The following is a 115343-nucleotide window of genomic DNA, read 5'->3' as shown; positions in this document are numbered from 1 at the left end:
TGGCCTGATCGAGCGCCCGGTGGGTCCGCGAGAGCCGCATCTGGGCTTCTTCGACGCGGGTCCTGGCCGCCTGGCGCTGGGCCTCCTGGGCGGCTGTCTGGGCGGCGAGCGATTCCACCTCGGCGTCGGCGGCGGCGCGGGCGGCCTCGGCGGCCTGGGCGGCGGCCTCCAGTTCCGGGATGCGTTCCGGCGCGGTCTTGATGGCCTGCTCCAGGGCCGCGACGTCGTCGGCGAGGCGGGCGAGGGCCGCCGCCGCGTCCTCGACGATGTGCTCCTCGCGGGCGCGGTCGGCGTCGATGCGCTCGATGTCACCGGTCAGCCGCGCCAGTTCGGCGGCGTGCGCCTCGTGCTCGCGATCCAGCCGATCCTTGTCGATGGCGAGCTTGTGCAGGATGGCCGCGGCGATGGTCTCCGCCTCGCGCAGCGGCTTGATCGCCTCATCCGCCTGGGCGGCGCGGGTGGTCGCCTGGGCGGCGACGCCGGCGGTCTCCTCCACCGCGCGGATGGCCGCGGCGGCCTCTGCGCCCAGGCGTTCGGCGGCGGCGGCGGCCTCGGCCCAGCGGGCGTAGAGCACGGCGCCTTGCAGCGCGCGGATCTCGGCGGAGAGCTTCTTATAGCGCTCCGCCTGGCGCGCCTCGCGCTTCAGCCGGCCGAGCGTCGACTCCAGTTCGCGCGCCACGTCCTCCAGCCGCGCCAGATTGGCCTCGGCGGCGCGCAGCCGCAGTTCGGCCTCGTGGCGGCGCGAATGCAGGCCGCTGACGCCGGCCGCTTCCTCCAGGATCATCCGGCGGTTTTGCGGCTTGGCGGCGATCAGCTCGCTGATCTGCCCCTGGCGCACCAGGGCCGGCGAGTTGGAACCGGTCGAGGCGTCGGCGAACAACAGCTGTACGTCGCGCGCGCGCACTTCGCGGCCATTGATCCGGTAGGTCGAGCCCTCGCCCCGGTCGATGCGGCGGACCACCTCCAGCACCGGCTGATCGTTGAAGGCCGCCGGCGCGCGGCGGTCGGAATTGTCGATGGTGAGCGCCACCTCGGCGTGATTGCGCGAGGGGCGATTGCCGGAGCCCGCGAAGATCACGTCGTCCATGCCGCCGGCCCGCATGGCCTTGGCGGAGTTGGCGCCCATCACCCAGCGCAGCGCTTCCAGGAGGTTCGACTTGCCGCAGCCGTTCGGCCCCACGACGCCCGTGACGCCGGGCTCGATCCGGAACTCGGTCGGTTCGACGAAGGACTTGAAGCCCGAAAGGCGCAGCCGCTGGAAGTGCACGGGAGTCTAGCGGCCTCCCATTTTGGCGGCAGGCTTCTTCGCCCCAGACTTGTCGGCGACGGGCTTCGCCGCGGAAGCCATCAGGGCGTCGAGCTGTTCGACGGTTTGCGGCGTTTCGACCTCCTTGCCGTTGACGAACAGGGTCGGCGTGGAGTTGACCCCGTCCTGCTCTGAGGCGCGCTGGGCGCGCCGGGCGACGGCGTCAGCGCCGTTCTGATCCTGCAGGCAGGCCTCGAAGCGGGCCTCGTCGACACCGTTGGCCGCAGCGATCTCCTGGAAAATCGGCTTGATATTGCCGGAGGTCCAGCGCGACTGGCTGCGGAACACCTGGTCGACCACGGTGAAGTACTTCTCGGGCCCCGCGCAGCGGGCGATCAGGAATCCCGCCACCGCCACCGTCGCCGGCTCGGTGATCATTTCCTTGAGCGTGTAGTGGACCTTGCCGGTGTCGATGTACTTCGACTTCAGCGCCGGGAAGATGGTCTCGTTGAAGCGGCCGCAGTGCGGGCAGGCCATCGAGGCGTATTCCAGCACTTCGATCTTCGCCTTGGGATTGCCCATGCTCATGTCATCAGCCATCGGCCTGGGGCCGGGCTTCGGCGCGGGCGCGGGCGCGGGCGCGGCCAGGGCCGGGGCGGCGGCGGCGGCGGCGGCTGCTACGGCAAGGATCATGAGGCGGCGGTCGAACATCGGCTGATCTTAATCCTTCGCCTGACCGATAGCCGCATCGAGTTCCGTCAGCGTCATCTCACCCTCGGTCCGCTTGCCGTTGATGATGAAGGTGGGCGTCGATTCCACCTTGTCCACATGCTCGTGCCGGTCGACGCGGGCGGCCAGCGCCTTTTCGGCGGCGGTGTCGCGCATGCAGGCGTCGAACTGCGCCGCGCTGAGGCCGCCGGGGTCTTTGGCGATCGCAGCCAGCACGCCCTTCACGTCCTTGCTCTCGACCATCGCCTCCTGGCCCTTGAAGACGGCGTCGAGCACCGGGAAATAGCGGTCCTTGCCGGCGCAGCGGGCGAGCAGGAAGCCGGCGGCGGCGATGGCCTCGGGGTCGGTCAGGTATTCCTTCAGGGTGTAGCGGACCTTGCCGGTGTCCACGTACTTGGCCTTGAACGCGGGGAAGACCTCCATGTCCCAGCGCGCGCAGTGCGGGCAGCTGGCCGAGGCGTATTCGACCACAGCCACCTTGGCCTGCGGATTGCCCAGGCTCATGTCGTCCGCCTGCGCCACCGAGGCCGGATCGGCGGGCTTTTTGGCGCAGCCGCCCACCGTCAGGGCGGCCATCAGGGCCACGGCGACAAAGGGGCGGGACGCGAACATACGGACAGGAGTCTCCCAGGCAGCCTGAATTAAAGCCCGATTCCCTGCGGGGTCAGACTCGCCACAAGCCGATGCGGCGGACGAAGCTGTTAGTCAACGCGCCCGCGTTGTCGCAGGACGCCCCGGCCGAGCGCCAGCAGTGCGGCCTTGAGCTTGCCCTCCGGCGCGGCCGCCAGGTCCTTCGCCAGGTCGGCTTCGGCGGCGGCGTCGAGCGGCGGCAGCCGGCGGCGGGATTTGGCGGTGGGCTCGTACTTGCGCTGCAGCGGCCCCTGCACGATGCGCAGCTTCTGCACCGCGTCCGCGCCCAGGAACAGGTTCACCCGCGCCAGAATCTCGTGCGCCTGATGCTGGATGATCGCCGCGGCCGGCCCGGCCACCCGGATCTCCAGCGACGAGGGCCCGCCGTTGCGGCCGCGGGTCAGCTTCACCGGCTCGGTGCGCTTGGCGATCTCGACGCCGACCACCTCGCGCCAGCGGGCCTCCAGCGCCCCGGAGCCCTGGCCGAACTTGGCGTCCAGCGCCTTCAGCGTCTTGTTGAGCGCGCGGCCCATCGGCGGCGGCGGGCGGCGTTGCGGCCGCGTGCGCTTGGCCGTCAGAATCTGGGCGGCCTCTTGCAGGGTCGGAAGGTCGCGGCGGGGAGCCATGCGCCCACCTTACCGTCATCGCCTGACGACAGTAAGGAGGGGCGGCGATAAGGAGGGGATGTGAACCCAGACCGCCTGCGCGCCCAACTCCTCGCCTGGTACGATGAAAACGCCCGCGACCTGCCCTGGCGGGTGGGGCCGAAAGCGCGTGCGGCGGGGATGCGCGCCGATCCCTATCGGGTGTGGCTTTCGGAGGTGATGCTGCAGCAGACCACCGTGCCGCACGCGATCCCCTACTTCCTGAAGTTCACCGCCCGATGGCCGACCGTCAACGACTTGGCCGCCGAGGACGACGGCGAGGTGATGGCCGCCTGGGCGGGCCTTGGCTACTACGCCCGCGCCCGCAACCTGCTCGCCTGCGCCCGCGCCGTGGCCAGCGATCACGGCGGCGTCTTTCCGGACACCGAGCAGGGGCTGCGCGTTCTGCCGGGGCTCGGGCCCTATACCGCCGCTGCGGTGGCCGCGATCGCCTTCGACGAGCCGACCAATGTGGTCGACGGCAATGTCGAGCGGGTGATGGCGCGGCTGTTCGCGGTGGAAGAGCCCCTTCCCGACGCGAAACCGGAGCTGAAACGGCTGGCCGGCGAACTGGTCGGCGACGACCGGCCAGGCGACTGGGCTCAGGCGCTGATGGACCTGGGCGCCACGGTCTGCCGGCCCAAGGCGCCGCTCTGCGACCGCTGTCCGGTGGCGACCCACTGCGCGGCCGTGGCCCTTGGCGCGCCGGAGACCTGGCCGCGCCGAACCGCCAAGGCCGAGCGGCCGCACCGCCATGGCGTGGCCTATGTGCTGACCCGCGGCGACGAGGTGGGCCTTGTGCGCCGACCTCCGAGGGGTCTCCTGGGCGGCATGCTGGCGCTCCCGACCAGCGACTGGCGCGCGGCGCGCTGGAGCGACGCCGAAGCCATCGCCGCGGCGCCCGCCAGGGCCGCCTGGCGCGGCGTCGGCGAGGTGGAGCATGGCTTCACCCACTTCACGCTCACGCTGCGGCTGCTGCGCGCCGAGGGCGTCGAGGCCGACGTGATATGGAGCCCCCGGCGCGACCTCGACGGCCTGCCGAGCGTCTTCCTCAAGGCCGCGCGGGCAGGGCTATCGAACCTGCTCTAGTGCGCAACGGCCTTGGCCAGGCCTTCCAGCATCATGGCCCAGGTCTTCTCGTAATCCCGCCGATGTTCGAGGTCTGACGAGGTGACCCGGCCGTTGAGGTTCTCCTGGATCACCGTCACCTCCGTCCCGCCGTCGCGCGGCGACAGCTCGAAGGTCACCAGGTGGATGGCGTCGGGCGCCGAGCCGCTGGCGTGGGTGTAGCTGAGCCGGCGGCGCGGCAGGAACGAGCGGACCTCGCCGCGGTCCTCGTAGGGCTCGCCCTTGATCTTGCCGTGCAGGGTGATCGGGTGGCCGACCTGCCAGTCGGTCTCGACATCGGCGCCCATCATGTAGGCCTTCATGCCCTTGCGGGATGTCAGAGTGTCCCAGACCTCGTCCGGTCCTGCCGGGATCACCCTGGACGCCTGTGCGGTCGCGGTCATGTCGATCTTTCCTCCTCGCCTATCGCGTGAACGCCGAAAGGGGCGAAAGGCTTCACCCGACAGTCAGCGAATCCAGGGTTTCAGCACCTCATAGACCGGCGCGGTCGTCGGGCCCTCGCGGGTGACCGCGATCAGCTGGCGGCGGCGGGTGAGCTGGCGCACCGCGTTCTGCACCGAGGATTTCGAAAGGCCGGTCTCCAGCGCGATGCCGGACAGGCTGGCCGCGAAGCGCCGCCTGCCGCCGTCGGTGCGCGCCCAGAGCCACAGATAGACCAGGAAGGCCGACGGCGAATGGTCATGGTTCACGAGGTCACGCATCAGGACGTCGACGACGTAGGGGTCGAGGGTAATGGATCGAGTCATGATCGTTGCTATAGTATTTATCGGACGGATTGTCGCGCGGCGGCGCCTCGCGGCAAAGAAGCGGCGGCAGCAAGCTAAGAGGCCCTGAATGATCACCCACCTGAAATTCGCCGGCATCTCCTGCCGCGACCAGGAAGCGCAATTGAAGTTCTGGACCGAGAAGATGGGCTTTCGGGTGACCACCGATCAGCCCATGGGCGCGCAGCGCTGGATCGAGCTGGCGATCGCCGGCAGTCCGACGGGGCTGGTGCTATTCACGCCGGAGGGTCACGAGGACCGGGTCGGCAGCTTCTTCAACGGCTCCTTCGCCTGCGACGACGTCGAGCAGACCTACCGCCAGCTGAGCGAGCGCGGGGTGGAGTTCCGCGGGCCGCCGGAGAAGCAGCCTTGGGGAACCTTCGCCATGTTCAAGGACGTCGAGGGCAACGAGTTCGTGCTGAGCTCGCGCTAGCGGAAGAGCCGGAAGGCCAGCCAGATCAGGGCGAAGAAGCTCGGATAGGCCGTGAGCCCCAAGCCGAACGCCCGCGCCCAGGGCGCGAAAAGATAGCCGCCCCAGAACGCCGCCCGGCCGACCCCGAACAGGACCGCCAAGGTCGGGATTAGGCTGAGGTTCTGCGGCGCGAGCGTGAGCGAAGGCCCGGTCCAGGCGATCGCCGCCAAGGCGGTCTGCTCAAGCGTGTTGGTGTTGTAGCGCAGAGTGATGTCCATGAAACCGGGGCCCTTGGCGGCCCCGCCGTCGATGTCGTCGGCTCTCAGAAAGCGCTGATTGGCCACGGCGGCGATGCCAGCCAGCAGGCAGAGGCCCGGGACCAGCAGCCAGCGCCAGGCCAGCGCCAGCCGGTCCGCCGTAGCGACCGCCGCCGGGTCGTGGCCCCCGAGCGCGTGGCGGGCGGCGAACAGGCAGATAGCCGCCGCGGACAGCACGCCCAACAGGATCAGGATCTGCTTGCGGATCATCGGCCCCTCCGAACGGCGGCAGCCTAGACCCGCAACCTCTAGGCGGCGAGCTGTTGGCGCACCTTGGCCCGCAGCACGTCGATGGGCGCCAAGCCCTTGTCGGACTTGAAGTGCCAATAGGTCCATCCGTTGCAGGCCGGCTGCGACTGCACCATGGCGCCGACCTTGTGAATCGAGCCGGAGAGGTCGCCGACCACCAGGCTGCCATCGGCGCGCACCCGCGCGGCATGGCGGCCCTTGTCGTCGTAGAGCACGTCGCCGGCCCGCAGCAGCCCCGCCTCGACGATCTGGCCGAAGGGGATGCGCGGCTCGGACTTCTTGGAGCCGGTGACTGTCATCTCCTCGGCGGTGGCGGGGATCACCTTGGCGATCCGGTCCTTGGCGAGCTTGGCGTAGCCTTCCTCGCGCTCGATGCCGATGTATCGGCGGCCGAGCCGCTTGGCCGCGGCGCCGGTCGTGCCGGTGCCGAAGAACGGGTCGAGGATCACATCGCCCGGCCGGGTCGAGGCCAGGATCACCCGGTGCAGCAGTGCCTCGGGCTTCTGGGTCGGGTGCGCCTTGACCCCCGCCTCGTCCTTGAGCCGCTCCTCGCCGGTGCACAGAGGCAGGCTCCAGTCGGAGCGCATCTGCAGCTCGTCATTGGCCATCTTCATGGCGTCGTAGTTAAAGGTGTAGCGCTTGCCCCCCCGCGACTTGGTCGCCCAGATCATCGTCTCGTGGGCGTTGGTGAACCGCGTGCCCTTGAAGTTCGGCATCGGATTCGACTTGCGCCAGACGATGTCGTTGAGGATCCAGAAGCCCAGGTCCTGCAGGGTCGCGCCGACCCGGAAGATGTTGTGGTAGCTGCCGATCACCCACAGCGCCCCGTCATCCTTCAGGATGCGGCGGCACTCGGAGAGCCAGGCTTTCGTGAAGGTGTCATAGGCCGCGAAGCTCTCGAAATGGTCCCAGTCGTCGTCGACGGCGTCGACCTTGGAATTGTCCGGGCGCAGCAGGTCGCCGCCCAGCTGCAGGTTGTAGGGCGGATCGGCGAAGACGAGGTCGCAGGAACGATCCGGCAGCTTCCTCAGTTCTTCCAGGCAGTCGCCCAGGATGATGGTGTCGGCCGCAACGCCCATACGCGCCTCATGGATTCAGGAGGCTGAATCCTTGCGCCGGTATGATTAAGGAGCCCCTTCTAAACAGGGTGAACGGCGCCTTAATTCAGGACCCGATTTGAACACAAACGGGCCTTTATTCGCAAAATAATCAATGGGTTGGAACCTTATGCCCGACTGAGCGGCTTAGCGGTTTCGATGGAAACGCCCGTTCAGATTGCGACTGGTTCGGAGACCGGATCAGGGGGTGGAGCGCCCCGGCGCGGGCCATGGAAGCGCGCTCTGCCCTCGGTGCTGGCGGCGGCTGTCGTGGCGCCTGGCGCGTTGCTGGCCGCGCCCCTCCAGCAGGCCTTCTCCAACTTCATGGTCGGAATCGAGACCAGCAAGGTTATGCCCGACACGGAGTCAGCCGGCGGCGAGGGGCGAAGGGTCCGGTACGGCGCGAGCCACCGCCATCAGGCGGACAGTGCTGGCGGCGGAGGCGCCCATCCGCGGATGATCGCGACGGCGCGGCTGTCGGCAGGCGAGGGATTGCTCAAGCTGACTGACCTCCAGACCGACGTCTTGAACACGTCGCTGGCCGGCGCCACGACGCTGGTCGGCGACGATGATGGCGATGGTCTGATGTCGAAGTCCCAGGCGCGGCCGATTATGGAGGAGACATCCAGCGCCTCCGCGACTGTTGGCCGTTCGTCGGGCGGCGGATTTGGCGGCGGGTTTGGCGGCGGATCGAGCGGCGGCGGATCGGGCGGCGGCGCCCCGGGAGCTGAGTCATCCGGTTCAGCCGGCCTCGGGGGCTCCGCCGCTGGCCCAGATACCCCCACCGACGATCCATCACTGCTCGGCGATGCGCCGGCCGCACCTTCCGCTGCGCCGGAACCGGCGGCGTGGGTGAGCCTGATCCTGGGCTTTGGCCTAGTGGGATCGGTGCTGCGCGCGCGGCGCAGAGACATCCCGCTGGCGCAACGCTGAGTCGCATTGCCACAGGGCCGGATTGACGCAGAGCCCGATTGACGCAGGGACGAGGCGCCGCAGCGCCTGACTCAGCCACACGCTCTAGGTGAATAACTCCCCTGACGGGTGAGTTTGCGCGTCGGGGTCCCCGGTCCCAGTCGCATGTCAGTCTCCAGGTCCGAGCCCGCCACCTCCTCCGTCCCCGGTGCCCGCAAGCGCCGGCGCTTCTGGATGCGCGTTGCGGTGTTCGTGACCGGCGGCCTCTTCTCCCTGCCGACCGTCCTGCAGATGGAGTTGCGCCCCCGCGCCGAGACCCTGCAGGTGGTGGGGCCCATGGCGAGCGTCCCCGCCCATGGCGGGCAGGCTTCGGGGCGGCGCGGCCGGGCCGGCGGACTCGCGGCAGCGGCCCCGCGGCCGTTCTACGGCGCCCTGCGCGAAGCGCCGCCCACTGAGCTGGAGACGCTTTCGAGCCTGCGGGGCGGGGCCAACGCGGCGCCGCGAGCGGCGGCGGCGTTCGAGACCGAAAATCCGCAGGCGGACAATGTCGGCGCGGCGACCGCCGTGACGGCGACGCCGGTATCGTTGCCGCAGCCTTCCTCGCCAACCCTTCCGTTTGAGGGGCCCACCCTGATCGGCGGCCCCGCGCCGGTCACGCCGACGCCGCCCAATCCAACGCCGCCCGTGGTCATTCCCCCCGTCGTGACGCCGCCGGTGGTGACCCTGCCGGTCACCCCGCCGGTCACCCCGCCGGTCACGCCGCCGGTGACGCCACCCGTGACGCCGCCGGTCGTAACGCCGCCGGACAATCCTTCGGGACCGCCGCCGGTGGTGGTCGCGCCGCCGGATCCGCCTGTCGTCGATCCCTTCCAGCCGCCGGTCGACGGCGGGAATCCCGGCTCAGGCGGGCCCGACCCCGGCGGCCCGGGACCCGGCGCCCCGGGACCCGGCGGCCCCGGAGGTCCAGCCGGTGCGGTCCCGGAGCCCTCGGTCTGGACGGAGCTGATCCTGGGCGCCGGCCTGGCCGGCGCCGTCCTGCGCCGGCGCGCTCAGCCGCCGACCACCTTGCGGGCCCGCTCCAGGGCCCTGGCCGTCACCTCGCGGCTGGCCTGCTGCTTGGGCATACGGTTCCAGGCGTCCAGCGCGGCCACCTTGTAGGCCTCGGCCAGCGTCGGATAGTTGAAGGTGTTCTCGACGAAGTAGTCGAGCGTGCCTTCCAGATTGAGCACCGCCTGGCCGATGTGGATCAGTTCGGTCGCGCCTTCGCCGACGATGTGGACGCCCAGCAGACGCCGCGTCTCGAGCGCGAACAGCATCTTCAGGAAGCCGTGCTGGATGCCCATGATGTGGCCGCGGCTGGTCTCGCGGAAGCGCGCCACGCCGCATTCGTAGGGAATGCCGCGTTCGCGGGCCTGCTCCTCGTTCATGCCGATCGTGGAGATTTCCGGCACCGAATAGATGCCATAGGGGAAGAACTCCGGCGCGGCCTGGGCGGGTTCATTGAAGGCGTGGCAGGCGGCGATCCGGCCCTGCTCCATCGAGGTCGAGGCCAGACTCGGGAAGCCCACGATGTCGCCCGCCGCGTAGATGTGCGGCTGGGCGGTCTGGAAGCTGTTCTTCTCAACTGTCAGGCGGCCGCGCTCATCGGTCTGCAGGCCGCAGGCGTCCAGGCCCAGCCCCTCGGTCGCGCCTTCGCGGCCGGCGGAGAACAGCACCATGTCGGCGTGCAGCTCACGGTCGTCGGTGAGCTTCAGATGGCAGTGCTGCGGCCCGACCACGTCGGCCGAGACCACCTTGGCGCCGAAGCGGACGATGACGCCGCGCTCGCGCAGGTCGTGCAGGAACTCGTCGGCCAGCTCGCGGTCGAGGAATGGCATGAGCACGCTGTTCGGCTCGATGATCGTGACCTTCACGTCCAGGGCCGAGAAGATCGAGGCGTACTCCACCCCGATGACGCTCGCGCCGACCACCACCAGCTGGCGCGGGATGCGGGTCAGTTCGATGATCTCGTCGGAGTCGACGATGTTCTCGCCGTCGAAGCCGATGTGGGCCGGTCGATAGGGCCGCGTGCCGCAGGCGATCAGGAACTTGTCGGCGGTGTAGTCGGCGACGCCGCCGCTGCTGAGCACCGAGAGGCTGTTGGGGCCGGTGAAGGTCGCCACGCCTTCGACCGTGTCGACGCCGTTGCGGGCGAACTGGTGCTCCAGCACATCGACCTCGTGGCCGAGCGTGATGTCGAGGCGCCGCCGCAGATCGTCGGCGCCGATGTTCTTCTTGGCCCGGTAGGCGGCGCCATAGAAGCCGCGCTCGCGCCAACCCGAGAGGTTGAGGACGGTTTCACGCAAAGTCTTGGAGGGAATCGTGCCGGTGTGCACCGAGACGCCGCCGACCCGGCGGCCGCGCTCGACGACCAGCACCCGCTTGTTCAGCTTGGCGGCCTGGATCGCGCCCCGGCGGCCCGCGGGCCCGCTGCCGATGACGATCAGATCGTAGTGGTTCTGCACCAAAGTCCCCTCCCCGACGTTCTGCCGGCGAGGTAACCTTAAGCGTCAGGGGTTAATTCCGGATTTTGGAAGACTTTACGAGAGGTTAGCGCCCAGCCATCGCACATCGGCGGCGTGCGCGCCGGCTTGCGCCAGGATCGTCTCCCGGCCGCCTGGCCAAAGGGTCAGCGTCACGTCCATCACGGTCGTGCCACCCGGCGGCTCCATGCGCAGCCAGGCGAAGGGCGCATCGGGTGTCGCGCCGGCGCCGATCTCGGCGATCAGGGCCGCCAATGCCGCCTGGCTCTCGGGCGGCATGTATTGCCAGAAGACGGAATGATAGAGGACTGTCACAGCGCCCGGCGCCGGCGCGACCCTGGCGCGCGCCCAATCGACCGCGTCGGCCGCCTCCACCCGCACGCCGTTCGCCAGCGCCACCTCGATCGCCGCGTCCAGGCGGGCCAATCGCTCGGTCTGGTCAGCCCAGATATAGGCGCGGAGCCGGCGCCGCTGGTCGGGATCAGCCAGATCGGTCGGCCTGCGATCGCAGGCCGACCGTTCCACAACCGTCACCGCCGCATCCGCCGGCGGCGCACCGCCCTCCCAGGCCGTGTCCATGCGAACCTTGGCCTTAGGATCGCCCCAGGCGGCTTCCCCCATCTGGTAGCGGTAGCGGTCCCAGGAGAGGTTCAGGCCCGCGCTCGCGGCGATCTCGAAACAGCGCAGCGGCAGGCCGGTGGCGCTGGCGATCTCCAGGAAACCGCCGATGAGGGCGATGGAGCGGCGCACCTCGTTGGTCTGCGGCTCGTGCGCCATGAACTGCGCCAGACGCTCGCGCCTTTGGGCCATGGCGACCGAAACGGCCACCCAGATCGCCTCGGCGTCCAGGGCCGCATAGGCCGCCGACACGGCAGGGTCGTCGCCGCTCAGCGCCAGTTCGTGCCAAGCCCCGATCAACCGCAGAGGGGACGCCGCATGCAACTGGCCGCGCAGGGCAACATCCTGCCAAGGCGCCATCAGCGCCTTCACTGGCCCGCCTGCCAGCCAGTCGGCCGCGGCGCGATCCAAGAGCTCGCCGTTCAGCGTTGAGCCCATGTTGCGGCAGATGCCGGCCTGCAGCATCAGCGCCTTCACGACATCGGGGACCTCGGCCTCGCTCATGCCGCCAAGGCGCCGCCGCGCGCGCCGCGGGTCAAGCTTGATTCAGCTGGTCAATCCTCGAACGGCAGGACCACCTGGCGCAGCGGCTCGCCCGCCAGCGCCAGCTTCACCGGCGCCCAGCCCATGCGGTGGATCTCGCAGGGGCCCAGCGTCTGCAGCGCCTCCACGTGGATTTCCGCGTGATAGCCCTTGTGGCTGGCGAAGCCGTAGCCGGGGTAGCGGGCGTCCATCTCGATCATCAGCCGGTCGCGGGCGACCTTGGCCAGGATCGAGGCCGCGGCGATCGACTTCGATTTGCCGTCGCCCCCGACCACGGTCTTCACCTCGCACGGCAGGTCGAAGCGGTAGTTGCCGTCCACCAGGGCGAAGGCCGGCGCCACGGCCAACCCCTCGATGGCGCGCCGCATGGCCAGGCCCGCGGCGTGCAGGATGTTCAGGGTCGCGATTTCCTCGACCGAAGCGAAGCCGACGCACCAGGCCACCGCCTTGGCTTTGATCTCGATCTCCAGCGCCTCGCGGGTCTTGGCCGACAGCTTCTTGGAGTCGTCGAGGCCCTTAGGCACCTTCTTCAGGTCGAGGATCACCGCGGCTGCGCTGACCGGACCAGCCCAGGGGCCACGGCCCGCCTCGTCGACGCCGCACACCGGCCCGCCGATGAAGGCCCTTTCCAGCATCAGGGTCGGGCCACGCGCCATCCTATTCGCCCACCGACACGGACACGATGTGCTCGGTCTTCTTGTTCACCGCGATCCGCACTAGCGGCGGGCCGTCTTTCCGGTCCGCCGGCCGGTAGAAGGTGACTTCCCAGAGCATGCCATAGTCGCTGACCTCGGAACGCCAGGCCGCGTAGGGCTCCAGGTGACGCCGCCCAAGCTCCGCCTGCGCCAGCACGGTCGCCCGGCCCTGATTGATCTCGCCGATGTGCACCGGGCCGACCGACTGGCAGGCGGCAAGGCTGGCGGCGAGCGCGCAAACGAGCGCCAGGCGGACGATCACCGCGCCTCTCCCATCGCCCGGATCGGCGCGTAGCGGTGGCAACAGGTCAGGTGGTCATTGACCATGCCGACCGCCTGCATCCAGGCGTAGACGATCACCGGGCCGACGAACTTGAAGCCCTTGGCCTTCAGCGCCTTGGCGACCTCGACGGCGAGCGGCGTCTGGGCGGGCACGTCGCCGATCGAAACGCAGCCGGTCTGGATCGGCTTGCCGCCGGTGAAGCCCCAACAGAACGCGGAGAAGTCCTCACCCGCGTCGCGCATCGAGAGGTAGATTTTCGCGCTGGAAATCGCCGCGTCGATCTTGGCGTTGGAGCGGACGATGCCGGCGTCGGCCATCAGCCGCGCGCGGTCCGCCTCGCCATAGGCCGCGACCTTTTCCGGATCGAAGTTGTCGAAGGCCGCCCGGAACGCCTCGCGTTTGCGCAGGATGGTGATCCAGGCCAGCCCCGCCTGGAACCCGTCCAGCACCAGCTTTTCCCAGAGCGCCCGGCTGTCGTACTCCGGCACGCCCCATTCGGTGTCGTGATAGGCCTCATACAGCGGGTCGCCGGCCATGCCGCGCCAGCCGCATCGGATCAGGGTGTCAGCCATCGGCGCACTCTTCTCCGAGCCGCGCGCGGGACACAAGGGGGAGTTCTTTCGATGAGCTTCGAAGGCTTCGAGTTGTCGCAGATCGCCCTAGGCGGGTTCCACGCCCAGGGCCGCTGACAGCCACGCCGGCCGCTCCAACGTCACGGGGCGACCGTCGACTCTCAGGCTGGCGCCGTCAGCGCGGTCCAACCGCATCAGGGCGATGGCCCGCCCTACGCCGGCCGAGGTCACGACGCCGGCCCGCAGCTCGCCAGCCAACACCTCGGCGCCCACCGCCGGCGCCGGACCCTCGAAGGCGATCGGCAGCATGCGGCTCTTGATCTGGCCGCGCCGCTTCATCCGCGACGTCGTTTCCTGGCCGACGAAGCAGCCCTTCTTGAAATCGATGCCGTTCAGCAGGTCGAAGTTGGCCTCGATGGGATAGGTCTTGTCGGAGCCCCAATCGGCGGGACCGGGCACGCCGAGCTCCAGCTTCCGCGCATCGCGTGCGGCTTCGTCAGCGACCGTCGCGCCGGCCGGGGCCGCGGCGCCGTAGCCGCGCCAGCCGAGGTCCGGGAGCCTGGGGTCGGCGACCCAGCCCTCCCCAACCGCGGCCTTTGGGCCGTAGAGAATCGAGACCGGTGTCTCGTCCAATTCCAGGACGACCTTGGCCCGCAGCCGATACATGGTCAGCCGCTGCAGGATCGCGGCGCGATGTTCGGCCAGAACGTCCAGCCAGCAACCGTCCTCACGGCCGACCACGAAGAGGTCGTAGAGCAGCCGGCCCTGTGGGGTCAGCAGCGCCCCGAACCGCGCTTCGCCGGGCTTGAGCGTCTCCACGTCCTGGGTGATCAGCCCCTGCAGGAAATCCCGCCAGTCGGCGCCCGACACGGCGATCAGCGCGCGGCTGGGGAGTGGCGCAAAGGTCTGGGTTTGGCTCATCCCGACAATTTGGGGTGTCCGGCGTTGGAGCGCCAGCAATCTGCGTCCTATAGAGGGGCGATGTCGCGCGGCGCCTTCCCTATCCTGTTCATCACCTCGAACCGCATCGGCGACGCGGTGCTGTCGTCGGGGCTGATCAAGCGCCTGTCGGACGAGATCCCCAACGCCCGCTTCACGATTGTCGCCGGACCGGTCGCCGCCCCGCTTTTCGAAGAAGTGCCGACCCTCGACAGGATCATCGAGTTCGCCAAGGCCAAGGGCGGCGGTCACTGGTTCGACCTGTGGACCCAGGTGCGCAACAAGCGCTGGGGCCTGGTGGTCGATTTGCGGGGTTCGGGCCTGTCGCGGTTCGTGTCCACGCGCCGCCGGGCCATCTGGCGCAAGAGCTCCGGCCCGTCGGTGCACAAGGTCATCGAGGCCGCCCGCATCCTGAAGATCGAGGACGATCCCGCGCCGCCCTACATCTTCACCTCCGAAGAGACCGAGGCCCGCGCCGAGGAGCTGACCGCCGGTTTCGGTCCGATCCTGGCGCTGGCGCCCGCCGCCAACTGGCTGGGCAAGACCTGGCCGCTGGAGCGATTCTCCCGCGTCGCCATGCGCCTCTTGGATCCCGAGGGGCCGATGAAGGGCGGGCGGCTGATGGTGCTGGGCGGGCCGGAGGACGCCAAGCTGGCGCGCGAGCTGAAGGACGTGGTCATGCGCAATCAGTTCATCAACCTGACCCAGGACACCGACCTCTTGACCGCCTACGCCTGCCTGAAGCGCGCACGCCTGTTCATCGGCAACGACTCCGGGACCATGCATCTGGCCGCCGCGGCGGGCATCCCGACGCTGGGCCTGTTCGGCCCCTCGGACGAACAGCTCTACGGCCCCTGGGGCGCGCAGACGCGGGTGGCGCGCGGCCCGCGCACCTACGAGCAGATCCGCGCGGTTGACCCAAGCTTTGGCCAGGCGCTCTGTCACATGATGGACCTGAGCGTTGAGACCGTCGGCGAGGCCGCCGAGGAGCTGCTCGCAGCCACCGACGGGGGCCGCAAACCGCAAATGCCAGAGACCGCAAAAGGTTGAGACTGCAAATGGCTGAGGCCCCGGATGCCTGAAGTTTTCGACCTGATCGTGCGCGGCGGCGAGGTGGTGAACCACGCAGGCCGCGGGATGGCCGACATCGGCGTGCGCGGCGGCAAGATCGCCGTCGTCGGCGACCTCTCCCAGGCCTCGGCCGGCGAGGTGTTCGACGCCACGGGCCTGACGATCATGCCCGGGGTCATCGACACCCAGGTGCACTTCCGCGAGCCCGGCCTTGAGTGGAAGGAAGACCTGGAGACCGGCTCGCGCGCAGCCGTCCTCGGAGGCGTCGTCGCGGTCTTCGAGATGCCCAACACCGAGCCCACGACCACCGATCCGGACGCGCTCGCCGATAAGCTGTCGCGCGCCAAGGGGCGCATGCACTGCGACCACGCCTTCTATGTCGGCGGCACCCACAACAACGCCCCGTGGCTTGGCGAGTTGGAGCGCCTCCCCGGCTGCTGCGGCGTCAAGGTGTTCATGGGCGCCTCGACGGGAAGCCTGCTGGTGCAGGACGACGAGGGCATCGAGGCGGTGCTGCGCCACGTGAACCGCCGCGCGGCCTTCCACTCCGAGGACGAATACCGCCTGGCCGAGCGCCGGCCGATGGCGCGGACCGGAGACTGGACCAGCCACTACGAGGTGCGCGACGCCCAGTCGGCGATCCAGTCCACCGAGCGGCTGGTGCGGATCGCGACCGCGCTTGGCAAACGCATCCACGTCCTGCACGTCACCACCGCGCAAGAGGTCGCTTACCTCGCGCAGCACAAGGACGTCGCCAGCGTCGAGTTCACCCCGCAGCACCTGACGCTGGAAGGTCCCGAAGCCTATGAGCGGCTGAAGGGCTACGCCCAGATGAACCCGCCGATCCGCACCGCCGAGCATCGCGCCGCGCTCTGGGCCGGCCTCGCCAACGGCGTCGCCGATGTCCTCGGCTCCGACCACGCGCCGCATACCTCCGAGGAAAAGGCCCGGCCCTATCCGGCCTCGCCGTCGGGCATGCCGGGCGTGCAGACCCTGCTGCCGGTGATGCTGACCCACGTGGCCGAGGGGCGCCTGACGCTGGAGCAGCTGGTCGACCTCACCAGCCATGGCGCCAACCGCCTGTTCGGCCTCGCCGACAAGGGCCGCATCGCCGAGGGCTATGACGCCGACCTGACCATCGTCGACCTGAAGGCCAGACGCACCATCCGCCACGACATGATGGCCAGCCGCGCCGGCTGGACCCCCTTCGACGGCATGGAGGCCAAGGGCTGGCCGATGGCGACGATCATCCGCGGGACCACCGTCATGCGCGATGGCGAGGTGACCGCCCCGCACCTGGGCCAGCCGGTGCGGTTCAACGAGACCCTGGTTCCTTAAGGGCCGGGTCCTTGCGCCGGGCTCATGCCAGACCGAGTTCGGCCTTGGCTCTCCGGGTAAGCTTGGCCGCGATCAGCGAGTGCGCCGTGCGGATCCAGTCCTGCAGGTCCTCCGTCGGCGCGGCGTCCAGGGCCACGTTCACCCAGTGGCCCTTGGCGCAATAGGGCGCCTGGCGGGCGGGCCCGTCCTCGGTGAGCACGACGAACCCGATCGGCGTGACCTTGAACGACAAGCCGCCGGCCAGGCCGCAGATCGCAAACACCTTGCCGCCCACCTTGTAGACGTCGGAGCCGCCCCACTGGACGACCTTGGTCACCGCCGGCAGGCCCATGGCGAAGGCCTCGACCTCCTCCCTAGTCATGAGGCGAGGTCACGCGGTCAGGCCTAGCGCCGCGCGCTGCTTTTTCGGCAGCTTCTCGGCCACCAGCCGGCGCGCGTTGGCCAGCAGGTCCGCCACCTCGGCGTCGTCGAGCGCCGCCAGGTCTTCGAACATCACCCACTTGAACCGCGCCGCGTAGGGCGCGGGCTTGGCGCGGCCGGTTTCGGTCAGCACCTCGAAGGCGATGTCGGAGACCTTCAGCGAGAAGTGTCCGCCGTCCAGGTCGGTGGCCGCGAACATCTTGCCGCCGACGCAATAGACCTTGTCGGCGCCCCACTTGATCGAGAGCTCGCTCCCCGGCAGCGCCAGCGCCGCCGTCTCCAGCGCGGCCGGCGTCACCCCTTAAGCCTCGACGCCGACGCCGATCGGGCAGGTCACGCCGGTGCCGCCGATGCCGCAGTAGCCGGCCGGGTTCTTGGCCAGATACTGCTGATGATAGTCCTCGGCGAAATAGAACTCGCCGGCAGGCGCGATCTCGGTGGTGATCTTGCCGAAGCCCTTGGCCGACAGGGCCTGCTGGTAGGCTTCCTTCGACGCCTCCGCGGCGGCTTCCTGCGCGTCGTTGGCCGGATAGATGCCCGAGCGGTACTGGGTGCCGATGTCGTTCCCCTGCCGCATGCCCTGCGTCGGGTCGTGGCTTTCCCAGAACACCTTCAAGAGCGCCTTGTAGGTCGTGACCTTGGGATCGTAGACCACCAGCACCGCCTCGGTGTGGCCGGTGCGACCGGTGCAGACCTCCTCATAGGTCGGGTTGGGCGTGATGCCGTTCACATAGCCGACCGCCGTCACATAGACGCCGGGCAGGCTCCAGAACTTCTTCTCCTCGCCCCAGAAGCAGCCCATGGCGAAGACCGCGGTCTCCAGGCCATCGGGATAGGGACCCTTCAGCGGATGACCGTTGATGAAATGGGTCTGGGCGGTGGGGATCGGGTGCGCGCGGCCCGGCAGGGCGGTTTCCTGGGTGGGCAGCTCAAGCGACTTGCGTCCGAACATGGGGCCTCCTTGCGGTCGGCTCCCAAGATAGGGCTCCGCCCGCGAAATTGCATCTGACGGCGTATATGACGTCGGGTAAGTTTCGTGGCAGTCTTCGCCCCAAGGACGTCGTTTGGGAGACCCTGCCATGCAACGCGCGTTTAAGGCCACCGCGATCGGCGGCGCCATGTTGGTCCTGGCCGGCGGAACGGCGGCGCTCGCCAGCGGCGGCGGCGGCGGCGGATCGACCAGCGGCGGCGGCGCGCCCAATATGCCCAGCGCGTCGGGGCCCGCCTACGACCCGGCCGTGGAATACGCCAAGGCGATCGCCGCCTTGAAGGCCAACAACTACAAGGACGCCGCCCGGGCCGCCGGCCGCGTCACCGACGCGGTGCCGACCAACCCCGACGGCTGGCGCCTGCTGGGCATGGCCACCGCCGGGAACAACGACTGGAAGGCCTCGCGCCGCGCCTATGAAAAGGCGATCAAGCTGAAGCCCGAGGACCCCAGCGCGCATGCGGGCCTGGGGGTGGCGCTGGCGAACCTGAAGGACCCCAAGGTCCAGACCGAAGAGGACTGGCTGAAGGCCAAGGTGGCGGCCTGCGGCGACAGCTGCCCTGAAGCCGCCCAGCTGAAGAGCTATTCGTCCGCCGTCGAAAGCGCCATGAACCCGGCCGCCGCCGGCGCGCCCAAGCCCAGCGCCATGCTCGACCGCTCCTTCCTCTTCGGCGGCGCCAAGGCGGGCGATGCGGCCTATGTCCAGGCGGTCAGCCTGATCAACGACCGGCGCTACGACGATGCGCTGGCGTCCCTCGCCAAGGCGCAGGCGACCTTCGGGCCGCACCCCGACATTCTGACCTATGAGGGCTACGCCTGGCGCAAGAAGGGCGACTACGCCCGCGCCGAGAGCTTCTATAAACAGGCGCTGACCATCGCGCCGGACCACATCGGCGCGACCGAATACTACGGCGAGCTGAAGGTGGCGAAGGGCGACATCAAGGGGGCGCGGCTGATGCTGGCCCGCCTGGACAAGCTCTGCGCCTATGGCTGCGCCGACGCTGAGGAGCTGCGCCGTTGGATCGACGCCGGCGGCGACCCGCAAAAGAACTAACGGGGTTTCTCACCGCCGGTCTGCTTGTCCTCATCGCGGCGGGGGCGGCGGTCGCGCGCGCGTCGCTGGGCGATGCGCCGATCCGCGGCATGGAGTGGGTGGCGAAGACCGCCGACCCGGCCCGTGCGCTCGGCTCAATCCCCACCGAGTGCCTGAAGATCCCCGCTGACCCGGCGCTCGCCGCCAAGATCGAGGTCGGCCGCGCGGCCTTCCGCACCCAGGTGCTGCTGGGCGGCCAGGCGGCGCGGGCCGGCGTCAATTGCGAGACCTGCCACCGGGGCGGCCGCACCAATCCCGACTTCCTGTTCCCGGGGATTTCCGGTGCGCCGGGCACGGCGGACGTGACCAGCTCGCTGTTCTCCACCCACCGCGGCAACGGCGTCGACGACCCCAGGCCGATCCCCGACCTCTCGGGCCCCAAGGGCAAGCTGAAGGTCGACCAGGACCCCGGCCAGAAAAAGCTGGAGCCGTTCATCCACGGGCTGATCACCGAGGAGTTCGACGGGCCGGAGCCGACGCCGGCCGTGCTGGCGGGCCTGGCCGCCTACGTCCGCGCGCTCAGCCCCGCCGCCTGCCCGGCGCAGGCCCGCGAGCCGCTGAACGTGGCCCTGCTGATGTCCGACGCGCGCCGCGCCCTGAAGGCCGCCCAGGCCGAGAGGGCGGCCGGCGACAACCCGACCGCGATCCTCATGGTCGCCAGCGCCCGCAGCCGGCTGGGCCTGATCGACGAGCGCTACGCCGCGCCGTCGCTGGCCAAACCGCGCGCCGATCTGCGCGCCGCCTCGAGCCGCCTGGCCGAGATCCAGGCCGCGCTGCACGACCATCGCCCTGACGCCGCGTCCGGGCTGGCCGCCTGGCTCGCGGCCTCGCCCCGCCTGGAGGCCGAGCTAACCGCCAAGCAGTCGGCGTCGCTCTTCGATGCCGCCCGGCTGGCCCAGGCGGCGAAGCGCCGCTTGCCCGGCTAGCGCGCAATCTATATGACGCCCGTTCCGCCAAGGAGGCCTCGCCACATGCAGGCTTTCTGGGGGCGTGAGGTGCGGTGGCCGAGTGGTTGAAGGCGCACGCTTGGAAAGCGTGTTTAGGGGAAACTCTAACGTGGGTTCGAATCCCACTCGCACCGCCACTCTCGTGGCCAAACGAAATCTTCCAAGGCGACGCACCGCGCCCGTTCCGCAGGTTCCAGCCTGCCGCGGCATCGGCTAAGGCTTGCAGGCATGAAGCTCCGGATTCCCCTGGCCGCCGCCGCGGCGCTCTGTCTGGCGCTGGTCCGCCCGGTCCTGGCCCAGGCGCCGGAGGACCAGCTTCCCGCCGGCCCCGGCAAGGACGTCGTGCTGCGGGTCTGCACCGCCTGCCATGGCGCGGACCAGTTCGCCTATGCGCGCCTGACCCCGGACGAATGGGAAAACGAGGTGGAGAAGATGCAAGCGGCCGGCGCCGAGATGACCTCGGAAGAGGCCGCCGCGATCTCCGCCTATCTCGGCAAGAACCTGGCGAAACCGAAGCCCGCCGCGCCGGGCGAGGCAAGGCCGCCGCCGGGCCCCTAAGGCCCCTCATCGCCGCGCGCGCAGCGGGCGCACCGTGACAGCGAAGTAGACGCCGCGGTCCTGCAGATCCTTATTGCCCGACAGGTCCACCTTCTTGAGCGCGTGACCGTAGGTGAGCTGGGCCGAAAGCGCGTCCGACGGGGTCCAGGCGATGGCGGCGCCGATACCGTAGATGCCGTCGCCGGGCTGCGGCGGGCGATAGTTGCGCAATTGCGCACCGTCGACGAAGCCGGTGACCGAAAAGGCGCCCCAGTCGAAGCGCCCGGTCCCGGCGCGCCCGGCGCCCAGATGGATTGGCCGGGCGAGCTCCAGTGAGCCGATCACCCCGGAATCTGCCAGCAGCAGGTTCTCGCGATAGCCGCGGACCGTCGTCCCGCCGCCGGCTGAAAGCCGCTCGCCGGCGTAGAGGACGCTGTCGGCGGTCTGGGCGGTGAGGCGCGCGCGGAGTTCCAGGCCCTCGCCGCTCAGCCGCCGGGCGTAGTTCACCTGGGCCAGCAGCACATCGAAGTTGCGCTTCGGCGTCGGCGAGTCCGGGATGTCCGAACGGGTGCCGTCCAGGCCCCGCGTCGCGGTGAGCGAGACGGCGAACACCTGCACAGCGCCGCGCATCACGAAATCGCCGACCACGCGGACCGCGGTGTACTCGCTGCGGCCGTTGACGGCGCCCGGGCTGAACGAGAAGGGCTGGTCCTGCAGGTCGGTCTCCGACACCCGATGGGTCACGAGCACGCCACCCGAGAGTCCGCGCGCCGAGATCCAATGGCCCGGCTCCGCCGACGGCAGCAGCGGCGTGTCGAGGAACTTCTCGGTCAGGCCGGCCTCGATCAGCCGGTCGCGGGCCTTGATGTCCAGCGGCTGCAGCGAGGCGGCGACCACGGCGGCGTCATTGACGGCGCCTCGAACCGAGAACGTCGTATCCGGCGTGAACACCGGCGTGGCGTAGCCCAGCGCGATGTCCTTCAGGCCCTGGGTGACGCCGATCTCGCCGCTCAAGACGTCGCCGGGCCTGAGCGCATTGCGGGCATAGCCGCCCAGACCCAGATGCTCGCCGCCCACGGAAGGGGCGCGGTTGTTGGCGGCCGTCGCATCGAGATCGAAGCGGTCCTGCGGATAGACGCTCACCGCCAGGCTGGCCTCGCCGGGCCTGCCGCCGGGCCGCAAGTCGGCGTTCAGCGTGCGGATCGCCGGGTCCTGCGCCAGCAGCCGGAACTGGCGCTCCAGATCGACCGCGTTCAGCGGGCGGCCGAAGGCGGCCGTCAACCGGTCGCGGACGTAGGCCTCGTCCAGCCCCTGTGCGCCGCCGGACGCCCAGGCGACGCTGAACGGCGGCCCGCCGTCAGGGCTGGGCGCCAGCCCGCCGTAGACCAGGCGCAGCGTCAGCACCTCAGGCGACGACGCGGGCTGCGCCACCAGGCCCGAGTTGATGAACCCGGCGCTCAGGAACGCGCGGTTGATCAGCTGGGTGAGCGCGAGCGCGCGGCCGACGTTGGCCCTGTCGCCGGTCATGCCGTTGAGCGCGAACTGGCGCCTGACCCAGCTCGCGTCCAGGGCCTGGCCGGCGGCATATTCGAGCCGTAGGTCCGCGCCAGGCTCCTGCGGCGGCCGCCAGCCGCGCGGCGGCAGAGCGGCGCCCTTCGCGATGTCGGTGGAGATGCGCAGCTCGGCGAGGCCGCCACTGGAGGTCGACGGGCCGGCCGCGGGAGCCTGTGGCGCCACCGGCGGGACGAGGCCGGGCGCAGGGGTGGAATAGGCGGGCAGGCTGGGCGGGGCGGCTTGCGGGCCCGTCCGCTCTCGCGGGGCGTCCGGCGGGCTCTGCGCTAGGGCGGCGGTCGGCCCGCCCAGCGCCAGCAGGACGATGGCCGCCGCCAGGGCGCCGCACCGCGCCCGGCTCAACGGCAGTCTCCGCCGCCCGGTCCGCGCGGCGGCGCGGACGCTGACGGAACTGTCGGAGCGCCATCGCGCACGTAGGGTCCGACCGGGCGGGTGATGAGCTGGCTCACCTGACCCGTCGAGCGCGCGGCGGGGCACTGGCCGCGCATCACCTTGGACGCGTCCAGCACCGACAGGTCGCGGCTGACGGCGCCGCTTGAGAGGTCGTAGAGCCCGGCGACGATCTTGAACTCGCCGTCGACCGCGACGGTGTTGGGTCGGTCGACGGAGTCGACGAAATAGGTGCTCTGGAGCAGCACATTGGCGCCGCGCTGCTGGCCCAGCGCCAGGATGCTGCCGCCGTTCAGCACCACGGCCAGCGGCGTCCCGATGACGATCCGCCCGCCGGTTCCGGCGCCGGAGGAGGTATCGATCGACCCGGGCGCGGTGGCCCCCGTGAGCTTGAGGATCGTGCCGGCCGGCATGCTGATCTCGATGTCGCCCGCGGCGCCGGCAAACGAGTCGGTCGAGATCCGCGCGCCGTTTTCGACGGTCAGGCTGTGGGCGAAGACGCGGATGGTCCCGGCGTCGCCGCCGACGGGTCGCCGCGAGCCCAGGCCCGCCGAGTTTTCGCTGTCGAGGCCGGTCTCGTCGCCGTCGGCCACGAACGTCCCGGTGGTCAGGTTGATCTGGCCGGCGGGCGTGCGATTGCTCGACGCGGTGGCGATCAGCGCGCCGCTGCGCAGGGTGACGCTGTCGGTGTTGAGGGTCAGGACGCCGGACCGTCCGCTGGCCCCGGGCAGGGAGGACGAGCTGATCACCGCGCCGCCGTCCGCCGACAGGTTGCGCGCCTGGATGGTCACCGCGCCCGCGTCGCCCGTGCCCAGGCTGTCGCTGGAGATGAAGGTGTTCCCGCGGTTCAGACCCTGCAGCGTCAGGTCGCCGGTGACGATCGCCACCGAGCCGGCGGCGCCGGAGCTGGAGGTGTCCGACGCGATCGAGGCGTCGCGCAGGGTAAGGCTGCTGGAGTTCACCGTCACCGAACCGGCCGCGCCGGTCCCGGCGTCGGCGACCGAGGTCACCATGGCCCCGCCCTGGAGGAGGATCGCGCCGCCGCTCAGCGCAACCCGGCCGCCGGCGCCGCTCCCAAAGGTGTCCGACGAGACCGTCGCGCCGGAGCCGAGGGTCACATCGCCGCCGGCCAGGGTGACGTCGCCCGCGGCGCCGCCGGCGAAGGCGTTGGACGAGATGGCCGCGCCGTTCTGCACCGAGATCGCCCCGCCGCTCAGCGTCACCTGACCGCCCGCGCCGCCGCCGCTGGTGTCGGACTGCACCATGGCCCCATCGACCGTGACGCTGCGCCCGCTCAACACGATCACCCCGCCGCTGGCGCCCCCGAAGGCGTTGGAGGCGATTTGCCCGCCGACCACCGAAAGATCGCCGGTGGCGGAGAACTGCACCCGGCCCAGCCGGCTGGCGAAGGCGCCGTGCGACTGGGCGATCACCTGATCGTTGCTGAACGCCAGCGTCTGACCCTGGACGATCACCGAGCCGACCCCGCCGTCGCCGAACGCGTCGGTGTCGATGAAGCTGCCGGTCATGGTCACCCTGGGCGCGGTCACGGAAATCACGCCCGCCGCGCCGGTGCTGGAGGTCGCCGCCGAGAAGAAGCCGTTGGTGACGGTCACGTCCGAGGTGGCGGTGATCGTCAGGTTCCCGGAATCGTTGCCGAGCCCCGGCGCCGAGCCCAGCAGGCCGGTGGAGATGGCGATGTGGTCGCCGCGGACCGTCACGTCGCCCGGCCGGCCCGCGCCGTTGGCGGTGGTCGAAGCGATGGCTCCGCTGAGCGTCAGCGATGGCGCACTGACCGAAATCTGCCCGCCGCCGCCGGACGCGAGGCTGTTGGCGACCACGAAGCTGGCGTCGAGCAGCATCGACTTGGTCGCGCTCAGCGTCAGGTCGCCGCCCACGCCGGCGCCGGTGGTGTTCGATCCCAGGGTCACGCCGTGCAGGGCGACGGTGTCTCCCAAGATCGTCACCGGACCGCCGGGGCCGGTGTTGGCGCCGAACGCGGTCGTGGTGAGCTGCCCACCCTCGCCGTCGATATCGCCCGCCTGGACGCTGATGGCGCCGCCCGCGCCGCCGCCCTGGGTGACGGAGGTGAGCGACGGCGCGTTGACGAGCTTCAGCTGGCCGGCCCGGATGAGGAGGTCGCCGCCCTTGGCGGCGCCGGCCGTACTCGAAATCAGCATGGCGGCGTCAAGCGTGACCGCGCCGCCGGTGATGCGCAGCGGCCCGGCCGCCGCGCCGGTGGGCGAGACGATGAGCTGGCTGGCGCTCAGGGTCACGGCTCCGGCGCTGCTCGGCGTCGTCGTCGGGTCGAGCAGGGAGACCTGGGCCGCGCCCAGCCCGACCGCGGTCAGGTCGAGGCCGCGTTGCAGGAGGTGCGCATTGGCGACCTGGATGTCGGAGGCGGCGAACGACAGGGCCGCGGGCGGCGGGGCGAAGTCCTGGGCCACGCCATTGATGGAAATCGCCCCCTGCCCGCCGACAAAGCCGAAGCTCTGCGGCGCGGCGATCGACAGCGTCGAGCCGCCGGGCGTGGCGATGGCGAATTTCGTGGCGTCGGCGAACCTCAGCTCGCCGGCCGTGGAGAAATAGGCCGCGGCCGGCACGTTCACATGCGCGCTCGCCGAAAAGACGACGCCGGCGGGGTTGATGAAGTAGAAGTTGGCGTTCGGGAGCTGGCTGGAATCCAGGGTGCCTGCGATCTGCGACACCTGTCCGCCGGTCACGCGGTTGATGACATTGCTGACGCCCGCGCCGCCGCCGGCCGAGCGCACCCACTGGGCCGTGTCGCCGGCGGCCAGGCTGAACTGGGTGAAGCTGTGGAACAGGTTCGAGCCGGCGAGCGTGCCGCCGTCGATGGTCACGAGGTTGCCGGCCCGCGCCGCCGTCGTGCCCAGCGACAAGGCGCCGGCGTCCGGCGTGATCGCCGTCGTCTGCGCGCCCGCGGCCAGCGGCCAGGCGGCCAGCGCGAGCGCGAGCGCGAGTCCGGCCAGCCTCATCGCCCCATCTCTCATCGCCAGGCCCCCAGCAGGGTGAAGGCCGCCCAGATGTTGGGATTGGCCTCCGGCCCGCCCTTGGCGATCATCGCCAGTTGCGCGTCCCGCAGCGCCGCCGATTTCGACCGGCCCTCCCGATAGCGGCGGTAGAAATTGTCCATCAGCTCGCCGGTGCCGACGTCGTTGACCGGCCACAGGGAGGCCACCGCGCTCCGCGCGCCCGCCTGCACCGCGGCGCCGGCCAGGCCCATGCTGGCCTCGTCGTCGCCGACCGCCGTCTCGCAGGCGCTGAGGACCAGAAGGTCCAGCTCGTCGCCGCGCGTGCGGTTCTGGGCCAGGATCTGGCGCAGCTCCGAAAGCAGGATCACCTCGCCGTTGGCGACGATGAAGGCGTGGTCGGAGCGGCCGTTGAACGAGGCGTGGGTCGCCAGGTGCAGGATGTCGACGCGCTCCTGGGTCAGCACGTTGACCAGGTCCTGGCGCCTGAAATTGTCGATGGTCCAGGACCGCGCGATGCGCTTGCCGTCGACCACCGCGGCGGTCTTGGCTTCCGCCGCCGTGCCCTCCAGCTTCTCGAAGTCGCCGGCCGGCAGCTTGACCTCCATTTCCAGCGAGGCGGCGACCAGTTGCAGGCCGCGCGAGCGGCTGTCGCCACCGGGCTGCGAATAGGCCAGCGACGGCGCGACCGAGACCCGCGTCCGCTCGACCAGGAAATGGTTGTCCGCGTCCAACAGGGCCGAGAACGGCAGGCCGCGCAGGGCGCCGTCCGGCACGATCACCAGGATCGAGCCCGCGGTCAGGTCCGGCTCCACAGGCTTGATCAACAGGTCGTAGAGCCGGCGCGACGGCGCGCGCCAGGCATTGTCGTTGTCGTAGCTCAGCGACAGGACGACCTGTTCGACCAGGTCCGAGACCGCCTCGCGGTCGACCCCGCGGTTGGGGGCCAGCCGCTTGAACGACGCCTGGCCGTTGGCGCCGCCGATCACATAGAGCAGCTCCAGGCGGTCCGGCAGCAGCACCGGGTAGAGCAGCACCTCCCCGGCCGCCAGGGTCTCGGGCCGCAACGGATCGCGCTCCGGCACGCACTCGCTGCCATAGACGCTCTGCAGTTCGGCCTGGCGGTAGGCCTCGACGATCTTCTGCGCGTCGCGCACGCGGACCTGTTCCAGGGCGCCGCTGGCCTGCGACAGGTCCAGGTCGACGGCGCTCTGGAAGACCTTGCGCATATAGAGCGAGTAGGCGGTCTCCTCGGTCAGCGGATCGAAGCGCGGCAGCAGCGGCCGGATCGCGTCCAGCGCGTCGTAGGCGGCCAGGATATGGCTTTCCCGATGCTCGGGATCCATCTCGGCCAGCAGCAGCCGCCACTCCGGCAGCCGGGCCGGGAGCACGCGCTGGCTTTCTTCGATCAGCGCCTGGTCCATCAGGCGACGCGCGCGGGGCGCGTCCCCGGCGGCGAGCGCCAGCCGGGCGCTCAGCGCATGGGCGAAGGAGAGCGCGGCGGGGTTGTCCGGCTGCGCGGTCGCCATCGCCTGGACGACGCCGTCGAGGTCGGCAGCTTGGCCGGGGCCCGCGTCCAGGGCCGCGAACGCCAGCCGGCCCTGGATCTCGGCGCGCAGGGCCGGGTCGGCGATCCCGCGCGCGGCGGCCAGGCCCGCGATCGCCGCCTGCGCCGCCTGGGCTCTGAACTGGGCGGCCGCGGCGGTGTTGGACTCGGCGACCGCCAACCGCAGACGCGACAGGCGAAGGCTGGCGAGCGCGGCGGTCTGGCTGTCGCCGGCCTGCGCCGCCTGATCCGCGGCGCAGGCGAGCGACGCCAATGAGAGGGTCAGGTTGGCGTTGAACAGCGCCTGCGGACTGGCCAGCAGGTCGCAGGCTCCGCCGCCGCCCGCCTGCGCCGCGCCGCGGATCGCCGCGGTCGCGCCGCCGCGGGTGGGCCGCCCGGCGCCGCGGGCGCCGACCACGGACGGCCCCGACAGCGACACCAGCCCCAGCCGATAGGCGGCCACCGAGGCGACCGTCTGCTTACCCGCCGCGCGCGCCATCTGGAACGCGCTCAGCAGGTAGAACTCGGCCTGCCGCTGGCTGCCTTCCGGACTGATCCGCATCAACTCGCCGGCCGCCGCGCAATAGTCGGCGATCTCAGCCGGCGACGGCCTTGCGGTGTCGGAGGCCGGGAGGTCGAGCGCGAGCAGCAGATCGCCGAACCGCCCAGACGGCCCTCGCCGGCGAAGCTCCGTCTCGACCCCGGCCGCCGCTCGGTCCAGTTCGCCGGCCTTGGGCCAGGCCTGCGGCCCGGCGGACGAATAGGGATTGCAGAGGGTGTCCGACAGCGCCGCCCGCGCCGCGCCCGCCCACCCGAAGGCGGTCAGCAGGACGACCAGGGCCAAGACCCCCGGTCCCCGACGAGCGCCCCCCAAGTCCCGCATGTCCTCCCCCGGATCCCGCGTGGCGCCAGTTGGGCGGTCTGCATCGGGGGCTTGTCAATCCTTGCGGCCCGCGGGCGCCGTCCTCACTGCGGCGCCGGCAAGGCGCGTGCGCTGTCGCCGACGATCAGGAACGCGGCCCAATAGTAGGGGTGTGAGTAGTCGTCCCGGGCCATGAAGCTCCGCTCGGCCTCGATCAGCGCGTCGCCCTGGGTTGCGGCCTTCGACTTGAACAGGGCCGACATCAGGATCTCGGTCGCCGCGGAATTCACCTCCCAGTTCGAGACCAGCAGATTGCGCGCGCCGGCGTAGGTGAAGGTCGACACCAGGCCGCCGAGCGCCGCGCCGCCGCCGGTGTCCTCCAGCCCAGCCCCAGTGTTGCAGGCCGACAGCACCACTAGGTCGGCGTCCAGCTGCAGGTCGGGGATCGCGCCGGTGTCCAGCAGGGACTCGCTGGTCGGCCCGCCAAGCGACGTCACCAGCGCCGGCTGCAGGCAGCCATTGGCCTGTGGCAGCAGGCCGTGCGTGGCGAAATAGAGCACCCGGTACTGGTCGAGCGCGCCCTCGAAGCCGCCGCCGTGCCGCACCCGGTCGTCGGTGAACTCGGCGCCCAGGATCACGCTGCCCGGCGCGCCCACCGCCGCGGCCACGGACTTCACCTCCGAATCGGCTTCCGGCAGTTGGGGCAGCTTCATCAGCGCCTTGCGGAACCCCGCGCAGAAGTCGGCGCCGCCGGCGATGCTGATCGACCAGGCCGGGGCGACCACGTTCTTGAACGCCGTGGGGCCGTTGGGGATGACCGGGTCGGCGAAGCCCAGGAAGGGCTTGGCGCCCTTGCTCGGGCGGGTGCGGCGCGTGTTCCAGAAGGCCGCGGTGGAAATCGAGACCGAGGTGTCCAGGCGCGCCGCCAGCCAGCTCACGCCCTTGTAGGAGACCTCGGTCTTGGCGGCCCGCGCCGCCTCGGTGTTGCGGGCCACCAGCTGCACGCTGGCGGGATCGGTCACCAGGGCGCCGATCGGGATGCCGATCATCGTCGGGTCCGGCTGATAGATCAGCCGGTGGACCTTAGCGAGCTGCGGCTCGATGGGACCCAGCATCTTCTGGTAGATCTGATAGGCGAGATCGACGTCCCATTCGCCGAGCGCGCCGGAGTCGAGATCGCTCAACGGGTCGCGCATCTTCTTGGCCATCTGCCGGGCCTGGTTGTGGTTGATCTCGATCGCGTAGGGCCGCACCTCGGTCTTGGTGATGAAAACGCCGTAGCCGCGGCCGGCCAGCAACATGACCTTCAGATAGGCCTCGCCGTCCTTGAGCTCGCTCTGCAGGTCCTTGCTGGTCACCGTCGTGCTGAGCGCGGTGGCGTAGCGCGGGTTGGCGTCGAACAGGCGCTGCTCGAGTTCGTTGGCCTGTTTGCGCAGGTCGTCCAATTCGGCGTCCGCCTTGGTCCGGACGTCGCCCGCATAGGCGCCGGCGCGCTGCAGCTGGCGGATCTCTTCGTCCTTCTGGGCGATCAGGCGCAGGGTCGCGTCGCGGGCGCGGGAGATGCCCGCGCTGGCGGTGCCCTCGGAGCTCAGGCGCTCGGCGAACTGCAGGGACGCCGCGGCGGTGGACTCGCCCACCAGGGCCTCGGAACTGGCGAAGAAGCGCTGCGCGTCGGCGGCGTTGGTCACCGGATCGCCGCCGATCCGCTTCAGCAGGATGTCGAAATAGGCGCCCGCTGCGTCGGCCGAGGCCCCCAGCGCGCCGCGCTTGATCTGGAAGATGCCGAAGGCCCGCTCGAAGTCGCCCAGGGCGGCGTCTTCCTGTCCGCTCGCCGCCTTGGCCCGCGCCAGCTCGAGGATGTAGCGCCCGAGCGGCAGCGAGTCCGGATCCAGCGGCTCATAGATGGCGAGCGCGGCTTCGATGCGGCGCACCGCGAGCTGCGGCTGACCGTCCTCGCGGTCGAGCGCGGCCATGTCGACCTGGACGCGCACCACCAGCCAGGGCGCGGCCGAGCCCAGCACGTCCTCGCCGCGTGGCCGGTTCAGGATATCGAGCGCGGTCTGCAGGCTCTGGCGCGCCTGCGGCCGCTGGTCGAGGGCCTCCTGGCAGGTGCCGATGATCTGCCAGGCCTGGGCGTCGCGCACCGCCTCCCGATCCTCGGCGGACAGCTGCAGGCTGGGGATCTTGCCCTGGGCGTTGAGCGCGATGGCCGCGGCGCGGCCAAGGGTGAGGTCCGTTCCGACCCGGGTGACGAGGCCGGAGGCCGCCGGGCTCGCGGTGCTGCGCCGCACGGCGATGGCCCGTTGCGCCAGCGCAATGGCGTCCTCGAACCGGCGCTGATTGCGGGCGTGGGCCGCCAGGATGTTGAACGACAGGGCGCTCAAGGGCGGGCTGTTGGCCTCGGTCACCAGCGGCGTGGCCGCCTTGAAATAGGCCTCGGCCTCGGTGTAGCGGCCGCCGTTCGAGGCGTTGATCGCCACGTTCAGATAGGCCTCGGCGCGGTCGGTGAGCCCGAGCCCGGCGAGCGAGGTCTCGGCCAGGTGGCTGAACCGGGATTCGGCGTCGCCGAACTGCCATTCCTGCGCCTCGCGGTAGGCCGATTCCTTCTGCTTGGCGGGCGAGTTGGCGCTGGCTTCCGCCGCGGCGTTGAGGTTCTCGATCTGGCCGCCGAGCATGGAGCCGAGGTTGGCGGTCTGGCGGCTGGTCGCGGCCGGCGGCGGGGCTCGGCCGAGCGCCACCTTCACGCCAGTCGCCAGCACGTCGCCGATGGCCGCGTAGCCTTCGGCGGCGATCACGTCGTGGCCGGCCTGCGCCTCATAGGCCACGTAGTTCACCCCGAGCGGCTTGCTCTTGCAGGTCGCCAGCGTGGTCTTGGCCAGCAGCGGGTCGGGGACCGCGCCGCCGGGCTCACAGGTCGCGCGCTCCGCCAGCGCCCTGCGCCAGGCCTGGGCCGCCGTCGCCCCGTCGCCATGGAAGGCGTAGATCCGCCCCAGCGTCTGGGTCCAGCCGCGGCAGGTCACCTGCCAGGCGCGCAGTCCGGCCTTGGCGGCGAGCGGGTCCTCGAAGTCGCGCACGGCCTGACAGACCGCGCCGCTGCGCGCGCTCTGGCCGAGCGGGAAATCCTCACGCGGCGCGGCGCTGGCCGCCTGCGCCGATGCGGCGAGCGTCAGGGCCGTAAGAAGGGGGGCCGCGATGACCGCCATCACCCCGCCACTCTGACCGGAACGCCGCGCCATGGCCTACTTCGGGTCCTTCCAGCTTTCTTCGTTGGTGGCGCTGGCGACCGTCGGGTCGGCCGTGCCGGCGGCGGCGGTGCGGTCCTGGACCGTCAGATTGGTCAGCTGGTCGGGCGCGATACTGACGGTCGAGTGGACGCTCGAGGAGGTGCAGCTGCCGGGCTGCATGATGGCGCAGGAGTTGATGCGATAGTAGGCGCTCGGCGTCACGCCGTTGGCGAACGCGATCACATTGGCCAGCGACGCGTTGGTGCCGGTCAGAATGGTCGCCGCCGTGGTCAGCGCCCCGTTGAGCTCGATGTAGTCGGGCAGGGTGACGGCGCCCACTGATTTGCCGGACGTGCGCCCCAGCACCAGCTGCGGCACGGTCGCCGAGCCGCCGAACAGATAGAGGCCCATCGGGTTGTTGCCGAGCAGGCCCTCGGTGTCCTGCTGCGCCACCTTGCCGTTGGCCCGCAGCGTCAGCGTGCCCGCGGTGATCAGCATGCGCTGCCCGCCCAAGGTCTGCGGCGCGGTCAGCACCCTGACCGCCGAAGAGACACCGGCCGCAGACGTCGCCGAGAGCTTGTCGATGAAGTCCTGATAGCCGATCAGAATGTCGTTCGTGGCGTTCAGCTCGACCGAGCCGAAGGCGCGGATGTCGCTGAAGGTGCGGCCCGTGACGGTGGTCGAGACCCCGATCGAGCCGCCGCTGTTGGCGATCACCCGGATCGAGCCCGGGGTCCAGTCGCCCACGTCCGCGTTCGGGGCGCCGATCCGCACCATGGTGCTGTTCACCCCGCCGCTGGAAGGCGCGAAGGCGCCGGAGATGACCACCTGCGACGCCGCGCCGGCGTAGAGCTCCAGCGAGGTCTTGATCTTGGCGACGTCGATGTTGAGCGTGCCGATCGACAGCCCCGCGCCGCGCATCGTTCCCGAGCTGTCGCCCAGGAAGATCTGCAGGGTGGGCGCGTCGATCAGGCCGATCGCGCTGCTGCTGAGCGCCACGCCGCCGGAAGCCGCCGAGACGCCTTCGCCCAGCGCCAGGCCGCCGGCGGCGGTGACCTCGAGGCGCGCCGTGTTGGCCCGCCAGGCGCCGCCGAGCGCGAAATCGCCGCCGCGGGCGAAGATGCTGTCGCCGGCGGTGACGCTGCCGGCGGAAATCTTGCCGGCCGCCTGCAGATGCACGCCGGACGCCGACCCCGCGGCGTTGACGTCGCCGTTCAGCGAAATGGCCCCGCCGCTTTTGATGTCGATGTCGCCGTTGGCCAGCGTGAAGCCTTCGATCGAGGCCGTGGCCGCCAAGGGGTCGACCAACCGCATGATCGGGCCGCTCTCAGCCGATGAGATCAGCCGGTCCGCCGCGCCCGTGGCAGACGGGCCCGAGCCTGAGGACAGGGTTCCGGTCACCGAGACGTCGCCGCCGGCGCGGATGGCGATGTCGTCGCCGGCCTTGATCGTGGCCAGCCGCACCGCGCCGGTGCGGCCCCGCACGGCGACGTCGCGGTTGGCGAGCAGGGCGCCGCTGGCCTGGACCGCGGCGCCGTCAGCCAGCACGTCGCCGCCGGCCGTGACCGCCGCCAGACTGACCGCGCCGGAGCCCAGCGTCTGGAACCGGGCGTCGCCGGCCGCGGTCGCCGCGCCGCCGACGGTGATCGCGCCGTGGGCGCGGACGTCGATATTGCCGCCGGAAAGGTCGAAGTCGCCGTTCAGCGCGGTCTTGTCGGTGGCGAACAGCCGGTCGCCGGCGCCGGCGCTGTCCGCCGCCCCGCCGGCGCTGATCGCGCCGCTGACCGTGACGTCCTTGGCCGCGCGCAGCACCACGTCGTCGCCGGCCGCGACGCTGGCCAGGGTGACGGAGTCGGTCTGGGCGCGGACGGCGACGTCACGGCCCGCGCGCACGTCGGCGCCGGTGACCGCGCCGCCATCCAGCAGGATGTCTCGGCCCGCGGCGACCGAGCCGGTGACCACGGCGCCGGCCGCCTGCAGCCTCACGTCGGTCGGCGCGCTGATCGCACCCAGCGCCGAGATGCCGCCCGCGGCCGACTTTAGGTCGACGTTGCCGCCGGCCAGGTCGAAATCGCCGCCCAGGCTGGTGGGATTGAGGCTGAAGAGGCCGTCGCCGGCGCCGGCCGCGTCGGCCCCCTGCCCGGCGTTGAGCTGGCCGGAGACGGCGATGGCGTTGGCGGCGCGCAGCACGATGTCGTCGCCGGCCTTGGCCGAGGCGATCGAGATACCGCCGCCCGTGGAGCGCAGCGCCACGTCGCGCCCGGCGGAAAGGTCGCCCGCGGTCAGGTCGCCGGCCGCGTCGATCGATATGTCCCCGGCCACCGTGGCGGTCCCGAGCGTCGTGGCGCCGGTGGATTGCAGCCGCAGGTGAGCGCCCGCCTCGGTGTCGACCGCACCGCTCAGCGTGATGTTGGCGCCGCGGAGGTCAAGGACGCCCACGCCGGCGTCGGCGGCCTCGCCGAACAGGGTGGCCGCGCCGGATCCGGCCGCGATCAGCCGGTCGCCGACGCCGCCCGTCGCCGGGGTCTGGCCGGCCTTCAGGTCGCCGCTGGCGGTCACGTCACCGCCGGCGCGCACCACGAAATCATTGCCCGCCGTGACCGAGGCGACGGCGACATTGCCGGTCCGCCCGAACAGCGCCACGTCGCGCGTGGCGGTGAGGCCGCCGGTCGCCGCCACCGATCCGCCGTCCGCGAAGAAGTCGCGCCCGGCGGTGACGGCGCCGGAGATCGTCACCACGCCGCCCGTCGTCTGCAGCCGGATGTCGCCGGGGCCCTGAGCGCCGGAGATGGTGATGGGGCCGGAGCCGGATTTGACGTCGATCGTGGCGCCGGTCACGTCGAAGCTACCGCCCAGCGCGGTCGGATCGGCGAGGAACAGCATGTCGCCGACACCGACGTGGTCGGAGCCGCCCACCTTCAGCATGCCCGCGGTGACCCCCTGCGCGGCGCGCAGCACGATGTCGTCGCCGGCGCTCAGACTGCCGGTGGTGAGCGAGCCTGACTTCGAGCGCAGCGCGATGTCGCCGGCCGCCGTCAGGTCGCCGACCGTCAGGTCAGCGGTGCTGTCGATCAGGATGTCGGTGCCGGCGCTGGCGCCGCCCATCAGCGAGCCGGCGCCGGCCAGGATGCGCACGCCGCCGACCGCGCTGGCCCGCAGGATGCCGATCACATTGCCGATGATGTCGATGTCCGAGTCGCCGAGGCCGAAGGTCAGGCCGCCGACCGAAAGCGCGCCGCTTTCGCTCGGATCGATGAGCTTGTCGCCCAGGCCGACGGTGGACGCTTGCCCGGTGGTGGTCACGGCGCCGCTGCCGCGGATGTCGCCGGTCGAGCGCAGCACCACATCGTCGCCGGCGGAGACGTCCGCCAGGCTGATCGCCGAGCCGTCCCGGGCGCGCACGGCCACATCGCCGCTGGTCGCTGTCAGCGTCCCGGTCGCCTGCGCGCCGTTCGGGCCCAGCCCGGGGCCGCCGTCGAGCAGGATGTCACGCCCGGCGGTGACCGCGCCCACCGTCACCGACCCGCCGGTGGTCGCCTGGGTCTGGAAGCGGGCGTCGGTGGCGGCGTTGGTCGCGCCGGTCACCTGGATCGAGCCGGCGGTGGAGCGCACATCGACCATCTGGCCGACCAGGTCCAGGGCGCCGGCCAGGGACGATTTCGCCACGCCGAACATCAGGTCGCCGGCCTGATCGGCGGCGTTGGAGTCGGTTCCGCCGCCGGCGCTGAGCGGCCCGGTCACGAAGATCGAGCCGTTCGCCCGGATGACCACGTCATCACCGGCCGAGGCGCCGCCGATCGACACCTGGGCGCCGACGCCGGTCGAGCGCGCGCCCACGTCGCGGCCTGCGGTCAAGAGCCCGGTCGCCACCGTCGAGCCGCCGTCGACCAGCACGTCGCGGCCCGCCGTCAGACCGCCCAGGTTGAGCGCGCCCAGCGACTGGACCCTCACGTCGGATGCGACGCCCGTCGCCGTGATCGTCCCGATCGTCATCACCGACCCGGCCACGATGTCCACGTCATGACCGGTCAGGTCGTAGGATTGGCCTTGCAGGGTCACCACGCCGTCGGTGGTCAGCAGGACGTCGCCCAGGCCGGTGCTATCGGCGCCGCTGCCGGCGGTCACCGTCCCGTTGACCAGCACGCTGCCCGTCGTGCGCAGCACCACGTCGTCGCCCGCCGAGATTCCGGCGAGGTTGATGCCCTTGCCGTCGCGGGCGCGAACCGCCACATCGCCATTGGTCGCGGTCAGCGTCCCGGTCGCCACCGCGCCGTTGGGGCCGGCGCCGCCGCCGTCCAGCAACACGTCGCGGCCCGCCGTCACCGCCGCGACGGTCACCGAGCCGCCGGTCGTCGCCTGGGTCTGGAAGCGCGCGTCGGTCGCGGCGGTCACCGCGCCGGTGACCGAGATCGAGCCGGCGCTGGAGCGCACGTCGACCGTCCCGCCCACCAGGTCGAGATCGGCGCCCAGGTTCGATTTGGCGGCGCCGAACATCAGGTCGCCGGCCTGATCGGTCGCGCTGGAGTCTGCGCCGAGGCCGGCGCTGAGCGGCCCGGTCACGAAGATCGAGCCCTTCGCCCGGATGACCACGTCGTCGCCCGCCGAGGCGCCGCCCACGGTCACCGAGGCGCCGTCGCCGGTCGACCGCACGCCGACGTCGCGGCCCGCGCTGAGCACGCCGGTCAGCACCGTCGAGGCGCCGTCCACCAGCACGTCACGGCCCGCTGTCAGGGCGCCCAGATTGAGCGCGCCCACCGACTGGAAGCGCGCATCGCCGGCCGCCGTGACGCCGCCGATCGTGGTCACCGAGCCGCCGACGATATCCACATTGTGTCCGGTCAGGTCGTAGGCGTGGCCCTCCAGCGTCACCGCGCCTTCCGTGGTCGAGAGCGCGTCGCCCAGGCCCACGCTGTCCGTGCCGCCGCCGGCGTTCACCGCGCCGTTGACCGTGATCGCGCCCGCCGCGCGCAGCACCACGTCGTCGCCGGCCGACACGTCGGCCAGGCTGATCGCCGAGCCGTCGCGCGCCCGGACCGCCACGTCGCCGCTGGTCGCCGTCAGCGTCCCGCTGGCGAGCACCCCGTTGGGACCCACGCCGCCGCCATCCAGCAGCACGCTGCGCCCGGCGGTCACGTCGGCCACCGTCACCGACCCGCCGGTCACGGCCCCGGTCTGGAAGCGCGCGTCGGTGGCGGCGTTGACCGAACCGGTCACCGTGATCGAGCCGGCCGTCGACCGCACGTCGATGGTCCTGCCGGTCAGGTTCAGGTTCCCGCCCAGGTTCGACGGGTCGGCGCTGAAGATCAGGTCACCGGCCTGGTCCGTCGCGGCGGAGTCCGCCCCGCTGCCGGCGCTCAAGGTCCCGGTGGCGAAGATCGAACCCTTGGCGCGGATCACCAGGTCGTCGCCGGCCGACGCATTGCCGATCGTCACCGAGGCGCCGGCGCCGGTCGAGCGCACCCCGATGTCGCGCCCCGCGCTCAGGATGCCGGTCAGCACCGTCGAGCCGGAGTCGACCAGCAGGTCGCGGCCCGCGGTGATGTTGAAGACGTCGATCGCGCCGGTGGCCTGCAGCCGCACGTCGCCGACGGCGGAAAGCAGCCCGGGCGTCGTCACCGTGCCGGCGACGATGTCGATGTTGTTCCCGCTCAGATCGTAGGCGTGACCCGCCACCGTCACAGCGCCGCTGGCGGACTTCAGAGCGTCGCCCAGGCCGACGCTGTCGGCGCCGCCGCCGGCGTTCACCGCGCCGCTGATCGTCAGGTCGCCCGACGCTCGGATCGCTACGTCGTCGCCGGCCGAGACGTTGGCCAGGCTGGCCGTCGAGCCGTCACGGGCGCGGACGGCCACGTCGCCGCTGGTCGCCGTCAGCGTCCCGGTGGCGAGCACGCCGCCGGCGCCGCCGCCGTCCAGCAACAGGTCGCGGCCCGCTGTCACCGTGCCCACCGTGACCGCGCCGCCAGTTATTGCCTGGGTCTGGAAGCGCGCATCGCTGGCGGCGTTCACCGCGCCCGTCACCGTGATCGAGCCGGCGCTCGAGCGCAGGTCGATATTCTGGCCGGTGAGGTTGAGGTTTCCGGCCAGGTTCGTCGCCGCGGCGCTGAAGATCAGATCGCCGGCCTGGTCGCCGGCCGCGGAGTCGGCGCCGCCGCCCGAGGTCAGGGTCCCGGTCGCGAAGATCGACCCCTTCGCCCGGACCACCAGGTCGTCGCCGGCCGAGGCGTCGCCGATCGTTACCGAGGCCCCGGCGCCGGTCGAGCGCACGCCGATGTCGCGTCCGGCGCTTAAGCTCCCGGTCAGCACCGTCGAGCCGGAGTCCACCAGCACGTCGCGGCCGGCCGTGAGGCTGGTCAGGCTGACGGCGCCGGTCGTCTGGATCCGCAAATCACCCACGGAGCTGAGGGTCGCCGGCGTTGTCAGCGAGCCGGCGACGATGTCGACGTTGTGGCCGCTCAGGTCATAGGCGTGGCCGGCCACGGTGAGAGCGCCGCTCGCGGTCACGAGCGCGTCGCCCAGGCCCGCGCTGTCCGCGCCACCGCCCACGTTGACCGCGCCGCTTAGCGTCAGGGCGCCGGTCCCGCGGATCACCAGGTCGTCGCCGGCCGAGACGCTCGCCAGGCTGATGTCCGTCCCGTCGCGGGCGCGGATCGCCACCTGTCCATTCGTCGAGGTCAGGGCTCCGGCCGCCAGCACGCCGTTGGGGCCGCCGCCGCCGCCGTCCAGCAGCAGGTCGCGGCCCGCGGTCACCGCGCCCACCGTCACCGACCCGCCGCCGGTCGCGGTCTGGAAGCGCGCGTCGGTGGCGGCATTGACCGCACCCGTCACCGTGATCGAGCCCGCGGTGGAGCGCAGGTCGACGGTCTGGCCGGTGAGGTTCAGGTTGCCGCCCAGGTTCGACATATCGGCGCTGAAGATCAGATCGCCGGCTTGGTCTGCCGCCGCCGAATCCGCCCCGCCGCCCGAGCTCAACGTCCCTGTGGCGAAGATCGAGCCCTTCGCCCGGACCACCAGATCGTCGCCGGCCGAGGCGGCGCCGATCGTCACCGAGGCGCCCGCGCCGGTCGAGCGCACGCCGATGTCGCGCCCGGCGCTTAAGCTCCCGGTCAGCACCGTCGAGCCGGCATCCACCAGCACATCGCGCCCGGCCGAGAGGCTGGTCAGGCTGACCGCCCCAGTCGTCTGCAGCCGAATGTCGCCCACAGCCGTCAGGGTCCCGGGCGTGGTCACCGAGCCGACGGTCACGTCGATGTTGTGCCCGGTCAGATCATAGGCGTGGCCCGCCAGGGTGAGCGCGCCATCCGAGGTGACCAGCGCATCGCCCAGGCCGACGGCGTCGGTCCCGCCGCCGACGTTCACCGGGCCGCTGATCGTCAGGCCGGCGGTCCCGCGGATCACCAGGTCGTCGCCGGCCGAGACGCTGCCCAGGCTGATGTCCGCGCCGTCGCGGGCGCGGATCGCCACCTGGCCGTTGGTGGAGGTGAGCGCGCCCGAGGCCAGGACGCCGGTTCCGGCGCCGCCGCCGTCGAGGAAGACGTCGCCCACGGCCGTCACCGACCCGACGTTCACCGCGCCGCCGCCCGGCAGGGTCTGAAAGGTCGCCTTGCCGCCCGCGGTCACCGCGCCCAGCACGCCGATGTCGAGGCTCGACAGGATGCGGATGTCCGAGCCGACGCCATGGGCCGACAGCGCGCCGCCGACGGTGACGCCCTGGCCGACGATATGGATCACGCCGCCCGGCAGGACCAAGGGCTCGCTGGCGTTGTCGAGATCGAAGTAGTGCAGGTAGATCGCCAGCTGGTCGGCGGCCTGGGTCGCGCCGTCGATGTTCGTGTCGGTGGTCGGAACCAGCCGCAGGATCGGCGTGCCCGCGGTCACCGAGCCCAGGATATGGGTCCGCCCATAGATGCTGAACGACAGCGCGTCGTCCCCGGCCTGCTCGGAGGCGATGGTGGTGCCGGCGCCGGTGTGGTCGCCGGGCGCCGCGCCGGGCGTCGGCGCGCCCCGGCCCAGCACCGCGATATCGCGGCCGGCGATCAGGGCCCCGGTGGTGATCGCCTTGGCGGAGTCGATCTGCATGTCGCGGGTGGCGATGGCCGATCCCAGACTGATATTGGGATCCAGGCCGTTGACCGGCGTGGCCGAGATCCGCGTCTCGATCCGCAGGTCCGAGGTGGAGGCGTCGACCGGGCCGGCGAGGTTCGGAGCGTCAGTGCTGGGCTGGCGGCCGGCGATGGCGGCGCCGCCGACGTGGACGGCTTGCGAGACGATGTTGACGTCGAAGCCGACGGCGCTGAACACCGTGGCCGGGTTGCCGTCGAAGTCGCTGAACGGCTTGGCGGCGTTCAGGGCGTCCCCGGCGCCGACCGAGTCGGTGGGCGTCATGCCGGGCGAGTCGCGGCCGGACTCGACATTGCCGGCCACCGAGATCGCGCCGCTCAACGCGCGCAGCACCACGTCGTCGCCGGCGAGCGCCGAGGCCATGGTGATGTTGCCGGCGGCGGAGTCGACGGCGACGTCGCCGCCGGCGAACACGTCGCCGGTCTGGATCGAGCTCGCCGCCGCGTTCTCGGCCTTCAGGCTGATGTCGCTGTGCGCGGTCACCGACTTGCCGGGCCCGGTGGCCAGCTGCAGCGCCGCGGTCCCCGGCGCCGGATCGGGGTTGGTGGCCTCGGCGACCAGGGTCGAGGCGACCTGAGCGGCGCCCAGCGTCTCGTTCACGTCCGGCGCGCGCCCGGCGGCCACATTGCCGGTGATCGCGATGGTCTGGGCCTTGAGGTCGATGTCGTGGCCGGTCAGCGTCGAGCCCACCAGGGTGTCGGCGGCGCCTGACGGGTCCGGGTCGGCCGGATCATGGGTTTGACCCGACTGCAGGTCGCCCGAGCCGGTGATCGCGCCCGCGAGCGCGCGGACCGCGATGTCGTCGCCGGCGCTGGCGGTCCCCAGCGCGACGTTGCCGGTCGTGGCGCTGACCGCCAGGTCTCGCGTGGCGCTGACCGTCGATCCGCCGGCCAGGACGTCGCCGGCCGTGACCGAAACGTCGCGCGCTGAGTTGATCGTGCCGGTCAGGGTCGCGGTGGTCGACGCGCCGATGGTGACGTCGCCGGCCGCGGCGCCCGTCCCCTGCGTCGCCGCCGAGCCCACCGAGACCGCGCCGCCGGTGGATTGCAGCAGCACATGGGCGTCGTCCGCCGCGCCGACGCCGGTCGCGGTCAGGCTGGCGCCGGTCGTCGTGACCGAGCCGGTCGTGGCGGTCACCTCGATATCGTTGCCGGCGGTGACCGCGCCGGTGACGGTCGCCGAACCGGTCGTGGCGGTCACCAAGACGCTGTTGGCCGCATTGCCCGACCCCAGGCTCGCCGTTGGCGCCAGGACCTTGATGTCATGCGACGAGGCCCCGGAGCTCAGGCTCGCCGTGGTCGCCCCGCTGACGGTGATATCGCCGGCCGCCGCGCCCGTCCCCTGGGTCTCCGCCGAACCGACCGCGACTGAGCCGCCGGTGGATTGCGCCAGCACATGGGCGTCGCCGACGGCGCCGGTCCCGTTCGACTTCAGGTCCGCGCCGCCCGCCGCCACCGAGCCGGTCGTGGCGGTCACCTCGATGTCGTCGCCGGCCACCGCCTGGCTGGTCACCGTGGCCGTGCCGGTGGTCGCGGTGACGAACACATCCCGCGCCGCGATGCCGAATCCGAGGCCAGCGCTCGGACCCAGCACCTTGAGGTCGCGCGACGAGCTCCCGGAGCCCAGAGTCGCGCCGGTCGCCCCGTCGACGGTGATGTCGCCGGCCGCCGCGCCTGACCCTTGCGTCGCCGCCGAGGTCAGGGACACCGACCCGCCGGTGGACCGCGCCAGAACGTGGGCGTCATCGGTGGCGCCGACACCGGTCGCCGTCAGGCTCGCGCCTAGCCCGGCGACCGAGCCGGTGGTCGCGGTCACCTCGATGTCGTTGCCCGCCGAGACCGCACCGGTCACGGTCGCGGCGCCGGTGGTGGCGGTCACGAACACGCTGTCGGCGGCGCTGCCCGAGCCAAGGCTCGCCGCGGGCCCCAGGACCTTCAGGTCGTGCGACGAATTCCCCGATCCCAGACTGGCCGAGGTCGCGCCGCTGACGGTGATGTCGCCGGCGGCCGCGCCCGTCCCCTGGGTCGCCGCCGAGCCCACCGTCGCCGACCCGCCGGTCGACCGGGCGAGCACGTGGGCGTCTCCCACCGCGCCCGGGCCGCCGGCGGTCAGGCTGCCGGTCGTCGCGGTCACCGCGCCCGTCGTCGCGGTCACTTCGATGTCGTCGCCGGCCAGCACCGCGCCGGTCACCGTCGCCCCGCCCGTCGTGGCGGTCACGAAGACGTCGCGCGCGGCGCTGCCCGACCCAAGGCCGGCTGTCGGTCCGAGGACCTTCAGATCCTGCGACGAGTGGCCGGAGCCGAGGGTCGCCCCGGTCGCGCCGTTGATGGTGATGTCGCCGGCCGTGACCCCCGCGCCCTGGGTCGTCGCCGAGCCCACCGACACCGACCCCGCCGTGGATTGCGCCAACACGTGGGCGTCGTCCGTCGCGCCGGATCCCGTCGCCGTCAGCGTCGCGGTCGTGGCGGAGACCGAGCCGGTGGTGCTGGTGATCTCGATGTCGTTGCCGGCCGTCACCGTCCCGCTGACCGTCGCCAGGCCCGTCGTCGCGGTGACGAACACGCTGTCGCCCGCGCTGGCCCCGCCCAGGGTCGCGCCGGGGCCGATCACCTTGATGTCGCGCCCGGCCGTCCCGCTGCCCAGGCTCGCGCTGGAGCCGCCGTTGAGCACGATGTCGCCCGCCAGGCCGCTCGCCGCCGCCGATGTGACCGAGACGGTGGTCAGGCCCGTGGCTGAGACGCTTGAGCCGTTAAGCTGGCCGAGCGAGATGGCGCCGGCCGGGGCCGTCACGGTGGCCGTCCCGCCGGCGGTGACCTCGCCGACGTTCACCGACCCCGTGGTCGCCGAAACGGTCGCCGAGCCCGCCGCCAGCGCAGTCGTCGCGTTGAGGTCGCCCGAGGAGGCGGTCAGGACCAGGTCGCCGGTCGGACCGATCGAGGCGCTCGTCGCCAGGGTGATCGTATCGATCTGGATCAGGGAGTCGGAGGCGGCGCGCAGCACGCCGAGCGGGCTGGCGGCGTCGACAAAGGTGGCGTCGTCGATGGCCGGGCCCTTGGCCAGGACGAAATTGCCCGCGCTCATCACCGCGCCCGGCGAGATGACCACGCCGCCCGGCGAATAGAACCAGATATTGCCGCCGGCCACCGCGCCGACCAGCCCGGTGACGTGCCCATTCGCGTCGATCTGGATCTGGGTCGGCGACTTATTCAGGACAATGTCGGACGTCTGGCCGAAGTGATAGGTGACCGCGTCGGCGGCGCTGACGTGGAAACTGTCCCAATTGATAACGGTCCGGGGCGCGTTCAGCGCGACGTCCAGTGTGTTGGCGTTGGGCGCGGTGATGGTCGGAAGCGCCCCGCCGGTGGAGAACTTTATCGCCGCCGCCGCGGGGATCGCCGGTAGGGTCTGCGCCTGGGCCGCCACGGCGAAAACCAGGCTCGCGCCGCACAGCGCCGAGCCACCCAGCAGCCATCGGCGCCTGGGCCTTGGCGCTGGGATGTTCGCTGCTGTGATGGGTCTGGCCATCGCTCCTGCTCAGCGTGCGACTACGAGTTGAACCAGCAATCTCTGTGCCGGTCTGTCGAGTGACGTCGGAAAGGGGCGATCGAACGGGTGCGCATAGGCGATCTGCGCCTGGACGCCGAAGGGCAGCCGCACGTCCAGGCCGACGCCTTCCGAGCGCAGGATGCGGTCCTGCGAACCGAGGTCCAGGTTGCTGACCTTGCCGATGTCGTAGAAGGCGAAGGGCGACAGCGTCACGCCCTTGAAGACCTGCAGCGGGCGGATCTGCAGCTTGCCCTCGGCGCTCGCCTCGCGGTCGCCGGAGAGGATCGCCGGCTCGTAGCCCCGGCCGATGGTCAGATCGCCCACCGCCATCTCCTCATAGGCCAGCAACGGACGGTCGCTGTACTGCGCCTGGGCCCGCAGCCCGAGATCGAACCAGCGCCAGGTCAGGTGGCTCTCGCCGTCGAACCGGACCAGCCAGGCGTCGGGCCGGCCCTGCAGCCGCGAGAGGCCCGGGTCGCCCGCCCGGCTGGCGCCCAGGGCTGTGAAACCCTTGCGCGCCTCCAGCTCGCCGTTGGCGGCGAGCCCGATCCGATGGCCAAGCTCGCGCGTGAAATCGCCGCTGAGCCGGGTCCAGACGACCCGCAGCTTGTCGTCGGCCAGCACGTCCCCGCCCGGGAACGCCGTGGTCTGGTCGATGAAGTCCACCCCGGCCGCGGCATACAGGCTCTCGCGCCGCAGCCGGACGATCGGATAGCGCAGCTCGCCGGTGCCGACGAACGACTGGCCGTGCAGCTCCAGCGGCGCCAGCTGGCCGCCGGGCCGCGACTGGCCATAGGCCAGGGAGACGCGGCCCATCAGCCCGCTCGAGCCGAACCGCGCCTCTTCGACCAGCTGGGCGATCCACTGGTCCCTGCTGGGAATGGTGTCGTAGGCGATCAGCGTCGTGCGCTCGCCAAACGAGGTGAAACTGTTCAGGTCGACCCGGGCCAGGGCGCCCCAGGGGCCGAGCGAATCCGAGCCCGAGTTCTGCACCGCGGCGAGCTCGTTGATCGGGTCGCGCGAAAGCTGCACCTCCAGGTCGATGGCGCCCTGCCCCTCGGCCGAGGGGCGCAAGGCCGCCGTCACCCGCACGCGCGGCACGTCGCTGGCCAGCAGCAGATAGCGTTGCGCGGTGTCGAGATCGAAGGGCGTCATCCCGCGCAGCTTGTCGAGATAGGCCTCGACCCGGTCTTGGCCCGGACCGATGTCGCCGCGCACCCGCACCGCGACGATGCGCGCCTCGGTGACCTCGATCCTGAGGCGCCCGCCGGAAATCGTCTGGGCAGGGATTTCGACCCGCGCCAGGCGGCCGCGGCGGAACAGGATCAGGGACAGGTCGTCGCGGATGTCGCAGATCTTCGCGACCGGGATCTCCGTGCCGAGCAGCCGGCTGTAGGCGGCCTTCACCACCTGGGCGCTGATCGAGCTGCCGACCACGTCGACCGCCTCGAGCTTGAAGGTCAGGGTCGAGGTCGACAGCGGACAGGGCGGCGCCGTCGGCGGGGCGAACAGGTCTGAGTTGTTGCTCGCGGGACGCGCGCCGCGGCGGGCATCGGGATTGAGCTCCTGGCTGCTCGGCGTGACGCTGGTCGAGGCCGCCGTGGTCGGCGGCGCCGCAGGTCGCGCCTGCGCCAGCGCATGGCTGGCCAGCGCCCAGATCACGGCCGCGAGCAGAATCTCGCGCAGGTTTGCGACCCCAACGCTCACTGTATTTGTCGCCTTGCGCCCGTTGTCTTGCACCCCCGCAAGACCCGATCCGAAATCGAAAGCACAATCGGACGCATTTTGCGACTTTGATTCTAGACATTCGCGCGCTTCACGGGAGCGTTGACCGGTAGACTCAACGGAAAGGCGAATTCTGTTGCCGTTTTGCCGACGCCTTGCAGATCAGATCGATTATCTGGCGACAACAGACTATCTAACACCTGATCAGTGGCGGCGATATCGGACTAAAGTCTTACGACCAAAGTCGTAGAGATACGCCGCGACGGACGCCTGGACTGCCCGGGCCGGGCACAACCGAAAATGGAGACATCTCGCCGCAGGCTTCGGGCCGGTCGGCGCGCTCCTGTGATTGATACCGGTGAGTTACAAAATCCTGCCGCGACCTGGCGAAATCAGCTAGGCTAAGGTCAAAAGAGCGTAGGGGAGCCGCCAGCCATGCCACACCGCCGACTTCTTCTCGCTGCGGGCTGCGCCGCGGCCGCGCTCGCCTTCGTGGGCGCCCAGACGATCCCGGGCCTCTGGAGCGGCGGACGGGCCAAGGCCGCGCCGGCCAACGCAGCCGCCGCCGAGACCGCCACCCCGCCCGGCGTGGCCTACCACAGCGCCACCGCGGCCGACCTGCGCCACGCCTATTTCGGCGACCTGCACCTGCATACGACCATGTCGTTCGACGCCTGGAGCTTCGGCAGCCGGGTCACCCCCGACCAGGCCTACAAGTTCGCCCGCGGCGAGACGGTCATGGTCCCCGCCGTCCAGGCCAAGGTTCAGGAATCGATGAGCGGCGAGGCCGACGTGCCGGCCAGGCGCGCCTGGCCGCTCGACTTCATGGCGGTCACCGACCACTCCGAATTCATGGGCGTCGCCAACCAGTTCGACGACCCGAACAGCGCCGCATCCAAATCGCCGACCGGCCTGCAGATCGCCAAGGATCCGCACCAGATGTTCGTCATCGTGGCCAAGGCCATAGAGGGCGCGCACGGCCATGGCGCCGGCAATACCGACCTCAACGCCGAAAAGGCCATGGCCGACACCTGGGCCCGGCAGGTCAAGGCGGCCAACGACAACTACAGGCCCGGCAAGTTCACCACCTTCATCGCCTATGAGTGGACCTCCGCCCCGGACGGCCGGAACCTGCACCGCAACGTCTTCTTCAATTCCGACCACGCGCCGCAGCCGTTCACCTCGGCCCAGTCCAATCGCCCCGAGGACCTCTGGAGCTTCCTGGAAGCGGTGCGCGCCAAGGGCATCGACGTCATCGCCATCCCGCACAACGGCGACGCCTCCGACGGGCTGATGTACGACTGGAATGACAGCGACAAACGCCCGATCAGCGAGGCCTACGCCCAGCGCCGCGCGCTCAACGAGCCCCTGACCGAGATCGCCCAGAACAAGGGCCAGTCCGACACCGTCCCGGCGCTGTCGCCCAACGACGAGTTCGCCAACTTCGAGATCTACGACCACCTGATTTCGCGCCCGTCGATCAAGAGCAAGCCGGACGGCAGCTACATCCGCCAGGCGCTGGGCCGCGGCCTGGTGCTGCAGGGCCGCGAAGGGGTGAACCCGTACAAGTACGGCCTGGTCGGCGCGACCGACATCCACAATGGCCTCTCGACCACCGACGAGCACGGCGTCGGCGGCTCGCTGGCGGTCGATCCCAACACCATGCTGCCGCGGGGCGACGCCGCCAGGCGGCTGCTGGAGATCATCAGGTCTCCGGCCCGGCTCGATTCCGACGCCGACGACAAGGGCGAGGCGCACGCCTTGGCCACCCCCCTGGAGGTCGGCACCGGCGGCCTGACCGGCGTCTGGGCCGAGGAGAACACCCGCAACTCGATCTATGCGGCGCTCAAGCGCAAGGAGACCTTCGCGACCACCGGCACCCGCATCCGCGTGCGGATGTTCGGCGGCTGGTCCTATCCCAAGGCGATGACCGCCCAGGCCAACTGGGTGAAGACCGCCTACGCCAAGGGCGTGGCCATGGGCGCCGACCTGCCGGCCCGGCCCGCCGCGATCAAGGCGCCGACCCTGGTCCTGCAGGCCGTGAAGGATCCGGACGGGGCCAACCTCGACCGCATCCAGGTGATCAAGATCTGGAAGGACGGCGACGGCTACAAGGAGCGCATCTTCAACGTTGCGCTCTCCGGCGGCCGCCACGAGAACCCCGCCACCAACAAGGCCCCGCCGGTCGGCGACACCGTCGACCTCAAGACCGGGAAGTACGCCAACACCATCGGCGCGCCGCTGCTGAGCGCGCAATGGACCGACCCGACCTTCGACGCCGCCAAACCGGCCGTCTACTACGCCCGCGTGCTGGAGATTCCGACGCCCCGGTGGAGCACCTATCTGGCGATCGCCAACAACCTGCCGATCCCCAAGAGCCGCCCGGCCACCATCCAGGAACGCGCCTGGTCGTCGCCGATCTGGTTCACCCCGCCGAAATCCTAGCGGCCATCGGAAGGCTGACCGGCGCCAAGGTTCGCACCGCACGCGAACTTTAAGCCCTGTGCGCGTTACCCATGGCCTCGTCGGCATACCGGCGATAGATTGGTTCATACGCCCACTGCGCAGCTGCAAGCAGCACGGGACATGTGCGAGGCGACCATGACGACCACGGAACGATTCCGCGCGCGCCGATCCGGCCGCGCAGCCCTGCCTTTCGCGGCCCTGCCCTTCTCGGTTCTGGGCGCGGCGACGCTCAGCCTCGGCTTTGCGAGCCCCGCGCAGGCCTATCAACTGGGCGGCTTCCTCAAGGGGGTTGGCGATCAGGTGACGGCCCACATGCCGGCGCAAAAGCCGGCGCAACCGGCCGCGACAGCGCCTCCAGCCGGGGCCGGGCCCATGGGGCTGCAGGGCCAGGCCGGAACGCCGCTGCATAAGCTCGGCACCGACGCCGTGGCGGTGGTCGATTCCGTCTCGGGCACGACGGCCGTGCGGCAGATGGACTACGTCTTCGCCAAGCAGAGCTTCACCCTCGGGCCCAAGGGCGCGGTCACGCTGAGCTACCTGTCGGGCTGCAACTCCGAGGTGATCACCGGCGGCACGGTCACGGTCGAGCCGACCGGCAGCCGGGTGGTCGGCGGCAAGCTGCAGACCAGGGCGACGCCGGGCTGCCGCATCGCCAAGCCGATCATCCTGGCCAGCGCGTCCGAAGCCGGCGCGACGGTCAACCGGATCACGCCATTCACCGGCGCGAACTGGGATGAGCGCGAACTGAAGTCCGGACCCCCGGTGTTCAAATGGGACAAGGCGCTGGGCGCCGTCACCATCCGGGTGAAGGACATGGAAAAGGACGGCCAGGTGATCTGGCAGGCCACGGCGACCCAGGACTGGGTGGCCTACCCCGCCGGCCAGGCGCCGCTGCCGCGTGGCGAACCCTTCAAGGTCGAGGCGGTGGCCGGCGACAAGGTGGTGGCCAGCGCGCTGTTCTCGATCAACCCCGCGCTGGACGAGGCGGACACCATGGCCAACCGCGTTGTCCCGCTTTCCGCCCCTTAGGGAGCTGACGGGCCAGGCCGGGCCGTGGCTGAAGCGCCACCGGCGCAGGTTGCTCGTGGCGGTGCTGTTGGGCCTGGTCGCCGGCGCGGTTTCGAGCGTGCCGCAGGCCCGGGTCTTTGACCTGCGAGGCGTCGATTTCCTGCTGCCGCTGCGGCAATGGGCCTACGGGCCACTGTTCCCGCCGTCGAAATCGGACGCGGTGGTCGTCGCGATCGACGAGCAGACCTACAAGACCGATCCCTTCACCAACACACCCAAGGTCGCCTGGACGCCCTACTACGCCGAGGTGATCGGAGCCGTGGACGCCGCCGGTCCCAAGGCCATCGGCCTCGACATGATTCTGCCGACGACGCTGGACCGGCCGGAGCTGCTGCTGGGTTATGATCGGCCATTCCTGCTGGCCCTGCGGGCCGCCGCCGACCAGAACCACTTGGTGATGGGCGAGACGCGGCTCTCCGGCGAGGTGCTGGGTCCCTACCCGGGTCAGGTGCTGGCGGCGCGCGGCCAGGACAATATCCGCTCGGTCACGCTCACGCTCGACAAGGACGACGTGGTCCGCAGGTACGTGCGGGCCTTCCCCAACGAGGGCGGCGGCGAAACGCCGTCCTTCGGGGTTGAACTCGCCACCCGCGCGGGAGCCAAGCCGCCAAAGACCGACTTCATCATCAACTACAACACCGGACCCGGCGACGTGCCGGTCTATAGCCTGGGCGACCTTTTCGCCTGTTCCCAGGCCAGGCGAGCCGACTATTTCAAGCGCGCCTTCGCCGGCAAGGTGGTGCTGTTCGCCGAGACCCTGGACGTCGAGGACCGCTTCCGCGGCGCGAAGCGCCTGGAGTGGGACGAGGGCGCGAGCGCGCGGGCCGCGCCCAAGCCCTGCGTGATCGCCGCCGATCCGGGCCGCTTCGCCGCCGGCCTGCAACGCCGCTCCATGCCCGGCGTGATGATCCATGCCGCGGCGATCAACACGCTCACCAAGAACATCGCCCTGCACGAGACCCCGGGCCCATGGGTGTTCGTGGTGGTGGCCGCGGCGACAGCCTTCCTCTCCATGCTCTTCCTGTTCCTGCCGCCGGTGACCGGCCTGCTGTTTGGGCTGGCGACCGTGGCGCTGGAGCTGGTCGGCGCCGTCGTGGCGCTGGAGGAGAGGGTGGTGGCGCCGGGGCCCAGCCTGCTGACCACGGCGATCCTGGCCTACAGCCTGATCTACGCCTACCGCTTCGTGGTCGAGGACAAGGAGAAGCGCTGGGTGCAGCACGCCTTCCGCCACTACCTGGCGCCGGCGCTCGTCGACCAGATGATGGAGAACCCGGACGCGCTGAAGCTCGGCGGCGACAAGCGTTGGATCACGGTGATGTTCACCGACATCGCCGGCTTCACCACCATCAGCGAGAGCCTGAAGGACACCCCGGAGAAGCTGATCGAGCTGATGAACCGCTACCTGACCCTGATGTCAGGCGTGGTGGCCCGCCACGAGGGCTATGTGGACAAATTCATCGGCGACGCGGTGATGGCGGTCTGGGGCGCGCCGGTGCAGGTCGAGGACGCCGAGAAGAAGGCGGTGGAGACCGCGCTGGACTGCCAGGAAGCCCTGGTGGCCTTCAACCGCGACGTGGTCGGCGACTATCTGCCGTCGGGCAAGCTTGGCACCCGCATCGGGATCTCCAGCGGCTTCGCGGTGGCCGGCAACATGGGCTCGGCGCAACGGCTCAACTACACCGTCACCGGCGACATGGTGAACCTGTCGGCGCGGCTGGAAGGCGCCAACAAGGAATACGGCACCTACATCATGATCAGCGAGCTCACCGCCGAGCGGCTGGGCGACGGCTATGTGCTGCGCCGCCTCGACCGGCTGGTGGTCAAGGGCAAGACCGAGCCGATCACCGTCTTCGAGGTGGTGGGCCGGCGAGGCGCCGTGGCCGAGGATGTCCTGGCCAGGCTGGCGAAGTTCGACGAGGGCCTGGCCCTGCACGACGCGCGCGATTTCACCGCCGCGCGGGCCATCTTCCTGGCCTTGGCGCCAACCGATCCGCCATCGGCGGTGTACGCGCAGCGCTGCGAGACCTATTCTGAGACGCCGCCGCCCGCCGACTGGCAGGGCGAGTTCACGATGACGCACAAGTGAGGGCAAGCTGATGGATCATCCCGCAGATTTTGGACGCCGGACCTTGTTGACCGGCATCGGGGCCGCCGGCCTCGTCGGCGCCGCGACGCCTGCGCTCGCCCAGTTCAGCGGCCTGCCGAGCCTGTCTGGCCTGCCCGGCGTCAGCAACATGCCGGCCGGCGCCAGCAAGATGGTCGACCTGGCGGGGCAGGCCGCCAATGTGCTGGCCAGCATGCAGATCTCCGAAGCCGACGAGATCTCCATGGGCGACGCCTACTACGAGCGGTTCATCGACCAGTCCGGCGGCCTCTACAATTCTCAGAACGCCCAGGACGCCCTGCGCCGCTTCGCCGAGCCGCTGATCGCCACCTCCAAGCGCGCCAACCTGAAGTGGCAAATCGCGCTGGTCGACAATGAGACGGTCAACGCCTGGGCGCTGCCGGGCGGCAAGCTGGCGATCCACAAGGGCCTGATCCGCTATGTGGCCACGCCTGAGGAGCTGGCGGCGGTTATCAGCCACGAACTGGCCCACGCCGAGTTCAGCCACGGCGTCGCCCAGATCAAGAACAAGAAGTTCGTCCAGGGCATGGGCGGGATCGCCAAGCAGCAGGTCGTCGACGCCGCGGCGCGAAAGGCCGGGTCCATCGGCGCCTTCGCCACCAGCGAGGTGCTGACCGCCTTCGAAGGCCCGGTCTACGACATGATCACCAGCGGCTATTCGCAGGACCTGGAATACACCGCCGACGGCCACATCGTGCCGGTGTTCCACACCATCGGCTACGACAGCGCCCACGCCAGCGACTTCTACAACACCCTGCTCAGGCTCGTGCCGCCCAACACCAAGGCCACGACCTCGCTCTACGCCACCCATCCGGGCACCAAGGACCGCATCAAGCGGCTGCAGGCCGTGGCGCTGAAGGACAAGTCGCCGGTGGCGCCCAGCAACGGGCATCCCGGCTGGGCGGAGCTCAAGGAAGACTTCCCGACCCGCACCCACTTCCGCCTGACCTGAGGGTCTGAGGCCGCCATCCCAGGGGAGCTGCGACGGCGGCCTCGCACGACAAGCGGCTGCGGTGTGGTCGATCCGCGGCCGCCGGTGTGGCGTCATTGGCGATCAGCCTGCGGATTCGCGCCAAGCCTATGGCGCAGCTTCAGGCGCCTTCGTTCCAGATGCCCGCGCGATGAGCGCTTCGCCTGAGTTCTGGGCGCCCGGACGGTTTTCACGGCGCCCCGTGACAGGCGACGGAAATCTGCCGATCAATGGCGCGGTGCGCCCAGCCTCTCCCCGTCCGTCCTTCGACCTGGCTCTGGCCGCAGGGCCGCTGCTCGCCTGCGGCGTCGCCGCGCCCCTGTTGGCGCTGGCCGCGACGCTCGCCGCCATGGCCGCCTATCCAGGGTTCAACCCGGCCCGGCAGTACCTCAGCGAGCTTGGCGGCCCCTCGGCGGCCCATCCGCTGATCTTCAACGCGGGCGTCTTCGCCGCCGGGGTGATGGCTGCGCTGGCCGGCGCGGGGTTCTGCCTGGCGATGGTCAGGCTGGCGAACGCGCGCTTCGCCGGGGCCTTGACCGCCGCGGTCTTCGCGCTGGCCGGCGCGGGCCTGGCCCAGGCGGCGATCTATCACTGGCCTGACCGCCGGCATCTGGCGATCAACCTGGCGCTGGGCATCCAGCTCGCCCCGCTGCTGCTCATCTGGGGGCTCTGGCCGCTCGCGGGCCTGAAGCGGTTGAAGCTGTTTCTGGCCCTGGTCTTCGCCGCCATGGGCGTCCTGACCGTGCTCACCAAACACCTGGTCCTGCCCAGTCTGGTGAACGACGCCAACGTCGGATGGTGGGAACGCGGGTATGCGATCCTCCTCGTAGGCTGGGTCGGCGTGACAGCTTTTGCACTGCAGCGCTCCCTGCGCGATGCGCCGCTGCCGCAAAAATAGGCTGGACAACACCCACCGATCAGTGATTTAGGCGAGTTCACGATTCCGTGATTGCTTGTCTGCGAATCGGCTGAATGTTGCGTCGCAACATCGACGACGCCGCTTCAGACGGCTGGGGCCTTGGACGGGACGCGCATGAACGATCTGGCGACTCGCTTCGATAGATCGGCCGACTGGCGGGAGGCCGACGTCACGCCCGCCTTCTGGCTGCCGCCGGAAGCGCCGCTGGCCATGCCGCGCCAATCGCTCGACGCGTCGCTCGATACGCCCGTCGCGCCGGCGGAGGCCTTCCGGCCGGCCACCTCGCCCGCCAACATCGCCGCGCGGCGCCTGGCCGTGTTCGGCGGCGCGGCGATCCTGACCGCCCTGGTCGCCATCGGCCCCTTCCTGCTCTATCGCCGGGGCGGCTTCGATGGGCTAGAGGCGCTCGGCTTCGGCGTCTTCGTCGTGCTGGTCAGCGCCATCGCCTGCTGGTTCTGCACCGCGCTGGCCGGGCTCTTCGTGCTCAAGACCGGGCGCGAACAGGACGACCTCGCCTTTGCGCCGCATCCGCCGCTGCCGACCACCCGCACGGCGCTGCTGATGCCGATCTACAACGAAAACGCCGAGGCCGCCTTTGGACGCCTGGCGGCGCTGGACGCCTCGCTGGCGCGGCTGGGCGCCTCGGACGCCTTCGACATCTTCGTGCTCAGCGACTCCACCCGCGACGAGGTGATCTTCGCCGAGCGCGCGGCCTTCCTGTCGCTGCGCCCGCTGGCGCACAGCCGCCTATACCTGCGCCGCCGGACGAAGAACCTGGAGCGCAAGGCCGGCAATATCGCCGACTGGGTGCGCCGGTTCGGCGCGGCCTACGGCTTCATGGTGGTGCTCGACGCCGACAGTTCGATGGCCGGCGAAACCCTGTTGCGCCTGGCCGACGCCATGCAGCGCAATCCGGGCGTCGGCCTGATCCAGACCGCGCCCACCATCACCGGCGCCGGCACGCCGTTCGCGCGGATGAGCCAGTTCGGCGTGCGGATGTATGGCCGGGTCGCCGCGGCGGGCCTGGCCTGGTGGGCGGGCGCGGAAGCCAGCTACTGGGGCCACAACGCCATCGTCCGGGTGCGCGCCTTCGCCGAAGCCGCGGGCCTGCCGATCCTCCCCGGCGCCAAGCCGTTCGGCGGCCACGTGCTGAGCCATGACGTGATCGAGGCGGCCCTGCTGCGCCGCGCCGGCTGGGCGGTGCACGTCACCGCCGCGCTCGACGGCAGCTGCGAAGAGACCCCGCCGACGCTCACCGACTTCATCCAGCGCGACCACCGCTGGTGCCAGGGCAATCTGCAGCACCTGCGCCTGATCGGCGCGCCCGGGCTGCACGCGCTCAGCCGCTCGCAGCTGGGCATGGGCGCCATGGCCTATCTGTCGTCGGTCCTGTGGTTCGCGGGCCTGGCGATCGGACTTGTCCTGCAGCTGCGCTATCCGGCCGACTGGGGCTCGTTCTGGTATTTCCTGCACCCCAGCTTCACGCCCTTCATGCTGACGTCCCTGCTGTCGGGCATCCTGTTGATCGGCCCCAAGCTCCTGGGCTGCGCCCTGGTGCTGAGCCGGCCCGGCGAGCGCCGCGCGTTCGGCGGCGGAGCGGCGGTCCTGAAGAGCATGTCGCTGGAGATCGTCCTGTCGGCGGCGCTGGCCCCGATCATGATGATCGCCAACACCCGCGCGGTGTTCCTGACCCTCCGCGGCCGCGATGTGGGCTGGCGGCCGCAGCAACGCGACGCGCAGGGTCTGGCCTGGGGCGACGCCCTGCGCGCCATGACCTGGCAGATGATCGCCGGCCTGGTGTTCGCCGCGGCGCTCGCGTTCCGGCCCGACATGGCGCTGTGCTTTGCCCCTATCGTCCTGCCGCTGCTGTTCGCCGCGCCCTTGGCGGTCTTGACCTCTCGCCTCAGCCTGGGCGAGCGGATGGCGCGGGCCGGCCTGCTGGCCACGCCGGACGACCACGGCCTCAGCGCCATGCCGGTCGTCATCCGCCCGCTCGCGCGTCCGGCGCCAGCCCAGCAGGCGGCCTCGATCTAGAACCGGCTGCGACTGTTTCGCAGCAGGCCTTGAGAACTCGCCCGATGCGCGCCACCTTGGCCTTTGCAGGACGGGGCGGGCTTCATGGCGATATCTCCTTCGAAGGCGCCCCCCAAGGCGCGCCGCATTGGCCGCTATGTGGCGATCGGCATAGCGGTCCTGGTGGTGCTGTTCCTGGCCAAGGGCTGTTTCTTCCCGAACAAGCCGCCGCCCCGCTACATCACCGCACCCGCCACGGTCGGCGACATCGAGCAGACCGTGCTGGCCAGCGGCACGCTGCAGCCCTTCCAACTGGTCGACGTGGGCGCCCAGGTCTCCGGTCAGGTGAAGTCCCTGAAGGTGGCGCTGGGCGACAGCGTCCAGAAGGGCCAGGTGATCGCCGAGATCGACCCGGCGACCCAGCGCAACACCCTCTTGATCGCCCAGGCGACCCTTGAACAGCAGAAGGCCCAGAAACTGTCGCTGGAGGCGACGCTGGCGCAGGACAAGCTGCTCCTCCAGCGCCAGTCGACGACCTTCGCCGCCCAGGCCAGCTCACGCCAGGACCTGGAGGCCGCCCAGGCCGCCGCCAAGAGCGCCGAGGCGAACCTCGCGGCCACCAACGCGCTGATCAAACAGGCCACCGTCTCGGTGGACACCGCACGCGTGAACCTTGGCTACACCCAGATCGCCGCGCCCATCGACGGCGTAGTGGTGGCGATCCAGACCAAGCAGGGCCAGACGGTCAACGCGGTGCAATCGGCGCCGACCATCGTCAAGCTGGCCGACCTCGCGACCATGACCATCAAGGCGCAGATCTCCGAGGCCGACGTGGTCAAGGTGCATCCGGGCCAGAGCGTCTATTTCACGATCCTGGGCGACCCCGACCGGCGCTTCTACGCCAAGCTGCGCGCCATCGAGCCCGCGCCGGACTCGATCACCAGCGCCACCACGGCCACCGCCAGCCCATCCTCGACGGCGGCGGTCTACTACAACGGCCTCTTCGAGGTGGCCAATCCGGACGGGGTGCTGCGCACCTCCATGACCGCCCAGGTCTACATCATCCTGGCCTCGCAGAAGCACGTCCTCACGGTCCCCTCGGCGGCTCTGACGTCCGCCGGCGCCCATACTTCGGAAGGATCGGGCGCATACACCGTCCGCATCCTCACCGATCCGAAGAAGCCGCCGGCGGTCCGCAAGGTGCAGGTGGGCGTCAACAACAACGTCACCGCCCAGGTGCTGAGCGGGCTGAAGGCCGGCGAGAAGGTGATCGTCGGCGAAGGCGCGCCCACCGAGGCGCCGGCTCGCCCGCCGGGCGCGCCGGGCGGCCCGCCGCGCGGACAGGTCCGGATCGGCAACTAGCCATGGCCCCGCCGCTGCTGCAGCTGACCCACCTGCGCCGGGAATATCCGGCCGGCGACCAGGTGATCGCCGCGCTGGAGGACGTGACGCTGACGATCGAGGCCGGCGAGATGGTGGCCATCGTCGGCGCCTCGGGCTCGGGCAAGTCGACGCTGATGAACATCCTGGGCTGCCTCGACCGGCCGACCTCGGGTTCCTATCAGGTGGCCGGGCGCGACACCGCCAGCCTCGATCCCGACGAGCTCTCCGAACTGCGGCGCGAGCATTTCGGCTTCATCTTCCAGCGCTACCACCTGATGGCCGACCTGACGGCGCTGGCCAATGTCGAGGTCCCGGCGATCTACGCCGGCCAGCCTACGGCGCAGCGCCGCGAGCGCGCCAGGACTCTGCTCACCCGTTTCGGCCTCGCCGACCGCCTCGACCATCGCCCCTCGCAGCTCTCCGGCGGCCAGCAGCAGCGGGTGTCGATCTCGCGCGCCCTGATGAACGGCGGCCAGCTGATCCTCGCCGATGAGCCCACCGGCGCGCTGGACAGCAAGAGCGGCGCGGAACTGATGACGGTGCTCGAGGAGCTGAACGCCGAGGGCCACACCGTCATCATCGTCACCCACGACATGAAGGTCGCCGAGCACGCCCGGCGCGTCATCGAGATCAGCGACGGCCTGATCATCGCCGACCGCCAGACCGGCCGCCCCGCGCCGCCGCCGGTCGAACGCGCCGCCCCGGCCCACGGGCGCGCCAGCCTGGGCGCCGTGGTTCAGCGCCTTTCGGAGGCGTTCCGCATGGCGCTTTCGGCGATGAACGCGCACCGCCTGCGCTCCTTCCTGACCATGCTGGGGATCATCATCGGCATCGCCTCGGTGGTCTCGGTGGTCGGCCTGGGCCAGGGCTCGCGGCAGGTGATCCTCAAGCAGATCAGCTCCATCGGCACCAACACCGTCGATGTCTATCCGGGGAAGGATTTCGGCGACGAGAAGGCCTCTTCGATCCACACGCTCACCGCCGCCGACGCCGATGCGCTCGCCACCCAGAGCTACGTCGACAGCGTCACGCCAACCGCCACCACCACGGTGACCCTGCGCTACCGCAACGTCTCGGCCACCGGCACGGTCAATGGGGTCGGCGAGCAGTACTTCCGGGTGCGCGACATGGAGATGGCCTCAGGTCAGGTCTTCGACCGCGCCGCCGTGCGCCAGCAGAGCCAGGAGGTGGTCATCGACGACAACACCAAGCGCAAGCTCTTCGGCGACGCCAATGCGGTGGGCCAGGTGATCCTGCTGGGCTCGGTGCCGTGCCGGGTGATCGGGGTCGCGGCGCACAAGGACTCGGCCTTTGGCAACGGCAACAACCTCAACGTCTATGTGCCCTACACCACGGTGCTCGGCCGGATGCTGGGGCAAAGCTACCTGCGCAACATCACCGTGCGTCTGATCGACAACACGCCGGGCGACGTGGCCGCCGCCGCCATCGTCAAGCTGCTGGCCGCCCGTCACGGGACGCAGGACATCTTCACCTTCTCCACCGACACCATCCGCAAGACCATCGAGCAGACGACCGCGGCGCTCACCGGCCTGATCGCCATGATCGCCGCCATCGCGCTGATCGTCGGCGGCATCGGGGTGATGAACATCATGCTGGTCTCGGTGACCGAGCGGACGACCGAGATCGGGGTGCGCTCGGCGGTCGGCGCGCGGCGCAGCGACATCATGAGCCAGTTCATGATCGAGGCCTCCCTGCTCTGCCTGATCGGCGGGGCCTTCGGCGTCACCCTGGCGCTGGGCCTCGCCGCGCTGATCAACAAGGTGGCCGGCGAGAACCTGCGCGTGGTGATCTCGCCGCTGTCGATCGTCGTGGCCTTCGCCTTCTCCACCCTGATCGGGGTGGTGTTCGGCTTCATGCCGGCGCGCAACGCCGCGCGCCTCGACCCGGTGGAGGCCCTGGCTCGCGAATGACCCGACTTCCCCGCCTCCTCGCCGCCGCGGTGACGGCCGCCCTCCTGACCGGCTGCACGGCGCTCCACACGCCCTATCAACGGCCCCAGGTCGCCATCGCTCCACAGTGGAAGGGCGCCGCAGGATCCGTCGCCGCGCCGGCCGGCGACCGCTGGTGGGCCCGCTTCGGCGACCCGCAGCTCGACGCCCTGGTCGACCGCGTGCTGGCCCGCGACAACGACCTGGCCGCCGCGGGCCTCGTGCTGCGGCGCGCCCAGCTGCAGGCCCGCTTCGCGGTGATCAACCCGACGGTGGGCGCCAACGTCACCACCAGTTCGCTCGCCACCCTGCGCGACCCGAAGATCTCCAGCCGCACCGACACCGGCTCGCTGTTCGCGAGCTACGAGCTCGACCTGTTCGGCGCGCTCGCCGCCCAGAAGAGCGCCGCGGCCTGGGAGGCCAGGGCCACCGCCCAGGACCTGGAAAGCACGCGGCTCTCGCTGATCGCCGCCACGGTCAACGACTACTATCTGGTCGCCTTCCTCAACGAGCGGGTGACGCTCGCCGAACAAAGCGTCGCCTACGCCCGCCAGGCGCTGGACCTGGTGCAGGTGCAGGCCGACGCCGGGGCCGCCTCATCGCTGGAAGTGGCGGAAGCCGCCCAGAACCTGGCGAGCCAGCAGGCCGGCCTGCGCGACCTCACCGAACAGCGCGTCGAAGCGCGCAACGCCATCGACCTCCTGCTGAACGGCGAGAGCCAGGCCGCGGCCAACGAGCTGCCCCGCCTGCCGCAGGGCGCGCCGCCGCCGGTGGACGCGGGCCTGCCTGCGAGCCTGCTCGCGCGCCGCCCCGACCTCAAGGCGACCGAGCTCCGCCTGCGCGAACGGCTGGCCGGCGTCGACCAGGCGCGGCTCAGCTTTTATCCCGTGCTGTCGCTCACCGGCTCGCTCGGCGGGACCAGCGCCGCGCTCGGCCAGCTTCTGGCCCATCCGGTCGGGACAGTCGGAACCGAGCTCGCGCTGCCGTTCCTGCAGTTCGACCAGTTGAAACTCAGCGTCGGCGTCTCCCGCACCAACTACGAGATCGCCGCGGTGCAGTTCCGCCAGACCCTCTACCAGGCGCTCACCGACGTCGAGAACGCGCTCTCCGCCCGGGAGCAGTTCGCGGCTCAGGCGCTGGCGCTGGAGGACTCGCTGACCAATGCGCGAACCGTCGAGCGGTTGGACGAGATCCGCTACCGCGCCGGCTCGATTCCGCTGCAGGTCTGGCTCGACGCCCAGCAGACGCGCCGCCAGGCTGAGGCGGCGCTCGCGCAGAATCGTCTCAACCGCATCGAAACCTACGTCAGCCTATGCAAGTCGCTGGGCGGAGACGCGGTGCGGCCCTAGCAGCTTCTGTCCACGACGCGGTTGGCGGCGTACACTTGCTTCCGTTGGGTCACGGGGGTGGCGACATGAAACAGCCTAAGGCCGAAAGGGCTCAGCCCCGCCCATGAACGCGTCGGCGCCCTTCGCCATGGCCAGCCGCGAGGCGCCCCGCGCCGCCGACTCCGGCGCGGCGCTGTTCTGGCGGCTGTTCTGGATCTACATCCTGGCCTCGGTCACCGCGGTCTCGGTTTCGATGTTCCTGGGCCTGCTTGGCCTGGAGTTCAGCGGCCGGCAGTGGCTGCTGTTCTGGCTGTCCGTGCCGTTCGCGACGGCCTTCTACACCTCCGCCGACGTCGTGGTGATCCGCCGCCATCTGAAGCGGCTCAGCCCGGTGCTGACCGCGCTCGACCGTGGCGAGACGCCGGACAAGCCGGTGATCGCCGCCGCGCTCGTCCGTGCGCTGAACATGCCGCAGTTCTCCGCCGTGCGGGTGATCGTGCTGCACGGCCCCATGGCCACGCTCTCGCTCCTGATGGTGGTCTACGCGATCAACACCTTCTTCGGCGCCGCCGTCGCGGGCTGGCAGGTGATCGGGCTGGGCGCGCTGATCTTCTTCTTCGCCTCGCCCGCCCACGCGATCTTCGAGTATTTCGCGGTCAGCCGCGCCATAGAGCCGATCGCCATCCGCCTGTCCCAGGCGCTCGGAGAGCCGATCCCGGCCGCAGAGGCGGCCGAGCTGATTTCGGTGCCGCTGCGCAACAAGCTGCTGTTCCTGGCGATCTTCGTCTGCTCCCTGCCGCTGGTCTTCTTCGCCGTGTCCTTCCTCTACAAGTTCGACCGGATGATCTCCGGCCACGGCTATGTGGTGCCGGCGCCGGAGATGCTGCAGCTCTACGTCTGGAGCATCAGCGTTGTGGGCGTCTGCATCGTCGGCGCGATCTCCATGGCCGTCCTGACCTCCCGCGAGGTGTCGCGGTCGGCGGCGCGCGTGATCGAGGCCATGCGGGTCGTCGAGACCGGCCGCCTCGACGAGGCCGAACTGGAGGTGATCGGCACGGACGAATACGCCGACATCAACCGCGGCTTCGGCCTGATGCTGGATTCCCTGCGCGAGGAGCAGCAGATCCTGGAGGTCACCCAGGACCTGGCCGGGGAGCTTCTGCTGGAGGTGCTGATCGCGCGGATCATGACGGCCACCACCCAGCTCCTGGCCGCCGAGCGCGCCTCGCTGTTCGTCTATGACGAAAAGGCCGACGAGCTGTTCAGCCTCTATGCCGACGGCATCGAGACGCGGCAGATCCGTGTGCCCACCGACCGCGGCATCTCGGGCGCGGTCTTCACCACCGGCAAGACCGAGAACATCACCGACCCTTACGCCGATGCGCGGTTCAACCAGGAGGTCGACCGGCGCACAGGCTTCACCACCCGCTCGATCCTCTGCGTGCCGATCACCAACAAGGCCGGCGCGCGGATCGGCGTCGCCCAGGCGCTCAACAAGCGCGGCGGGGTGTTCACCGCCAAGGACGAGGCGCGGCTGAAGGCCTTCGCCGCCCAGGTGGCCGTCAGCCTGGAGAACGCCAAGCTGTTCGACGACGTGCTGACCACCAAGAACTACAACGAGAGCATTCTGCAGAGCACGTCGAACGGCATCATCACGCTGGACGCCGACGGCCGGCTGGTCACCGCCAACGGGGCGGCGGAGACCCTGCTGGGCCTGACCCGCGAGGCCCTGATCGACCATTCCGCCGAGGAGCTGTTCGCCGCCGACAACGTCTGGATCCTGGAAAGCCTCGGCAAGACCCAGTTCACCGGCGAGACGGTGCTGGCCATCGACGCCGAACTGGTCCGCGGCGACGGGGTCGCGGCGACCGTCAACTTCACCGCCATGCCGCTGATCGACGCCACCGAGGAGCGGATCGGCTCCATGCTGGTGCTGGAGGACATCACCGAGGAGAAGCGCGTCCGCTCCACCATGAGCCGCTACATGTCCAAGGAGGTGGCCGACCAGGTGCTGGCCGCCGGCGAACTGGAGCTGGGCGGCAAGGAGCAGAAGGTCACGGTGATGTTCTCCGACGTGCGGAGCTTCACCTCGATCGCCGAGGCGCTGGGTCCGCGCGAGACCGTGTCGCTGCTCAACGAGTATTTCACTGAGATGGTCGATGCCATTTTCCAGCATGGCGGCATCCTCGACAAATACATGGGCGACGGGATCATGGCGCTGTTCGGCGCCCCGCTGATGAGCGCCAATGACGCCGACAACGCGCTCGCCACCGCCGACGACATGATGCAGCGGCTGGCCGACCTCAACGTGCGCCGCGTGGCGGCCGGTCAGACCGCGCTGGACATCGGCATCGGCTTTTCCACGGGCCCGACGGTGATCGGCAACATCGGTTCGGTGCGGCGGCTCGACTACACCGTGATCGGCGACAATGTGAACCTCGCCTCGCGGCTGGAGAGCGCCACCAAGCAGTACGGGGCCAAGATTCTGCTGTCGGAGATGACCGTCCGCGACCTCAAGAATCCGGCGACGCTGCGCGAGCTCGACCTGATCCGGGTCAAGGGCAAGGACCGGCCGGTGGCGGTCTACGAATCCCTCGGCTTCCGCGCCAAGGAGACGGCGCTGCCGGCGCTGTTGAAGCTGCACGCCGAAGGCATCGAGGCCTACCGGGCGCGGAACTGGAAGGCCGCGGCGCGCGCCTTCGACGCGGCGCTCGAGCTCTATCCCAACGACGGGCCGGCCAAGGTCTACCGCGAACGCTGCAAGCTGCTCATCAAGACCCCGCCCGCCGCCGACTGGGACGGCGTCTGGAACCTGACCGAGAAATAGGCGTCTGCCCGCGGCGTGATCGGCGAACGCCGTGACGCCGATTCCTCGCCCCGATCTGTTTACGCGAGCCGCGCGCTCAGCCTATCGTCCGGCCTCGTTTCGGGATGGGGCAAGTTCCATGAAGTTGTGGACCTGGACAGTCGCGCTGGTCGCGGCGGCGGCGCTCAGCGCATGTGCGACAACGGCAACCACGCCCCTGACTAAGGCAGAGGGGGCCAAGACGGCGGAGGCCGCGCCGGCCGCGCCCAAGGAGAAGCCCAAGCCGCTGCTGCCCGGCCTCGACCCGATGGTCCACGCCGACGCCTTCCCCTCGACCTACCGGGCCATGCCCAGCCGCCCCACCGCGGTGATCGGCGCCAGCGTCTTCACCGGGACCGGCCAGCTGATCGAAAACGGCGTCGTCCTGGTCAAGGACGGCAAGGTCGAGGCGGTCGGCGCGGGCCTCGCCGTCCCCGCCGGCTACGACGTGGTCGACGGCAAGGGCAAGTGGGTGACGCCGGGCCTGATCGACGCCCACTCCCACCTGGGCGTCTACGCCTCGCCCAGCGTCCAGGCCAATTCCGACGGCAACGAACTGACCAATCCGGTGACCGCGGAGGTGTGGGCCGAGCATTCGGTCTGGCCGCAGGACCCCGGCTTCAACACCGCGCGCATCGGCGGCGTCACGACCATCCTGGTGCTGCCCGGCTCCGGCAACCTGATCGGCGGGCGCGGCGTGGTCTTGCGCAACATCCCCGCCCGAACCGTGCAGGACATGAAGTTCCCCGGCGCGCCCTATGTGCTGAAGATGGCCTGCGGCGAGAATCCGAAGCGGGTCTACGGCTCCAAGGGCCGCGCGCCCTCGACGCGGATGGGCAATGTCGCCGGCTACCGCGCCGCCTGGATCAACGCCCAGGACTACCAGCGCCGCTGGGACGACTACCGCGCCAAGGTGAACAAGGGCGAGAAGGCCGATCCGCCGAAGCGCGACCTGGCGCTCGACACCCTGACCGGCGTGCTGCGCGGCGAGATCCTGGTGGAGAACCACTGCTACCGGGCCGACGAGATGGCCCAGATGATCGATATCTCCAAGGAGTTCGGCTACCGCATCGCCGCCTTCCACCACGCGGTGGAGGCTTACAAGATCGCCGACCTGCTGGCCGAGAACCACATCTGCGTCGCCACCTGGGCCAACTGGTGGGGCGGCAAGATGGAGATGCTCGATGGCATCGAGGCCAATGCGGCGCTCGTCAACGCCGCCCAGGGCGGCTGCGCCATCATCAAGTCCGACGACCCTGACCTCATCCAGCGGCTGAACCAGGAGGCCGCCGAGGCGCTCGCCGCCGGGCGCGCCGCGGGCCTCACGATCAGCGAGGCCGAGGCGATCAAATGGATCACCTCCAACCCGGCCAAGGCCATCGGCGTCGACAAACAGACCGGCAGCCTGGAGCCTGGCAAGCGCGCCGATCTGGTGATCTGGGACCACAACCCCTTCTCGATCTATGCGCGCACCGACCGGGTCTATCTGGACGGCGCCATCGCCTACGACCGCCACGATCCCCGTTATCAGCCGCGCTCGGACTTCGACCTCGGCCAAGCCGGCGCAGGAGTCCGCTGATGCGTAAGCTGCTCATGAGCGCGGCGGCCGTCGCTGCCCTGTCCCTCGCCGCGGCCGCGCACGCCGAGACCGTGGCCATCACCAACGCCAAGATCCTGACCGCCGGCCCGGCGGGCGAGATCGCCTCGGGAACCGTGGTGATCAAGGACGGCAAGATCGCCGCCGTCGGCGCCGGCGCCGCGGTCCCCGCCGGCGCGCGGGTGATCGACGCGAGGGGCGGCGTGGTCGCGCCCGGCTTCTTCGCCACCGGCTCGCTGCTCGGCGAGACCGAGGTGGGCTCGCTCGGCAACGACCTGTCGGTGAACAACCCGGAGATCGGGGCGTCCTTCGACATCCAGTACGGCCTGAACCCGGGCTCGATGCAGTTCCCGGTGGCCCGTCTCGGCGGCCTGACCAGCGCCGTCGTCCTGCCGATCCCGGCGGGCCGGCGCGGCGGCGACGCGGACGAGGAAGACACCGACGCCTCGGCCTACACCGCCGGCCCCGGCGGCGAGGGCTCCAAGTCCCACGCCCTGTTCTCCGGCCAGGGCGCGGTCATCGACCTGGGCGTCGGCGATACGATCCTGACCCGGGCCAAGGTCGCCATGGTGGCGCCCTTCGGCAGCGGCGGCGCGGCGATCGCCGGCGGCGCACGGGGCGCGGAGTTCGTGGCCCTGAAGGAGGCCTTCGCCGACGTCCGCGACTACATGAAGAACAAGGCCGCCTACGACCGCGCCAACCTGCGCGACCTCGGCCTCTCCAAGGGCGACCTGGAGGCCCTGATCCCGGTGGTCGAGGGCCGCATGCCGCTGGTGGCCAATGTCAGCCGCGCCTCGGACATCCGCCAGGTCCTGGCCTTCGCCCGCGAGGAGCACATCAAACTCATCATCAACGGCGGCCAGGAGGCCTGGATGGTGGCCGGCGAGATCGCCAAGGCCGGCGTGCCGGTGCTCTTGAACCCGCTCGACGACCGGCCGGAAAGCTATGAGGAACTGGCCGCCACCATGGACAACGCCGGGCGCCTCGCCGCCGCCGGCGTGACCGTCGCCCTGGAGGCCACCGGCGGCTCGGCCCGCGAGCGCGAGATGCGCTACGGCGCCGGCAACGCGGTGTCGCACGGCATGGCCTATGACGCGGCGCTCAAGGCGATCACCATCAACCCGGCGAAGATCTTCGGGGTGGCCGACCGCACGGGCTCCCTCGAGCCCGGCAAGGACGCCGACCTGGTGGTCTGGACGGGCGACCCCTTCGAACCGCTCAGCCAGCCGACCGCGGTCTTCATCCACGGCCAGGCCCAGCCGCTGACCTCGCGCCAGACCGAACTGCGGGATCGGTACAAGGACCTCGGCCGGCCCCTGCCGCCGGGGTACACGCACCCGTAGGCGGCGAACGATCTAAAGCGGGCTGCTCCTCTCCCAAGCGCGGCAGCGCTGTGGGAGAGGTCGGGAGAGGGCGGCGCGGCCATCGGGTCGTCTGCGGGGTTGGACCACCTCATCCCTGGAGCGCGAACGGGTCCAATACGGTGCCGGCAAGAAACTCAGCGCCGCCCTCTCCCAGCCTCTCCCACGATGCTGCCGCATCTGGGAGAGGAGCGGGTATGGCAACATCGGCAACCGGTCGCTCTCTGACCTTCCGCCCTGCGTCATCCGACGCCACGCCGCCTTAAACCTCATGGTTGAAGCGAGCCTTGGGGCCTCGGCTTGTCAAGGAGCGGCCCATGGCCGCCCGCGACGCGGCGCGCGTTCCGCGCGTCCTTGAGAAGCCGAGGCCCCAAGGCAAACTGGCCGCCATGAGATTTAAGCCACAGCCTGCCCGTTTCCTCCCGCCGGAGGAGACGCGCGCAACTAGCTCCACGCCCCACCCAGCGCTCGGGTGAGGTTCACGCTGGCCTGCAGACGGCGCGTGGTGAGCTGGATCTGGGTCTGCTCGGCCGAGAGCGCCGCGGTCTGGGCGGTCACCACGTCGAGGTAGGTGGCCACGCCCTGGCGGTAGCGGATGTTGGCGAGCTCGACGCTGCGCCGGCCGGCGATCACTGCGTCGTCGGCGTCCTTGGCCTCGGCGGCCAGGCGGTTGGCGAGCGCCATCTGATCTTCCACGTCGCGGAAGGCGTCCAGCACCACGCCGCGGTAGTTGGTGCTGGCCTGCTCGAAAGCCGCCTTCGACGCGCGCACGCCGGCCGCGCGCCGGCCGCCGTCGAAGATCGCGCCCACCAGCTGCGGGCCGATTAGCCAATAGGTGTTGGGCGCGCTGAGCAGATTGCCGCCACCGGCGTTCTGCCACCCCGCCGTGCCGTCCAGGGTCAGCGCCGGGAACAGGGCCGCGCGGGCCACGCCGACGTCGGCGTTGGCGGCGGCGGCGCGCCGTTCGGCGGCGGCGATGTCGGGGCGCCGCTGCAGCAGCACCGACGGCGCGCTTACCGCCACCACCGGCTGCGGCAGGGCCTTGTCGACGGGCGCCAGGCTGAAGTTCGACGCGCTCTCGCCGATCAGGGCGGCGATGGCGTGCTCCATCAGGGCGCGAGAGGCCTGAACGTCGGTGAGCTGAGCGCGCGCGCTGGAGAGCTGGGTCTGGGCGCGGGCGACGTCGAGGCCGGTGGCGTTGCCGCCATCGTGCAGCACATTGGTGAGGTCCAGCGCCTTGGCGTAGGCCGCCACCGTGGCGTCGAGCAGCCGGATCTGCGAGTCGAGGCCGCGCACCGTCAGATAGTCGTCGGCGAGGTCGGCCTGCAGGCTGAGCCGCGCCGAGCGCAGGTCCGCCGCGCTCGCCTGGGCCCGGTCGCCGGCGCCGCTGGCGAGGTTCCGCAACCGGCCCCAGAGGTCGATCTCATAGGCCAGCGAGGCGCCCACGGCGCTGGTCGAATAGGCGTCCGGCCCGCCAACCCGCAGGGGCGCGTTTTCCGACCGGCGCTGGCGGTTGGCCGTCGCATTGCCGTCGATTTCCGGGATCAATCCGGCGCGGGCCTGCGAGGCCAGCGCGCGCGCCTGGTCGTAGGCCGCGACCGCGGCCGCCAGCGTCGGGCTGGCCTTCTCGGCGCGGCCTTCCAGGTCGTCGAGCACCGGATCGGAGAACATCGCCCACCACTGGCCGCGCGCCTGGGCGTCGGCCGGCTGGGCGGGCGTCCAGGGGCCCTGCTCCTTGAAGGCCTGAGCGATCGGCGTGGCCGGCGGCGCATAGGCCGGCGCCAGCGAACAGGCCGCCAGCGCGCCCCCAAGCAGGGCCAGGGCCGAGGCGCCGGCCGCGAACGGACCGAACCTGCCCATCGGCCTCACGCGCCCGCCTTCGGGTTCGAAGTCTGGGCCGAGGCGCCGGAGACGCGCACGAGGTCGCCGTCGGCGAGCGACTCCGGCGGGTTGTCGACCACCTTGTCGGCGGCCGACAGGCCCGAGCCGATCTCGACGCTGGAGCCCAGATCGCGGCTGATCACCACCGGGCGGATCTTCACGTGGTTATCGGGGCCGACCACGGCCACCACCGGCCCGGCGTGGCGGTACTGGATGGCGGTCACCGGGATACGGGTGGTAGTGATCGGCGAGGTCAGCTTGAAGCTGACCGTGGCGTAGTCGCCCGACTTGATGCGCCCGTCGGCGTTGTCGAGCGAGAGCTCGACGAGCTCCGCCCCGCTCTGCGCGCCCACCGCCTGGGCGTCGTTGGCGACCACCGCCTTGAAGGTCTGGCCGGGGTATTCCGGCACGGTCAGGTCGGCCGTGAGGCCCTTGTGCACCAGGGCCGAATAGTTCTGCGGCACGCGGACGTAGACCCGAAGCTGGTGCTGGTCGGCGACGGTGAACAGGGCCGGATCGGTCGGCCCGCCGGTGGCGCTGATCAGGGCGCCGATGTCGGTGGAGCGCGTGGTGACCACGCCCGCGAACGGCGCGGTGATCTTCTTGAAGCCCTCCAGCGCCAGCAGGCGGTTGAGGTTGGCCTTCGACGAATTGACCAGCGCCGTCTTGGCCGCCAGGTCGCCGGTCTTCTCCTCGGCCTCCTGCCTGGAGACGGCGTCGGCCGCCACCAGGCCCTGCCAGCGCTTGGCCGTGGTCGCCGCCAGGCTCTGGTTGGCCTGAGCGGTGGCGAGGTCGGCGCGGGCCTGCAGCACCTGCTGGTCGAGGTCGGGCGTGTCGATGTCGGCCAGCACCTGGCCGGCCTTCACCGGCGTGCCGATGTCGGCGTACCAGCGCTTCAGATAGCCGGAGACGCGGGCGTGGATCGGGGCGGTGTAGAAGGCCTGCACATCGCCCGGCAGGTCGAGCTGGCGCTGGCCGCCGCCGTCGATCTTGGCGAGGTTGATGGTCGGGATCGCCTGCTGGCTGGTCCAGGCCTTCTGGCTCTGGTCGGCGCTGACCCGGCTGACCAGACCCCCGACCACGACCAGGGCGGCGACGCCCACGGCGACCGCGCCGACGACCTTCAGGCGGCGGTTGGAAACGTGCAGCACCACAGGCGTCGTGGCGGCGTGGTGAGCGACAGGCTCGTGCGGGGTGGCGTCAGGCATAGGACTCTCCGGGCGCCGTCGTCGGCTCCGTTGGGGCGGCGGGCTCTACGGCGTGCGCGCGGCGGCCGTGCACCAGGCTGAAGACGACGGGAACGAACATCAGGGTGGCGATGGTGGCGAAGATCAGCCCGCCGATGACGGCGCGGCCCAAGGGCGCGTTCTGCTCGCCGCCTTCGCCGAGGCCGAGCGCCATCGGCGCCATGCCGATGATCATGGCGAGCGCGGTCATCACGACGGGGCGGAAGCGCGTGAAGCCGGCCTCGGTGGCGGCTGCCAGGGCGTCGCCGGTGGCGTTCAGCCGCTCGCGCGCGAAGCTGACCACCAGGATGGAGTTGGCGGTCGCCACCCCCATGCACATGATGGCGCCCGTCAGCGCCGGCACCGACAGGGTCGTGCCGGTGGCGAACAGCATCCAGACGATCCCCGCGAGCGCGGCCGGCAGCGCGGTGATGATCACGAACGGGTCCAGCCACGACTGGAAGTTCACCACGATCAGCAGGTAGATCAGCACGATCGCCGCGGCGAGGCCGAAGAACAGGCCCGAGAAGGCGGCGTTCATGGTCACCATCTGGCCGCGCAGATCGACGCTCGCGCCCTTCGGCCGGTCCTTGGCCGCGGCCTTGATGATCTTGTTGATGTCGGCGGTCACCGAGCCCAGGTCGCGGCCCTGGGTCGTGGCGAAGATGTCGATCACCGGCTGGGCGTTGTAGTGGCTGGAGACCGCGGTGGTGGAATCGCGGGTGATCGACCCCAGGCCGCCCAGGATCGTCGCCGCGCCCGCGCCGGGCGCCGAGCCGTTGATCGGCACGTTCTCCAGGCCGGAGATCGAGTTCAGCCGGTACTCCGGCGTCTGGGCGACGATCGGATAGGAGACGCCGGTCTTGGGGTTCACCCAATAGGTCGGCGCGCCCTGCGAGCTGCCGGCGAGCGTCGTCACCAGGGAGTTGGTCACGTCGCGCTCGGAAAGACCCAGCTGGGCGATCCGCGCCCGGTCGACGTCGACCCGCAGCTCCGGCGCGCTCTCGGGCTGCTGCATGCGCACGTCGGCCAGGCCCCGGACCATGCGGATCTTGCGCAACAGCAGGTTGGCGTAGGCCCGATCGTCGGCGGCGTTGGGGCCCGACACCTGCAGGTCGATCGGCGCGGGCGACCCGAAGTTGAGGATCTGGCTGACGATGTCGGCCGGCAGGAAGGCGAAGACCGTGCCGGGATATTCCCGCGGCAGCACCTCGCGCAGGCGCTTCACATAGCCCTGGGTCGCATGGTGCTTGGGCTTGAGGCTGACATAGATGTCGCCGTCCTGCGGCCCGATCACGCCGGAGTTCGAATAGACCATGTTGATGGAGCTGTTCGGGATGCCGATGTTGTCCACCTGCGAACCGAGTTCGTCGGCCGGGATGACCTGCTTGATCGTCGCCTCGATGCGGCGGAACTCCAGCGAGGTGTCCTCCAGCCGCGTGCCGACCGGGGCGCGGACGTGGATGGTCATCTGGCCGGCGTCCACCGAGGGGAAGAAGTTGCTGCCCAGGAACGGCGCGAGCCCGAACGACGCCACGACGATCACCATGAAGCCGATCAGGAACGGCCGGCGCGCGTGCATGGCCCGCTCCAAGAGGCCCGCGTAGACCGAGCGCACGGTGCCGAACCCGGCCTCGAACCGGCGCTGGAAGCGGGCGAAGGGATTGCGGCTCCCCTCGCCGGCCGCGATCTCCTCGGCGTGCGGCCGCAGCAGGTACATGGCCATGGTCGGCACCAGGGTCCGCGACAGGATGAAGGACGCGATCATCGCGTAGACCACCGACATGGCCATGGGCACGAACAGGAAGCCCGAGATGCCCTTCAGCATGAACATCGGCACGAACACGATGCAGATGCACAGCAGCGAGACGAAGGCCGGCGTGACGATCTGATTGGCGCCGTCGAGGATGGCGGTGCGCACATCCTTGCCCTGCTCCAGGTGCCAGTTGATGTTCTCGATGGTGACGGTCGCATCATCCACAAGGATGCCCACCGCCAGCGCCAGGCCGCCCAGGGTCATGATGTTCAGCGTCTGGCCGCTGGCCGACAGCGCCGCGATCGCCGCCAGCACCGCCAGCGGGATCGACACCGCGATGATCACCGTCGAGCGCCAGGACCCCAGGAACAGCAGGATCATCAGGCTGGTCAGCGCCGCGGCGATGGCGCCTTCCTTGACCACCGAGGAGATCGCGCCCTTCACGAACAGCGACTGGTCGTTGAGCGCGGTGATCTTGAAGGTCGAGGGCAGCTGCTCGGCCAGGCCCGGCAGCTTGTCCTTCACCCCCTGCACCACGGCCAGCGTCGAGGCCGAGCCGTTCTTCAATATGGTCGAGAGCACCGCGCGGCCGCCGTCCACGTGGACGATGTTGGTCTGCGGCGGGGCGCCGTCGCGCACCTGGCCGACGTCGTGGATGAAGATCGTCGCGCCGTTCACCGTCTTGATCGGCAGGTTGTTGAGGTCCTCGATCGTGTCGGCGGCGTCGTTCAGGCGCACGTTGTACTGATAGGAGCCGATCTTCACGAAGCCCATCGGCAGGATCTGGTTCTGGGCGGCCAGCGCGTTGGTCACGTCGTTGGCCGAGATGCCCTTGGACTGCAGCGCCTGCGGGTCCAGGTCGATCTGGATCTGGCGCAGCTGCCCGCCGTAGGGATAGGGCGTCGCGGCCCCAGGCACCGTGGTGATCACCGGCCGGATCACCACCTGCGACAGGTCGAACAGCTTCTGTTCCGACAGCGTCTTGTCCGAATCCGCGAGCTGCAGGATCGGCACCGTCGCGGCCGAATAGTTCAGCACCAGCGGCGGCGTGACACCGGCCGGCATCTGCTTCACCGAGACCTGGGCGGTGGAGGTCACCTGGGCGGTGGCGGTGCGGATGTCGACGCCCGGCTGGAAGTAGATCTTGATGATCCCGATGCCGGTGACCGAGTTGCTCTCGGTGTGCTCCACGTCGTTGACCGTGGTGGTCAGGAACCGCTCGAACTGGGTGACGATGCGGTTCGACATCTCGTTGGACGACATGCCGGCGAAGTTGAACGCCACCCCGATCACCGGGACCTTGATCTCGGGAAAGATGTCGGTCGGCGTCTCCAGGGCGGCCATCACCCCGAAGATCATGATCAGCACCGCCATCACGATGAAGGTGTAGGGGCGCGAGAGCGCGATGCGGACGATGGCGTTCAAAGCGAGGCCTGCTCCGGAGCTGGCGAACTGTCGGCCACGCAAGGCGCCCCGACGGCGCCAAGCGGTTCCAGGGCGCTGCTTTGGCCAAGTCCGGCCGCGAAGGCCAATGAAGATAGTTTTATATTCGGGTTATGGGCCGGAGCGGGCGCGGGTCGCTTGCGCCCTTGCTGGTGGGGGCCATTGGCGCGTCAAGGCGCGCCAGGGCTTTCAGCTAGGTGAGGCCGGCCGGGAATTCGATGCGCCGCTCAGCCGCTCCACGCCCCGCCAGCGCATCGCGGTCAGCGACATCATCCGCTGCGGCGCGCCGGGGTGGGTGATGACCCAGGCGCGGTCCTCGTCCAGAGCCATGACGCGGTAGACAGGCAGGTCGTCGATGCCGGCGGAGACCAGATCGCCGATCATCACCGGCTCGCGGGCGGCATGGTCCAGGGGGACCCAGTCGATGGCGAGAACGGCGAAGTTATCGGGGCGAAGTTGCCGGCTGGACGCCACGTCAGGCCGCCTGGCTCTGTAGCTCGCCGCCCTGTTGTTCGGACGCGGCGCTGGCCTGCTGAGAGGCGTCGCGCCGTGCGCCCGCGCCCTGGGCGTCGATCCAGCCTTCAAAGAAAAATTGGACGTCGACGCCGAGCGCGCCGGCGAGATGCCAGAGCCTGGCGGCCGACAGCCGGTTCGTGGCCGCCTCGTACTTCTGAATCTGCTGGAACCGGACGCCGATCATGTCAGCGAGGTTGGTCTGCGACAGTCCGAGGATCTTGCGCCGCCAACGCAGGCGCTTGCCGAGGTGCAAGTCCAACATCTCGTTCATGGCCGGCTCCGGGGGTGTGCAAAGCAATGAACGGACCATCGCCTGCCCCAATTCGCGCAACGTGAGGTAAGCGTTCGCTCAACGTGAAATTGCCGTGATAAATGCCGCCCAAGTCGATATTCAGAGGGAAGGATCCATAGCGGCGGACGGTATGACGGGCTCGGCAGGGCAATTCTCTCTCAGCCTTCTGGGCCCCTTTCGGCTGATCGCGCCGGGGGGCGGACGGATCGAGGTCGCGAGCCGCAAGGGCAAGGCGCTGATCGCCATGCTGGCCATGGCCAACGAAGGCGAACGCGCGCGCCGCTGGCTGCAGGAAAAGCTCTGGGGCTCCCGCCAGCAGGCCCAGGCCGCCAGCAGCCTTCGCCGCGAACTCTCCGACCTGCGCGGGCTCCTCAATCTGGAGGCCGGGCCACTGCTGATCACCGGCAATGACCGGGTGCGGCTCGATCTTGCCCGCGTCCAGGTCGACGCCCACGCCGCCGGCCCTGACGAGGTCCTCTCCCACGAATTCCTCGAGGGCCTGGATATCCCCGGCGAGGAAGGCTTCGAGGAGTGGCTGCGCGAGCAGCGAAGCGCGCTTCGAGCCCGTCCAAGCCCGACCGCGGCGGCCGCCGCCGTCCCGGCGCCGCGCGCCGACGCAGGGCGCCGCGAGGGCCGGGGACGGCCTGCGGTTGCGGTGCTCGCCTTTGGCCATCCCTCCAGCGCCGACGAAGAAGTCCACCTGGCGCAGGGCATCGTCGAGGCCGTCATCGGCGGCCTGGCGCGCTCGAAATTGCTGACCGTCAGTTCGCGCCAGTCGCTGAGCTTCGACGGCCACGGCCTCTCCGCCGAGCGGATCTGCGCGGACCTGGGTGTAGACTATATCGCCCAGGGACAGGTGCGGCTGGTGGCCGGAACGGCCAGAGTCTCGGCGCACCTGACCCACGGCCGCGACGACACCACCGTGTGGTCGGGCCGCTACGACCGGCCGGTCGCCGACCTGCTGGCCGTCGAGGACGAAATCGCAGCCAAGGTCGTCGGCGGCCTGGAGTCCGCCCTCCTGGCGCACGAGGAGGCCAAGGCCCTACTCGTTCCCGTCGAGGACCTCGACCACTGGGGCCTGTTCGTCCGCGGGCGCCGGCACTTCTGGCGATCCACCGCGCCGGACAGCCGCCAGGCCACGGACCTGCTCGTCCAGGCGCTGAAGCTGAAGCCGGACGACACGCCGACGCTCTCGCTCCTGGCGCATTGCTGGCTTGTGGAGGTCTGGGGCGGGTTGTCCCCGGATCCGGGCGCGGCCATCGCCGAAGCCCACCGCTACGCGCTGCGCGCCGTTCACCTGGACGGATCGGACGCTTTCGCCCATTTCACGCTCGGCGTGGTGCTCTCGACCATGGGCCAGCCTGCGCAGGACATGGCCGAACAGCGGCGCGCCCTGGAGCTCAACCCCAACCTGGCCGCCGCCCACGGCGAAGTCGGCCGCCTGCTGGCCTTCGCCGGCCAGGCTGACGAGGCCCTGATCGCCTGCGACCGGGCGATTGGCGCGAGTCCCACCGACCCGCATCTGTGGCTATGGCTGCTCAGCAAGGCGATCGCCTGCTTCACCGCCAAGCGTTACGACGCGGCGGCCAGGCACGCGGCGGCCGCCTGCGCGACGCGGCCGGACTATTTCTTCCTGCATTTTCTCCAGGCCGCCTGCGCGGCGGCCGCCGGCCGCACGGAGGAGTCGCGCATTCCCATGGCCGAGGGCCTGCGCCTGCGCCCGCGCTATTCCCTGGCCGCGCTTAAGCTCGGCCATCCCTTCGGCAATCCCGACGACCTGGCGCGATACGTCGCGGCGCTGAAAGCCGCCGGCTGGGTCGACCGGTCGGCGGCGGACGACGCAGGGTCGCTGATGCGGGCGAAGGCGTCGCCATCGAATTGAACTGAGCTCCGGGGGGATTCATGAACGACACCGGCGGACCCAAGAAGGTCGCGATCCTGGGCGGCGGCGTCGCCGGTCTGGTCACCGCCTTCGAGCTCACCAGCCAGCCCGGCTGGCAGGACCGCTTCGACATCACCGTGCATCAGCTCGGATGGCGGCTGGGCGGCAAGTGCGCCTCCTCGCGCGGCGCGAACGGCCGGATCGAGGAGCACGGCATCCACGGCTTCCTGGGCAGCTACTACAACGCGCTCCCGCTGATGGCGCAGGTCTACGCCGAGCTGGCCCGTCAGCCGGGCGAGCCGCTGGCCACCTTCGACGAGGCCTTCCTGCCGGAAAACTTCGTGCTGATGTGGGAGTTCCGCAACCGGGCCCTGCAACGCTGGCCGCAGACCTTTCCGACCAACAACCGCGGCCCAGGCGACGTGAACGCGCTCATGGCGACGGAGAACCAGTTGGCGGCGGTCTGCGAGTTCCTCGACGACCTCATCCAGGGACACCAGCCCAAGGACCCGGCCGAGGGGGCGCTGGTGGCCCGGGCCAAGGGCCTGATCGCCCAGGTCGCCGCTGCGCTGGTCGGCGGGGCGCCGCCTGGACCCGCGCACCCCCTGCTGGCGATCCTGCAGGCCGAGTGGACCGGGCTCGCCGATCTGATCCTCAAGCTCGTCGAGAACAACGACGACCTGCGGCGCACCTTCATCGTCGTCGACTACATCCTGACCCTGATGCGGGGATTCATCGCCGACGACATCGCCACGCGCGGCTACGACAGCATCGACGATCAGAACTGGAGCGACTGGCTGACGCGCCATGGCGCCAAGCCGCAGACCATCTGCTCGCCCCTGGCCATGACCACCATCAACCTGTCCTACCAGTACCCCGACGGCGACACGACGGTGTCTCCGGTGATGGCGGCCGGCTGCTACCTCAACTGGACCCTGCGATCGTTCGCCTACCTGGGGTCGACCGTCTGGCAGTTCGCGGCCGGAACCGGCGAGACGGTGATCGCCCCGCTCTATCTGGTGCTCAAGGCCCGCGGCGTGAAATTTGAGTTCTTCCACAAGGTCACGGCTCTTCGGCTGGCCGCCGATGGACGCTCCGTCGGGTCGGTGGAGATCGACGTCCAGGCCAATCTGAAGGACCCGTCCAAGCCCTACCAGCCGCTGTTCCCGGTCAAGAACCTGCCGTGCTGGCCGCCGCAGCGGTTTTGCGACGACGCCCTCTTCCGCGATCAGCTGGTGGAGGGGCCAGCGCTGCAGGCCGCCGGCGTCGACCTGGAATCCTATTGGACGACCTGGAAGGTGCCGGGCCGGCTGACGCTCACCGCGGGGCGGGACTACGATCACCTGGTGTTCGCGATTTCCATCGGCGCGATCCCATTCCTCTGCGAAGACCTCATCGCCGCGCGCCCCGCCTGGGCCAAGATGGTGGCCGCCATCCCCGCCGTCATGACCCAGGCCATGCAGATCTGGCTTAGCAAAGACCTGTTCGAGCTGGGCTGGGACATCCCGCTGGCGCCCGGGGACACGGTGATCAGCGCCAGCTACCTGTGCCCCGGCAACGGCCAGGCGGAGTTCCGCCACCTGATTCCCTTCGAGGACTGGCCGGCCGACAAGACGCCCAAATCGCTCTGGTACTTCTGCGGCACGATGTCGGGCCGCCACAAGCCGCCGCCGTTCACCGATACCGGCTTTCCCGAGATGGAGGACATGCGGGTGCGCTTCCAGTCGCTGCAATACCTCCAGGCCGGGATGGGGCCGCTGCTCCCCAACGCCACCACCAACGCCAACAATCCGCCCGGCGACCCGGTGGGCTTCGACTTCAACCTGCTGGTCGACACCCTGCCGCCGATCCAGCCCGACGGGACGCCCAACGTCGGCATCGCCCGCTTCGACAGCCAGTTCTGGCGCGCCAACATCGATCCCACCGAGCGCTATGTCACCTCGCCGCCGGGCAGCACGGCGTTCCGCCTGAAGGCCTGGGACTGCGGATTCGACAACATGTCGATCGCCGGCGACTGGATCTACACCGGGCTCAACGTCGGCAGCCTGGAGGGGGCGGTGATGAGCGGCAAGCTCGCGTCCCACGCCGTGAGCGGCGCGCCGGAGCTCTCGACGATCATTGGGTACCCGGCGACGACGGGCCCGGATTAGCCGCCGCGGGACTGGGGCAGGATTACCTGTCCCCTTCATTTCCGCCCATCGAAGCACCCGCCGGCGACGCCGGCTCGTGACGCTGGCTCGTGGCGGCTGGCGTTCAGGCAGGGGTGGAAATTATACCTTTATCACCCTATATTGTCGGCATGTTCGAGTTCGATCCCGACAAGAGCGCGGCGAACTTCGCCAAGCATGGGATCGACTTCGACACGGCGCAGGCGCTGTGGAGCGACGATTGGCGGTTGGTGGTGGACACCCGTTTTGTCGCTGAGCAGCGCCAACTGGTGATCGGAAGGATCGGCGAGCGAGTGTGGACGGCCGTCATCACCACGCGTGGTGAGGCGATCCGGATTATCTCGGTCCGTCGGTCGCGGGATGATGAGGTGAAGGCCTATGACAGCCAAGACCATTAGCGGCGCGGCGTTCGACGCGAAGTTCGACGCCGGCGAGGACATCAGCGACCACGTCGATTGGTCGACGGCGCGGCGTCCGGGGCTGGAGAAGCGGCGCGTCAATATCGACTTCACCGACCAGATGGTCCGCCGCCTCGACACGGAAGCCCAACGGCGCGGCGTGACGCGGCAATCGCTGATCAAGATGTGGATCGCGGACCGGTTGGACGGGGCGGCCTGAGGCTTTGAGCCGCCCGCTTCCCCGCCTTTAGGCGCCCCCTACCGGCTCACCGGCGCCTGGCCCGGTCCCGCGGCCCGCTCTTCCGCGCGCGCCCCGGCGAGGATGTTCGCGAGGCCATAGTTGCCCTCGTGGCAGGCGTATTCGTACATCCGCCCGCCGCGCACGAACTCGTACTCGCCGCCCCACGGCTTGTCCCACATGGTCGGGTCGACGATCTCGAAGCGGTAGTTCATCCGCTGCGGCGAGACCAAGGTGAACCGCTCGATCACCTTCAGGTTCTCCCACGCCCCCCGATAGGCCTGGCTTTCCGGCAGGTTGGTGGTCTCGACCACCAGGGTGTCGCCCTCCCACCAGCCGATGGAGTCGCCGAACCAGGGCCGCACGCCATCCGTGCGATGGGTGGAATTCAGCCGGATGTCCCGCAGGTCGTGGATCATCTCTGTGACGATGGCGACGTGGCCGGGCGCCATCTGGAAGTAGTGATTGTTGTTGTAGAGCCCTTTGAACATGGGCGGATCGGACCGCACCATGATGCAGCGCTCGGAAAGGCCACGCGTCTCGGGGTTGTCGTTCTGCGGACCACGGTTCAGCTCCGCGGCGCTGGCGCCTTCGCCCACCGCCGCCCGGGCGCGGCGCTCCCGTTCCGCCGCGGTCTCCTGACGTTTGGCTCTCGGATACTGCCCGTCCGGCGTGGTCAGGATGGAGGTGCGGGGCTGACCGTTGACCCGCATCACCTTCTCGCCGGGCGACGTCCAGCCCGCGTCGTAGTTGCAGACCTGGGCCGCGCCCGAGCGGCCGCCCGAGCAGGTGTCCCCGGCCTCGATGTCCTTGATGGTGGCGCCCTTCGCCGTGGGCGCATATGCCCGGGCCAGCAGCTTGTCGTTGGCGCCCTCGATCACCCGGGTCTCAGCCTCGGTCAGCACAAGTCGCGAGCCGAACGCCGGCGCCCGATTGATGCCTGTGAGGGTTTCGTTGTTCCACACCCCGCTGAAGTCGGGCTTGCCCATGAAGCGCGGGGCCACGAAGCCGGGTGCGAGCCGCGGTCCGAGGATCGGCGCCGGCGCGGGCGCCGCTTGCAGGGAGCCTGGCGCACCCTCTACGGCGCTGGTGCCGGGTCGAACTTTGAGCTCTTGGGCCTTGAACTCTTGGGCCTTGAGCTCCTGGGCGAGCGCCGGGCCGACCGTGAGCCACGCGCCTGCCGCGATCAACAGCGCCGTGAAGCGAAGTGACGCCATGTCGGATCCTCCCAACGCCCTCTGCTCGCGCGATCCACGCCGTGGGGCCAACTGGAACAGGACAGTAACGCAAACCACGGGGCGCGTAGAGCCCGCCGAGGAGTCCGCGATTGGCCCGCGCGACCTGGAGCGATGACCGCCATGACGCACTGGTCGAAATCTCACGCCCGGGCGGATTGGATCCTGTCACGGACGAGTACTGGACTAGCGCTTCGGCGAACGACCGGGCTGCGGCTGCCAGGCCGGCGCTCCATCTTCCCACTGGTTGTCTGTCAGTTGGCTCACGTGTGTCCCGTCATAACGCATGACGAACAGCTCGCCGTAAGGCTGCGGCGCGGAGGTGTATATCGCCTCGTCCTTGAAGCCCATGCGCGTGCTGGCGAAGACGATCCACTCGCCATCCGGCGACCAGCCCATATGCGCGTCGTTCCCTCTCGAGAAGGTCAATCGCTTGAGACCTGAGCCACTGGGGTTGATCGAGAAAATCTCGTAGTCCCCATCGATCTGCCGCACGAACATGATCAGGTCGCCCCGAGGCGACCAGAAGGGGAAGTTGTCGTACTGCGTGGTCAGGGTGGTGGTGGCCTTGGTCTCGACGTTCAGGATGCGCAGGCCGTTACCGTCTGGCCCAAAGGTCCGGTAGACGATCCTCTTGCCGTCGGGGGACGGGGATGGCTCGCCATCGTTGCCGCTACCGGAGGTGAGCTGCTGGAATCCCGTGCCGTCGGAGTTGATCATGGCGACATGGGCGCCGCCGTCGATTCGATCTGCCGCCGAATGAACCGTGTTGTGGAAGTGGTTCAGGAACAGGCGGAACTGTCCAATGCCGAAGACGATCGCATTGGATCCGGGCGTCCATTGTGGCGCCAGCGCCGCAACGCCATCCCGCATGAACAGGGGCTTGGTCTCGCCCGTGCCGCTCTGGCCAATCACCAAGGCGCCGGCAATGCTTCCGTTAGCTGGCGCCGAACCGACGAAGCGATCTCCGGCGCTGTCGAAGGACGCCATCATCGAGGTCGCCACCAGTTCGAACTTGGGATTCTTACCCCAGAGGTGTGTCCAATTGCCGGGCGGCCCGTCGAGAACTTTGTGGAAGACCACCCGGCTGCCGTCGTTCGACCATGAGGCCGAGCGGATGGCGCCTTTGGGGCCAGGCCGCCCCTGATCATAGAAGATGCCTGCGGCGTCCCCGTCCCGGCGCAGATAGCCGACACTCCCCGACGCGAGTGGGGTGGGGGCGAATTTCTCTCCGGGGCCTGCGATGAGGGTCGTGGTCGCACCGGTTCCAACCTCTATCGATACCAACCGGGTTTCGCCTGGCTCGGAGGTGCGGGCGTTCAGAGTCTCCTGGGCCGACATGCAGTAGGCGAGGAGGCGCTTGCCATCGCGGGTCCACCTGGGGCTGCCGCAGAAGTCACCGTGCTTGGTGAGACGCTTAAGTCCGGAGCCGTCTGGATGGACGATATAGATGTCGGCGATCTGCAGGTGCTCCCAGCGCCCGGCAGCCTGGGGCAAGGTGCTGCCGCGGTCGGACGAGAAGGCGATCCATCGGCCGTCCGGCGACCAGCTTGGCCGAAAATCGCCGCCCTTTCCCTTTGTCACCCGGGCGGCCTTGCGCGTTCGCAGGTCGAGTGTCCACAGGTTGGCGTAGCCCGCCGCACGGGTGGAGACATAGATTAGTCGGCGCGAGTCCGGGGAAAAGGAAGCCTGGTCAGTGTAGGCGCCGTTGTGGGTCAGGGCCTCGACCTCTGTCCCGTCCGGCTTGACCCGGTAAAGTTGGGCCGGCCCGTCACGCTCCGAGGTGAAGACGATCGAACCGCCGTCGGGCGACCACGCGGGATTGTAGTCCCGGCCCGTCACGGGGAGCAGCGCACGTTCGTTGGCGCCGTTGGCATCGGCGATGAAAAGGCCGGCCTGAGCTGGCTGGAGCCTCGACTCGACGATCCTTTCAGGAGGCGCGGAAGGCGCAGCGCGGCTGGGCGTTGTCGCGAGGAGTACAGTCGCGAAGAGTAGAATTGAGAGAGAACTTCGGCCGATGGGATGAAGGCTGATCATCGGGCGACGCTCCCAGTAGCTTGTTCGGGCTTTAACCGCTCCGGGTTTTTCGGAGACCTTTGGGGCCGAGCCAAATGTCCGCTTTCCCCTGACCACCGATATGTTTGATGTCCAGAGTAGGCGGCTGCGGCGACCCTCGGCAGTGCACATTTTTGACTGCGATCGAACCTGCGCTGTCCGCCGGGCAATCGATCGCCGCCCAAATGTCCGCCATGAGATTTAAGCCGCGGTCTGCGGGCTAGCCTGTTTTCCCTCCGCTTCGCGCCGAAGACCGCCGAAAATCCTTGACTCCCGGCTCGACCTATGTTCTTGTTTTGTTCCATGTCGCGCAGCGCCAAGCAGGAACGGGTCGAACAGATTCTCGGCGAGCTCGCCGAGCTTGGCCTGATGCTGGCGCGCGACCTGGCGACCGAGGCGCGCGCCTGCGAGGAGCCGGAGGGGAAGGCGGCGCTCGCCGCGGCCTTCCAGAAGACCTCGCGCACCGTGCGCCTGACGCTCGCGCTGGACGCCAAGCTGGACCGCGACGCCGCGCGGGATGCGCGCGAAGCGGGGCGGGAGGCCGCGGCGGAAGCCGCCGACGCTCAGCTGCGCGAAAGCCGCATCATGCAGGCCGCCGATGCGGTGCTTCGCGACCTGCGCGAACCTTCCCCCGAAGAGACCCAGAAGCGCCGCGTGAAGGGCGTGCTCAACCGCCTCCTGTGGAACGAAGCCGAGAGCGACCAGGAGGAATACGAAGTCCTCCTCGAAGACCTCGACGCCCGCCTCTACGAGGCCGAGGACGCCCCTGGCTTCGCCGACCTCCCCATCGAAGTCTTGGCCCAGAAGCTGAAGGCCGACATGCGGCTCAGCGGCGAGCTGGTGGTCACGACGGCCAAGACGATCGTTCCGGCGAACACCAGCGCCAAACCCCCACTCGCCGATACCGGCTAAGGCCGCGAAGCGGCAGTCAAAATCACGAAATACACGAAATACACGAAAGGCGACGGAGCGGCCCTGCGAAGGTCAGACCGGCCTTCGGCCCTTTTCGTGTATTTCGTGTATTTCGTGGTTCAATCGACTGAGCCTCCGCTCCCGCGGAGTCTCGGAGGCATCGGCCTCTCGCGCCGCCTACGCCTCCATGCCCCGCGGCCAGCAGTTCAGCGCCACCTTCAGGCCGGGTTTGGCGTCCTCCAGCACCAGCGTGAAGTGGTGCAGCCGCGCGATGGCGGTGACGATGGAGAGGCCGAGGCCCGAGCCCGGTTCGGTGCGGGCGCGTTCGGCGCGGTAGAACCGCTGCAGCACCGCGTCCCGCTCGGCCGCCGGGACGCCCGGGCCGTTGTCGGCCACCTCGACGCGCGGCCCCTCCTCGCGGGCCAGCAGACGCACGGTGACCTTGCCGCCGCGCGGGGTGAACTTGAGCGCATTGTCGACCACGTTGCTCACCGCCTCGAACAGCAGCGTCGGATCGGCCGAGACTGCCGGCGCGTCGGCGGCGAGGTCGGCGGCCAGGTCGACGCCCAGGTCCTCCGCCAGCGGCGCGTGCAGCTCGATCACATGCTCCAGCACGCTCTGCAGGCGGACCGGCTCGAAGAAGGCCTGCCGGTCGCGCCGCTCGATCTCGCCGATCCGCTGCAGGGCGCGGAAGCGGACCAGCAGTTCGTCGGTCTCCGCCAGCGCCTGGTCGATCATCTCCCGCTCGGGGCCGGCCAGCTTGGTCTCCTGCCGCACCCGGTAGAGCAGGGCGCGCAGGCGGTTGAGCGGCGTGCGCAGGTCGTGGGCGACGTTCTCGCCGACGCTCTTCACCTCCCAGAGCAGCCGCTCGGTCTCGTCGATCATGGTGTTGGCGACGCCGGCCAGCATGTCGATCTCGTCGCGCCGCGCCGAGACCGGCAGGCGCACGCCAAGCTCGCCCTTCAGGGCCGCGCGGCTGGCGCCCCGCAGGCTGTCGATGCGGCGCAGCGGCCGCACGCTGAGCAGGGCCGCGGCGCCCAGGCCCAGCACCAGGGTCAGCCCGCCGCTGACCTTCAGCGCGTTGACGATGATCTCGCGAAGGCCGGTGAGCACCAGGGCATCGTGGCCGACGAACAGGATCTCGCCCCAGGGCATCCGCTCGACCAGGGCCCGCGATCCCGGCTGCAGGCCGTGCTGGCGGATTTCCCGGGGCTTGCCGTCGATCGGAAAGCCCGAGGGCAGGGTCCGCACATTGCCGCTGATCCAGATGCCCTCGGCGGAGAACAGCCCGTAGTAGCCGATGTGGCGCGAATCAGTCGCCACCGCCTGAGTGACCCGCTCGGGCAGGCGCTCGGCGCCGCCGACCGTCAGGTTCTTGGCCTCGCTGACGACGATCTGGTCGATCTGCCGGGTCAGATACCCGGCCGTTTGCTGGTAGACGAGCCCCAGCAGCGCCATCAGGGCCAGCGCGAACACCGCCCCGTTCATCAGCGTCAGCCGGAACGGCGTCGTGCGCCATAGTTCACTCGGCCGCATTGAGCGCATACCCCGAGCCGCGGACCGTCTGGATCAGCTGCTTCTGTCCCGGCCGGTCGATCTTGCGCCGCAGGCGGCCCAGATGCACGTCGATCAGGTTGGTGCCGGGGTCGAAATGGTAGCCCCAGATCGCCTCGAAGATCATCGTCCGCGTCAGCACCTGGCCGGAGTTGCGCATCATATATTCGAGCAGCTTGAACTCGGTCGGCATCAGCCGGATCTCCTCGGTCCCGCGGCGCGCGGTGCGGGTGATCAGGTCGAGGTCGAGGTCGGCGACCGACAGGCTGAGCTGGCGCGGCGCGTCCGCCCGCTGCCGCAGCAGCACCTCCAGCCGCGCGGTCATCTCCTCCGAGGCGAAGGGCTTGGCCATGTAGTCGTCGCCGCCGGCGCGTAAGCCCCGGATGCGCTCGTCCACATCGCTGAGCGCGCTGATCATCAGGACGGGCACGTCGATCTCGGCGCCGCGCATGGCGGTGACGATGGCCAGGCCGTCCGTGCCCGGCAGCAGCCGGTCGAGGATCACCGCGTCGAAGCCGCCGCTCAGCGCGCGCGCCATGCCCTCGCGCCCGTCGGCCACCCACTCGACCGCGAAGCCGTGGCCCTCCAGCTCGGCGACGATCTCCTTGCCCGTGGTGGCGTCGTCCTCGATCGCCAGGATCTTCGGCATTCACGGTTCCCGTATGCGCCTGCCGTCTGTAGCGCGAAGCCGCGGCCTCGCCCATAACAAGCCGGTCGGAGGGAGGACCCGCATTGAGCCTGGCGACGGATCGCAAGCGCAAGACGCAGGGCCGCTTCGCCGGCATGCGGCTCGTCCGCGGCGGGACCTTCCGCATGGGCTCCGACGACTTCTACCCCGACGAACGGCCGGTGCGCGACGCCAGCGTCGGCGACTTCTGGATCGACGAGACGCCGGTCACCAACGCCGCCTTCGCCCGCTTCGTCGCGGCCACCGGCTACGTCACCTTCGCCGAGATCGCGCCGGATCCCAGGGACTATCCCGGCATGGCGCCGGAGATGGCGCGGGCCGGATCGCTGGTCTTCACGCCGCCGGACGGACCCGTCGACCTGCAGGGCCAGGCGACCTGGTGGCGCTTCGAATTCGGCGCCGATTGGCGAAAGCCTCTGGGCCCGGGCGGCCCCGAGGCCCTGGCCGACCATCCGGTCGTCCACATCGGCTATCCGGACGCCGCGGCCTACGCCCAGTGGGCGAAGAAGCAGCTGCCGACCGAGGCGGAGTGGGAATACGCCGCGCGCGGTGGCCTGGACGGCGCGGCCTACGCCTGGGGCGAAGAGTTCGAGCCCGGCGGCCAGCCCATGGCCAAGACCTGGCAGGGCGTCTTCCCGCACGACAACCGCGCGCCGGCCGGCCTGGAGCGCACCTCGCCGGTCGGGTCCTATCCGCCCAACGGCTTTGGCCTCTACGACATGATCGGCAACGTCTGGGAGTGGACCACCGACTGGTACGCGCAATCCGCCGCCGCCAAAGAAGCAGATAGGTCCGCGAGCTGCTGCGGCAAGCCGCGCTCCGAGGCCCTGGCGCGGGCAGAGAGCTGCGATCCCCGCTCGCCCGTCGCCGGCATCCCGCGCCGGGTCGCCAAGGGCGGCTCGCACCTCTGCGCGCCCAACTACTGCCAACGCTATCGCCCGGCCGCGCGCTGGCCGCAGCCGATCGACACGACCACGTCGCATATGGGCTTCCGCTGCGTCGTGCGGCGATGATGGCTCGGTGAGGTGCCGCCCATGAGCCCGCCGCAACTGAACCGCCGGGCGATCGTCGCCGGGATCAGCGCATTCGCCGGCGCCACCGCCGCACGCGCGGCGACGCCTCCGGCCAGGCGGCCGAACATCGTCTTCTTCATGGGCGAGGGTCTGCGCAGCGACGAGTTCGGCTTCGCCGGCAACAGGATCCTGAAGACCCCCAACATGGACCGCCTGGCCCGCGAGGGGACGGTGTTCCAGAACGCCTTCGTCACCAATGCGCTCTGCCTGCCCTCGCGCGCCAGCTTCCTGACCGGCGCCTACAGCCACACCACCGGCGCCACGACCAACGAGGAAGCCACGGTGCCGATCAGCTTCCCCATGGTCTGCGACCTGCTCAAGGCCGGCGGCTACGAGACCGCCTTCGTCGGCAAGAGCCATGTGTCGGGCGCCCTGCTCGACCACCCGTGGGACTACTATTTCGGCTTCCGCGGTCAGGCCGACTATCTCGACCCAACGGTGACGGAGCGCACCGGGACCGGCGAGGCGGTGACCAAGGTCTACCGCAACACCTATGTCGACGACCTCCTGACCGATCGCGCCGTGGCCTGGCTGGCGACCCGGACAGGCGACAAGCCCATCTGCCTGTTCCTGTGGTTCTACGCGCCGCACGCGCCGTTCCTCCGGCCCAGACGGATGGTGGACCGCTTCAACGGCGTGAAGATCCCGGTCCCGCAGGACTTCGACGAGGACCTCACCGACTACGCCGGAAAGCCGCGCGCGGTCGCGCAGGCCGACAATAAGGTCGCCACCAGCCGGGTGTTCAGCGACATGCCGCGCTCGCTCGAGGAGCTGGTCAAGGACCACTACGCCGGCGTCGAATCCAACGACGAGGATGTCGGCAAGGTGCTGGCGGCGCTTTCAGCCAAGAAGATGCTGGACGACACCGCGGTGCTCTTGAGCTCCGACCACGGCTTCTTCCTCGGCGAGCACACTTTCTACGACAAGCGCCTGATGTACGAGCCGTCGATCCGCGTGCCGATGATCCTGCGCTATCCGCGGCGCGTGCGAGCAGGGCAGACGCGCAAGGAGATGGTGCTGAACGTCGATGCGGCGCCCACTCTGTTGGAGCTGGCCGGCCTGCCCGTGCCGGCGATCATGCAGGGCAGGAGCTTCGCCGCCCTAGCCGAGGGCCGCCCGGCGCCCGACTGGCGCAAGGACTGGCTCTACGAATACTACGAATATCCCGGCTACGAGAACGTGCGGCCGAACCGCGGCGTTCGCACCGAGCGCTACAAGTTCATCCACTACTTCACCGAGCCGCAGGAATACGAACTCTACGACCTCCAGGCCGACCCGCATGAGGACCACAACCTCTATGGCCGCCCGGAGGTGGCCGAGTTGACCGCGCGGCTGAAGGCCCGCCTGGAAGAGCTGCGGCGAGAGACCAACGACCATTACGTCTACAAGCCCAGCCGCGCGCCCCGGCCCTCGGTGGTCTTCGATCCGCCCAATACCGCGCAGCATCCGTGGCGGCCGCAGAGCATCGAGCCACGGCCCTGAGGCCGAATCGCGTCAGCGCTGGGTGAGGCCCGCAACCAGCACCAGCACCGCGGCGCGGACCTCGGCGGACTGGATCCGTCCGAAGGCGGCCAACAATTGCGCGTCCTCGGCCTTGGCGTCCTTCACCGGCGCGCTCTTCTCGGCTTCGTGCAGGATCTCGGTCACCGGCATGCCCAGCGCGTCCGACAGCTTGACGAGCATGGTCGCCGAGACGCGGTTGGTGCCGTTCTCGTACTTCTGCACCTGCTGGAAGGTGATGCCGAGCTTGCCGCCCAGGGCCGACTGCGACATGCCCAGTTCGCGCCGGCGGCGGCGGATGCGTTCCCCAAGCGCGGCGTCGAGGGCGCCGTGGCGTGGATTGCGGGACTCTGCAGCCATCTAGACCCCTGGCAGTTGCGCAGCGGCGCATTCTCGCAGACGCCCAGAATTGCACAACAAGCTGAGCGAACAATGAAATGCCGCAGAATCGGCTATAGCGAAGGGGGCGCACCTTCACTACAGCGCAGCGGTTGCGAACCGACCCTATCGGGCTCAACCATTGCGCGCACCTGCGAAGCTGGGCCCGGCTCAATCAGGTGGCGGGCCTGCCGCGAACCTGATTTCGTAGGCGCCAGCAGCCCTGCGGGACCGACGCCATGAACGACCTCTCCGATCGCCTGAACCGCCCGGACCTCGACGCCTTCTGGATGCCGTTCACCGCGAATCGGCAGTTCAAGGCCGATCCGCGCCTGCTGGTCGCCGCCAAGGGCGTCCACTACCGCACCGAGGACGGGCGCGAGGTGATCGACGGCGCGGCGGGCCTGTGGTGCGTCAACGCCGGCCACGGCCGCCCGGAGATCGCCCAAGCGGTCAGCCAGCAGCTCCTGGCGCTGGACTACGCACCGTCGTTCCAGATGAGCCACCCGCTGGTCTTCGACCTGGCGACGGAACTGGCCAAGCTGGCGCCCGCCGGCCTCGACCGGATCTTCTTCACCAACTCCGGCTCGGAGTCGGTGGACACCGCGCTGAAGATCGCGCTCGCCTATCACCGCGCCAAGGGCCAGGGCCAGCGGACCCGGCTGATCGGCCGCGAGAAGGGCTATCACGGGGTCGGTTTCGGCGGCATCTCGGTGGGCGGGCTGGTCAACAACCGCCGCGCCTTCCTGACCCTGCCCGGCGCCGACCACCTGCGCCACACCCACGACCTGGAGAAGAACGCCTTCGCCAAGGGACAGCCGGCGCACGGCGCCGAGCGGGCCGACGACCTGGAGCGGCTGATCGCGCTGCATGGCGCCGAGACCATCGCCGCGGTGATCGTCGAGCCGGTGGCCGGGTCGGCGGGCGTCCTGCCGCCGCCGGTGGGCTACTTGGAGCGGCTGCGCGAGCTTTGCACGAAACATGGAATCTTGCTGATCTTCGACGAGGTGATCACCGGCTTTGGGCGCCTGGGAACGCCGTTCGCGGCGGAGTATTTCGGCGTCAGCCCGGACATCATGACCACCGCCAAGGGCCTGACCAACGGCGCCTTCCCGATGGGCGCGGTGTTCGCGCACCGCGACATCCACGACGCGATGATGCAGGGGCCGGAAAACACCATCGAGCTGTTCCACGGCTACACCTACTCCGGCCACCCGGCCGCCTGCGCCGCGGCGCTGGCGACGCTCGACATCTATCGGCGCGAGGGCCTCCTGACCCGCGCCGCCGAATTGGCGCCGGTGTGGGAGGCGGCGGTCCACGGCCTGCGCGACTGCCCCAATGTCATCGACATCCGCAACCTCGGCATGATGGCGGCCATCGAGCTCGCGCCACGGCCCGACGCGGCGGGCAAGCGCGGCTACGAGGCCATGCTGGGGGCGCTTAAGGGCGGCGCCATGGTCCGCTACACCGGCGACACGCTCGCCTTCTCGCCGCCGCTGATCATCACGGCCGCCCAGATCGAGGAGCTGTTCGGCATCGTCGGCGGAGTCCTGAAGACCATCGCCTAGGCGCGCGGCGGCAGGGCCAGCAGCGCCTGAACGCTCGCCAGGTCCTGCACGATATGGCCGATGGACTTGTAGACGGTGAGCTGGTCGGCGGATTGCCGTCCGGGGATCGCGCCTGACAGCACCTGGCCGATCTCGCCCACGATGTGGTCGTCGCCGATCAGGCCGGCCTCCTTGGCCAGCAGGAATTCCGCGCCCTGCTTGAGGATGCCCTCGCGGTAGTCGGCGATGAACCGTGAGCGGACGACCAGGTCGTGGTCGACCTCAGAAGGGCCCGGGAAGCTCGACCCCACCAGGTTCACATGGGTCCCGGGCGCCAGCCAGGCCCCCAGCAGCACGGGCTCGCGCGAGGCGGTCACGGTGCAGACGATATCGGCGTCGGCGACGGCCGCCTGGGCGCTCGCCGCCACGCGGATCGGCGCGCCGGCATGGGCGGCCGCCTTGTCGGCGAAGGCCTGGGCCCGTTCGGGCGATCGTCCCCAGACGGTGATGCTCTCCAGGTCGCGGACCTTGCCGATCGCCTCGGCGTGGGCCTCCGCCTGGTCGCCGTAGCCCAGGATCGCCAGGCGCCGCGCGTCCGGCCGCGCCAAGGCGTCGGTCGCCACCGCGCTCGCCGCGGCGGTGCGGATGGCGGTGATGGAACTCGCCTCGGCGACGCAGGCGAGTTCGCCGCTGACCGGGTCGAACATCAGGACCACGCCCTGGTGCGAGGGGCGGCCCACCTCGAAGTTCCTCGGAAACACGCTCAGCACCTTGGCGCCGAAGGCGGCGGCATCCCCCAGGGCGCCCGGCATCACCCCGAACATCCGGCCGTCCTCGAAGTGCATGATCGAGCGCAGCAGCTGGCGGGTCTCACCGGCCGAGAGCGCGATCATCGCGCCCCGCACCGCGGCGATGCAGACCTCGTAGGTCAGGTTGGCGCGGACCTCGTCGGCGTCGATCAGGCGCATGGGACTGAACCCCCTCGAAAATGAGACCGTGAACTTGTTGCGACAGCGGGTGGCTGCAACCTGCCGGAAGTCCTATCTGACAGCCTTCGCAGTTTGGAGAAACGCCCTTGTCCCTTTCGCTCTATGACGCCTCGATCTCCGTCTACATCCGCTCGCTGCAGAACCTCAGCCACTTCCTGGACAAGGCCGAGACCTTCGCCGCCGAGGAAAAGGTCCCGCTGACCACCTTCACCGAGGCGAGCCTGGGCCACGGCATGGCCGCCTTCACCCGCCAGATCCAGTTCGCCAGCGACGCGGCCAAGTCCGGCGGCGCGCGCCTGGCCGGCATCGAGCCCCCGTCGATGCCCGACACCGAGACCACCTTCCCGGAACTCAAGGAGCGCATCGCCAAGACCATCGCCTTCCTGGAAACCCTGAAGCGCGATCAGGTCGACGGCCAGGAAGAGCGCGCCGTGGTGCTTACCTTCCCCGGACGGACGATGGAGTTCACCGGCCAGAGCTTCCTGCTGACCTTCTCGCTGCCGAACTTCCTGTTCCACGTGACGACGGCCTACGCGATCCTGCGCAGCCTGGGCGTCCCGCTCGGCAAGATGGACTATCTGGCCGGCGCACAGACCGCGGCGATGGCTTAGGGGCGCCAACCTCCGGGTGTCATCCCGGTTTCGCCCCAGGCGAAGACCGGGACCCATAGACTCCGCGATTCCACGATGGGGCGCGGCGTCGCCGCCTCGCCCATAGGGTTCGCGATTGAGTCTATGGGTCCCGGACAAGCGCTGCGCGCTTTCCGGGATGACAGCTAGTGAGATGGGCCCGGCGGATGATGGCTGGGCCGGGGTGGATCGGGTGAGGCTTCATCCGATCCGGCCGCCGAAAACGGCGACCCCGGCGGCCGGGTTCGGGCTTCCTCGATCGCCCAGTCTTCGTCCTTGAGAAGGCTCCAGTCGGGGGTGACGCCGAGGTCGGCGCAGATGCGGGCGACCAGTTCGCCGATGGGGCGGTCGGCGAAGTCGGCTTCCTCGTCGTTGGCGTCCTCCAACCGCTCCTGCAGATTGGTCAGCAGGTCGTCGGCGTCGAATTCGCCGGCCGCCTCGGATTCGATGATCTCCCCGACGATCTCCCCCACCTGAAGCTTGCGCCGGGCGCTGCGCCAGCGGTCGGAGACGCTGAGCGCGCGTTCGGCGTGGCGCGGTTGCCGCGGCTCGGCGAGCCTGGCCTCCAGGGCCACGGTCTGGCGCACGGCGCGCGCGATGCGGGAGAAGGTGAGCGCGAGGTCGGCGGCGGGGGGCGCGTCGTCGGAGGCGTCCAGGGCTTGCCGGCGAACTTCGCGGGCGAGGTCCATGCCGATCTCGGCCAGTTCCGCCAGCAGGGCCAGATGCCGCTCGGTCCGCGCGGCGGCGGGGTCGGAGGCTTCGCAGGGTGTCGGCGCGGAGGACATGAACAAAACGAGAACATAGGAGCCGCCGAGAGTCAAGATAATTGCGGTTTCGCTGTGCGGCCGCAGCGCCCCCTCCACCACTTCGTGGTCCCCCTCCCCCGCGTTGCGGGTGAGGTATTTGGCTAGCCGGCAGGTGGTGGCTTAGATCTCATGGCGGCCAGTTTGCCTTCGGGCCTGGGCAACTCAAGGAGCGGCCTTCAGGCCGCCCGCGAAGCGGCGCGCCGAAGAGCGCGGCCTTGACTTGCCCAGGTCCGAAGGCTCGCATCATCCATGAGGTTTAAGGCCGGGTGGCATCTCCAAGGAGATGCCTCGTCCCTCAGCGCTTGAGCTTGGTCTTCAGTGCTTCCGTCAACTCAGCCGGCAAGGGATGTGGCCGCTCAGCGATCTCGCGAAGCGTCCGCTTGAAATCCTCGAAGCCCTCGTCGATGGGCTTCCGATCTGGATGCGCGGGCTTGTCGGTCATCCAGGCAGTTCATCACGGCTTCATCCGCCCTTCAAACACAAACCCCGCCACCGGCTCCCGCCCGCTCGGAACCTCCCGCGCACGGAAGCTCTCCGGCAGCACGTTCGCGTCGGTCGGCCGTCCGACCGCGAAGGCGGCCTCGATGCGGTAGTCGGCTTCCGGGGCGCCCGTCGCGGCGTGGGCCTTGGCGACGTGGAAGCCGCCCATGCCGTGGGCGGCCCAGCCGAGGTGGTGGGCCTGGAGCGCCAGATAGGCCCAGGCGGCGCCGGCGTCGAAGCTGTGGCTGCGGTTCTCGCTGGGCTCGCCGCCGGGCTTGCGGCGGAAACGGTCGGAGATGACGTAGCCCAGGACCGAGACGCCCACGCCGACCCAGGCCTGATTGTAGTCCATCAGGGCGTCGAACAGCGGCTCCCATTCCGGCGTCCCGCGGTGCGCATAGACGAAGCGCCAGGGCTGGCCGTTGAACGCCGAGGGCGCCCAGCGCGCCGCCTCGAACAGGCTCATCAACAACTCCGGCGGCATGGCCTCGCCGGTGAAGGCGCGCGGCGACCAGCGGGTCAGGAAGGCCGGGTCGATGTCGTGGTCGGCTGTGCGGCCGTTGTGGGTCAGGGGCATTCTAAAATCCGGTCATCCCCGCGAAGGCGGGGACCCAGGTGTTTTGTGTTTCGGCGGGCCACTCACCAGCTTCTTCGCCGACCTGAGCTGGGCAACGAAAAAAGCCTGGGTCCCCGCTTTCGCGGGGATGAGCGGAGAGCGGGGGGCTATTTCCCGACGTGCGCGACCGAGGCGATCTCGACCAGGAAATCGGGCTTCACCAGGCTGCAGACGATGCAGAACCGCGCCGGCTTGTCACCGGGGAAATACTCCGCATAGACCTTGTTCACCGTCCCATAGTCGGCCCAGTCCTTCAGGAAGATCTGGTTCATGGTGATGTCTTCCATGGTCCCGCCGGCGGTCTCGACGATGGACTTGATGGTCTCCATCACCTGGCGAGTCTGGGCCTCGGCGTCACCGACGTGGTTGACGTTGTTGTCCTTGTCGAAGGCGAGGATGCCGGACGTATAGACGATCCCGTCCGCCACCGTGCCCGGCGAGAAGGGCGCGATGGGCTTTTGCGTGCCGGGCGGCAGGACGATTTTCTTGGGCATGGTTCGCTCCGAATTTAAGACCCAGGCGGGGCCTGGCTGATCGTGCCGCAGAAGTCGGCGGTGTTGCTGACCCAGCCGAAGAACTTCTCGACGTTGAAGACGGTGGCCTCCTGCAGGAAGGCCGGCCCCGCCTGGTGCGTCGCGTCCTCCAGCAGGATGCCGAAATATTCCAGGTGGTAGCCGTCGCGCAGGGTGCTCTCCACACAGACGTTGGTGGCGATGCCGCAGAAGGCCAGGTTCTTGATGCCCCGTGCGCGGAGCATCGAGTCCAGCGAGGAGTTGAAGAAGGCCGAATAGCGCGGCTTGGGGATGACGATGTCGCCCTTCTGGGGCTTGAGTTTGTCGACCAGGGCGTAGTCCCAGGTCCCCTTGGCGAGCAGGGTCCCGTCCAGTTCGGGGCGGTCGCGCATGGTCTTCAGCGCATTGGATTTCCACCAGTTGGGCGAGCCCGGCCCGCCGGCTTCCACATAGTCCGGGTCCCAGCCGTTCTGGAAAAACACCACCTGGACGCCCGCCTTGCGCGCGGCCTCCACGAGCAGCGCGATGCGGTCGATCACCGCCGCCGAGCCCTCGATGTCGAACCCGGCCAGGTCGAGGTAGCCGCCGGGCGAGGCGTAGGCGTTCTGCATGTCGACCACGATCAGCGCGGTCTCGCGCGGGTTGATCGGGAGGGATTCCGGGCGGGCCGGAAGCGTGACGGCGCCCTCGCGCGGGATGGTGGGGTGATCGGTCATGGGGCGCTCCGTTCCCGCGAAGCGGAAAAGAAAGATTGTCCACGAACCACACGAACGCGTTGGCTTCCGAGATTCCGCGGCGACGGAGGCTCAGTCTTTTTGAACCACGGAAAACACGGAAAGAGCACGGAAGGCGGGCCGTCAAAGACGCCGGCGTTCAATTGAAGCGCGCGCTTAGCGCACAATGAGATCGCCCACCGCTCAGCGGGATCGAATCGCCTTCCGTGCTCTTTCCGTGTTTTCCGTGGTTCCAGATTAGGAAAGCGCCTGTTCCACAGGCTGCTCCGAACGAGACCCGTTCGTGTGGTTCGTGTGGTTCGTGGACAAATCATAGCGGCCTGGCGGCCGCGATCAGGCGGCGACATTGGCGCGGCTCTTCATCTTGGGCTGGATCTTCGTGCCGAAGTTCTCGACGCCCTGCACGAACTCATCGAAGACCAGCAGGACGCCGGCGGTGTCGGGCACGGCGGCAACCTCGTCGAGCATCCGGGCCACGCTCTCATAGGAGCCGACGAGCGTGCCCATGTTGAGGTTCACCGCCGATTCCGGGGCGGCGAGCTGGGTGGTGTTGGTGTTGCTGGTCCCGCCCTGGGCGTTGGGGGCGGCCTGGTTGGTGAGCCACTGCAGGGCGCCCTGGTCGGCGCCGTCGCGATACAGCTGCCATTTGGCCATGGCCTTCTCGTCCGTCTCATCGGCGATGATCATGAACAGGATGTAGGAGCCCACGTCGCGGCCGGTCTTCGCCTTGGCGGCGGCGAGGCGGGCGTTGACCGGGGCGAAGGCGGTCGGGGTGTTGGTCCCCTTGCCCAGCGCGAACGAATAGTCCGCATACTGAGCGGTGAAGGCCAGTCCCTCGTCGCTGGAGCCGGCGCAGATGATCTTCACGTCGGTCGGCCTGGGGCTGACCACGCAGTCGGTCATGGTCAGGTACTGGCCTTTGAAGTCGCTGCGGCCCGTCTCCATCAGCTCCTTCAGCACGGTCGCGTACTCGGCGAGGTAGTTGTAGCGGTCCTTGTAGTGGCTCTCGCCGGGCCACAGGCCCATCTGGTCGTATTCCGCCTTCTGCCAGCCGGTGATCAGGTTGATGCCGAAACGGCCGGGGCCCGCGATGGAATCTATGGTCGAGGCCATCCGCGCCACGATGGGGGCCGGCATGGTGAGCGTCGCGGCGGTGGCGAAGATCTTGATCTTGCTGGTCACCGCGGCGAGGCCCGCCATCAGGGTGAAGCTCTCCAGATTGTGCTCCCAGAACTGCGTCTTGCCGCCAAAGCCGCGCAGCTTGATCATCGAGAGCGCGAAGTCGAAGCCGTACTTCTCCGCCGACTGAACGACGGTCTTGTTCAGCTCGAAGGACGGCATGTACTGCGGCGCCGTTTCAGAGATGAGCCAGCCGTTGTTGCCGATGGGGATGAAGACGCCGATGTCCATCTGACCGCCCAAGCCTTGAAGCGCGCGGCGTCAAGGGCCGCGCACGGCCCAGCATCTGGCCCAGGCGTTCGCCGCTTGGCAATCGGCAATCGCCGTGTCTAGCCTGACCGCAGGGAAGCGGAACTGGGCAGGGCAATTTCATGACCACGATGAGCAGTACGACCGGCCGACTCGATATCGGCCGGGTGATCCAGGAAACCTTCGCGGTGCTGGGCCGCAACTTCGTGACCTTCCTCGTGCTGGCCGCGATCCTGGTCGGTCTGCCGGCGCTGCTGTCCGGCTATCTGAACATGACCTACATGCGCGCCGGCGTCCTGTTCGCCTGGCAGAGCTATGCCGGGAGCTTCCTGGCCGCCATCGGCCTCTACATTCTGCAAGGGACGGTGATCTACGGCACGGTCACCGAGCTCAACGGCAAGCCCGCCAGCATTGGCGCCTGCCTGAGCGTCGGACTGTCCAGCTTCCTCCCGTTGCTGGTCATCGGCATCCTGTCCTACCTCGCAATTGTGTTGGGCATGATCCTGCTGGTCGTACCGGGCCTGATGATCCTGGTGGCCTGGATCGTCGCGGTGCCGGTCTATGTGGCCGAGCGCCCCGGCCTCTTCGCGGTGTTCGGACGAAGCGCGGCGCTGACACGGGGCAACCGCTGGCGGATCTTCGCCGTGCTGATCCTCTATCTCGTGGCGTTCGTCATCATCGAGGCCCTGGCGGGCGTGTTCGGCAACGCCTCGCGTATCGCGTCCGGCGCCGGCATCCCGATGTTCCAGGCGCTGCTGCTGCTGCCGCTGATCGCCATCGCCAGCGGGATGCTGACCTCTGCCGGGATCGCCACGCTCTATGTCGAACTGCGGCGGGTCAACGAGGGCGTCGGTCCCGCTGACCTGGCGGCGGTCTTCGACTGAGGCCGGCGGCCGGCGCTGGTGTCCCGATTCCGAAGTTCGTAAGCGCTTGTGGCGGGCTCCGACGAACTTCGGAATCGATGAGGACACTAGCAAGTCTATACTTCTAGTGTGCTTTTTTGGATTTGAAGTTCGCAACAGAGCACGACCCAGAATGATGCGAACTTCAAATCCAGCACACTAGGGCCGGTCGAACTTGTCGGCGCGGCGGTGGCCGAACAGCATGCGCGTCTCCAGACGGGCGCGCAGGCCGGTGTAGTAGGCGTTGAGGAAGGCCTTGTCGGAGACCTCAAGCGGCGCCTCCCAGCCGATCTTGGCGCGGATGCGCGTCGAGACCTCGGCCAGCGCGCGGCGGTCGGCGCGGCGCAGCACCTCTTCCAGCACCTGCAGTTCCTTGATGCCGTAGGCGTCGAGCTGGGTCTCGGTGAAGGCGACGGCGCCGACCATGACCGGGCCGTCCTGGGCGAGATCGGGCCGCAGCACGCGGCGCGGCGCCTTGACCACCATGGTCCCGGCGGCGAGGTCGCCCAGCCGCAGGCGGTCGCGGTTGAACAGCGGGAAGAGCACAAAGACGCCGCTCCAGATCGCGCCCAGCACGATCAGCCCGGCGTCGACCCCCATCCCCGTGGCGAACAGGAAGCTCGCCGGCAGGAAGACCTCCAGCTCGCGCATGGCGTTGCGCGCGAAGACCGCGTTGGCGGTCAGCCGCCCGCCGTCCCGCGCCGCGACCCGCAGGCCCAGCGCGCGCTTCCCCGGCGTCGCCCCGCCGGGCCGCAGTTCGAAGCCGATGAAATAGGCCTCCCGCGCCAGGAAGAAGCCCAGCAGCCAGATGATGGTCGCCGCCTCGCCGGTTCCCTTCCAGCCGGTCCCGGCCCCGATCGCGACCAGCAGCAGGGTGAGCGCCAGCAGGGCCGCCGCCACGATCCCCACGTCGATCAGGAAGGCCGCGCAGCGCTCGCCAAACGTGCCGATCTTCAGGCGCAGGTCCACGCCTTCCGGGGTGACGAACTCGCGCCAGCCGTCGTCGATCGGCCGGCGCGGACGGATCGGCTTCCTCGGCTTCCTCGGCTTGCCGGCGGTGGCGGGAACGGCGGTCATGCCGGCCTCGCGCGGCGCGGCAGGTAGAAATAGAGGCCCCAGACCAGCGCGCTGACCGCCGCGATCGAGAGCCGGGCGATGTCGTTCTGAATGAGCTGGCGGGCGAAGCCTTCCAGCAGGCCGGCCACGAACAGCATCACCACCACGCCGCCCATGACGAGCGCGCCCCGCCGGCCGGCGTCGGCGGCGGCGTCGACCCGGGTCCGCTCGCCCGGGAAGGCCACCGCCCAGCCGATGGAAAAGCCCGCCGCGCCGGCCAGCGTCACGGCGAAGAGCTCGGTCACCCCGTGGATCATCAGCCAGCCGGACGCTTGGAACGCCAGGCCGTGCGCGGCGAAGAGCGCCAGGAAGGCCCCCAGCATGCAGCCGTTGAAGATCATCAGGCCTGCGGTCGGCAGGCACAGCGCGAAGCCCAGCGCGAAGGCGAAGAGCGCGATCTGCGAGTTGTGGGTGAACAGGAAGGCGGCGAGCGCGCCGAGCGCCTCGTGGCCGGTGAGCTTCTGATAGAGGGTGTCGTGCAGGAAGGCCGTGGTCGCCATGGGATCGCGCCCGGAGGCCAGGGCCTGTGGGATGAAGCCGTAGAACCAGTCGGGATCGCGGGCCACCAGGACGTAGGCGCCGACCGCGCCCAGCGCCATCAGGACGCCTGAGACCAGCGTCTCGCGCCACAGCGCCTGCACGGCGCGCGGCCATTCGTCGGTGAAGAAGCCGGCCAGCCGCTCCAGCGGCCGGGCGCGGGTGCCGTAGACGAAGAAATAGGCCCGTGTGCAGAGGCTCTCCAGATAGGCGATCAGCCCCTGGTCGAGGGAGATCGCCCGCGCCATCGAGAGCGACGACAGGGCCTGGCGGTAGAGCAGCGGCATCTCCACCAGCTCGTCGCGGTTGAGCCGCCGCGCGCCGCCCTTTTCGACCCGGTTGAGCAGGGTCTCGAGGCGCCGCCAGTCGGCCTCGCGTTCGGCGCGGAAGCGGTGGCTCTTCAGCTGCAGCTCCGCCATCAGATGAGCTCCCGGCGCTTGGCGTCGAGATAGGCGTTGAGCAGCGAGAGGCCCAGGTCCTCAGGCCGCGCGTCCACCAGCCGCGCGCCCAGCCGCTCGAGCCGCCCGATCACCACCTCGCGCTGGCGCAAGAGGCCCGCCGCGATCACCGCGCGCGAGACGTCGTCGGGCTCGCGGGGCTCGGCCTGGGCGAGCGCCTCCAGCTCGTCGTCGCGGAACACCACGAACAGCACCAGGTGGGTGCGCATCAGCCGCCCGACATTCTCGACCATCAGCTCGGCGCTGGTGGCGTCGGCGAAGTCGGTGAAGATCACCACCAGGGCCCGGCGGTCGAGGCGTCCGGCCAGCGTGGTCAGGCCGAGCGTGAAGTTGGTCTCCTCGGTGGAATAGTCGATCTGCGCGGCCAGGCGCTGGATCAGCGGGAAGGCGGCGGCGCCCGCGACCACGCCGCTGGAGACCCGCGGCTTGGCGTCGAAGGCGAACAGGCCGACCCGGTCGCCGAGCTTGAGGCCCGCGAAGGCCAGCAACAGGGCGGCGTTGATCGCCTGATCGACGCGCGGGCCGCTCGGCGTCGGGCCGCACATCAGGCGTCCGGTGTCGATGGCCAGGATGACGTGGTGGTTGCGCTCGGTGCGGAACTCGCGGGCCACCAGCTTGCCGTGCCGCCCGCTCTGCTTCCAGTCGATGGCGCGCAGGTCCATGCCGGTCTGGAAGTCCTTGAGCGCATGGAAGTCGCCGCCCTCGCCGCTCTCCATCTGCGCCTTGAGGCCGAAGAGGGCGTCGCGGGAGAAGAGCTGCAGAGCCTGTTCCTTCACCCGCTCGACGTCGGGGGTGATGGTGATGCGGCGCGCCGGCGCCTCGGTGCGCTGCAGCCAGATGAGGCCCAGCGGCCCGCGCCAGCGGGCCCAGAGCTGCTCGACCTGGCCCTCGCCGCGCCGCTGTGGCGAGAGCGAGACGATCGCCCGGCCCCAGCCGCCGGCCAGCGCCAGGGTCTGGCGAGGCGGGCTGGCGGCGAGCCGCGCGTTGACGCCCAGCGCCAGTTCGATCTCGCGCGGCGCGGCGCCCCGGAAACGCGCCTCCAGGCTGGCGTCCTGCGCGCGGCCCAGGCCCATGACCCGGGGCGCGTCCAGGGTCAGCGCCAGGCCGGACCGCCTGGGCGCCAAGAGGGCGTCGGCCAGCATGAGGCCGGCGCACATCAGCACCCAGGCGGCCGCGGCGCTCCACAGTCCGGGCGCCGCCAGGCCCACGGCCAGCGCCAGCGGCGCGCCGAGCGCGGTCAGGCCGATCGCCAGACGGGTGGGATAGAGCCTCACCGTTCGCGTCAGCGCGGCGCCGCGGCCCGGTCGACCAGGGCCGCGATCACCTCGTCGGCGCGGCGGCCCTCGATCTCGGCGGCCGGCGACAGGATCACCCGGTGGCGCAGCACCGGCAGCGCCAGCGCCTTGACGTCGTCGGGGATCACATAGTCGCGGCCGGCGAGCGCGGCGCGGGCCCGTGACGCCAGCGCCAACTGGGCGGCGCTGCGGGGGCTTGCCCCGCTCTGCAGGTCGGCGGTCTCCCGGGTCGAGCGGACGAGGTCCAGGACGTAGCTCACGATGTCGTCGCTCAGCTTGACCGCGGCCACCGCGGCGCCGGCGTCGGCGAGGGTCTTGGGCGTCACCACCTGGGCCACGCCCATGTCGGCGGGCGCCGTCTGGCCCGACTGCATGCCGTAGGTGGCGACGATGCGGCGCTCTTCCTCGCGGTCGGGATATTGCAGGGTCTGTTTGAACAGGAAGCGGTCGAGCTGCGCCTCCGGCAGCGGATAGGTGCCCTGCTGCTCCAGCGGGTTCTGGGTCGCCACCACCATGAAGCGGGCCGACAGCGGATGCGCCTTGCCGTCGATAGTCACCTGCCGCTCCTGCATGGCTTCCAGCAGGGCGGCCTGGGTCTTGGGCGGGGTGCGGTTGATCTCGTCGGCCAGCAGCAGCTCGCAGAACACCGGGCCCTTGCTGAGCGTGAAGCTCGAGGTCTGGAAGTTGAACAGATTGGCGCCGATGATGTCGGCGGGCATCAGATCCGGCGTGAACTGGATGCGCCCGAAGTCGAGCTTGAGCGTTCGCGCGAAACACTGCGCCAGGAAGGTCTTGGCCGTGCCCGGCGCGCCCTCCAGCAGCACGTGACCCCGTGCGAACAGCGCCGTCAGCAGCAGGTCGACGGTCTCCGTCTGGCCGACGATGGCCTTGCCGATCTCTTCCCGCACCCGCGCGGCGAGCGCGCTGACCTCATCGACCTTCACGCGTGATCTCCAGTCGCCAGTGATAAAGGTTGCGTCCGACGGCCAAGAGGTCGTCGCGCGTCGCGGCCCGATCGGCCTGAGCTGTGAGTTCCGCCGGATCGGCGGCGCCGGCCCGGCGCGCCAGCTCGGCGAGCCAGGCGTCGTTGTCGCGAGCGCCCCCAATCCCAGAACGGGGCCCTCCGACGAACCGGGCCACCAACGACTTGGTCAGGGCCGCATAGGCTGGGGCAAGCTCGGCCTCGCGGCGCGCCATCCGCACCAGGCCCGCGGAATTGTCGACCAGCGCACCCTTGCCCAGCGCAATGGCGCGGCCGCGCGTCAGCGTCGGGCCGAAGCGGGCGAGCGCATGCAGCCCCAGCAGCAGGGCCGCGGCGACGCCGCAGAGGGTCGCGGCCAGGAACGGCGGCTCCAGCATCAGCTGGCCGACGCCGTGGCCGCGGCTGAAGCCGTTCAGGGTCACATCGAAGACGATCCCGCTGTCCGCGCGCAGCGCCTCAAGCACCGCGAGCCCCGCCCGCGCATTGTCGATATTGGCGATCCCTTGGTTGTTCAGGAGGTCAGGGTCGGTCAGCACATAGACGTTCTGGTGCGCCTTGGCGCGGGCCAGGACGGCGTGGCCCTGCTCGTCCACCAGCATCGGCTGCCACTCGGCGCCGGACAGCGTCTGGAAGCTGTCGATCGGGCCGAGCGGCAGATAGGTTCCCGGCGCGAAGCGCTCGCCCGTTCCGCGCAGCACCGGCCGGCTGAAGCCCTTGGGGCGGGTCTGAATCTCGGTCGACGTGGCGAAGGGCGCGAGCACCGTTGTCGCGTAGGCCGTATTCAGCGCCGCACCGTATTTCTGGACGAAGCCGGGGTGCAGCGGCTGGGGCGTCACCACCCATTTCGGCATGACGATCAGGAGGGGGACGCGCCCAGCGAAGGGCTTCAGATCGGAGACGAAGGTCGGCGTCAGCACCATCAGGGGCCCGACTGAGGCGCCGCCATGTTGTTCGGCGCGGCTGACCACGACGGGCGTCCCCTCGGACTGAAGCATGATCGTCGCGCCTCTGAAGCCGACCGCCGAAGCGGAGAGGGCGTGCGCGCCTGGATCGGCGGCGCCGCGCAGCTCCGGCGCGAAGGTCGCCAGCACCGCCAGGGCCGAGAACGACACGACGCCGACGATCACCAAGGCCAGGATCGTCCTGGCCGAGAAGGCCGGGGCGTGCGCGGACGCCGGAGCGGCGGCGGCGGTCACGACCAGCCCTCGGAAAAGGCGAAGGTCTCGTAGTCGCCGCGGGCATGGGCGAAGTCGTCGGCGCTGACCGGCCGGCCGCCGAAGAAGCTGCGCTCGACCTGCTCGGCGATGCGGCCGAAGGCGCCCCGCGCCGGCGCCGGCATCTGGTCGAGACCCGCGATGTCGCGGCTGGTCAGCGCCGGGCGGATCAGGCCCGGGCGGCGGCCCGCGAGATCGTCGATGCTGCGGAACAACAGCAGGTGGATCGCCTCGCCGAACCGACCCGCCGCGGCCAGCCGGTCGGCGTCTTCCAGCAGCGCCCGCGCCGCCGCCGGTTCCGGTCGCCAGTCGACGGGCTGCGCGGCCTTGGTCTCGCGCCAGCGGGTGGCCATGACCTCGCGCGCCACGAACCAGACGATCAGCGCCGCGCCCAACGCCAGGCCGCCCCAGAACACGAACTTCAGGATCGGCCCCAGCGCGACCAAGGCGCGGAACAGACTCTCAAGCCACGCCGGGATTTGCGGCGGCGGCGGGGCGGCGGTGAAATCCAGCTGCAGGCCGCGCGTGTGCAGCAGCGCCTGGTGCGCCGCCGCCAGCTTCTGTTCCGACGCGGTATAGGCGTCCGACGCCACTCAAAGCCCCCTTGTCCGCGCCCCCTATCCGCGCCGCGGGCGGTGCGGAACCCTTCGACCCTAGCAGTGGCGCGGGAGGTCGCGAAGGGCTCGAATGCAACTTAGGAGACAGCCGCCGCCGGGGCTTGGACGGCGGGGCGGACGTAGACATAGGCCACGCGCCCGTCGGCCGCCTTCAGGCAGGCAGTCAGTTCGCGGATGGCGCTGTTCAGCGACTCGGTCGTGGACTGCGGCCGGAAGCTGAGCGTCAGCGCCACCAGGATCTCGCTGGGGCCCAGGTGCAGGGTGGCGATCTGCTGCAGTTCGGTGATGCAGTCGATGGCCGCCAGCGTCGCCTTGAGCTGCACCAGCACCGGCTCGGCCACCGCCTCGCCGGCGATCAGGCTGCGGGTCTCGTTGCCGAGCACGAAGGCGACGGCGGCGAGCAGCAGGCCGATCGCCACCGAGGCCGCGCCATCCGCCCAGGGCATGTTGAGCCAGGTCGCCCCGACGACGCCCACGGCGGCGAGCACAATGCCGATCAGCGCCGCGGAATCCTCCAAGAGCACCGAGACCAGGCTCGGATCCTTGGAGATCTTGATGAAGGTCCAGAGACTGACCTGCCGGCCCTTGACCGTGCGCCCGCGCATCACCGCCTTGTATTCGCGGTAGCCGACGCGGAAGGAGGCGCCCTCGAACACCGCGGCCACCGCCAGGACGCCCAGGCTGATCCAGGGCGAGACCACCGGTTCGGGATGGATGATGTGGCGCACGCCCTGCCAGACCGAGAACACGCCGCCCAGGAAGAAGACCATCAGGGCGACGATGAACGACCAGAAATAGGTCTCCATGCCGTAGCCCAGCGGGTGGCTCTCGTCCGGGGCTTTGCGGCCCCGCGCCTGGCCGGCCAGCAGCAGGAACTGATCGCCCGTGTCGACCAGCGAGTGCACGGCCTCGGTGAGCATGGCCGTCGAGCCGGAGAGCCAGGCGGCGGCGAACTTGGCGAGCGCGATGGCGCCGTTGCCGGCCAGCGCCGCCAGCACCACCCGTGTCGAACCTTGCGCCATCCGCCGCACTCTCCGCGCCCGCCCCGATCAGGAGGCGAACGCGGCGCGGGCGTCAACGGGGCGCCAGCATCAGCCCGCCGGCAGCATCGCCACGACGGAGTTGGTCTTGGAGATGAACCTCACCCCCTTCACGCGATCGGCGGGATACTTCTCCCAGGGGCCCTTCACCTCGATCGGCGTCGGCGCGGCGGCGCCGGCCGGAGACGGGGCGTCGGCGACCACATCCATCTCATAGATCCCGTCCTTCGGCGGTCCGGCGTAGATCCGCTTCAGGAAGCCGGCGTTCTTGTAGCCGGGCCCCGGCACGCTGCCGCTGGCCTGCATGTCGAGCGTCCCGTCCTTGCCGACCTTGATCGCGCCCGAGTCGACCTTGGTGATCATGTCCTGGCCTTGGTACATCTGTTGGGATCGGCCGACGTACTTGGGCGCGGCGGGCGCCGCGGCGGTATCTGATTTCGACGAGTCACAGGCTGAAAGGCCGAGAGCGGCGGCAAAGAGGCCGGCGGCCAGGATCACGCTACGCATGGATATCCTCCCCGTATCTTTGATTGCGGTCAGCGTGCGCCCGGTCGGCCCTGCGCCGCAAGCCTCACCTTGGGGCAGGCTGTGAGGCGGCGCGGGCATGGGCTAGGACTGACCGCAACAAGGGTTCGGGAGGCGGTCATGAAGGTCTGGACGCTGAAGATGGGCGTGTGCGCCGCGGCGCTGCTACTGGCGGCGCCCGCGGTCGCCCAGGCGGCCGGCCAGCCGTGGATGAACCGCAAGCTCAGCCCCGACGCCCGCGCCGATCTGGTGCTCGCCAAACTCAGCCTCGACCAGCAGATCGCCCTGCTGCACGGCTCCATGCCGGTGTTCATGGGGGCCAAAAAGCCGGCGAACGTACAGATCTCGGCGGGCTGGTTGCCGGGCGTCCCCGAGCTGAACATCCCCGACCTGACGGAGAGCGACGCGAGCCTCGGCGTCGCCAGCGCCGGGCGCAAGGACGATGACGCGACGCCCCTGCCCTCGGGCCTGGCGCTCGCCGCCACCTGGGACCCCAAGACCGCCTACGCCAGCGGCGCGATGATCGGCAAGGAGGCGCGGCAAAAGGGCTTCAACACCCTGCTGGCCGGCGGCGTGAACCTGCTGCGCGATCCGAGGAACGGCCGCAATTTCGAATATCTCGGCGAGGATCCGCTGCTGGCGGGCACGCTGGACGGCGCCTCGATCGCCGGCATCCAGTCGAACCACATCGTCTCGACCATCAAGCACTTCGCGCTGAACGATCAGGAGACCGGGCGCATGGTGCTGGACGGCCAGATCGACGAGGCGGCGTTCCGCGAGAGCGACCTGCTCGCCTTCGAGATCGCCATCGAGGCCGGCCATCCGGGTTCGGTGATGTGCGCCTACAACCGGGTCGGCGGGACCTATGCCTGCGAGAACCCCTTCCTGCTCACCGACGTCCTGCGCAAGGACTGGAACTATCCCGGCTGGGTGATGAGCGACTGGGGCGCGGTGCATGGCGTCGCCGCCGCCAAGGCGGGCCTGGACCAGGAGAGCGGCCAGCAGCTCGATAAGCAGGTCTTTTTCGACGCGCCCCTGAAGGCCGCCGTCGCCAGCGGCGAGGTCTCCAAGGCGCGCATCCACGAGATGGCGCACCGCTATCTGCGCAGCCTGTTCGCGGCCGGCGCGGTCGATCATCCGGTGGTCGCGGGCGGACTCGACACGGCGGCCGATGGGTTGGTGGCCGGACGCGCCGAAGAGCAGGCCATCGTCCTTTTGAAGAACGACACCAACCTGCTGCCGCTGATGAAGACGGCGAAAAAGATCGCGGTGATCGGCGGCCATGCGGACATCGGCGTCATCTCCGGCGGCGGCTCCTCGCAGGTGATCCCGCCGGGCTCGATCACCTATCCCAAGCCGAAGGGCGCGCCGCAGTGGGGCGGCGGCCAGGTCTACACGCCGGACGCGCCGCTGAAGGCGATCGCCGCGCGCGCCGGCGGGGCCCAGGTGGCGTTCAACGATGGCGCCGACCCGGCCTCCGCCGCAGCGCTGGCCAAGGCCTCGGACGTGGTGGTGGTCTTCGCGACCCAATGGTCGACCGAGGGCATGGACATCGCCATGAAGCTGGACGGCGACCAGGACCGGCTAATCGCCGCGGTCGCCGCCGCAAACCCCAGGACCGTGGTGGTCCTGGAGACCGCGGGACCCGTGGCCATGCCCTGGCGCGACCGCACCGCTGCGATCCTCGAGGCCTGGTTTCCCGGCGCGCGGGGCGCCGACGCCATCGCCAAGGTGCTGTTCGGCGAGGTCGATCCGCAGGGCCGCCTGCCGGTGAGCTTCCCGGCCAGCGAGGCGCAGCTCGCGCGGCCGGTGCTTCCGGGCTCGGACCAGGATGCGGTCGAGACCCTGACGCCTGGCGCCGGGCCCAAGCCCTTCGACGTGCGCTACACCGAAGGCTCCAACGTCGGTTACCGCGGCTACGCCAAGTCGGGCGAAAAGCCGCTCTATCCGTTCGGCTACGGGCTCTCCTATACGGTGTTCCGTTACTCCGGACTGAAGGTCACCGGGGGCAAGACGCTGACCGCTTCCTTCACGGTCGCCAACGTCTCCAACGTGGCGGGGACCGACACACCGCAGGTCTATCTGACCGCGGGGCCGAAGCGGACGCAGCAGCGGCTGATCGGCTGGTCGAAGGTGGCGCTGAAGCCCGGCGAGGCGCGGGTCGTCACGGTGACCGCGCCGGCGCGGATGCTGGCGAACTGGGATGCGGGCGCGCACGGATGGAAGGTGGACGGCGGGGCATACAAGGTGACCGTCGGACCGGATGCGGCGACTGTGGCTCTGAAGGGTTCAGCCACAGTGGCGGCGGCGAAGCTGAAGCCGTAGGGCGCGCGAAATGTTCGAGCATGTCCTGCTCTTCCTGTCGTTCATCTACGCCATCGCCCTCACCCACCTGTTCAGCAGTTCGACCGAACTGATCCTGGCCCGGGACCGGGTGCGGCCGTCCGGCCTGCTGATCGCATGGATGGTCCTCGCCCTGTTGATCCTGGTGACCAACTGGCTGTCGGCGGCCAACCTGTCGGGGGTGCAGCATTGGACCCTGGGACGGGTGCTGCTCGAGTTCGCCACGGCGGGGGTGCAGTACTTCACCTGCTCCCTGGTCTCGATGCGGGTCGAGCCGCAGGGCGAGGCCGACATGCCGGTCTTCTTCGCAAAGCATCGGCCGGTGATCGCCAGCTCGATGGTGGCCTTAGGCGTCATCGCCATGCTGGAGAACTATGTGGACCGGTCCGCCAACGGCCTGACGGCCGACGCCTGGATCGGTGAGGACCTGTCGGTCCTGCCGATGACCCTGGTCGGACTGGCGGCCGCGCTGTTCCCGGCCAGGTGGGTGCAATGGGTTGCGGTCGTGGTGCTCCTGGCGGGCGTCGCCTACTTCCTGTCCCAATTCGTCGCCCTGGGCTGATCGCGGCGCCGCACATGAAAAAGGCGCTGAGCCCTTGAGCCCAGCGCCTCTTCAATTCGCCGTCAGACCGTGACGCCTACTTCGCCGCCAGCGCGTCGTCGTAGAACTTCGCCACGTCGGACTTCAGCTGCTTGAGCGCGTCCTGGTTCAGATAGACCATGTGCCCGGACGGATAGTAGGCGTAGCGCACGTTGTTCTTGATCGAGGGGTCCAGATAGAGGTGCTGGATGTCGTACTCGGTCCCGAAGAACGGGGTCGCCATGTCGTAGAGGCCGTTCAGCGAGAAGATGTGCAGGTGCGGGTTCTCGCGCATCGCCACGCCCATGTCGGCCGCGGTGTTGGCGACGTTCTCACGCCGGCCGCCGCCGCCGAAGCCGCCGGTCGGCGGACGGTGACGCCAGTCCCAGCTCTGGTTGATGTTCGGGCCTGACGGCCAGTAGTTCAGGTCGGTGGTGTAGCCGAGCTGTTCGACCCAGTCGTGCAGGGCCGCGACATAGGCGCCGTTGATGCCGGTGTCGGAAGGGTCGTACTCGGCGTTCTCGCCGACGTTGTCGGTGTTGATGCCGGTAAACCGGGTGTCGTAGCGGCCGAGGATCCGGTTCTGGTCGCGCAGCAGCTCGACCCGGAAGTGGTTCAGGTCGACGCGCAGGTTGGCGCGCTTGATGAACTCCACCGGGATGCCGATGTAGGCCGACAGCTGCTTGGCGGTCGCATCGAACTCCTGCGGCGAGATGTTCCCGCCCTTGGTCAGCGCGGTCAGGTACGGACCGGCGGCCCAGGCCCGGACCTCGTTCAGATAGGCGTTGAGGTCGGTGGGCTGGGTCGCCGAGCGCTTCCAGTAAACCGCGGTCGCCGCGAAGCTCGGGACGTAGCTGACGAAGCTGTGGTCGAAGCCGGAGTCATGGGCGCCGTAGTTCAGCACCGACGACAGCAGCAGCACGCCGTTGAACTGCAGGCCGCGCTGCTGCAGCGCATAGACCAGGCCGGCGGAACGGGTGGTGCCGTAGCTTTCCCCGAACAGGAACTTCGGCGAATTCCAGCGATGGTTGATCGTCACATAGCGCTGGATGCCGCGGGCGAAGGCGTCGATGTCCTGGTCGACGCCCCAGAACTCGGTCCCCTTGGTGTCGCCGAGCGGGCGCGAATAGCCGGCGCCGATGGCGTCGAGGAAGACGAGGTCCGACTTGTCCAGCAGGCTCTCGTGGTTCTCGGTGATGGTGAAGGGAGGGCCGTGGGTGGCGTTGGGGCTGTCGGTCATCACGTGCATCGGACCCGCCAGGCCCATGTGCACGAACAGCGACGCCGAACCGGGGCCGCCGTTGTAGCTGAAGGTCACCGGCCGGTTCTTGGCCCCGCCGTCGGCGGTGTAGGCGACGTAGAACATGGACGCGATCGGCTTGCCGTCGTCGGAGCGCAGGGTGAGCGTGCCGGCGGTGGCCGTGTAGCCGATGGTCTGGCCGTTGATGGTCACGGTGTGGTGCGAGGACTTGGCCTGCTCCATCAGGGGCGCAGTGGCGATGTCGGCGTCGGTGATCTTGTGCTCGCCGGCGGTGGCGCCGCGGAAAGTGTTGCGCTCGACCACCGGACCGGGCGCGCCGGGCTCGTCGGGGCGGGCGGCGGGCGCGGCGGCGGGGCGCTCTCTTGGGCCGGCGGCCTGGGCGAGCGCGGCGGTCGCGGTTGCGGTGAGGCTCAGCGCGGCGAGCGCGGCCACGGTCTTACGTATCATGCAGGTAACCCCCTGGAGGCGGATGTCGATGGCGCGCCAAGTCCCACGCGTCGCGGCGTGCGAGGGAACCCCACACGCTGATGGCGCGCAACCTTGCGCCGCAGTGTTTCCGTCACATTTCGTCACCGTGTTATTCGGTGTCTGCCGCGTCACCCGTGGCGGACGAAAGCGAGACGAGATCGATCTTGGCGAGCCGGGCGACGACTTCCGCCGCCTGGGCGAAGGTCAGCTCGCAATCGTGCGCGAGGTCCTCGACGCGCATGGGGCCGTCCGTCAGGGCGCCGAACAGCCGGTCGGCCAGCTGCGGATGCACCGGCCAGAGCGCGAGCAGCTCATGGGCGACGAGCTGGCGGTAGGCCTGCGGCGTGACGCCGGAGATATCCGTGACCAGGGTCCGGGGGCCGACGTGGCGGGTCGGGTAGCTGGCGAAGGTGTCGAACGGCCCGGCGTGGTCGGCGCCGCTGCGGGGCGCCTGGGCCAGCCATCGGGCGGTGGCCGGGTCGGCGTTCGCCCGCTCGCGGATCGCCGTCTGCTCGGCCCAGAGCGCCTGGTAGCTGCGGTAGACCACCGACCAGTCGAGATCGGACGCCACCCGCGCCCGCCCGGCCGCGCCCATCCGCCGGCGCAGGGCCTCGTCGGCGACCAGGGCGGTGAGGCGGGCGGTGAGTTGGCCCATGTCGACGGTGACGGCCGTGTTGCTCCGCGAGAGGTACTGCTCGTAGCGCAAGGCCCCGGCCTCGAAATCCCGCGCGATCGCCTCGCCGGCGCCGGCCGGCGGCGCCCAGGTGGCGATGCGGAAACCGTCGATCCCGTCGCGCACCGTGTCGCGGTAGCCGTTCCAGTCGCTGACCACGGCGGGCAGGCCCGCGGCCATGGCCTCCGCCGGGGTGATACCGAAAGTCTCCTGGATAGTGTCGGCGAGCGAGATGAACAGGTCCGCGCCGGCCCAGGCGCCGCGGTAGGCCGCCGCATCCGCGCCATCGACGAACAGCGGCCGCACTTCCGGACAAAAGGCCGTGAGCCCGGAGCGGAAGAGCCCGTCCATGCCCGGAGTGGCCGCCTGACCGGCGACCACCAGGACGACCTTGCGTCCGGTGGTCTGCGCGGCGCGCTGCAGGGCGAGGAACATCGCGTGGGGATGGGTCTTGCCGCTGACCGACAGGCGCCCGGCGAAGAGCGCGGCGACCTCGTCTGCGGCGAGGCCGAGGCGGACGCGCGCCGCGGCGCGGTCGTCGGCGGTGAAGGCGAAGTCGCCGGAATGGACGCCCAGCGGTATGACCGGGAACAGCGGGCTTTGGATCGCCACCTCCTGCCCGGTCCGCCAGCGCTGGTAGGCGGCCTGCTGCTCCAGCACCGTTTCGACCACCGCCCGCGCCGCCCGCGACGTGCAGACCAGCGCGTCCCAAGGCATCAGCGGATCGACCAGGGTCTTGGCCAGCGCGTCGAGCGTGAAGGGCGTGGAAAGCGTGTGGGTGACACCCGTCAGGCTGTAGGCCGCGGGACCGACGCGCAGCCGCTGGCGGGCCATGGGCCCGAGGTTCTGATCGGGCCGGTAAAGGATTCCCGCCTGGGCGAGCAGGTCGAGCCGGGAGCCTGGAATCCAGGTGGTTTCGGCGGTGGGATCGATCTGCGCCACCGCGCCCCGAAACGCCTCGGCCGAGGCGGACGAGGGCGTGTAGGCCGGCAGCGGACCAGGCGCGCGGCCCAGCACCGCGGCCCGCAGGAAACCGTTGCCCGCGACCTGCCGGCCCATCAGCTTCGGCCCGGTCAGCAGATAGCCATCAGGCTCGAAGAAGAGGGCCGGGTTCACGCCGCGCGCTTACCATGCGGGCCGATGATCCGGAAGGCGCGGGCCTCGGCCGGCGGCGAGTTCCGGATATATATAGACTAGTTTACATCATAGACTTGATGATCTATGACCCTGGCGCGGCGGGCCGGCTTCGCACACCATCCTGACCGGCCGCCATCGAAGGAGTCCGCCGATGCGCAAGACGCGTGAGCTCGCCGCCGCGGCCGTGGCCGGGCTGATCCTGGCCGGAGCCTCGATGGCGTCCTCCGCGCGGGCTCAGGATCCGGCGCAAGGCGCGGCGGCGGCGGAAGGCGGTAATGGCGTCATGGGCCAGTTTACCGGCTTGGGCGGCGACCCGGCGCTGGGCCAGCAACTCTACGAGAAGCGCTGCGCGAGTTGCCACGACAACCCCACGGGCCGCGTCCCGGCCAAGGCGACGATCGCGCAGAACACCCCGACCTCGATCGCCCAGACGCTGATCGAAGGCGCCATGCGGCCGATGGCGCTCGGCATGGCGCCGCACGACATCGCCTCGGTGGCGGCGTACCTCTCGACCCGCAAGGACGGCGGCCTCAGCGCCGCCACGCCGGACGCGCCGGCCTGCACCGACAAGCCCGCGCCCATGACGCTCGCCGGCCCAGGCTGGAACGGCTGGGGCAATGGCGAGACGCAAGCCCGCTACCAGCCCAAGCCCGGAATCGCGGCGGCCGACGTGCCGCGTCTGAAACTGAAGTGGGCCTTCGCCTACGCCGGCAGCCGCAACGGCCAGGCCACGGTCGTCGGCGGGCGGCTGTTCCTGACCTCCAGCTCCGGCGCGATCTACGCTCTGAACCCCAAGACCGGCTGCGCCTACTGGCGCTACGACATCCCGGGCGGCTCGCGCAGCAGCATCACGGTCGGCAAGATCGGCGGCCGCTTCGCCGTCTACTTCACGGGCTGGACGGAGCGGACCGCCTACGCCCTGGACGCTGAGAGCGGCAAGCTGGTCTGGAAGACCCAGGTCACCGACCAGCAGGAAGTGCAGATGACCGGCTCGCCGGTGCTGCACGCGGGCCGGCTCTACATCCCGGTGTCCTCGGCGGAAGAGGCCATCGCGGTGGACGTGAACCACCAGTGCTGCAAGTTCCGCGGCGAGGTGGCGGCGGTGGACGCCGCGACCGGCAGGATCGCCTGGCATGCCTACATGGCCGACCCCGCCAAGCCGTTCAAAAAGAACAGCGCGGGCGTGCAGATGTACGGTCCGGCGGGCGCGGCGATCTGGGGCGCGCCGACGGTCGACGCCAAGCGCGGCCTGATCTACGTCACCACCGGCGACAGCTACACCGACATCGCCGCGCCAAGGGCCGAGGCGGTGGTGGCCCTCGACATGAAGACCGGCGCCATCCGCTGGGCCAACCAGCTCACCAAGGGCGACAACTACATCATCGGCTGCTACGGCCCGGCGCCGCGCGGCAATTGCCCCAACCCCGCCGGTCCGGACTACGATTTCGGCGTCTCGCCGGTGCTGGCGAGCCAGCCCGGCGGCAAGCAGCTGATCCTGGTCGGCCAGAAGTCGAGCCAAGTCTATGCGCTCGATCCCGACCATGAGGGCAAGGTCGTCTGGGAGCATCGCCTGAGCGTCGGCGGCCCGCTGGGCGGCGTCGAGTTCGGCCCGGCCTCAGATGGTGGAAGCTATTTCGTCGGCGTCTCCGACATCTTCGTCGCCAAGCCGGCGCCCGGCGTCTACGCCTTCCGCATCGCCGACGGCGAGCTCCTGTGGTCGGCGCCCAGCGACAAGCTCGCCTGCGCCTGGAAGACTCCCTACTGCACCGGCGCCGTCTCCCAGGCGCTGACCGCCATGCCGGGCGTGGTGTTCGCCGGCGCGATGAACGGCCACTTCCGCGCCTACGACAGCAAGACCGGCAAGGTGATCTGGGACTACGACACGGCCGCGGCGCCGGTGACGGCCGTCTCCGGCAAGAGCGCGCAGGGTGGAGTCATGGACGGCGCCGGCCCGACCATCGCCGGCGGCGCGGTCTATGTGAGCAGCGGCTATCAGGCGCGGTCCGGGACACCCGGCATCGTCTTGATGGCGTTCTCGGTCGACGGACGCTAGGCCGCTAGCCGGCCTTCCGCTCGCCCGCCTCGCCGGCCTTTTCGACGGTCTGCATCTGGCTCTGCAGGGCGCCCACCAGCTCGGCCGCGGAGATCGGCTTGTTGAGATGGGCGTCGGCGCCGGCGGCGCGGCCGTCGTCGACGTGCTGCGGCAGGCAGTTGGCTGAGACGATCAGGATCGGGGCGCGGGGCCGCGCGGTGTCGACCTCCCACTCGCGGATGCGGCGCGTGGCCTCGAAGCCGTCCATCACCGGCATCTGGATGTCCATCAGGACGGCGTCATAGGCGCCGCTCTTCATGGCCTCGACGCCCTCCTGTCCGTCCTCGACAGAGGCGTGGCCGATGCCGACGCTGTCGAGGATCAGCTCCATCACCCGGCGGTTGACCGCATTGTCGTCGACGATCAGCACCATGAAGTCGCCGCCCTGCGGCTCTTCGACGGGCGCCGGCGCGGCCACGGCCGCGGCGGCGCTGTCGGCGAGCCTGGGCAGGTCCAAGGCGAAGCCGAACACCGAACCCTGGCCCGGGTTGCTGTCGCAGGCGATCTGGCCGCCCATCAGCCGCACATATTCATCGCAGATCGCCAGGCCCAGGCCCGCGCCGCCGTGCTTGCGGGTGGCGGAGTTGTCGGCCTGCTGGAAGCGCTGGAACAGCGCCTCCTTCTGGTCGGCGTCGAAGCCGGCGCCGGTGTCGCGCACTTCGAAACGCACCTCGCCGCCGCGGCGCGACGCGCTCAGCGTCACCTCGCCGGCCTCGGTGAACTTAATGGCGTTGTTGAGCAGATTGCCCAGCACCTGGCGCAGCCGCTGCGGGTCGCAGTCGACGATGCCGTCGACGCCCGGGCGAATGTCGGCCTTCAGAGTCAGGCCCTTCTCCTGGGCCGAGCCCGCGAAGAGATCCTTCACCGAGATCAGCAGCTCGGCGAGGTCGGTCGGCTCGGGGCGTAGCTCGATCGCGCCGGCCTCGACGCGGGCCAGGTCCAGGAGGTCGGTCAGCAGGCCGTTCAGCAGCCGCCCGGAGCTCTGAATCACGCCCACCAGCTCGCGCTGCTGGCCGGAAAGCTCGGTGCGGACCAGCACCTCGGCGATGCCCAGCACCCCGTTCAGCGGCGTGCGGATCTCGTGGCTCATATTGGCCAGGAACTCGCTCTTGGCGCGGTTGGCGGCCTCGGCGGCGTCGCGGGCGGCGGCCATGGCCTCGGCGCCGCGCTTCTGCAGGGTGATGTCGGTGAGCACGGTCACCCCGCCGCCGTCGTCGGTTCGGCAGGATTCGTGCTGGATCCAGCGCCCGTCAGGCATGCGGAATTCGGAGACGCCCTGGCGGGCGCGCGACACGGTGTCGGCGGCCCAGCGGTCGGGGCCCTCCTCGACGGTGGCGAACCAGCCGCTGGCCTTGGCGGCTTCGATGAAGGCCTCGCGCGGGCGGCCCAGCGCAGCTTCGACGCCGCACTCCGACATCAGCCGGGCGAAGGCCTCGTTCCAAATCTGCAGCCGGTCGCCGGCGTCATAGAAGGCCAGGCCGGACGGCACGGCGTTCAGCGCGTGGCGCAGGCTGACGAAGGTGTTGCGCTTGCCCAGCCGCTCCATGAGCACCAGGCTGACACTGGCCAGAAGGATCAGCGCGGCGAGGCCGCCGGTGGCGATCGCCAGGCCGCCACGCTCCATCACCTGGCCGGTGGTCACCAGTGTGGCGTCCGGCGTCAGGGTCACCGCGGTCATGGCGGTGAAATGCAGGCCGACGATGCCAAGCACGAAGACCAGGGCGGGCGGCGCCCAGGCCCAGACGCCCTTGACGTAGTCGCGCACCGAGAAGGCGGCCATGCCGCCGGCCGCGGCGATCAGGATCGAGGCGGCGACGTAGGCCATGCTCCAGCTGACGTCGGCCTGGGTGCGGATGGCGTCGATGCCGACATAGTGCATAACGGCGATGCTGGCCCCGGCCAGGGCGCCCCCGATCAGGCCCGCCTGCAGGCCGCGCCGCCAGGTCGGAAGCGCAAAGCCGAGCGCCATGCCGGCCACCGACACCAACAGCGACAAGGCGGTCTCCGGCAGGTCGTAGGCGATCTTCATGGTCGGCTGGTAAGCCAGCATGGCGATGAAGTGGGTCGCCCAGACGCCAGACCCGGCGACCATGGCGGTCAGCCCAAACCAGGCCCAGCGAAGGGCGCCATAGGCCCTCACCGCACGCGCGTGGAAGCCGAAGGCGGTGCTGGCGGCGACGATGCAGATGAACGCCGCCACGGCCACGAGGCGCAGGTCATGCTGTACGAAGATGCAGGTCAGTACCGCAAACACTGGCTGGGCTTTCCGTTGGGGAACGGCGGCAACCTAGGCCGGAACGGGTTAACAGAGTGGAATTGCCAAGCAACATCCGAAGGTTGCCGGCGCCGCAACCGTTAGGCGGCCAGGCGGTCCATCGCGGGGCAGACGGCGAGCTCGCCGATGACAGCGGCGGCCGAGACCGGCTTGGCCAGGTGGCAGTCGGCGCCGGCCTCGCGGCCCGCGGCGATATCCTCGTCGGCGCAGTTGGCCGAGACGACGATGATCCGGGCGGGTTGTGCGCCGCCGGCGGCCTCCAGGGCGCGGATTCGCCGCGTCGCCTCGAAGCCGTCCATCACCGGCATCTGCAGATCCATCAGGACCGCATCGTAGGCGCAGGCCTGCATCGCCTCGACGGCCTTGAGGCCGTCTTCCACCGAGGCGTGGGCGATGCCCACGCTGTCGAGGACGATCTCCAGCACCTGGCGATTGATCGGGTTGTCGTCGACGATGAGCACGCTGAAGGTCTCGGGATGCTCGCGGGGCGGCGTGACGTCCGGCGTCGGGGTGGCCGCCGCGGATTGGGCGACCGCCCGATCGACGGCCCGGTGGACCACCGGCGCCGGGAAGGCCGGCTCTGCGAAGGTCTGGGCATCGGCGGACGGCTCGACGGGCAGGGGCGCGTGATCGAGATCCTCGACGACCCGCAAGGCCAGCGGCACATAGGCCGGCAGGTCGGCGCGGCGCCGCCGCGGCGCGAACCCGCGCAACAGCTTGCCGTCACGCCGCAGGAAGGGAATGTAGACGCCGAAGGCGATGCTGACCGCGACCACCCAGATGACCACGCCGATGGCGACGAGGTGGAGGTCGGGCGTCAGGTCGGCGTAAGTATACATTTCCTCTCTCCCGTATCTTGTCTCTCATTCTGAGGACATGTGAGAAAATATATCCCAGACACACTTAACAGTATATGTTTTATAGAGAGCTTATGGCCTCCGTATCTCTACGTATCCAAGTATACGTAAATATACGTAGCCCCTGATCTCGCGACTATCGAGACCGGCGTTCGGCCATCAGGCCGATGGCGCGGCCTCGCTTTTCGCCTATAGGCAGGAGGCCATGCCCAAGCCGACCGAACCTCTTGGCGCGCAACGCCTGATGACGCGGATCGCCGTCGCCGCGGTGCTCGCCTGCGCCGGCGCGGCGGCGCCGCCGGCCTGGGCCCAGGAGATGCCCGACATGCCGGGCATGGATCACTCCAAGATGGGGCGCGATATGGCCGGGATGGACATGGCCGGCATGGACATGGGCCACTCGATGCGCGGCGCCTATGGTCCCTACGCCATGAGCCGCGAGGCGTCGGGCACCGCCTGGCAGCCGGACGCCTCGGCCCATGGGGGGCTGGAGGTCGTGCGCGGCCCCTGGATGCTGATGTTCCACGGCCTGCTGAACGGCGTGTACGACAAGCAGGACGGGCCGCGCGGCGGCGAGAAATCGTTCGCCTCCGGCATGCTGATGGCCATGGCGCAGCGGCCGGTGGGCGACGCCGGGACCCTGCAACTGCGCGCCATGGTGAGCCCCGACCCGCTGATGGGCCCAAGCGGCTATCCCCTGCTGCTGGCCACCGGCGAGACCGCGGACGGCAAGACCCCGCTGATCGACCGCCAGCACCCGCACGACCTCTTCATGGAGCTCTCCGCCTCCTACAGCCTCAAGCTCTCGGCGGCCGACAGCGTGTTCGTCTACGCCGGCCTGCCGGGCGAGCCGGCCTTCGGCCCGCCGGCCTTCATGCACCGCCTCTCGGTGATGGACAGTCCCGAGGCGCCGATCAGCCACCACTGGCTGGATTCGACGCACATCTCCTTTGGCGTGGTCACCGGCGGCTTCGTCCACGGCGACTGGAAGATCGAGGCCAGCGCCTACAACGGCCGCGAGCCCGACCAGCACCGCTACGATATCGAGACCGGGGCTCTGGACTCCACCGCCGTGCGCCTTTCCTGGAACCCCTCGGCGCACTGGGCCCTGCAGGCCTCCTGGGCCGACGAGATCAGCCCGGAACAGCTTGAGCCCGGCGTCGACCAGCACAAGGTCTCGGCCAGCGCCATCTACACCGTCCCGTTCGGCGACCGTGGCTGGTGGTCGACCACCGCGGCCTGGGGCCGGCGGTCCAGCCTGGGAACTGACCTCGACGCCTGGGTGCTGGAAAGCGCGGTCAAGCCGAACCCGGCCTGGACGGTGTTCGGCCGCGCAGAGCGGCT

At 70.0% G+C, this 115343-nt stretch carries 87 protein-coding genes and 1 tRNA gene (1 of these 88 running past the window's edge); 36 read left to right on the top strand and 52 right to left on the bottom strand.

Going from position 1 to position 115343, the window contains the following annotated elements; translation table 11 throughout:
• The 4 genes from smc to VKQ35_RS20885 form a co-directional block, all read right to left on the bottom strand.
• Window positions 1–1267, bottom strand: partial view of a chromosome segregation protein SMC gene (gene smc, locus VKQ35_RS20900; RefSeq protein WP_324364745.1) — the beginning only. It extends 2177 nt beyond the left edge of the window; the window shows 1267 of its 3444 coding nt (coding positions 1–1267); it begins with the start codon at window positions 1265–1267; its stop codon lies beyond the left edge, outside the window.
• A gap of 6 nt (window positions 1268–1273) precedes the next feature.
• Window positions 1274–1957, bottom strand: coding sequence for a DsbA family protein (locus VKQ35_RS20895; protein WP_324364743.1), 684 nt, complete (start codon window positions 1955–1957; stop codon window positions 1274–1276).
• Between the two features lie 9 nt (window positions 1958–1966).
• Window positions 1967–2587: a DsbA family protein gene (locus VKQ35_RS20890; protein WP_324364741.1), complete on the bottom strand. Its 621-nt coding sequence runs from the start codon at window positions 2585–2587 to the stop codon at window positions 1967–1969.
• A gap of 89 nt (window positions 2588–2676) precedes the next feature.
• On the bottom strand, window positions 2677–3231 hold the full coding sequence (locus VKQ35_RS20885; RefSeq protein WP_324364739.1) for a DUF721 domain-containing protein: 555 nt from the start codon (window positions 3229–3231) through the stop codon (window positions 2677–2679).
• Window positions 3232–3291: 60 nt separating this feature from the next.
• On the opposite strand from VKQ35_RS20885, the gene mutY reads away from it, so the two are divergent.
• Window positions 3292–4338 (top strand): A/G-specific adenine glycosylase, encoded by a 1047-nt coding sequence (gene mutY, locus VKQ35_RS20880; protein ID WP_324364738.1) that lies wholly within the window; start codon window positions 3292–3294, stop codon window positions 4336–4338.
• On the opposite strand, the gene VKQ35_RS20875 is transcribed toward mutY, so the two are convergent.
• The gene (locus VKQ35_RS20875) at window positions 4335–4760 is read right to left on the bottom strand and encodes an SRPBCC domain-containing protein (protein ID WP_324364736.1); all 426 of its coding nucleotides are present in this window, start codon (window positions 4758–4760) and stop codon (window positions 4335–4337) included. The genes mutY and VKQ35_RS20875 overlap by 4 nt on opposite strands.
• Window positions 4761–4823: 63 nt before the next feature.
• Entirely contained in the window at window positions 4824–5123 is a 300-nt protein-coding gene (locus VKQ35_RS20870; RefSeq protein ID WP_324364734.1) for a helix-turn-helix domain-containing protein, read from the bottom strand.
• A gap of 88 nt (window positions 5124–5211) precedes the next feature.
• Between VKQ35_RS20870 and VKQ35_RS20865 the strand changes: the two genes are divergently transcribed.
• Window positions 5212–5574, top strand: a complete 363-nt coding sequence (locus VKQ35_RS20865) for a VOC family protein (RefSeq protein ID WP_324364732.1) — start codon at window positions 5212–5214, stop codon at window positions 5572–5574.
• On the opposite strand, the gene VKQ35_RS20860 is transcribed toward VKQ35_RS20865, so the two are convergent.
• The gene (locus VKQ35_RS20860; protein WP_324364730.1) at window positions 5571–6080 is read right to left on the bottom strand and encodes a hypothetical protein; all 510 of its coding nucleotides are present in this window, start codon (window positions 6078–6080) and stop codon (window positions 5571–5573) included. The genes VKQ35_RS20865 and VKQ35_RS20860 overlap by 4 nt on opposite strands.
• Window positions 6081–6118: 38 nt before the next feature.
• Window positions 6119–7198 carry a site-specific DNA-methyltransferase gene (locus VKQ35_RS20855; RefSeq protein WP_324364728.1) on the bottom strand — a complete coding sequence of 360 codons (1080 nt, stop codon included), beginning with the start codon at window positions 7196–7198 and terminating at the stop codon, window positions 6119–6121.
• 270 nt (window positions 7199–7468) lie between these two features.
• On the opposite strand from VKQ35_RS20855, the gene VKQ35_RS20850 reads away from it, so the two are divergent.
• Complete coding sequence (locus VKQ35_RS20850; RefSeq protein WP_324364726.1) at window positions 7469–8149, top strand: PEPxxWA-CTERM sorting domain-containing protein; 681 nt, start codon at window positions 7469–7471, stop codon at window positions 8147–8149.
• 213 nt (window positions 8150–8362) lie between these two features.
• Complete coding sequence (locus VKQ35_RS20845; RefSeq protein WP_324364724.1) at window positions 8363–9286, top strand: PEP-CTERM sorting domain-containing protein; 924 nt, start codon at window positions 8363–8365, stop codon at window positions 9284–9286.
• On the opposite strand, the gene sthA is transcribed toward VKQ35_RS20845, so the two are convergent.
• From sthA to VKQ35_RS20815, 6 genes are all read right to left on the bottom strand, one after another.
• Window positions 9178–10632, bottom strand: coding sequence for a Si-specific NAD(P)(+) transhydrogenase (sthA, locus tag VKQ35_RS20840; protein WP_324364722.1), 1455 nt, complete (start codon window positions 10630–10632; stop codon window positions 9178–9180). The two genes, VKQ35_RS20845 and sthA, sit on opposite strands and share 109 nt — an antisense overlap.
• Window positions 10633–10707: 75 nt before the next feature.
• A complete protein-coding gene (locus VKQ35_RS20835; RefSeq protein ID WP_324364720.1) occupies window positions 10708–11772 on the bottom strand; it encodes a DUF2332 domain-containing protein in 1065 nt (354 codons plus the stop codon).
• 50 nt (window positions 11773–11822) lie between these two features.
• Window positions 11823–12467, bottom strand: coding sequence for a ribonuclease HII (locus tag VKQ35_RS20830; protein ID WP_324364718.1), 645 nt, complete (start codon window positions 12465–12467; stop codon window positions 11823–11825).
• Window position 12468: 1 nt separating this feature from the next.
• Complete coding sequence (locus tag VKQ35_RS20825; protein WP_324364716.1) at window positions 12469–12768, bottom strand: hypothetical protein; 300 nt, start codon at window positions 12766–12768, stop codon at window positions 12469–12471.
• The gene (locus tag VKQ35_RS20820; RefSeq protein ID WP_324364714.1) at window positions 12765–13361 is read right to left on the bottom strand and encodes a DNA-3-methyladenine glycosylase I; all 597 of its coding nucleotides are present in this window, start codon (window positions 13359–13361) and stop codon (window positions 12765–12767) included. Before VKQ35_RS20820 ends, VKQ35_RS20825 begins: the two co-directional genes overlap by 4 nt.
• 87 nt (window positions 13362–13448) lie before the next feature.
• The gene (locus tag VKQ35_RS20815; protein ID WP_324364712.1) at window positions 13449–14282 is read right to left on the bottom strand and encodes a folate-binding protein YgfZ; all 834 of its coding nucleotides are present in this window, start codon (window positions 14280–14282) and stop codon (window positions 13449–13451) included.
• Window positions 14283–14342: 60 nt separating this feature from the next.
• On the opposite strand from VKQ35_RS20815, the gene VKQ35_RS20810 reads away from it, so the two are divergent.
• Together VKQ35_RS20810 and VKQ35_RS20805 are read left to right on the top strand one after the other, a co-directional pair.
• Window positions 14343–15350, top strand: coding sequence for a glycosyltransferase family 9 protein (locus VKQ35_RS20810; protein WP_324364710.1), 1008 nt, complete (start codon window positions 14343–14345; stop codon window positions 15348–15350).
• A gap of 24 nt (window positions 15351–15374) precedes the next feature.
• Window positions 15375–16709: a dihydroorotase gene (locus VKQ35_RS20805; protein ID WP_324364708.1), complete on the top strand. Its 1335-nt coding sequence runs from the start codon at window positions 15375–15377 to the stop codon at window positions 16707–16709.
• Window positions 16710–16731: 22 nt separating this feature from the next.
• Here VKQ35_RS20805 and VKQ35_RS20800 read toward each other — a convergent pair whose 3' ends face one another.
• From VKQ35_RS20800 to msrA, 3 genes are read right to left on the bottom strand one after another with little or no spacing between them, the layout of a single operon-like run.
• Window positions 16732–17070: an MmcQ/YjbR family DNA-binding protein gene (locus VKQ35_RS20800; RefSeq protein WP_324364706.1), complete on the bottom strand. Its 339-nt coding sequence runs from the start codon at window positions 17068–17070 to the stop codon at window positions 16732–16734.
• 9 nt (window positions 17071–17079) lie between these two features.
• Entirely contained in the window at window positions 17080–17427 is a 348-nt protein-coding gene (locus VKQ35_RS20795) for an MmcQ/YjbR family DNA-binding protein (protein WP_324364704.1), read from the bottom strand.
• A gap of 3 nt (window positions 17428–17430) precedes the next feature.
• Entirely contained in the window at window positions 17431–18081 is a 651-nt protein-coding gene (gene msrA, locus VKQ35_RS20790; RefSeq protein ID WP_324364702.1) for a peptide-methionine (S)-S-oxide reductase MsrA, read from the bottom strand.
• 127 nt (window positions 18082–18208) lie between these two features.
• Here msrA and VKQ35_RS20785 point away from each other — a divergent pair, with 127 nt between their 5' ends.
• The 4 genes from VKQ35_RS20785 (at window position 18209) to VKQ35_RS20770 (ending at window position 20715) form a co-directional block, all read left to right on the top strand.
• Complete coding sequence (locus tag VKQ35_RS20785; protein WP_324364700.1) at window positions 18209–19171, top strand: tetratricopeptide repeat protein; 963 nt, start codon at window positions 18209–18211, stop codon at window positions 19169–19171.
• 98 nt (window positions 19172–19269) lie between these two features.
• The gene (locus VKQ35_RS20780) at window positions 19270–20136 is read left to right on the top strand and encodes a hypothetical protein (protein ID WP_324364698.1); all 867 of its coding nucleotides are present in this window, start codon (window positions 19270–19272) and stop codon (window positions 20134–20136) included.
• Between the two features lie 68 nt (window positions 20137–20204).
• Window positions 20205–20294 (top strand) — tRNA-Ser (locus VKQ35_RS20775).
• 91 nt (window positions 20295–20385) lie between these two features.
• Window positions 20386–20715, top strand: coding sequence for a cytochrome c (locus VKQ35_RS20770; protein ID WP_324364696.1), 330 nt, complete (start codon window positions 20386–20388; stop codon window positions 20713–20715).
• Between the two features lie 6 nt (window positions 20716–20721).
• Here VKQ35_RS20770 and VKQ35_RS20765 read toward each other — a convergent pair whose 3' ends face one another.
• The 6 genes from VKQ35_RS20765 to VKQ35_RS20740 form a co-directional block, all read right to left on the bottom strand.
• Complete coding sequence (locus tag VKQ35_RS20765; RefSeq protein WP_324364695.1) at window positions 20722–22608, bottom strand: ShlB/FhaC/HecB family hemolysin secretion/activation protein; 1887 nt, start codon at window positions 22606–22608, stop codon at window positions 20722–20724.
• Complete coding sequence (locus VKQ35_RS20760; protein WP_324364693.1) at window positions 22605–25652, bottom strand: filamentous hemagglutinin N-terminal domain-containing protein; 3048 nt, start codon at window positions 25650–25652, stop codon at window positions 22605–22607. The genes VKQ35_RS20765 and VKQ35_RS20760 overlap by 4 nt, the downstream gene beginning before the upstream one ends.
• Before the next feature lie 11 nt (window positions 25653–25663).
• The gene (locus VKQ35_RS20755; RefSeq protein ID WP_324364691.1) at window positions 25664–28036 is read right to left on the bottom strand and encodes a CHAT domain-containing protein; all 2373 of its coding nucleotides are present in this window, start codon (window positions 28034–28036) and stop codon (window positions 25664–25666) included.
• Window positions 28037–28158: 122 nt separating this feature from the next.
• Window positions 28159–31290 carry a CHAT domain-containing tetratricopeptide repeat protein gene (locus tag VKQ35_RS20750; protein ID WP_324364689.1) on the bottom strand — a complete coding sequence of 1044 codons (3132 nt, stop codon included), beginning with the start codon at window positions 31288–31290 and terminating at the stop codon, window positions 28159–28161.
• 3 nt (window positions 31291–31293) lie between these two features.
• Window positions 31294–42921, bottom strand: coding sequence for a hypothetical protein (locus tag VKQ35_RS20745; RefSeq protein WP_324364687.1), 11628 nt, complete (start codon window positions 42919–42921; stop codon window positions 31294–31296).
• 9 nt (window positions 42922–42930) lie between these two features.
• Window positions 42931–44649, bottom strand: a complete 1719-nt coding sequence (locus VKQ35_RS20740; protein ID WP_324364684.1) for a ShlB/FhaC/HecB family hemolysin secretion/activation protein — start codon at window positions 44647–44649, stop codon at window positions 42931–42933.
• A 453-nt stretch (window positions 44650–45102) separates the two neighbouring features.
• Here VKQ35_RS20740 and VKQ35_RS20735 point away from each other — a divergent pair, with 453 nt between their 5' ends.
• The 12 genes from VKQ35_RS20735 (at window position 45103) to VKQ35_RS20680 (ending at window position 64673) form a co-directional block, all read left to right on the top strand.
• Window positions 45103–47112 (top strand): DUF3604 domain-containing protein, encoded by a 2010-nt coding sequence (locus tag VKQ35_RS20735; RefSeq protein ID WP_324364683.1) that lies wholly within the window; start codon window positions 45103–45105, stop codon window positions 47110–47112.
• Window positions 47113–47268: 156 nt separating this feature from the next.
• The gene (locus VKQ35_RS20730) at window positions 47269–48162 is read left to right on the top strand and encodes a hypothetical protein (protein ID WP_324364680.1); all 894 of its coding nucleotides are present in this window, start codon (window positions 47269–47271) and stop codon (window positions 48160–48162) included.
• A gap of 55 nt (window positions 48163–48217) precedes the next feature.
• Window positions 48218–50287 carry an adenylate/guanylate cyclase domain-containing protein gene (locus tag VKQ35_RS20725; RefSeq protein WP_324364679.1) on the top strand — a complete coding sequence of 690 codons (2070 nt, stop codon included), beginning with the start codon at window positions 48218–48220 and terminating at the stop codon, window positions 50285–50287.
• A 46-nt stretch (window positions 50288–50333) separates the two neighbouring features.
• Window positions 50334–51278 carry a M48 family metallopeptidase gene (locus VKQ35_RS20720; RefSeq protein WP_324364677.1) on the top strand — a complete coding sequence of 315 codons (945 nt, stop codon included), beginning with the start codon at window positions 50334–50336 and terminating at the stop codon, window positions 51276–51278.
• Window positions 51279–51498: 220 nt separating this feature from the next.
• A complete protein-coding gene (locus VKQ35_RS20715) occupies window positions 51499–52194 on the top strand; it encodes a DUF998 domain-containing protein (protein ID WP_324364675.1) in 696 nt (231 codons plus the stop codon).
• 135 nt (window positions 52195–52329) lie between these two features.
• The gene (mdoH, locus tag VKQ35_RS20710) at window positions 52330–54249 is read left to right on the top strand and encodes a glucans biosynthesis glucosyltransferase MdoH (protein ID WP_324364671.1); all 1920 of its coding nucleotides are present in this window, start codon (window positions 52330–52332) and stop codon (window positions 54247–54249) included.
• An 84-nt stretch (window positions 54250–54333) separates the two neighbouring features.
• Entirely contained in the window at window positions 54334–55590 is a 1257-nt protein-coding gene (locus VKQ35_RS20705) for an efflux RND transporter periplasmic adaptor subunit (protein WP_324364669.1), read from the top strand.
• Window positions 55591–55592: 2 nt separating this feature from the next.
• Window positions 55593–57542 carry a MacB family efflux pump subunit gene (locus VKQ35_RS20700; protein ID WP_324364667.1) on the top strand — a complete coding sequence of 650 codons (1950 nt, stop codon included), beginning with the start codon at window positions 55593–55595 and terminating at the stop codon, window positions 57540–57542.
• Window positions 57539–58909, top strand: coding sequence for an efflux transporter outer membrane subunit (locus tag VKQ35_RS20695; RefSeq protein ID WP_324364665.1), 1371 nt, complete (start codon window positions 57539–57541; stop codon window positions 58907–58909). Before VKQ35_RS20700 ends, VKQ35_RS20695 begins: the two co-directional genes overlap by 4 nt.
• Window positions 58910–59012: 103 nt before the next feature.
• Window positions 59013–61715, top strand: a complete 2703-nt coding sequence (locus tag VKQ35_RS20690) for an adenylate/guanylate cyclase domain-containing protein (RefSeq protein WP_324364663.1) — start codon at window positions 59013–59015, stop codon at window positions 61713–61715.
• Window positions 61716–61833: 118 nt separating this feature from the next.
• Window positions 61834–63312 carry an amidohydrolase gene (locus VKQ35_RS20685; RefSeq protein WP_324364661.1) on the top strand — a complete coding sequence of 493 codons (1479 nt, stop codon included), beginning with the start codon at window positions 61834–61836 and terminating at the stop codon, window positions 63310–63312.
• Window positions 63312–64673: an amidohydrolase family protein gene (locus VKQ35_RS20680; RefSeq protein ID WP_324364659.1), complete on the top strand. Its 1362-nt coding sequence runs from the start codon at window positions 63312–63314 to the stop codon at window positions 64671–64673. The genes VKQ35_RS20685 and VKQ35_RS20680 overlap by 1 nt, the downstream gene beginning before the upstream one ends.
• A 462-nt stretch (window positions 64674–65135) precedes the next feature.
• Here VKQ35_RS20680 and VKQ35_RS20675 read toward each other — a convergent pair whose 3' ends face one another.
• The 5 genes from VKQ35_RS20675 to VKQ35_RS20655 all read right to left on the bottom strand — a co-directional run bounded on the left by VKQ35_RS20675 (window position 65136) and on the right by VKQ35_RS20655 (window position 71784).
• Window positions 65136–66551, bottom strand: coding sequence for an efflux transporter outer membrane subunit (locus VKQ35_RS20675; protein ID WP_324364657.1), 1416 nt, complete (start codon window positions 66549–66551; stop codon window positions 65136–65138).
• Window positions 66552–66556: 5 nt separating this feature from the next.
• Entirely contained in the window at window positions 66557–67780 is a 1224-nt protein-coding gene (locus VKQ35_RS20670; protein ID WP_324364655.1) for an efflux RND transporter periplasmic adaptor subunit, read from the bottom strand.
• Entirely contained in the window at window positions 67773–70979 is a 3207-nt protein-coding gene (locus VKQ35_RS20665) for an efflux RND transporter permease subunit (protein WP_324364653.1), read from the bottom strand. Before VKQ35_RS20665 ends, VKQ35_RS20670 begins: the two co-directional genes overlap by 8 nt.
• 207 nt (window positions 70980–71186) lie before the next feature.
• Window positions 71187–71471 (bottom strand): hypothetical protein, encoded by a 285-nt coding sequence (locus VKQ35_RS20660; protein ID WP_324364651.1) that lies wholly within the window; start codon window positions 71469–71471, stop codon window positions 71187–71189.
• Window position 71472: 1 nt separating this feature from the next.
• Window positions 71473–71784: a helix-turn-helix transcriptional regulator gene (locus tag VKQ35_RS20655; protein WP_324364649.1), complete on the bottom strand. Its 312-nt coding sequence runs from the start codon at window positions 71782–71784 to the stop codon at window positions 71473–71475.
• A 151-nt stretch (window positions 71785–71935) separates the two neighbouring features.
• Here VKQ35_RS20655 and VKQ35_RS20650 point away from each other — a divergent pair, with 151 nt between their 5' ends.
• From VKQ35_RS20650 to brnA, 4 genes are all read left to right on the top strand, one after another.
• Window positions 71936–73687, top strand: coding sequence for a hypothetical protein (locus tag VKQ35_RS20650; protein WP_324364647.1), 1752 nt, complete (start codon window positions 71936–71938; stop codon window positions 73685–73687).
• Between the two features lie 20 nt (window positions 73688–73707).
• Window positions 73708–75837 (top strand): NAD(P)-binding protein, encoded by a 2130-nt coding sequence (locus VKQ35_RS20645; RefSeq protein WP_324364645.1) that lies wholly within the window; start codon window positions 73708–73710, stop codon window positions 75835–75837.
• Between the two features lie 149 nt (window positions 75838–75986).
• A complete protein-coding gene (locus VKQ35_RS20640) occupies window positions 75987–76253 on the top strand; it encodes a BrnT family toxin (RefSeq protein ID WP_324364643.1) in 267 nt (88 codons plus the stop codon).
• The gene (gene brnA, locus VKQ35_RS20635) at window positions 76234–76473 is read left to right on the top strand and encodes a type II toxin-antitoxin system BrnA family antitoxin (RefSeq protein ID WP_324364641.1); all 240 of its coding nucleotides are present in this window, start codon (window positions 76234–76236) and stop codon (window positions 76471–76473) included. The genes VKQ35_RS20640 and brnA overlap by 20 nt, the downstream gene beginning before the upstream one ends.
• Window positions 76474–76511: 38 nt before the next feature.
• On the opposite strand, the gene VKQ35_RS20630 is transcribed toward brnA, so the two are convergent.
• A complete protein-coding gene (locus tag VKQ35_RS20630; RefSeq protein WP_324364639.1) occupies window positions 76512–77708 on the bottom strand; it encodes a hypothetical protein in 1197 nt (398 codons plus the stop codon).
• Window positions 77709–77912: 204 nt separating this feature from the next.
• The gene (locus VKQ35_RS20625) at window positions 77913–79763 is read right to left on the bottom strand and encodes a hypothetical protein (protein ID WP_324364637.1); all 1851 of its coding nucleotides are present in this window, start codon (window positions 79761–79763) and stop codon (window positions 77913–77915) included.
• A 321-nt stretch (window positions 79764–80084) separates the two neighbouring features.
• Here VKQ35_RS20625 and VKQ35_RS20620 point away from each other — a divergent pair, with 321 nt between their 5' ends.
• Window positions 80085–80693, top strand: coding sequence for a hypothetical protein (locus VKQ35_RS20620; RefSeq protein WP_324364635.1), 609 nt, complete (start codon window positions 80085–80087; stop codon window positions 80691–80693).
• Window positions 80694–80870: 177 nt separating this feature from the next.
• Here the strand turns inward: VKQ35_RS20620 and VKQ35_RS20615 are convergent, their stop codons facing one another.
• Together VKQ35_RS20615 and VKQ35_RS20610 are read right to left on the bottom strand one after the other, a co-directional pair.
• Window positions 80871–82229: a HAMP domain-containing sensor histidine kinase gene (locus tag VKQ35_RS20615; RefSeq protein WP_324364633.1), complete on the bottom strand. Its 1359-nt coding sequence runs from the start codon at window positions 82227–82229 to the stop codon at window positions 80871–80873.
• Window positions 82216–82896 carry a response regulator transcription factor gene (locus tag VKQ35_RS20610; RefSeq protein ID WP_324364631.1) on the bottom strand — a complete coding sequence of 227 codons (681 nt, stop codon included), beginning with the start codon at window positions 82894–82896 and terminating at the stop codon, window positions 82216–82218. The genes VKQ35_RS20615 and VKQ35_RS20610 overlap by 14 nt, the downstream gene beginning before the upstream one ends.
• Before the next feature lie 83 nt (window positions 82897–82979).
• On the opposite strand from VKQ35_RS20610, the gene VKQ35_RS20605 reads away from it, so the two are divergent.
• Window positions 82980–83948: a formylglycine-generating enzyme family protein gene (locus VKQ35_RS20605; protein WP_324364629.1), complete on the top strand. Its 969-nt coding sequence runs from the start codon at window positions 82980–82982 to the stop codon at window positions 83946–83948.
• 21 nt (window positions 83949–83969) lie between these two features.
• The gene (locus tag VKQ35_RS20600; protein ID WP_324364627.1) at window positions 83970–85490 is read left to right on the top strand and encodes a sulfatase; all 1521 of its coding nucleotides are present in this window, start codon (window positions 83970–83972) and stop codon (window positions 85488–85490) included.
• A 12-nt stretch (window positions 85491–85502) separates the two neighbouring features.
• Here VKQ35_RS20600 and VKQ35_RS20595 read toward each other — a convergent pair whose 3' ends face one another.
• Window positions 85503–85868 (bottom strand): helix-turn-helix transcriptional regulator, encoded by a 366-nt coding sequence (locus tag VKQ35_RS20595; RefSeq protein ID WP_324364625.1) that lies wholly within the window; start codon window positions 85866–85868, stop codon window positions 85503–85505.
• A gap of 257 nt (window positions 85869–86125) precedes the next feature.
• On the opposite strand from VKQ35_RS20595, the gene VKQ35_RS20590 reads away from it, so the two are divergent.
• Window positions 86126–87454, top strand: a complete 1329-nt coding sequence (locus tag VKQ35_RS20590; RefSeq protein ID WP_324364623.1) for an aspartate aminotransferase family protein — start codon at window positions 86126–86128, stop codon at window positions 87452–87454.
• Here VKQ35_RS20590 and VKQ35_RS20585 read toward each other — a convergent pair.
• A complete protein-coding gene (locus tag VKQ35_RS20585; protein ID WP_324364621.1) occupies window positions 87451–88401 on the bottom strand; it encodes an ornithine cyclodeaminase family protein in 951 nt (316 codons plus the stop codon). The genes VKQ35_RS20590 and VKQ35_RS20585 overlap by 4 nt on opposite strands.
• A 107-nt stretch (window positions 88402–88508) precedes the next feature.
• Between VKQ35_RS20585 and VKQ35_RS20580 the strand changes: the two genes are divergently transcribed.
• On the top strand, window positions 88509–89033 hold the full coding sequence (locus VKQ35_RS20580; protein WP_324364619.1) for a DUF1993 domain-containing protein: 525 nt from the start codon (window positions 88509–88511) through the stop codon (window positions 89031–89033).
• A gap of 164 nt (window positions 89034–89197) precedes the next feature.
• On the opposite strand, the gene VKQ35_RS20575 is transcribed toward VKQ35_RS20580, so the two are convergent.
• From VKQ35_RS20575 to rutA, 6 genes are all read right to left on the bottom strand, one after another.
• Window positions 89198–89836: a hypothetical protein gene (locus VKQ35_RS20575; RefSeq protein WP_324364617.1), complete on the bottom strand. Its 639-nt coding sequence runs from the start codon at window positions 89834–89836 to the stop codon at window positions 89198–89200.
• Window positions 89837–90152: 316 nt separating this feature from the next.
• Entirely contained in the window at window positions 90153–90299 is a 147-nt protein-coding gene (locus tag VKQ35_RS20570; protein ID WP_324364615.1) for a hypothetical protein, read from the bottom strand.
• Between the two features lie 12 nt (window positions 90300–90311).
• The gene (locus VKQ35_RS20565; protein WP_324364613.1) at window positions 90312–90914 is read right to left on the bottom strand and encodes a nitroreductase family protein; all 603 of its coding nucleotides are present in this window, start codon (window positions 90912–90914) and stop codon (window positions 90312–90314) included.
• Window positions 90915–91060: 146 nt separating this feature from the next.
• The gene (gene rutC, locus VKQ35_RS20560) at window positions 91061–91447 is read right to left on the bottom strand and encodes a pyrimidine utilization protein C (protein WP_324364611.1); all 387 of its coding nucleotides are present in this window, start codon (window positions 91445–91447) and stop codon (window positions 91061–91063) included.
• A 14-nt stretch (window positions 91448–91461) separates the two neighbouring features.
• Window positions 91462–92181, bottom strand: a complete 720-nt coding sequence (gene rutB, locus VKQ35_RS20555; protein ID WP_324364609.1) for a pyrimidine utilization protein B — start codon at window positions 92179–92181, stop codon at window positions 91462–91464.
• Between the two features lie 351 nt (window positions 92182–92532).
• Entirely contained in the window at window positions 92533–93609 is a 1077-nt protein-coding gene (gene rutA / locus VKQ35_RS20550) for a pyrimidine utilization protein A (RefSeq protein WP_324364607.1), read from the bottom strand.
• Between the two features lie 140 nt (window positions 93610–93749).
• On the opposite strand from rutA, the gene VKQ35_RS20545 reads away from it, so the two are divergent.
• Window positions 93750–94511 (top strand): hypothetical protein, encoded by a 762-nt coding sequence (locus tag VKQ35_RS20545; RefSeq protein WP_324364605.1) that lies wholly within the window; start codon window positions 93750–93752, stop codon window positions 94509–94511.
• Between the two features lie 177 nt (window positions 94512–94688).
• On the opposite strand, the gene VKQ35_RS20540 is transcribed toward VKQ35_RS20545, so the two are convergent.
• The 8 genes from VKQ35_RS20540 to VKQ35_RS20505 all read right to left on the bottom strand — a co-directional run bounded on the left by VKQ35_RS20540 (window position 94689) and on the right by VKQ35_RS20505 (window position 102295).
• Entirely contained in the window at window positions 94689–95606 is a 918-nt protein-coding gene (locus VKQ35_RS20540; RefSeq protein ID WP_324364603.1) for an RDD family protein, read from the bottom strand.
• On the bottom strand, window positions 95603–96601 hold the full coding sequence (locus tag VKQ35_RS20535; protein ID WP_324364601.1) for a stage II sporulation protein M: 999 nt from the start codon (window positions 96599–96601) through the stop codon (window positions 95603–95605). Before VKQ35_RS20535 ends, VKQ35_RS20540 begins: the two co-directional genes overlap by 4 nt.
• Window positions 96601–97914, bottom strand: coding sequence for a DUF58 domain-containing protein (locus VKQ35_RS20530; protein ID WP_324364599.1), 1314 nt, complete (start codon window positions 97912–97914; stop codon window positions 96601–96603). Before VKQ35_RS20530 ends, VKQ35_RS20535 begins: the two co-directional genes overlap by 1 nt.
• An 8-nt stretch (window positions 97915–97922) precedes the next feature.
• The gene (locus tag VKQ35_RS20525) at window positions 97923–98879 is read right to left on the bottom strand and encodes a MoxR family ATPase (RefSeq protein WP_324364597.1); all 957 of its coding nucleotides are present in this window, start codon (window positions 98877–98879) and stop codon (window positions 97923–97925) included.
• On the bottom strand, window positions 98866–100113 hold the full coding sequence (locus VKQ35_RS20520) for a hypothetical protein (protein WP_324364595.1): 1248 nt from the start codon (window positions 100111–100113) through the stop codon (window positions 98866–98868). The genes VKQ35_RS20525 and VKQ35_RS20520 overlap by 14 nt, the downstream gene beginning before the upstream one ends.
• Window positions 100110–100724, bottom strand: a complete 615-nt coding sequence (locus VKQ35_RS20515) for a DUF4129 domain-containing protein (protein ID WP_324364593.1) — start codon at window positions 100722–100724, stop codon at window positions 100110–100112. The genes VKQ35_RS20520 and VKQ35_RS20515 overlap by 4 nt, the downstream gene beginning before the upstream one ends.
• A 101-nt stretch (window positions 100725–100825) precedes the next feature.
• Entirely contained in the window at window positions 100826–101770 is a 945-nt protein-coding gene (locus VKQ35_RS20510) for a cation diffusion facilitator family transporter (protein ID WP_324364591.1), read from the bottom strand.
• A 69-nt stretch (window positions 101771–101839) separates the two neighbouring features.
• Complete coding sequence (locus VKQ35_RS20505) at window positions 101840–102295, bottom strand: hypothetical protein (RefSeq protein ID WP_324364589.1); 456 nt, start codon at window positions 102293–102295, stop codon at window positions 101840–101842.
• 138 nt (window positions 102296–102433) lie between these two features.
• Here VKQ35_RS20505 and VKQ35_RS20500 point away from each other — a divergent pair, with 138 nt between their 5' ends.
• Window positions 102434–104638 carry a beta-glucosidase gene (locus tag VKQ35_RS20500; protein ID WP_324364587.1) on the top strand — a complete coding sequence of 735 codons (2205 nt, stop codon included), beginning with the start codon at window positions 102434–102436 and terminating at the stop codon, window positions 104636–104638.
• A gap of 10 nt (window positions 104639–104648) precedes the next feature.
• Window positions 104649–105218 (top strand): hypothetical protein, encoded by a 570-nt coding sequence (locus VKQ35_RS20495; RefSeq protein WP_324364585.1) that lies wholly within the window; start codon window positions 104649–104651, stop codon window positions 105216–105218.
• A gap of 76 nt (window positions 105219–105294) precedes the next feature.
• On the opposite strand, the gene VKQ35_RS20490 is transcribed toward VKQ35_RS20495, so the two are convergent.
• Both VKQ35_RS20490 and VKQ35_RS20485 read right to left on the bottom strand, forming a co-directional pair.
• Complete coding sequence (locus tag VKQ35_RS20490) at window positions 105295–106944, bottom strand: S10 family peptidase (RefSeq protein ID WP_324364583.1); 1650 nt, start codon at window positions 106942–106944, stop codon at window positions 105295–105297.
• Between the two features lie 130 nt (window positions 106945–107074).
• Window positions 107075–108754 (bottom strand): glycosyltransferase family 4 protein, encoded by a 1680-nt coding sequence (locus VKQ35_RS20485; RefSeq protein ID WP_324364581.1) that lies wholly within the window; start codon window positions 108752–108754, stop codon window positions 107075–107077.
• A gap of 172 nt (window positions 108755–108926) precedes the next feature.
• Here VKQ35_RS20485 and VKQ35_RS20480 point away from each other — a divergent pair, with 172 nt between their 5' ends.
• Complete coding sequence (locus VKQ35_RS20480; RefSeq protein WP_324364580.1) at window positions 108927–110828, top strand: PQQ-binding-like beta-propeller repeat protein; 1902 nt, start codon at window positions 108927–108929, stop codon at window positions 110826–110828.
• Between the two features lie 4 nt (window positions 110829–110832).
• On the opposite strand, the gene VKQ35_RS20475 is transcribed toward VKQ35_RS20480, so the two are convergent.
• Entirely contained in the window at window positions 110833–113121 is a 2289-nt protein-coding gene (locus VKQ35_RS20475) for an ATP-binding protein (RefSeq protein WP_324364579.1), read from the bottom strand.
• 101 nt (window positions 113122–113222) lie between these two features.
• The gene (locus VKQ35_RS20470; protein ID WP_324364578.1) at window positions 113223–113981 is read right to left on the bottom strand and encodes a response regulator; all 759 of its coding nucleotides are present in this window, start codon (window positions 113979–113981) and stop codon (window positions 113223–113225) included.
• Window positions 113982–114204: 223 nt separating this feature from the next.
• Between VKQ35_RS20470 and VKQ35_RS20465 the strand changes: the two genes are divergently transcribed.
• Window positions 114205–115343 (top strand): hypothetical protein (locus VKQ35_RS20465; protein WP_324364577.1); only part of this gene is annotated, 1139 nt, incomplete at its 3' end.

The sequence above is a fragment of the Phenylobacterium sp. genome (assembly GCF_035309685.1).
GTDB lineage: Bacteria > Pseudomonadota > Alphaproteobacteria > Caulobacterales > Caulobacteraceae > Phenylobacterium.
Note: the sequence above shows the minus strand (reverse complement) of the source record. Positions and strands in the feature narration are given on the sequence as shown.

Excerpts from the sequence above, each read along its gene's own strand:
- VKQ35_RS20895 (WP_324364743.1), bottom strand. The coding sequence starts at position 1,957 with ATGTTCGACCGCCGCCTCATGATCCTTGCCGTAGCAGCCGCCGCCGCC.
- VKQ35_RS20890 (WP_324364741.1), bottom strand. The coding sequence starts at position 2,587 with ATGTTCGCGTCCCGCCCCTTTGTCGCCGTGGCCCTGATGGCCGCCCTG.
- VKQ35_RS20885 (WP_324364739.1), bottom strand. The coding sequence starts at position 3,231 with ATGGCTCCCCGCCGCGACCTTCCGACCCTGCAAGAGGCCGCCCAGATT.
- VKQ35_RS20875 (WP_324364736.1), bottom strand. The coding sequence starts at position 4,760 with ATGACCGCGACCGCACAGGCGTCCAGGGTGATCCCGGCAGGACCGGAC.
- VKQ35_RS20870 (WP_324364734.1), bottom strand. The coding sequence starts at position 5,123 with ATGACTCGATCCATTACCCTCGACCCCTACGTCGTCGACGTCCTGATG.
- VKQ35_RS20865 (WP_324364732.1), top strand. The coding sequence starts at position 5,212 with ATGATCACCCACCTGAAATTCGCCGGCATCTCCTGCCGCGACCAGGAA.
- VKQ35_RS20860 (WP_324364730.1), bottom strand. The coding sequence starts at position 6,080 with ATGATCCGCAAGCAGATCCTGATCCTGTTGGGCGTGCTGTCCGCGGCG.
- VKQ35_RS20855 (WP_324364728.1), bottom strand. The coding sequence starts at position 7,198 with ATGGGCGTTGCGGCCGACACCATCATCCTGGGCGACTGCCTGGAAGAA.
- VKQ35_RS20845 (WP_324364724.1), top strand. The coding sequence starts at position 8,363 with ATGCGCGTTGCGGTGTTCGTGACCGGCGGCCTCTTCTCCCTGCCGACC.
- VKQ35_RS20835 (WP_324364720.1), bottom strand. The coding sequence starts at position 11,772 with ATGAGCGAGGCCGAGGTCCCCGATGTCGTGAAGGCGCTGATGCTGCAG.
- VKQ35_RS20830 (WP_324364718.1), bottom strand. The coding sequence starts at position 12,467 with ATGGCGCGTGGCCCGACCCTGATGCTGGAAAGGGCCTTCATCGGCGGG.
- VKQ35_RS20820 (WP_324364714.1), bottom strand. The coding sequence starts at position 13,361 with ATGGCTGACACCCTGATCCGATGCGGCTGGCGCGGCATGGCCGGCGAC.
- VKQ35_RS20815 (WP_324364712.1), bottom strand. The coding sequence starts at position 14,282 with ATGAGCCAAACCCAGACCTTTGCGCCACTCCCCAGCCGCGCGCTGATC.
- VKQ35_RS20810 (WP_324364710.1), top strand. The coding sequence starts at position 14,343 with ATGTCGCGCGGCGCCTTCCCTATCCTGTTCATCACCTCGAACCGCATC.
- VKQ35_RS20805 (WP_324364708.1), top strand. The coding sequence starts at position 15,375 with ATGCCTGAAGTTTTCGACCTGATCGTGCGCGGCGGCGAGGTGGTGAAC.
- VKQ35_RS20800 (WP_324364706.1), bottom strand. The coding sequence starts at position 17,070 with ATGACTAGGGAGGAGGTCGAGGCCTTCGCCATGGGCCTGCCGGCGGTG.
- msrA (WP_324364702.1), bottom strand. The coding sequence starts at position 18,081 with ATGTTCGGACGCAAGTCGCTTGAGCTGCCCACCCAGGAAACCGCCCTG.
- VKQ35_RS20785 (WP_324364700.1), top strand. The coding sequence starts at position 18,209 with ATGCAACGCGCGTTTAAGGCCACCGCGATCGGCGGCGCCATGTTGGTC.
- VKQ35_RS20770 (WP_324364696.1), top strand. The coding sequence starts at position 20,386 with ATGAAGCTCCGGATTCCCCTGGCCGCCGCCGCGGCGCTCTGTCTGGCG.
- VKQ35_RS20760 (WP_324364693.1), bottom strand. The coding sequence starts at position 25,652 with ATGAGGCTGGCCGGACTCGCGCTCGCGCTCGCGCTGGCCGCCTGGCCG.
- VKQ35_RS20750 (WP_324364689.1), bottom strand. The coding sequence starts at position 31,290 with ATGGCGCGGCGTTCCGGTCAGAGTGGCGGGGTGATGGCGGTCATCGCG.
- VKQ35_RS20745 (WP_324364687.1), bottom strand. The coding sequence starts at position 42,921 with ATGGCCAGACCCATCACAGCAGCGAACATCCCAGCGCCAAGGCCCAGG.
- VKQ35_RS20735 (WP_324364683.1), top strand. The coding sequence starts at position 45,103 with ATGCCACACCGCCGACTTCTTCTCGCTGCGGGCTGCGCCGCGGCCGCG.
- VKQ35_RS20730 (WP_324364680.1), top strand. The coding sequence starts at position 47,269 with ATGACGACCACGGAACGATTCCGCGCGCGCCGATCCGGCCGCGCAGCC.
- mdoH (WP_324364671.1), top strand. The coding sequence starts at position 52,330 with ATGAACGATCTGGCGACTCGCTTCGATAGATCGGCCGACTGGCGGGAG.
- VKQ35_RS20705 (WP_324364669.1), top strand. The coding sequence starts at position 54,334 with ATGGCGATATCTCCTTCGAAGGCGCCCCCCAAGGCGCGCCGCATTGGC.
- VKQ35_RS20700 (WP_324364667.1), top strand. The coding sequence starts at position 55,593 with ATGGCCCCGCCGCTGCTGCAGCTGACCCACCTGCGCCGGGAATATCCG.
- VKQ35_RS20695 (WP_324364665.1), top strand. The coding sequence starts at position 57,539 with ATGACCCGACTTCCCCGCCTCCTCGCCGCCGCGGTGACGGCCGCCCTC.
- VKQ35_RS20690 (WP_324364663.1), top strand. The coding sequence starts at position 59,013 with ATGAACGCGTCGGCGCCCTTCGCCATGGCCAGCCGCGAGGCGCCCCGC.
- VKQ35_RS20685 (WP_324364661.1), top strand. The coding sequence starts at position 61,834 with ATGAAGTTGTGGACCTGGACAGTCGCGCTGGTCGCGGCGGCGGCGCTC.
- VKQ35_RS20680 (WP_324364659.1), top strand. The coding sequence starts at position 63,312 with ATGCGTAAGCTGCTCATGAGCGCGGCGGCCGTCGCTGCCCTGTCCCTC.
- VKQ35_RS20675 (WP_324364657.1), bottom strand. The coding sequence starts at position 66,551 with ATGGGCAGGTTCGGTCCGTTCGCGGCCGGCGCCTCGGCCCTGGCCCTG.
- VKQ35_RS20670 (WP_324364655.1), bottom strand. The coding sequence starts at position 67,780 with ATGCCTGACGCCACCCCGCACGAGCCTGTCGCTCACCACGCCGCCACG.
- VKQ35_RS20655 (WP_324364649.1), bottom strand. The coding sequence starts at position 71,784 with ATGAACGAGATGTTGGACTTGCACCTCGGCAAGCGCCTGCGTTGGCGG.
- VKQ35_RS20650 (WP_324364647.1), top strand. The coding sequence starts at position 71,936 with ATGACGGGCTCGGCAGGGCAATTCTCTCTCAGCCTTCTGGGCCCCTTT.
- VKQ35_RS20645 (WP_324364645.1), top strand. The coding sequence starts at position 73,708 with ATGAACGACACCGGCGGACCCAAGAAGGTCGCGATCCTGGGCGGCGGC.
- VKQ35_RS20640 (WP_324364643.1), top strand. The coding sequence starts at position 75,987 with ATGTTCGAGTTCGATCCCGACAAGAGCGCGGCGAACTTCGCCAAGCAT.
- brnA (WP_324364641.1), top strand. The coding sequence starts at position 76,234 with ATGACAGCCAAGACCATTAGCGGCGCGGCGTTCGACGCGAAGTTCGAC.
- VKQ35_RS20630 (WP_324364639.1), bottom strand. The coding sequence starts at position 77,708 with ATGGCGTCACTTCGCTTCACGGCGCTGTTGATCGCGGCAGGCGCGTGG.
- VKQ35_RS20625 (WP_324364637.1), bottom strand. The coding sequence starts at position 79,763 with ATGATCAGCCTTCATCCCATCGGCCGAAGTTCTCTCTCAATTCTACTC.
- VKQ35_RS20620 (WP_324364635.1), top strand. The coding sequence starts at position 80,085 with ATGTCGCGCAGCGCCAAGCAGGAACGGGTCGAACAGATTCTCGGCGAG.
- VKQ35_RS20615 (WP_324364633.1), bottom strand. The coding sequence starts at position 82,229 with ATGCGGCCGAGTGAACTATGGCGCACGACGCCGTTCCGGCTGACGCTG.
- VKQ35_RS20610 (WP_324364631.1), bottom strand. The coding sequence starts at position 82,896 with ATGCCGAAGATCCTGGCGATCGAGGACGACGCCACCACGGGCAAGGAG.
- VKQ35_RS20600 (WP_324364627.1), top strand. The coding sequence starts at position 83,970 with ATGAGCCCGCCGCAACTGAACCGCCGGGCGATCGTCGCCGGGATCAGC.
- VKQ35_RS20595 (WP_324364625.1), bottom strand. The coding sequence starts at position 85,868 with ATGGCTGCAGAGTCCCGCAATCCACGCCACGGCGCCCTCGACGCCGCG.
- VKQ35_RS20590 (WP_324364623.1), top strand. The coding sequence starts at position 86,126 with ATGAACGACCTCTCCGATCGCCTGAACCGCCCGGACCTCGACGCCTTC.
- VKQ35_RS20585 (WP_324364621.1), bottom strand. The coding sequence starts at position 88,401 with ATGCGCCTGATCGACGCCGACGAGGTCCGCGCCAACCTGACCTACGAG.
- VKQ35_RS20575 (WP_324364617.1), bottom strand. The coding sequence starts at position 89,836 with ATGTCCTCCGCGCCGACACCCTGCGAAGCCTCCGACCCCGCCGCCGCG.
- VKQ35_RS20570 (WP_324364615.1), bottom strand. The coding sequence starts at position 90,299 with ATGACCGACAAGCCCGCGCATCCAGATCGGAAGCCCATCGACGAGGGC.
- VKQ35_RS20565 (WP_324364613.1), bottom strand. The coding sequence starts at position 90,914 with ATGCCCCTGACCCACAACGGCCGCACAGCCGACCACGACATCGACCCG.
- rutC (WP_324364611.1), bottom strand. The coding sequence starts at position 91,447 with ATGCCCAAGAAAATCGTCCTGCCGCCCGGCACGCAAAAGCCCATCGCG.
- rutB (WP_324364609.1), bottom strand. The coding sequence starts at position 92,181 with ATGACCGATCACCCCACCATCCCGCGCGAGGGCGCCGTCACGCTTCCG.
- rutA (WP_324364607.1), bottom strand. The coding sequence starts at position 93,609 with ATGGACATCGGCGTCTTCATCCCCATCGGCAACAACGGCTGGCTCATC.
- VKQ35_RS20545 (WP_324364605.1), top strand. The coding sequence starts at position 93,750 with ATGACCACGATGAGCAGTACGACCGGCCGACTCGATATCGGCCGGGTG.
- VKQ35_RS20540 (WP_324364603.1), bottom strand. The coding sequence starts at position 95,606 with ATGACCGCCGTTCCCGCCACCGCCGGCAAGCCGAGGAAGCCGAGGAAG.
- VKQ35_RS20535 (WP_324364601.1), bottom strand. The coding sequence starts at position 96,601 with ATGGCGGAGCTGCAGCTGAAGAGCCACCGCTTCCGCGCCGAACGCGAG.
- VKQ35_RS20510 (WP_324364591.1), bottom strand. The coding sequence starts at position 101,770 with ATGGCGCAAGGTTCGACACGGGTGGTGCTGGCGGCGCTGGCCGGCAAC.
- VKQ35_RS20505 (WP_324364589.1), bottom strand. The coding sequence starts at position 102,295 with ATGCGTAGCGTGATCCTGGCCGCCGGCCTCTTTGCCGCCGCTCTCGGC.
- VKQ35_RS20500 (WP_324364587.1), top strand. The coding sequence starts at position 102,434 with ATGAAGGTCTGGACGCTGAAGATGGGCGTGTGCGCCGCGGCGCTGCTA.
- VKQ35_RS20495 (WP_324364585.1), top strand. The coding sequence starts at position 104,649 with ATGTTCGAGCATGTCCTGCTCTTCCTGTCGTTCATCTACGCCATCGCC.
- VKQ35_RS20490 (WP_324364583.1), bottom strand. The coding sequence starts at position 106,944 with ATGATACGTAAGACCGTGGCCGCGCTCGCCGCGCTGAGCCTCACCGCA.
- VKQ35_RS20480 (WP_324364580.1), top strand. The coding sequence starts at position 108,927 with ATGCGCAAGACGCGTGAGCTCGCCGCCGCGGCCGTGGCCGGGCTGATC.
- VKQ35_RS20470 (WP_324364578.1), bottom strand. The coding sequence starts at position 113,981 with ATGTATACTTACGCCGACCTGACGCCCGACCTCCACCTCGTCGCCATC.